General features: G+C 64.8%; 119 protein-coding genes and 1 tRNA gene (1 of these 120 running past the window's edge). 68 read left to right on the plus strand and 52 right to left on the minus strand.

Features of this window, described 5'->3' with window-relative positions; translation table 11 throughout:
* The 8 genes from holA to Q8R61_RS11990 form a co-directional block, all read left to right on the plus strand.
* Positions 1–715: the 3' portion of a DNA polymerase III subunit delta gene (gene holA, locus Q8R61_RS11955; protein ID WP_305537517.1), read on the plus strand. It extends 311 nt beyond the left edge of the window; only the last 715 of its 1,026 coding nucleotides appear in the window; the start codon falls outside the window, past its left edge; it ends in the stop codon at positions 713–715.
* Between the two features lie 2 nt (positions 716–717).
* Positions 718–1,995 (plus strand): glutamate-5-semialdehyde dehydrogenase, encoded by a 1,278-nt coding sequence (locus Q8R61_RS11960; RefSeq protein WP_305537519.1) that lies wholly within the window; start codon positions 718–720, stop codon positions 1,993–1,995.
* A gap of 112 nt (positions 1,996–2,107) precedes the next feature.
* Complete coding sequence (gene nadD / locus Q8R61_RS11965; RefSeq protein WP_305537521.1) at positions 2,108–2,719, plus strand: nicotinate-nucleotide adenylyltransferase; 612 nt, start codon at positions 2,108–2,110, stop codon at positions 2,717–2,719.
* 3 nt (positions 2,720–2,722) lie between these two features.
* On the plus strand, positions 2,723–3,082 hold the full coding sequence (gene rsfS, locus Q8R61_RS11970) for a ribosome silencing factor (RefSeq protein ID WP_305537523.1): 360 nt from the start codon (positions 2,723–2,725) through the stop codon (positions 3,080–3,082).
* Positions 3,083–3,090: 8 nt separating this feature from the next.
* On the plus strand, positions 3,091–3,561 hold the full coding sequence (gene rlmH, locus Q8R61_RS11975; protein WP_305537525.1) for a 23S rRNA (pseudouridine(1915)-N(3))-methyltransferase RlmH: 471 nt from the start codon (positions 3,091–3,093) through the stop codon (positions 3,559–3,561).
* Between the two features lie 15 nt (positions 3,562–3,576).
* A complete protein-coding gene (locus Q8R61_RS11980; RefSeq protein ID WP_305537527.1) occupies positions 3,577–4,188 on the plus strand; it encodes a nucleoside triphosphate pyrophosphatase in 612 nt (203 codons plus the stop codon).
* Between the two features lie 16 nt (positions 4,189–4,204).
* Positions 4,205–5,656 carry a ribonuclease G gene (gene rng, locus Q8R61_RS11985; protein ID WP_305537529.1) on the plus strand — a complete coding sequence of 484 codons (1,452 nt, stop codon included), beginning with the start codon at positions 4,205–4,207 and terminating at the stop codon, positions 5,654–5,656.
* On the plus strand, positions 5,653–6,282 hold the full coding sequence (locus tag Q8R61_RS11990; protein WP_305537531.1) for a DNA-3-methyladenine glycosylase: 630 nt from the start codon (positions 5,653–5,655) through the stop codon (positions 6,280–6,282). Before rng ends, Q8R61_RS11990 begins: the two co-directional genes overlap by 4 nt.
* Before the next feature lie 158 nt (positions 6,283–6,440).
* Here the strand turns inward: Q8R61_RS11990 and xth are convergent, their stop codons facing one another.
* The 4 genes from xth to Q8R61_RS12010 all read right to left on the minus strand — a co-directional run bounded on the left by xth (position 6,441) and on the right by Q8R61_RS12010 (position 12,552).
* The gene (xth, locus tag Q8R61_RS11995; RefSeq protein ID WP_305537533.1) at positions 6,441–7,208 is read right to left on the minus strand and encodes an exodeoxyribonuclease III; all 768 of its coding nucleotides are present in this window, start codon (positions 7,206–7,208) and stop codon (positions 6,441–6,443) included.
* Positions 7,209–7,367: 159 nt separating this feature from the next.
* On the minus strand, positions 7,368–9,671 hold the full coding sequence (locus tag Q8R61_RS12000) for a SulP family inorganic anion transporter (RefSeq protein ID WP_305537535.1): 2,304 nt from the start codon (positions 9,669–9,671) through the stop codon (positions 7,368–7,370).
* Between the two features lie 215 nt (positions 9,672–9,886).
* Complete coding sequence (locus Q8R61_RS12005) at positions 9,887–10,438, minus strand: glutaredoxin family protein (RefSeq protein ID WP_305537537.1); 552 nt, start codon at positions 10,436–10,438, stop codon at positions 9,887–9,889.
* A gap of 56 nt (positions 10,439–10,494) precedes the next feature.
* A complete protein-coding gene (locus tag Q8R61_RS12010; protein ID WP_305537539.1) occupies positions 10,495–12,552 on the minus strand; it encodes a M3 family metallopeptidase in 2,058 nt (685 codons plus the stop codon).
* 106 nt (positions 12,553–12,658) lie between these two features.
* Here Q8R61_RS12010 and Q8R61_RS12015 point away from each other — a divergent pair, with 106 nt between their 5' ends.
* The 7 genes from Q8R61_RS12015 to Q8R61_RS12045 are packed head-to-tail and all read left to right on the plus strand — an operon-like array spanning position 12,659 to position 20,421.
* Positions 12,659–13,195, plus strand: coding sequence for a gamma carbonic anhydrase family protein (locus tag Q8R61_RS12015; protein WP_305537541.1), 537 nt, complete (start codon positions 12,659–12,661; stop codon positions 13,193–13,195).
* Between the two features lie 21 nt (positions 13,196–13,216).
* The gene (locus Q8R61_RS12020; protein WP_305537543.1) at positions 13,217–13,711 is read left to right on the plus strand and encodes a peroxiredoxin; all 495 of its coding nucleotides are present in this window, start codon (positions 13,217–13,219) and stop codon (positions 13,709–13,711) included.
* Positions 13,708–13,959 carry a hypothetical protein gene (locus Q8R61_RS12025; RefSeq protein WP_305537545.1) on the plus strand — a complete coding sequence of 84 codons (252 nt, stop codon included), beginning with the start codon at positions 13,708–13,710 and terminating at the stop codon, positions 13,957–13,959. The genes Q8R61_RS12020 and Q8R61_RS12025 overlap by 4 nt, the downstream gene beginning before the upstream one ends.
* Positions 13,960–13,980: 21 nt before the next feature.
* Positions 13,981–15,645 carry an energy-dependent translational throttle protein EttA gene (ettA, locus tag Q8R61_RS12030; RefSeq protein WP_305537547.1) on the plus strand — a complete coding sequence of 555 codons (1,665 nt, stop codon included), beginning with the start codon at positions 13,981–13,983 and terminating at the stop codon, positions 15,643–15,645.
* 8 nt (positions 15,646–15,653) lie between these two features.
* Positions 15,654–17,018: a diguanylate cyclase domain-containing protein gene (locus Q8R61_RS12035; RefSeq protein WP_305537549.1), complete on the plus strand. Its 1,365-nt coding sequence runs from the start codon at positions 15,654–15,656 to the stop codon at positions 17,016–17,018.
* A 35-nt stretch (positions 17,019–17,053) separates the two neighbouring features.
* Positions 17,054–17,518, plus strand: a complete 465-nt coding sequence (locus Q8R61_RS12040) for a YhcH/YjgK/YiaL family protein (RefSeq protein WP_305537551.1) — start codon at positions 17,054–17,056, stop codon at positions 17,516–17,518.
* Positions 17,519–17,565: 47 nt separating this feature from the next.
* Positions 17,566–20,421, plus strand: a complete 2,856-nt coding sequence (locus Q8R61_RS12045; protein ID WP_305537553.1) for a bifunctional diguanylate cyclase/phosphodiesterase — start codon at positions 17,566–17,568, stop codon at positions 20,419–20,421.
* Between the two features lie 16 nt (positions 20,422–20,437).
* On the opposite strand, the gene Q8R61_RS12050 is transcribed toward Q8R61_RS12045, so the two are convergent.
* Both Q8R61_RS12050 and Q8R61_RS12055 read right to left on the minus strand, forming a co-directional pair.
* On the minus strand, positions 20,438–20,641 hold the full coding sequence (locus Q8R61_RS12050) for a SlyX family protein (protein ID WP_305537555.1): 204 nt from the start codon (positions 20,639–20,641) through the stop codon (positions 20,438–20,440).
* A complete protein-coding gene (locus Q8R61_RS12055; protein WP_305537557.1) occupies positions 20,638–21,171 on the minus strand; it encodes a TlpA disulfide reductase family protein in 534 nt (177 codons plus the stop codon). Before Q8R61_RS12055 ends, Q8R61_RS12050 begins: the two co-directional genes overlap by 4 nt.
* Here Q8R61_RS12055 and Q8R61_RS12060 point away from each other — a divergent pair.
* From Q8R61_RS12060 to Q8R61_RS12070, 3 genes are all read left to right on the plus strand, one after another.
* Positions 21,170–21,583 (plus strand): CopD family protein, encoded by a 414-nt coding sequence (locus Q8R61_RS12060; RefSeq protein WP_305537559.1) that lies wholly within the window; start codon positions 21,170–21,172, stop codon positions 21,581–21,583. The genes Q8R61_RS12055 and Q8R61_RS12060 overlap by 2 nt on opposite strands.
* Positions 21,584–21,726: 143 nt before the next feature.
* Complete coding sequence (locus tag Q8R61_RS12065; protein ID WP_305537561.1) at positions 21,727–22,974, plus strand: class I SAM-dependent RNA methyltransferase; 1,248 nt, start codon at positions 21,727–21,729, stop codon at positions 22,972–22,974.
* 57 nt (positions 22,975–23,031) lie between these two features.
* Positions 23,032–23,301 (plus strand): hypothetical protein, encoded by a 270-nt coding sequence (locus tag Q8R61_RS12070; protein WP_305537563.1) that lies wholly within the window; start codon positions 23,032–23,034, stop codon positions 23,299–23,301.
* Between the two features lie 76 nt (positions 23,302–23,377).
* On the opposite strand, the gene Q8R61_RS12075 is transcribed toward Q8R61_RS12070, so the two are convergent.
* Positions 23,378–24,505, minus strand: coding sequence for a PilT/PilU family type 4a pilus ATPase (locus Q8R61_RS12075; protein ID WP_305537565.1), 1,128 nt, complete (start codon positions 24,503–24,505; stop codon positions 23,378–23,380).
* Positions 24,506–24,531: 26 nt separating this feature from the next.
* Positions 24,532–25,575 (minus strand): type IV pilus twitching motility protein PilT, encoded by a 1,044-nt coding sequence (locus Q8R61_RS12080; protein WP_305537567.1) that lies wholly within the window; start codon positions 25,573–25,575, stop codon positions 24,532–24,534.
* A gap of 48 nt (positions 25,576–25,623) precedes the next feature.
* Between Q8R61_RS12080 and Q8R61_RS12085 the strand changes: the two genes are divergently transcribed.
* From Q8R61_RS12085 to Q8R61_RS12105, 5 genes are all read left to right on the plus strand, one after another.
* A complete protein-coding gene (locus Q8R61_RS12085) occupies positions 25,624–26,367 on the plus strand; it encodes a YggS family pyridoxal phosphate-dependent enzyme (RefSeq protein WP_305537569.1) in 744 nt (247 codons plus the stop codon).
* Complete coding sequence (gene proC / locus Q8R61_RS12090) at positions 26,360–27,175, plus strand: pyrroline-5-carboxylate reductase (protein ID WP_305537571.1); 816 nt, start codon at positions 26,360–26,362, stop codon at positions 27,173–27,175. Before Q8R61_RS12085 ends, proC begins: the two co-directional genes overlap by 8 nt.
* A gap of 237 nt (positions 27,176–27,412) precedes the next feature.
* A complete protein-coding gene (locus Q8R61_RS12095; RefSeq protein ID WP_305537573.1) occupies positions 27,413–27,988 on the plus strand; it encodes a YggT family protein in 576 nt (191 codons plus the stop codon).
* A 7-nt stretch (positions 27,989–27,995) separates the two neighbouring features.
* Positions 27,996–28,304: a DUF167 domain-containing protein gene (locus Q8R61_RS12100; protein WP_305537575.1), complete on the plus strand. Its 309-nt coding sequence runs from the start codon at positions 27,996–27,998 to the stop codon at positions 28,302–28,304.
* A complete protein-coding gene (locus Q8R61_RS12105) occupies positions 28,301–30,205 on the plus strand; it encodes a dynamin family protein (RefSeq protein ID WP_305537577.1) in 1,905 nt (634 codons plus the stop codon). Before Q8R61_RS12100 ends, Q8R61_RS12105 begins: the two co-directional genes overlap by 4 nt.
* Positions 30,206–30,215: 10 nt before the next feature.
* Here the strand turns inward: Q8R61_RS12105 and ptsP are convergent, their stop codons facing one another.
* Genes ptsP through gshA form a run of 6 tightly spaced genes read right to left on the minus strand, consistent with a single transcriptional unit; the run spans position 30,216 to position 35,896 of the window.
* Positions 30,216–31,943 (minus strand): phosphoenolpyruvate--protein phosphotransferase, encoded by a 1,728-nt coding sequence (ptsP, locus tag Q8R61_RS12110; protein ID WP_305537579.1) that lies wholly within the window; start codon positions 31,941–31,943, stop codon positions 30,216–30,218.
* The gene (locus tag Q8R61_RS12115; RefSeq protein WP_305537581.1) at positions 31,940–32,212 is read right to left on the minus strand and encodes an HPr family phosphocarrier protein; all 273 of its coding nucleotides are present in this window, start codon (positions 32,210–32,212) and stop codon (positions 31,940–31,942) included. The genes ptsP and Q8R61_RS12115 overlap by 4 nt, the downstream gene beginning before the upstream one ends.
* Positions 32,193–32,609 (minus strand): PTS sugar transporter subunit IIA, encoded by a 417-nt coding sequence (locus Q8R61_RS12120; protein ID WP_305537583.1) that lies wholly within the window; start codon positions 32,607–32,609, stop codon positions 32,193–32,195. The genes Q8R61_RS12115 and Q8R61_RS12120 overlap by 20 nt, the downstream gene beginning before the upstream one ends.
* A 29-nt stretch (positions 32,610–32,638) precedes the next feature.
* The gene (locus Q8R61_RS12125) at positions 32,639–33,637 is read right to left on the minus strand and encodes an FAD:protein FMN transferase (protein ID WP_305537585.1); all 999 of its coding nucleotides are present in this window, start codon (positions 33,635–33,637) and stop codon (positions 32,639–32,641) included.
* A 13-nt stretch (positions 33,638–33,650) separates the two neighbouring features.
* Entirely contained in the window at positions 33,651–34,604 is a 954-nt protein-coding gene (gshB, locus tag Q8R61_RS12130) for a glutathione synthase (protein ID WP_305537587.1), read from the minus strand.
* Positions 34,601–35,896 carry a glutamate--cysteine ligase gene (gshA, locus tag Q8R61_RS12135; RefSeq protein ID WP_305537589.1) on the minus strand — a complete coding sequence of 432 codons (1,296 nt, stop codon included), beginning with the start codon at positions 35,894–35,896 and terminating at the stop codon, positions 34,601–34,603. Before gshA ends, gshB begins: the two co-directional genes overlap by 4 nt.
* Before the next feature lie 44 nt (positions 35,897–35,940).
* Between gshA and Q8R61_RS12140 the strand changes: the two genes are divergently transcribed.
* Positions 35,941–36,405: a tRNA (cytidine(34)-2'-O)-methyltransferase gene (locus tag Q8R61_RS12140; RefSeq protein WP_305537591.1), complete on the plus strand. Its 465-nt coding sequence runs from the start codon at positions 35,941–35,943 to the stop codon at positions 36,403–36,405.
* The gene (locus Q8R61_RS12145; protein ID WP_305537593.1) at positions 36,406–36,888 is read left to right on the plus strand and encodes a hypothetical protein; all 483 of its coding nucleotides are present in this window, start codon (positions 36,406–36,408) and stop codon (positions 36,886–36,888) included.
* A gap of 111 nt (positions 36,889–36,999) precedes the next feature.
* Here the strand turns inward: Q8R61_RS12145 and Q8R61_RS12150 are convergent, their stop codons facing one another.
* From Q8R61_RS12150 to Q8R61_RS12195, 10 genes are all read right to left on the minus strand, one after another.
* The gene (locus Q8R61_RS12150; protein WP_305537743.1) at positions 37,000–37,986 is read right to left on the minus strand and encodes an NAD(P)H-dependent glycerol-3-phosphate dehydrogenase; all 987 of its coding nucleotides are present in this window, start codon (positions 37,984–37,986) and stop codon (positions 37,000–37,002) included.
* Positions 37,983–38,423 (minus strand): SH3 domain-containing protein, encoded by a 441-nt coding sequence (locus Q8R61_RS12155; protein WP_305537595.1) that lies wholly within the window; start codon positions 38,421–38,423, stop codon positions 37,983–37,985. The genes Q8R61_RS12150 and Q8R61_RS12155 overlap by 4 nt, the downstream gene beginning before the upstream one ends.
* The gene (secB, locus tag Q8R61_RS12160; RefSeq protein WP_305537597.1) at positions 38,420–38,875 is read right to left on the minus strand and encodes a protein-export chaperone SecB; all 456 of its coding nucleotides are present in this window, start codon (positions 38,873–38,875) and stop codon (positions 38,420–38,422) included. The genes Q8R61_RS12155 and secB overlap by 4 nt, the downstream gene beginning before the upstream one ends.
* Before the next feature lie 64 nt (positions 38,876–38,939).
* A complete protein-coding gene (gene trxC / locus Q8R61_RS12165; RefSeq protein WP_305537599.1) occupies positions 38,940–39,368 on the minus strand; it encodes a thioredoxin TrxC in 429 nt (142 codons plus the stop codon).
* A gap of 56 nt (positions 39,369–39,424) precedes the next feature.
* Positions 39,425–39,685: a glutaredoxin 3 gene (grxC, locus tag Q8R61_RS12170; RefSeq protein ID WP_305537601.1), complete on the minus strand. Its 261-nt coding sequence runs from the start codon at positions 39,683–39,685 to the stop codon at positions 39,425–39,427.
* Between the two features lie 10 nt (positions 39,686–39,695).
* Complete coding sequence (locus Q8R61_RS12175; RefSeq protein WP_305537603.1) at positions 39,696–40,112, minus strand: rhodanese-like domain-containing protein; 417 nt, start codon at positions 40,110–40,112, stop codon at positions 39,696–39,698.
* A 12-nt stretch (positions 40,113–40,124) separates the two neighbouring features.
* Positions 40,125–40,343 carry a DUF2892 domain-containing protein gene (locus Q8R61_RS12180; protein ID WP_305537605.1) on the minus strand — a complete coding sequence of 73 codons (219 nt, stop codon included), beginning with the start codon at positions 40,341–40,343 and terminating at the stop codon, positions 40,125–40,127.
* Positions 40,340–43,561: an efflux RND transporter permease subunit gene (locus Q8R61_RS12185; RefSeq protein ID WP_305537607.1), complete on the minus strand. Its 3,222-nt coding sequence runs from the start codon at positions 43,559–43,561 to the stop codon at positions 40,340–40,342. Before Q8R61_RS12185 ends, Q8R61_RS12180 begins: the two co-directional genes overlap by 4 nt.
* 12 nt (positions 43,562–43,573) lie before the next feature.
* Positions 43,574–44,614 carry an efflux RND transporter periplasmic adaptor subunit gene (locus Q8R61_RS12190; RefSeq protein ID WP_305537609.1) on the minus strand — a complete coding sequence of 347 codons (1,041 nt, stop codon included), beginning with the start codon at positions 44,612–44,614 and terminating at the stop codon, positions 43,574–43,576.
* Positions 44,615–44,818: 204 nt separating this feature from the next.
* Positions 44,819–45,148: a helix-turn-helix transcriptional regulator gene (locus tag Q8R61_RS12195; RefSeq protein WP_305537611.1), complete on the minus strand. Its 330-nt coding sequence runs from the start codon at positions 45,146–45,148 to the stop codon at positions 44,819–44,821.
* A 164-nt stretch (positions 45,149–45,312) separates the two neighbouring features.
* On the opposite strand from Q8R61_RS12195, the gene gpmI reads away from it, so the two are divergent.
* From gpmI to Q8R61_RS12220, 5 genes are all read left to right on the plus strand, one after another.
* The gene (gene gpmI / locus Q8R61_RS12200) at positions 45,313–46,854 is read left to right on the plus strand and encodes a 2,3-bisphosphoglycerate-independent phosphoglycerate mutase (protein WP_305537613.1); all 1,542 of its coding nucleotides are present in this window, start codon (positions 45,313–45,315) and stop codon (positions 46,852–46,854) included.
* Positions 46,855–46,883: 29 nt separating this feature from the next.
* Entirely contained in the window at positions 46,884–48,125 is a 1,242-nt protein-coding gene (locus Q8R61_RS12205) for a murein hydrolase activator EnvC (protein WP_305537615.1), read from the plus strand.
* Between the two features lies 1 nt (position 48,126).
* Entirely contained in the window at positions 48,127–49,527 is a 1,401-nt protein-coding gene (locus Q8R61_RS12210; protein ID WP_305537616.1) for a S41 family peptidase, read from the plus strand.
* Positions 49,528–49,595: 68 nt separating this feature from the next.
* Positions 49,596–49,991, plus strand: coding sequence for a hypothetical protein (locus Q8R61_RS12215; protein ID WP_305537617.1), 396 nt, complete (start codon positions 49,596–49,598; stop codon positions 49,989–49,991).
* A 13-nt stretch (positions 49,992–50,004) separates the two neighbouring features.
* A complete protein-coding gene (locus Q8R61_RS12220) occupies positions 50,005–50,763 on the plus strand; it encodes a molybdopterin-synthase adenylyltransferase MoeB (RefSeq protein WP_305537619.1) in 759 nt (252 codons plus the stop codon).
* Here the strand turns inward: Q8R61_RS12220 and slmA are convergent.
* From slmA to rpsU, 6 genes are all read right to left on the minus strand, one after another.
* Positions 50,760–51,344 (minus strand): nucleoid occlusion factor SlmA, encoded by a 585-nt coding sequence (slmA, locus tag Q8R61_RS12225; protein WP_305537623.1) that lies wholly within the window; start codon positions 51,342–51,344, stop codon positions 50,760–50,762. The genes Q8R61_RS12220 and slmA overlap by 4 nt on opposite strands.
* A gap of 47 nt (positions 51,345–51,391) precedes the next feature.
* Positions 51,392–51,468 (minus strand) — tRNA-Ile (locus Q8R61_RS12230).
* Positions 51,469–51,505: 37 nt separating this feature from the next.
* Positions 51,506–53,377, minus strand: a complete 1,872-nt coding sequence (gene rpoD, locus Q8R61_RS12235; protein ID WP_305537745.1) for an RNA polymerase sigma factor RpoD — start codon at positions 53,375–53,377, stop codon at positions 51,506–51,508.
* 165 nt (positions 53,378–53,542) lie between these two features.
* Positions 53,543–55,237, minus strand: coding sequence for a DNA primase (gene dnaG, locus Q8R61_RS12240; RefSeq protein WP_305537625.1), 1,695 nt, complete (start codon positions 55,235–55,237; stop codon positions 53,543–53,545).
* Between the two features lie 51 nt (positions 55,238–55,288).
* Positions 55,289–55,735 (minus strand): GatB/YqeY domain-containing protein, encoded by a 447-nt coding sequence (locus tag Q8R61_RS12245; protein WP_305537627.1) that lies wholly within the window; start codon positions 55,733–55,735, stop codon positions 55,289–55,291.
* A gap of 30 nt (positions 55,736–55,765) precedes the next feature.
* Entirely contained in the window at positions 55,766–55,978 is a 213-nt protein-coding gene (gene rpsU / locus Q8R61_RS12250) for a 30S ribosomal protein S21 (RefSeq protein WP_018078141.1), read from the minus strand.
* 174 nt (positions 55,979–56,152) lie between these two features.
* Between rpsU and Q8R61_RS12255 the strand changes: the two genes are divergently transcribed.
* The 16 genes from Q8R61_RS12255 (at position 56,153) to Q8R61_RS12330 (ending at position 70,028) form a co-directional block, all read left to right on the plus strand.
* Positions 56,153–56,770 carry a hypothetical protein gene (locus tag Q8R61_RS12255; RefSeq protein WP_305537634.1) on the plus strand — a complete coding sequence of 206 codons (618 nt, stop codon included), beginning with the start codon at positions 56,153–56,155 and terminating at the stop codon, positions 56,768–56,770.
* Positions 56,771–56,869: 99 nt separating this feature from the next.
* Positions 56,870–57,139, plus strand: coding sequence for a phosphopantetheine-binding protein (locus tag Q8R61_RS12260; RefSeq protein ID WP_305537636.1), 270 nt, complete (start codon positions 56,870–56,872; stop codon positions 57,137–57,139).
* A complete protein-coding gene (locus Q8R61_RS12265; protein WP_305537638.1) occupies positions 57,139–57,816 on the plus strand; it encodes a hypothetical protein in 678 nt (225 codons plus the stop codon). Before Q8R61_RS12260 ends, Q8R61_RS12265 begins: the two co-directional genes overlap by 1 nt.
* Positions 57,817–57,834: 18 nt before the next feature.
* Positions 57,835–59,196, plus strand: coding sequence for an AMP-binding protein (locus Q8R61_RS12270; protein ID WP_305537640.1), 1,362 nt, complete (start codon positions 57,835–57,837; stop codon positions 59,194–59,196).
* On the plus strand, positions 59,193–59,522 hold the full coding sequence (locus Q8R61_RS12275; RefSeq protein WP_305537642.1) for a hypothetical protein: 330 nt from the start codon (positions 59,193–59,195) through the stop codon (positions 59,520–59,522). The genes Q8R61_RS12270 and Q8R61_RS12275 overlap by 4 nt, the downstream gene beginning before the upstream one ends.
* Complete coding sequence (locus Q8R61_RS12280; RefSeq protein ID WP_305537644.1) at positions 59,519–60,457, plus strand: acyl-CoA synthetase; 939 nt, start codon at positions 59,519–59,521, stop codon at positions 60,455–60,457. Before Q8R61_RS12275 ends, Q8R61_RS12280 begins: the two co-directional genes overlap by 4 nt.
* A complete protein-coding gene (locus tag Q8R61_RS12285; RefSeq protein ID WP_305537646.1) occupies positions 60,454–61,047 on the plus strand; it encodes a LolA-related protein in 594 nt (197 codons plus the stop codon). The genes Q8R61_RS12280 and Q8R61_RS12285 overlap by 4 nt, the downstream gene beginning before the upstream one ends.
* Positions 61,044–63,386 (plus strand): MMPL family transporter, encoded by a 2,343-nt coding sequence (locus Q8R61_RS12290; RefSeq protein ID WP_305537648.1) that lies wholly within the window; start codon positions 61,044–61,046, stop codon positions 63,384–63,386. Before Q8R61_RS12285 ends, Q8R61_RS12290 begins: the two co-directional genes overlap by 4 nt.
* Positions 63,383–64,204, plus strand: a complete 822-nt coding sequence (locus tag Q8R61_RS12295; protein WP_371133619.1) for a polysaccharide deacetylase family protein — start codon at positions 63,383–63,385, stop codon at positions 64,202–64,204. Before Q8R61_RS12290 ends, Q8R61_RS12295 begins: the two co-directional genes overlap by 4 nt.
* Positions 64,201–64,920 (plus strand): bifunctional 2-polyprenyl-6-hydroxyphenol methylase/3-demethylubiquinol 3-O-methyltransferase UbiG, encoded by a 720-nt coding sequence (locus Q8R61_RS12300; RefSeq protein ID WP_305537650.1) that lies wholly within the window; start codon positions 64,201–64,203, stop codon positions 64,918–64,920. Before Q8R61_RS12295 ends, Q8R61_RS12300 begins: the two co-directional genes overlap by 4 nt.
* A 32-nt stretch (positions 64,921–64,952) precedes the next feature.
* Positions 64,953–66,149: a beta-ketoacyl-[acyl-carrier-protein] synthase family protein gene (locus Q8R61_RS12305; RefSeq protein WP_305537652.1), complete on the plus strand. Its 1,197-nt coding sequence runs from the start codon at positions 64,953–64,955 to the stop codon at positions 66,147–66,149.
* The gene (locus tag Q8R61_RS12310; RefSeq protein WP_305537654.1) at positions 66,146–66,955 is read left to right on the plus strand and encodes a beta-ketoacyl synthase chain length factor; all 810 of its coding nucleotides are present in this window, start codon (positions 66,146–66,148) and stop codon (positions 66,953–66,955) included. Before Q8R61_RS12305 ends, Q8R61_RS12310 begins: the two co-directional genes overlap by 4 nt.
* Complete coding sequence (locus Q8R61_RS12315) at positions 66,946–67,410, plus strand: 3-hydroxylacyl-ACP dehydratase (RefSeq protein ID WP_305537656.1); 465 nt, start codon at positions 66,946–66,948, stop codon at positions 67,408–67,410. The genes Q8R61_RS12310 and Q8R61_RS12315 overlap by 10 nt, the downstream gene beginning before the upstream one ends.
* The gene (gene fabG, locus Q8R61_RS12320) at positions 67,407–68,126 is read left to right on the plus strand and encodes a 3-oxoacyl-ACP reductase FabG (protein ID WP_305537658.1); all 720 of its coding nucleotides are present in this window, start codon (positions 67,407–67,409) and stop codon (positions 68,124–68,126) included. The genes Q8R61_RS12315 and fabG overlap by 4 nt, the downstream gene beginning before the upstream one ends.
* Positions 68,123–69,439: a cation:proton antiporter gene (locus Q8R61_RS12325; protein WP_305537660.1), complete on the plus strand. Its 1,317-nt coding sequence runs from the start codon at positions 68,123–68,125 to the stop codon at positions 69,437–69,439. Before fabG ends, Q8R61_RS12325 begins: the two co-directional genes overlap by 4 nt.
* Positions 69,440–69,533: 94 nt before the next feature.
* Entirely contained in the window at positions 69,534–70,028 is a 495-nt protein-coding gene (locus tag Q8R61_RS12330) for a hypothetical protein (protein ID WP_305537662.1), read from the plus strand.
* A 129-nt stretch (positions 70,029–70,157) separates the two neighbouring features.
* Here the strand turns inward: Q8R61_RS12330 and Q8R61_RS12335 are convergent, their stop codons facing one another.
* From Q8R61_RS12335 to Q8R61_RS12360, 6 genes are read right to left on the minus strand one after another with little or no spacing between them, the layout of a single operon-like run.
* Positions 70,158–70,769, minus strand: a complete 612-nt coding sequence (locus tag Q8R61_RS12335) for an acyloxyacyl hydrolase (protein WP_305537663.1) — start codon at positions 70,767–70,769, stop codon at positions 70,158–70,160.
* A 56-nt stretch (positions 70,770–70,825) separates the two neighbouring features.
* Positions 70,826–71,599 carry a class I SAM-dependent methyltransferase gene (locus Q8R61_RS12340; RefSeq protein ID WP_305537664.1) on the minus strand — a complete coding sequence of 258 codons (774 nt, stop codon included), beginning with the start codon at positions 71,597–71,599 and terminating at the stop codon, positions 70,826–70,828.
* Positions 71,596–72,381, minus strand: coding sequence for a glycosyltransferase family 2 protein (locus Q8R61_RS12345; RefSeq protein WP_305537665.1), 786 nt, complete (start codon positions 72,379–72,381; stop codon positions 71,596–71,598). Before Q8R61_RS12345 ends, Q8R61_RS12340 begins: the two co-directional genes overlap by 4 nt.
* Positions 72,371–73,207, minus strand: coding sequence for a 1-acyl-sn-glycerol-3-phosphate acyltransferase (locus Q8R61_RS12350; protein WP_305537666.1), 837 nt, complete (start codon positions 73,205–73,207; stop codon positions 72,371–72,373). The genes Q8R61_RS12345 and Q8R61_RS12350 overlap by 11 nt, the downstream gene beginning before the upstream one ends.
* 52 nt (positions 73,208–73,259) lie before the next feature.
* Complete coding sequence (locus Q8R61_RS12355) at positions 73,260–74,348, minus strand: Rid family hydrolase (RefSeq protein ID WP_305537749.1); 1,089 nt, start codon at positions 74,346–74,348, stop codon at positions 73,260–73,262.
* Complete coding sequence (locus Q8R61_RS12360; protein ID WP_305537667.1) at positions 74,345–75,688, minus strand: NAD(P)/FAD-dependent oxidoreductase; 1,344 nt, start codon at positions 75,686–75,688, stop codon at positions 74,345–74,347. Before Q8R61_RS12360 ends, Q8R61_RS12355 begins: the two co-directional genes overlap by 4 nt.
* A gap of 174 nt (positions 75,689–75,862) precedes the next feature.
* On the opposite strand from Q8R61_RS12360, the gene tsaD reads away from it, so the two are divergent.
* Positions 75,863–76,867, plus strand: a complete 1,005-nt coding sequence (gene tsaD / locus Q8R61_RS12365; RefSeq protein ID WP_305537751.1) for a tRNA (adenosine(37)-N6)-threonylcarbamoyltransferase complex transferase subunit TsaD — start codon at positions 75,863–75,865, stop codon at positions 76,865–76,867.
* A 6-nt stretch (positions 76,868–76,873) separates the two neighbouring features.
* Here tsaD and Q8R61_RS12370 read toward each other — a convergent pair whose 3' ends face one another.
* Complete coding sequence (locus tag Q8R61_RS12370; RefSeq protein WP_305537668.1) at positions 76,874–77,680, minus strand: hypothetical protein; 807 nt, start codon at positions 77,678–77,680, stop codon at positions 76,874–76,876.
* Between the two features lie 14 nt (positions 77,681–77,694).
* Entirely contained in the window at positions 77,695–78,297 is a 603-nt protein-coding gene (gene plsY / locus Q8R61_RS12375; RefSeq protein WP_305537669.1) for a glycerol-3-phosphate 1-O-acyltransferase PlsY, read from the minus strand.
* Between the two features lie 63 nt (positions 78,298–78,360).
* Here plsY and Q8R61_RS12380 point away from each other — a divergent pair, with 63 nt between their 5' ends.
* The 5 genes from Q8R61_RS12380 to Q8R61_RS12400 all read left to right on the plus strand — a co-directional run bounded on the left by Q8R61_RS12380 (position 78,361) and on the right by Q8R61_RS12400 (position 82,974).
* The gene (locus Q8R61_RS12380) at positions 78,361–78,723 is read left to right on the plus strand and encodes a dihydroneopterin aldolase (protein ID WP_305537670.1); all 363 of its coding nucleotides are present in this window, start codon (positions 78,361–78,363) and stop codon (positions 78,721–78,723) included.
* Positions 78,720–79,475, plus strand: coding sequence for a sulfite exporter TauE/SafE family protein (locus tag Q8R61_RS12385; protein WP_305537671.1), 756 nt, complete (start codon positions 78,720–78,722; stop codon positions 79,473–79,475). Before Q8R61_RS12380 ends, Q8R61_RS12385 begins: the two co-directional genes overlap by 4 nt.
* 7 nt (positions 79,476–79,482) lie before the next feature.
* Positions 79,483–80,439 carry a succinylglutamate desuccinylase/aspartoacylase family protein gene (locus Q8R61_RS12390; protein ID WP_305537672.1) on the plus strand — a complete coding sequence of 319 codons (957 nt, stop codon included), beginning with the start codon at positions 79,483–79,485 and terminating at the stop codon, positions 80,437–80,439.
* A gap of 91 nt (positions 80,440–80,530) precedes the next feature.
* Positions 80,531–81,964, plus strand: coding sequence for a glutamate--cysteine ligase (locus tag Q8R61_RS12395; RefSeq protein ID WP_305537674.1), 1,434 nt, complete (start codon positions 80,531–80,533; stop codon positions 81,962–81,964).
* Positions 81,964–82,974, plus strand: a complete 1,011-nt coding sequence (locus tag Q8R61_RS12400; RefSeq protein WP_305537676.1) for a M14 family metallopeptidase — start codon at positions 81,964–81,966, stop codon at positions 82,972–82,974. The genes Q8R61_RS12395 and Q8R61_RS12400 overlap by 1 nt, the downstream gene beginning before the upstream one ends.
* A 1-nt stretch (position 82,975) precedes the next feature.
* Here the strand turns inward: Q8R61_RS12400 and xerD are convergent, their stop codons facing one another.
* The 7 genes from xerD to ffh all read right to left on the minus strand — a co-directional run bounded on the left by xerD (position 82,976) and on the right by ffh (position 87,886).
* Entirely contained in the window at positions 82,976–83,875 is a 900-nt protein-coding gene (gene xerD / locus Q8R61_RS12405) for a site-specific tyrosine recombinase XerD (protein ID WP_305537678.1), read from the minus strand.
* Positions 83,859–84,404 carry a methylated-DNA--[protein]-cysteine S-methyltransferase gene (locus Q8R61_RS12410; protein WP_305537680.1) on the minus strand — a complete coding sequence of 182 codons (546 nt, stop codon included), beginning with the start codon at positions 84,402–84,404 and terminating at the stop codon, positions 83,859–83,861. Before Q8R61_RS12410 ends, xerD begins: the two co-directional genes overlap by 17 nt.
* Before the next feature lie 73 nt (positions 84,405–84,477).
* The gene (rplS, locus tag Q8R61_RS12415; protein WP_305537682.1) at positions 84,478–84,861 is read right to left on the minus strand and encodes a 50S ribosomal protein L19; all 384 of its coding nucleotides are present in this window, start codon (positions 84,859–84,861) and stop codon (positions 84,478–84,480) included.
* A 129-nt stretch (positions 84,862–84,990) separates the two neighbouring features.
* Positions 84,991–85,698 carry a tRNA (guanosine(37)-N1)-methyltransferase TrmD gene (gene trmD / locus Q8R61_RS12420; RefSeq protein ID WP_305537683.1) on the minus strand — a complete coding sequence of 236 codons (708 nt, stop codon included), beginning with the start codon at positions 85,696–85,698 and terminating at the stop codon, positions 84,991–84,993.
* Between the two features lie 10 nt (positions 85,699–85,708).
* Entirely contained in the window at positions 85,709–86,215 is a 507-nt protein-coding gene (rimM, locus tag Q8R61_RS12425) for a ribosome maturation factor RimM (RefSeq protein ID WP_371133620.1), read from the minus strand.
* The gene (rpsP, locus tag Q8R61_RS12430; RefSeq protein ID WP_305537685.1) at positions 86,212–86,469 is read right to left on the minus strand and encodes a 30S ribosomal protein S16; all 258 of its coding nucleotides are present in this window, start codon (positions 86,467–86,469) and stop codon (positions 86,212–86,214) included. Before rpsP ends, rimM begins: the two co-directional genes overlap by 4 nt.
* Before the next feature lie 73 nt (positions 86,470–86,542).
* Positions 86,543–87,886, minus strand: coding sequence for a signal recognition particle protein (ffh, locus tag Q8R61_RS12435; RefSeq protein WP_305537687.1), 1,344 nt, complete (start codon positions 87,884–87,886; stop codon positions 86,543–86,545).
* A gap of 100 nt (positions 87,887–87,986) precedes the next feature.
* Between ffh and Q8R61_RS12440 the strand changes: the two genes are divergently transcribed.
* From Q8R61_RS12440 to Q8R61_RS12475, 8 genes are all read left to right on the plus strand, one after another.
* Positions 87,987–88,742, plus strand: coding sequence for an inner membrane protein YpjD (locus Q8R61_RS12440; protein WP_305537689.1), 756 nt, complete (start codon positions 87,987–87,989; stop codon positions 88,740–88,742).
* A 48-nt stretch (positions 88,743–88,790) separates the two neighbouring features.
* Complete coding sequence (locus Q8R61_RS12445; protein WP_305537691.1) at positions 88,791–90,089, plus strand: HlyC/CorC family transporter; 1,299 nt, start codon at positions 88,791–88,793, stop codon at positions 90,087–90,089.
* Between the two features lie 96 nt (positions 90,090–90,185).
* Complete coding sequence (gene pilB / locus Q8R61_RS12450) at positions 90,186–91,901, plus strand: type IV-A pilus assembly ATPase PilB (RefSeq protein ID WP_305537693.1); 1,716 nt, start codon at positions 90,186–90,188, stop codon at positions 91,899–91,901.
* Positions 91,902–91,913: 12 nt separating this feature from the next.
* The gene (locus Q8R61_RS12455) at positions 91,914–93,134 is read left to right on the plus strand and encodes a type II secretion system F family protein (protein WP_305537695.1); all 1,221 of its coding nucleotides are present in this window, start codon (positions 91,914–91,916) and stop codon (positions 93,132–93,134) included.
* Positions 93,134–93,985 carry an A24 family peptidase gene (locus Q8R61_RS12460; RefSeq protein ID WP_305537697.1) on the plus strand — a complete coding sequence of 284 codons (852 nt, stop codon included), beginning with the start codon at positions 93,134–93,136 and terminating at the stop codon, positions 93,983–93,985. Before Q8R61_RS12455 ends, Q8R61_RS12460 begins: the two co-directional genes overlap by 1 nt.
* A complete protein-coding gene (gene coaE / locus Q8R61_RS12465; protein WP_305537699.1) occupies positions 93,985–94,593 on the plus strand; it encodes a dephospho-CoA kinase in 609 nt (202 codons plus the stop codon). Before Q8R61_RS12460 ends, coaE begins: the two co-directional genes overlap by 1 nt.
* Positions 94,594–94,645: 52 nt before the next feature.
* Complete coding sequence (gene zapD / locus Q8R61_RS12470) at positions 94,646–95,401, plus strand: cell division protein ZapD (protein ID WP_305537701.1); 756 nt, start codon at positions 94,646–94,648, stop codon at positions 95,399–95,401.
* Positions 95,398–95,595 carry a DNA gyrase inhibitor YacG gene (locus Q8R61_RS12475; protein WP_305537703.1) on the plus strand — a complete coding sequence of 66 codons (198 nt, stop codon included), beginning with the start codon at positions 95,398–95,400 and terminating at the stop codon, positions 95,593–95,595. The genes zapD and Q8R61_RS12475 overlap by 4 nt, the downstream gene beginning before the upstream one ends.
* Here Q8R61_RS12475 and rpiA read toward each other — a convergent pair whose 3' ends face one another.
* Entirely contained in the window at positions 95,596–96,252 is a 657-nt protein-coding gene (rpiA, locus tag Q8R61_RS12480) for a ribose-5-phosphate isomerase RpiA (RefSeq protein ID WP_305537705.1), read from the minus strand.
* An 80-nt stretch (positions 96,253–96,332) separates the two neighbouring features.
* Here rpiA and ilvA point away from each other — a divergent pair, with 80 nt between their 5' ends.
* Positions 96,333–97,850 carry a threonine ammonia-lyase, biosynthetic gene (gene ilvA / locus Q8R61_RS12485; protein WP_305537707.1) on the plus strand — a complete coding sequence of 506 codons (1,518 nt, stop codon included), beginning with the start codon at positions 96,333–96,335 and terminating at the stop codon, positions 97,848–97,850.
* 10 nt (positions 97,851–97,860) lie between these two features.
* On the opposite strand, the gene Q8R61_RS12490 is transcribed toward ilvA, so the two are convergent.
* Entirely contained in the window at positions 97,861–98,052 is a 192-nt protein-coding gene (locus Q8R61_RS12490; protein ID WP_305537709.1) for a DUF2892 domain-containing protein, read from the minus strand.
* Positions 98,053–98,170: 118 nt separating this feature from the next.
* Between Q8R61_RS12490 and Q8R61_RS12495 the strand changes: the two genes are divergently transcribed.
* The 4 genes from Q8R61_RS12495 to Q8R61_RS12510 all read left to right on the plus strand — a co-directional run bounded on the left by Q8R61_RS12495 (position 98,171) and on the right by Q8R61_RS12510 (position 103,335).
* On the plus strand, positions 98,171–100,138 hold the full coding sequence (locus tag Q8R61_RS12495; protein WP_305537711.1) for a lytic transglycosylase domain-containing protein: 1,968 nt from the start codon (positions 98,171–98,173) through the stop codon (positions 100,136–100,138).
* Positions 100,139–100,204: 66 nt separating this feature from the next.
* Complete coding sequence (locus tag Q8R61_RS12500) at positions 100,205–101,242, plus strand: complex I NDUFA9 subunit family protein (protein WP_305537713.1); 1,038 nt, start codon at positions 100,205–100,207, stop codon at positions 101,240–101,242.
* Positions 101,243–101,257: 15 nt separating this feature from the next.
* The gene (locus Q8R61_RS12505) at positions 101,258–102,478 is read left to right on the plus strand and encodes a multifunctional CCA addition/repair protein (protein ID WP_305537715.1); all 1,221 of its coding nucleotides are present in this window, start codon (positions 101,258–101,260) and stop codon (positions 102,476–102,478) included.
* Positions 102,479–102,588: 110 nt separating this feature from the next.
* A complete protein-coding gene (locus tag Q8R61_RS12510; RefSeq protein ID WP_305537717.1) occupies positions 102,589–103,335 on the plus strand; it encodes a ferredoxin--NADP reductase in 747 nt (248 codons plus the stop codon).
* A 60-nt stretch (positions 103,336–103,395) separates the two neighbouring features.
* On the opposite strand, the gene Q8R61_RS12515 is transcribed toward Q8R61_RS12510, so the two are convergent.
* The 3 genes from Q8R61_RS12515 to Q8R61_RS12525 are packed head-to-tail and all read right to left on the minus strand — an operon-like array spanning position 103,396 to position 104,716.
* Positions 103,396–103,770, minus strand: a complete 375-nt coding sequence (locus Q8R61_RS12515; RefSeq protein WP_305537719.1) for a hypothetical protein — start codon at positions 103,768–103,770, stop codon at positions 103,396–103,398.
* Positions 103,771–103,813: 43 nt separating this feature from the next.
* Entirely contained in the window at positions 103,814–104,392 is a 579-nt protein-coding gene (locus Q8R61_RS12520; RefSeq protein ID WP_305537721.1) for a glycine zipper 2TM domain-containing protein, read from the minus strand.
* Between the two features lie 33 nt (positions 104,393–104,425).
* Positions 104,426–104,716: a hypothetical protein gene (locus Q8R61_RS12525; protein ID WP_305537723.1), complete on the minus strand. Its 291-nt coding sequence runs from the start codon at positions 104,714–104,716 to the stop codon at positions 104,426–104,428.
* 153 nt (positions 104,717–104,869) lie between these two features.
* Between Q8R61_RS12525 and Q8R61_RS12530 the strand changes: the two genes are divergently transcribed.
* Both Q8R61_RS12530 and Q8R61_RS12535 read left to right on the plus strand, forming a co-directional pair.
* Complete coding sequence (locus tag Q8R61_RS12530) at positions 104,870–105,586, plus strand: response regulator (protein WP_305537725.1); 717 nt, start codon at positions 104,870–104,872, stop codon at positions 105,584–105,586.
* Positions 105,587–105,715: 129 nt separating this feature from the next.
* Positions 105,716–107,002 (plus strand): ATP-binding protein, encoded by a 1,287-nt coding sequence (locus Q8R61_RS12535; RefSeq protein WP_305537727.1) that lies wholly within the window; start codon positions 105,716–105,718, stop codon positions 107,000–107,002.
* A 56-nt stretch (positions 107,003–107,058) separates the two neighbouring features.
* Here the strand turns inward: Q8R61_RS12535 and Q8R61_RS12540 are convergent, their stop codons facing one another.
* Complete coding sequence (locus Q8R61_RS12540; RefSeq protein WP_305537729.1) at positions 107,059–107,193, minus strand: hypothetical protein; 135 nt, start codon at positions 107,191–107,193, stop codon at positions 107,059–107,061.
* 23 nt (positions 107,194–107,216) lie between these two features.
* Positions 107,217–107,369, minus strand: a complete 153-nt coding sequence (locus Q8R61_RS12545) for a hypothetical protein (RefSeq protein WP_305537731.1) — start codon at positions 107,367–107,369, stop codon at positions 107,217–107,219.
* 275 nt (positions 107,370–107,644) lie between these two features.
* Here Q8R61_RS12545 and Q8R61_RS12550 point away from each other — a divergent pair, with 275 nt between their 5' ends.
* The gene (locus Q8R61_RS12550) at positions 107,645–109,609 is read left to right on the plus strand and encodes an ABC-F family ATP-binding cassette domain-containing protein (protein WP_305537733.1); all 1,965 of its coding nucleotides are present in this window, start codon (positions 107,645–107,647) and stop codon (positions 109,607–109,609) included.
* Positions 109,610–110,396: the final 787 nt, after the last annotated feature.

The raw sequence follows: 110,396 nt of genomic DNA on the forward strand, positions 1-110,396 counted from the left end.
TGAGGACACGCTTACCCTGATCAGCCTGCCGGGGCTGGAATGGAAAACCCAGCAGAGCCGCTGGTTTGCCGCCCTGGCCAAAAGCGGCGTGGTGGTCGAGGCCAAGCCCATCGACCGCGCCGCGCTGCCCGGCTGGATCGAACGCCGGCTGGCCCGCCAGGGCTTGCGCGCCGACCGTGCTGCGCTGGAATTTCTGGCCGATCAGGTCGAGGGAAATTTATTGGCGGCGCAGCAGGAGATCGACAAGCTCGCGTTGCTGCTACCGCCGGGCACGGTCACGCTGGCCGACGTCGAGCATGCGGTGGTCGACGTCAGCCGGCTGGAGGCCGATGCCTTGCAGGACGCGCTGTATGCGGGCGATGGCGTGCGCTTTGCCCACATCGTGACCGACCTCCGGGACGCGGGCGAAGCGGTGCCGGCCATCCTGTGGCAGGTCAGTTCGGCGGTGGGGCTGCTGCTCAGGCTAAAATTGGCCGTGGCCCAGGGCGAGAGTCTGCCCGCGGCGATGCGGACGCTGTGGGGGCGCGACAAACAGCGCGCACTGCAGATCGAGCGGGCGCTGAAACGACTGCCGCTGGAAAAAATTGAATGTGCGCTGGCCGATCTGGCGCTGATCGACCGCCAGGCCAAGGGGCTGGAACGCATGGGCGACCCCTGGGATACGCTGCTGCGCATGGGCATGACACTGGCCCAGCCGGCGACCAACGGAAAATGATGATGGACGTGAAACAGTACATGCAGACGGTGGGCAAGCAGGCGCGCGAAGCCTCGCGCGCGATTGCGCGCGCCGACACCAACCAGAAGAACCTTGCACTCACGGCGATGGCGGCGGCGATCCGGCGCGACGCCGTCAAACTGCTCGAAGCGAATGCACGCGACATGGAACACGCGCGCGCCGCGGGCTACGACACCGCGCTGCTGGATCGTCTGCAATTGACCGACAAGACCGTCGCCGGCATGGCCGAAGGCCTCGAGCAGATCGCCGCGCTGCCGGACCCGGTCGGCGAGATCGACGGCCTCAAGTACCGCCCCTCCGGCATCCAGGTCGGCAAAATGCGGGTGCCGCTTGGCGTCATCGGCATCATCTACGAGGCGCGCCCCAACGTCACCGCGGACGCCGCCGGCCTGTGCCTGAAGTCCGGCAACGCGGCGATCCTGCGCGGTGGCTCCGAGGCGCTGCATTCGAACCAGGCGGTCGCCGCCTGCGTGCGTGAGGGGTTGGAAGCGGCTGGGCTGCCGCCGACGGTGGTGCAGGTGATTGAGACGACCGACCGCGCCGCGGTGGGTGAACTCATCACCATGAAGGACTATGTGGATGTGATCGTGCCACGCGGTGGCAAGGGCCTGATCGAACGCATCACCGGCGAGGCGCGGGTGCCGGTGATCAAGCACCTGCACGGCAACTGCCATGTCTATGTCGACGATCGAGCCGACCTCGCCAAGGCGCTGAAGATCGTCGAGAACGCCAAGACCCAGCGCTACGGCACCTGCAACACCACCGAGTCCTTACTGGTGGCGCGCGGCGTCGCGGCCGCCGCATTGCCGGATATTGGGAAAATGCTGGCCGGCAAGGGCGTCGAAATGCGTTGCTGCCCGGAGGCGCTGGCGATCCTACAGGGCGCCGGCGTCGCCGCCGACAAGCTGAAAGCCGCGGTGGAAGCTGACTGGACCGAGGAGTATCTCGGTCCGATCATCGCGGTCAAGGTGGTCGACGACCTCGACGCCGCGATGAACCACATCAATACTCACGGCTCGCAGCACACCGACGCCATCGTCACCGAGGACTATGGCCGGGCGCGCCGTTTCCTGCGCGAGGTCGATTCGGCCAGCGTCGTGGTCAATGCCTCAACCCGCTTCGCCGACGGCTTTGAATACGGCCTCGGTGCGGAGATCGGCATTTCCACCGACAAGATCCACGCACGCGGCCCGGTCGGCCTGGAAGGGCTGACCAGCCAGAAATGGGTGGTGCTGGGAGACGGCCACGTGCGCGGCTGAGATGTCGGCTTCGCCGAACGGTGAAGGGGGAAGTGAGAAGGGGGAAGGGGAAAACCTCGCAACGCCCCACCCTTCACCCTTTACCCTTCCCCCTTCACACGCCGTCGGTGTGATGGGCGGCACCTTCGATCCGATCCATTACGGTCATCTGCGCCTCGCCGAGGAGATGGCCGACGCGCTGGGCCTCGAGCGCGTCGTCTTCATCCCCGCCGGCCAGCCGCCGCACCGGGGGGCGCCGCGCACTGCGGCACTGCATCGACTGGAGATGGTGCGCCGGGCGCTTGCCGGCAACCCGCGTTTCGAGGCTGACGCGCGCGAGGTCGAACGTGTCGCACCGAGCTACACGGTCGATACGCTGACCGCGCTGCGCGCCGAACTGGGCGCCGAGCGGCCGCTGTGGCTGCTGCTGGGCGCCGACGCGTTTCTGGGCCTGACGACCTGGCACGAATGGCGGCGGCTGTTCGCGCTGGCGAACCTCGCGGTGGCGGCGCGGCCGGGCACATCGCTGCTGGATGCGGACGCGATGCCGACTATGCTGAGACAAGAGGTCGCGCAGCGGCAGCACACGGCCGGGGCAGCCGGCGGGGTGCGCGTCCGGCAAACGCCGCCGCTCGACATTTCCGCCACCGCCATCCGCGACACCCTGGCACGGCGGGGCAGCCCACGCTATCTGCTGCCCGACACCGTGCTCGACTATATTCACGAACACCAACTGTATACATAACCTATGAACATTGAAGCCAAAATCAAACTGATCGTCGACGCCCTCGAGGACGTCAAGGCGCAGGACATCACCGTGCTCGATACCGGCAAGCTCACTTCGCTGTTCGAGCGCATGGTGATCGCCAGCGGTTCGTCCAACCGCCAGACCCGTGCGCTCGCCGACAATGTGCGCGTCAAGATGAAGGCAGCGGACGCCTACGTCGGCAACACGGAAGGCGAAGACACCGGCGACTGGGTGCTGCTCGACCTGGGCGACGTGATCGTCCATGTGATGCTGCCCGCCGTGCGTTCGCACTACAACCTGGAAGAGCTGTGGGGCGCCGCCGAAGCGGCACGCGCCCGCCACGTGCAGGCCGATCATTAAGTCACGCTGTGAAACTGCACCTGATCGCTGTCGGCCACAAGATGCCCGGCTGGATCAATGCGGGCTACGACGACTATGCCCGGCGCATGCCGCCTGATCTGCCGCTCTCTCTGACCGAGATCAAGCCGGGCCACCGGGTGGCCGGAGAGGACGGCGCGCGGGCGCGGCAACTGGAAGCAGCGCGCATTCTGGCCGCGCTGCCTACCGGCAGCGTGCCGGTGGTGCTTGACGAGCGCGGTGTACAGGCGACCACGCGCGACCTGGCGTCGTGGCTGACCGGCTGGATGAATGAGGGCGTGTCGCCGGCGTTTGTGATCGGCGGGGCCGATGGCCTTGACGACAGTGTCAAGGCCCGGGCCGCGAAATTGCTGGGCTTGTCGAAGCTGACGCTGCCCCATGCGCTGGCCCGCGTGATGCTGGCTGAGCAGTTATACCGTGCCGCCTGTATCATCAAGGGACATCCCTACCATCGGGATTGAGGGGCATTCCAACACATGCTGGTCGACAAACGTATTTACCTGGCATCGCAATCGCCGCGGCGGCGTGAGTTGCTGAAGCAGATTGGCATCGCCTTCGACGTGCTGCCGCTGCGCGCCGTGGCCGGACGCCTGGACGTTGTCGAAGTGCCCCGTGACGGCGAAGCGGCGGCCGAATTTGCGCAGCGCATGGCGACCGAAAAGGCCGCCTGCGGCTGGCGTGCCGTGGACCTGCGCCACCTGCTGCGTTTTCCGGTGCTGGGTGCGGACACGGTGGTCGAACTCGACGGCGACATTCTCGGCAAGCCGCGCGACCGTCTGGATGCCGCCGCCATGCTGACGCGTCTGTCCGGACGCCAGCATCAGGTGCATACCGCCGTGGCGGTGCATCACGAAGACCGCATGGAATTACGCCTGTCGTCGAGCCAGGTGCGGTTTTCCGCGATCGACGCCGCCGCCATCGCGCGCTATCTCGAAACCGGCGAATACCTCGGCAAGGCAGGCGCCTATGGTATCCAGGGGCGCGCCGGCGCATTTATCGAGCATATCGAGGGCAGCTACAGCGGCATCATGGGATTGCCCTTATATGAAACGAGCACCCTGCTGAACCAGTTTGGTTTCGTGATTTGATCCCCGCCCTCCTGCCATGAGCGAAGAAATCCTCGTCAACGTCACCCCGCAGGAAACGCGCGTCGCCGTACTGCATCTGGGCGCGGTGCAGGAACTCCATATCGAGCGCGCGCAATGCCGTGGGCTGGTCAGCAACATCTACATGGGCCGTGTGGTGCGCGTGCTGCCGGGCATGCAGTCCGCCTTCATCGACGTTGGCCTGGAGCGCGCGGCCTTCCTGCACGTGGCCGATATCTGGCAAGCGCGACGCGGCAGCGAGGCCGAGCGCCCCATCGAGCAGATCCTGCACGAAGGCGAGAGTCTGATGGTGCAGGTGATCAAGGACCCGATCGGCACCAAGGGCGCGCGCCTGTCGACCCAGATCAGCTTTGCCGGACGCTATCTGGTCTACTTGCCGCAGGAATCGCACATCGGCATTTCGCAGAAAATCGAAGGCGAGGAAGAGCGCGAACAGCTGCGCCAGAAGCTGCACCGGCTGATGCCGGAAGACGCCACCGGCGGCTTCATCGTGCGCACCATGGCCGAGACCGCAGAAGACACCGAAATGCAGGCCGACATCGACTACCTGCGGCGGCTGTGGAGCAACATCCAGTCGCGCGGCAACTGCGTCGTGCCGTGCATCCTGTATCAGGACCTCGATCTCTCGCTGCGCGTGCTGCGTGATTTCGTCAACCGCGATACCGCCCGCATCCTGATCGATTCGCGCGAAACCTACCAGCGCATGGTCGAGTTTGCGCAGAACTACACCCATGCCGTGCACGACAAGCTGCAGCACTACAGCGCCGACCGGCCGCTGTTCGATCTCTACGCCGTCGAGGATGAAATCGCCAAGGCGCTGGGGCGGCGTGTCGATCTCAAGTCCGGCGGCTACGTCATCATCGACCAGACCGAGGCGCTGACCACGGTTGACGTAAACACCGGCGGCTTCGTCGGCGCGCGCAACTTCGACGACACCATCTTCAAGACCAATCTCGAGGCCGCGCAGTCCATCGCGCGCCAACTGCGCCTGCGCAATCTGGGTGGCATCATCATCATCGACTTCATCGACATGGACAACGCCGAGCATCAAGATGCGGTGCTGACCGAACTGAAGAAGACGCTGGCGCGCGATCCCACCCGCACCACGGTTTCCGGCTTCTCCGCACTGGGGCTGGTCGAGATGACACGCAAGCGGACACGGGAATCGCTCGCGCATGTGCTGTGCGAACCCTGCCCCACCTGCGCCGGCCGCGGCGAAATCAAGACCGCGCAGACCGTGTGCTACGACGTGCTGCGCGAAATCCTGCGCGAGGCGCGCCAGTTCGTCGCGCGCGAATACCGCATCGTTGCCGCGCAAAGCGTGATCGACCTGTTCCTCGACGAAGAGTCCGGTAGCCTCGCCCAGCTGATCGACTTCATCGGCAAACCGGTGTCGCTGCAGGTCGAGACGACCTATCCGCAGGAACAGTACGACATCATATTGCTGTGAAAACGCTGGCGGCACCCGCGTACTGGAAACCGGCCTGCACCGAGCTCGCTGCCGCGGACCCGGTGATGGCCGCGCTGATCGCGCGCTATCCCGATGCCATCCTCGCCAATCGCGGCGACCCGTTCCAGACACTGGCGCGCGCCATCGTCGGCCAGCAGATCTCGGTCAAGGCGGCCGACAGTGTGTGGGCGCGCTTTGCCGGCTATGCGCAGACCGTCAGTCCCGAACACATCGCCACGCTGGAGCTCGACGCGCTCGCCGCCTGCGGTCTGTCGCGCCGCAAGGCCGAATACCTGCGTGATCTGGCCGGCCATTTCGTCGATGGTCGCATCGAGCCAGCACGCTGGAAGAAAATGGAAGACGAAGCAGTCATCACCGAACTCGTCGACGTGCGCGGCATCGGCCGCTGGACCGCCGAGATGTTCCTGATATTCAGCCTGCGCCGCCCCGACGTCTGGCCGGTCGACGACATCGGCCTGCAAAAGGCCGTCGCGCTGCATTACCTTGAGGGGGAGCGCCCCACGCCCAAAACATTACGTGAGCACGGCGAACGTCACGCGCCCTGGCGCACGGTTGCCACCTGGTATCTGTGGCGCAGCCTGGATCCGGCGGTGGTGCAGTATTAGTGTCGCGAATCAGAAATATCGAAACATAAAACGGTGTCTTTTTCCGCATGGCGGCGTTGCTCGTCGTTGCCATAGAGCGAACTATGCCGCCTCCTCGCGCCTTGCCCTGCGAAAAAATCCATCCGTTTTATTTGCCCCGCTATTTCTGATTCGCGACACTAGGAGGCGACTTCGGCGATGACCGGCGCATGATCCGACGGTCGTTCCAGCTTGCGCATGTCGCGGTCGATCGTGGACGACGTGCAGGCGGCGGCGAGCGGCTCGGACAGCAGGATATGGTCGATCCTCAGGCCGTGGTTGCGGCGGAAGCCCATCATCCGGTAGTCCCACCAGCTGAAGGTTTTTTCCGGCTGCTCGAACAGCCGAAAGCTGTCTTTAAGGCCCAGCGCCACCAGACTCCGGAAGCGCTCGCGTTCCGGTTCGGACACCAGCACGCAGTCTTTCCACGCTTCGGGGTCGTGGACGTCGCGGTCTTCCGGCGCGATGTTGTAGTCGCCCAGCACGGCAAGCTTCGGATGACGTGCGAGCTCATCTTTCAGCCAGACGGTCAGCGCATCGAACCAGGCGAGCTTGTAGGGATACTTGTCGGAATCGAGGCTCTGGCCGTTGGGACAGTACACGCACACCAGCCGCACGCCGTCGACGGTGGCGGCAATGACGCGCTTCTGTTCGTCCTCCAGTCCCGGGATGCCGATCTGCACGTCGAGCGGCTCGGCACGGCTGACGATGGCGACGCCGTTATAGGTCTTCTGGCCGGAAAACGCGACGCGGTAACCGGCCGCGGCCAGCTCGGCAACCGGGAAATTGTCGTCGGTGAGTTTGGTTTCCTGCAGGCACACCGCGTCGGGCTGGCGGGTGGCGAGAAAGTCCAGCAACTGCGGCAGGCGGACCTTGAGGGAGTTGACGTTCCAGGCGGCGATTTTCATGCCCGCGAGTGTAGCGCATACGATTCCACATGGGCTTCAGCCCATAGTGGATCGGAGTCCTTTAGGGCATACGATTCCACACGCTCTTTAGCGCGTAGTGGGTCGGAGTCCTTTAGGGCATACGATTCGCTCGTGCTTCAGCACGTAGATCGGCGTCCTTCAGGGCTGCGGCGTGTGCTGCGGTTCGCCCGGCGTGCGCGCCAGCCAGGCCATGATCTTCTCCGCGTGGGCGAGCAGGTTTTCGGTGGCGTCTGGCGACTCCAGCCCACGTTCGGGACGGAACACGAGCAGCACGCCATCGCGCAGCTCAACGTAGGTGCCGGGGCAGGCCAGCATGTAGCGGACCAGGTCGGCGTTCAGGCAGGGCTGGACGCGCGCAACGCTTTCCCCGTAGACGCGATAGCGTTTTGCAAAATCGGCGTCGAGGCCAGCGATTTCAAGTTCGCGGTAATCCGCCACCAGGTAGCGCTCCAGATAGTCCCCCGGCGTGAGCGCGAGGTTGGGCAAAGCGGCGGTGGCTTCGTCGCACAGGCGCAGGATGGCGAGGGTGTGGCGGTGCTCGACGTAGTATTCGGGCGCGGCGGTATGGCTGTAGTCGAACAGCTTGACGTGATGATCGCCGTGGGTGCCCGTCATCACATTCCATTCCTGGCGGTTGGCGCCGCGCCTCAGATAGACGAAATCGTGCCGGTTGAGCACGGCGGCGACGGCCGGCGCGAACTTCAGGCCGAGGCGCTGCGCCAGTGCCACCATGTCTTGTTCGCGTGCGGTATGGATGGCCGGTTCGTGGACGAAGCGCTGGTCCTGCATGCGGGTGGCGAAGGGGTGGGGCGTGAAGGGATGGAAGCGTTCGAGGCCGTGGATTTCCAGCGGCCGGTCGCGGTGGACGTGTTCCTCCTGCAATTCGTGCAGGTATTCCAAAGTGGTGCGGTCGATGATATGGCTGGATTCATTGAGCGCGAGACTGACACCGGCCGTGTCGGGCACGCGCGCCAGCGCGCGGTCGAACGGCATCAGATTGAAGCCGGTGAGCGAGCCCAGCGAAAGCTGGGTCTGCGGCCGCCCGTTCGCGGTTTCTTCCTTCACGCGGATCACCGGGCTGCAGAACATGCTGCAGACGGCCGAACCGATGGCCGCGATGAACTGGCGGAAGGAAATGCGGCCCTCCAGCACCATGCGCAGCGATGGCGTGAGCAGGTAGGTGTTCATCAGCAGTTGCGCAGCCACGCCGATGAGAATGCCGGCCAGCAGGTCGGTCATCAGGATCGCCACGATGGTGACGATGAAGATCGCCAACTGGTCGAGACCGATGGCGGCAGTCTTGCTGAAGACCTTGATTTCACAGAGTCGCCAGCCGACGTAGACGATGACGGCGCCAATCGCCGCCAGCGGGATACGGCCGATGAGATCGACCGCGAAAAACAGGAACACGATCAGAAACACGGCGTTATAGAAGTTCGCCCACAGCGTGCGGCCGCCGGCGTCGATGTTGGCGCGGCTCTTCACGCCGCCGGGGATGATGGTGAGTCCGCCGGCGAGGCTGGAGAGCACGTTGGAAACGCCCATTGCACGCAGCGTCACGTTCGGACGCGACTTGCGTCGGTAGGGGTCGATCTTGTCGACTGCACTGATGGTGGCGAGCGACTCGATGCTGTCGATGAGGGTGAGCGTGATCACCATCAGTGCCACGCTGCCCCATAGCTCGGGCCGCGCCAGTACGGTGTCGAAGGCTGGCAGTGTGAAGCCACCTTCGAGGATGCTGTCGGGCATGCTGATCAGGTGCTGCGGCGCGAGGTTGAATACGTAGCCCAGCACCACGCCGATCGCGCACACCGACAGTGCAGGCGGCACGCGGCGCAGCCAGGCCAGGCGCGTGCGGTTGAGGAAGAACATCAGGAACAGGCACACGGCGCCGATGAGCAGAATCGAGGGCTCGATGCGCTGGAAACTCTCGGGCAGCTTGCCGATCGCGACCAGCATCGATTTCTCCGGCGCGGCGAGGTCGCCGACGAGCGCGGGGATCTGCTTGATGATGATCATCAGGCCAATCGCGGCGAGCATCGCCTCGACCACGGTCACCGGCAGGAACATCGCGACCAGTTTGCCGGCGCGTAACCAGGAAAGCAGGATCATCACCACACCGGTGAAGAAGATCGCGACCAGCATCAGTGGATAGCCGGCAGCGAGATCGCCGTTGCCGAGCAGCAGCATGCCGGCGAGAAGCGCCGGGGCGAGGCCGGCGGCGGGGCCGCTGATGGTGGCGTAGGCACCGCCAAGGAAAGGGAAGATCAGGCCCGCGATGATCGACGACACCAGCCCGGTGACCGGCGGCGCGCCCGACGCGACGGCAATGCCGAGCGACAGCGGCAAGGAGACCAGCGCCACCTGCAGGCCGGCGAACAGGTCGTAGCGCCAGTACTTCAGCCCGGCGAGGCCATTCTGTGGTTTATCTTCCGGCTTCACTCCAACTCCCCTTTTATATTCTTGGTTCGTCGGCGCCCTGGCAGATGTGGGCGCACGGGTTGGCGTGTGGCCCGGATGCGTAACCCTATGAATAAGATGGGTAATCCTGGGCACAAGTCCCGGGCAACATAAATGTCTTGGAAGATGGGGTCAAGACACGAAAGGCCTAGACCCCGGGTGCAGCGTGACGAGAACGCGTGACGTGCGGGCCGGGCTCAGGGAGCGGGCTGCGCGCCCGTGGGCGGCGCAGCGGGCGGCTGTGCCGCGGCGGGCGCTTGTGCTGCGGCCGGGCTGCCGGGCGGCCGCGACTTCGGATAGCCCGCCTTGTCGAGCATGGCTTGCCACTGACCGGTTTCGAACCCGTCGATCTTGTCGCTGCCAACCACCAGCACCGGCACCCGCAATTGACCGGTGAGTTTCTGCAGTTCGGCCTGGGCTTCGGGGCTGGCCTGCGGATCCTTACTGCTGAAGGGAATGCCGCGTTCGGTGAGCAGTTGCCGCGCCTGATCGCAGGGTGCGCCGCACGCGCTGGCGTACAGGGTGACCGGATTTTTCTCGCGCGCACTCTTGACCGTGTAGGACTCGCCGATTTCGATGAAGCTGCCCTTGAACGATTTCTGCTGGGAATTGCGAATGCTGGGCGGCGGCGGCTGGTCGCTGTAGACCGTCCGGCCCTGCGCATCTTTCCACTGGTACAACTGGGCGGCGGCCAGCGGCGCGCTTGCCAGCGCCATGCACACTGCTGCCAAGATGAATCCTGATTTCATGCCGTGCTCCCGAAAGACGTGATCCTGGCTATTAGCGGCCATAGTGGGCCTGGGCTTTAAGCCATGCCGTTATGCCGCAGCAGCGCGTCGAGGGTCGGCTCGCGGCCGCGGAAGGCCTTGAACGACTCAAGCGCCGGGCGGGCGCCGCCCTGGGCGAGGATCTCGCTCCAGAAGCGGTGGCCGACTTCCGGGTTGAGCACGCCGCCGTAGCCCTCGGCTTCGTCCTCGAACAGCGCGTAGGCGTCAGCCGACAGCACTTCCGCCCACTTGTAGCTGTAGTAGCCGGCCGCGTAGCCGCCGGCAAAGATGTGCGAGAAGTTGTTGGGGAAGCGGTTCCAGGCCGGCGGGATGATGAGCGCGACTTTCCTGCGGATGTCGTCGATCAGGTCCTGCGCGCTGCGGGGGCCGTTGGGGTCGAAGTCGTCGTGCAGGTGCATGTCGAAGCTGGCGAACTCGATCTGGCGCAGCGTCTGCAGGCCGGACTGGAAGTTCTTCGCCGCCAGCATCCTGTCGAACAGCGCGCGCGGCAGCGGCTCGCCGGTCTCCACGTGCGCGGTCATGTGCTTCAGCACGTCCCATTCCCAGCAGAAGTTTTCCATGAACTGCGAGGGCAATTCGACCGCGTCCCATTCGACGCCGTTGATGCCGGACACGCCCAGCTCCTCGATCTGTGTCAGCAGGTGGTGCAGGCCGTGGCCGGCCTCGTGGAACAGCGTGATGACCTCGTCGTGGGTGAACAGCGCAGGCTTGTCGCCGACCGGCCCGGAGAAGTTGCAGTTCAAATACGCGACCGGGGTCTGGATGCCGTCGTTCGTCTTGCGGCGGGTGATGACGTCATCCATCCAGGCGCCCCCGCGCTTGGATGGACGCGCGTACAAATCCAGATAGAACTGGCCGACGCGCTGGCCGGCGTGATCCGTCAGCGTGTAGAACTTGACGTCCGGATGCCACACCGGGGCCTGGTCCTCGCGCACGTGCAGGCCGTAAAGCGTCTCGACCAGCTTGAACAGGCCCGCCAGCACGCGTGGTTCGGGGAAATACTGCTTCACTTCCTGGTCGGAGAAGCTATAGCGGGCGACGCTCAATTTTTCCGACACGTAGCTCGTGTCCCAGGCCTGCACCTCGTCCATGCCCAGTTCATCACGGGCGAAGGCCTTGAGTTCGGCGTAGTCCTTTTCCGCGTAGGGGCGGGCGCGAGCGCCGAGCTCATCAAGAAACTTCAGCACTTCGGCCGGGGTATCGGCCATCTTGGCCGCCAGCGACACTTCGGCGTAGCTCTTGAACCCCAGCAGTTCGGCGGCTTCGCGACGCAGCTGGAGAATGCTGCCGATCAGCGGGGTGTTGTCGAACTCGGTCTTGCCGAATTCGGACGCACGGGTGACATAGGCGCGGTAGAGGATCTGTCTTAATTCACGGCTGTCGGCGTACTGCATCACCGGCAGATAGGACGGCATGTGCAGCGTGAACTTCCAGCCGGTGGTGCCGGCGGATTCTGCTGCGACACGCGCGGTCTCCAGCACGTCGTCGGGGATGCCGGCCAGTTCGTCCTTATCGTCGATGATGAGCGCATAGTCGTTGGTGGCGTCGAGCAGGTTCTCCTCGAACTTGGCCGACAGCTGTGCCAACTCCTCTTGCACCTGCATGAAGCGGGCCTTCTTGTCGGCCGGCAGTTCGGCGCCGCCCAAACGGAAGTCCCGCAGCTCGTTTTCCACAATCTTTTTGCGCGGGGCAGACAGCGCGGCGTAATCAGGGCGCGCTTTCAGCGCCTTGTACTTGGCGAACAGCGCCTCGTTCTGCCCCAGTTCGGCATAAAAGACGGTGATTTTCGGCAGGTTTTCGTTGTAGACCTCGCGTAGTTCGGGCGAATCCATTACCGAGTGCAGGTGCGACACCTGGCCCCAGGCGCGGCCCAGCTTCTCGTTGGCGTCCTCGAGCGGGGCGACGAAGGCGTCCCATTCGGCCGGGGTGTCGGCCGCTTCGGTGCGCGCCACGGCCGCGCGGGCATCGGCCAGCAGCTGGTCGATCGCGGGGGTGACATAGTCGGGCTTGAATTCGGCGAAGCGGGGCAGACCGGAAAAGTCGAGCAGCGGGTTGGTGACGATCGGGCTAGGCATGGCAGATCTTTCAAAAGAAGACGCAGAAACGGGGGGAGGAATGGCAGTCGCGCACAACGATTATAATTTGGGCCCGGCCCTGCTGTGTTTCAACCCCTCGACAACCATGGCTTTAGATTCCGTCACCCCGTACCGGGGGATCCATCCGCAATGCGGCGCCGGCGCCTGGGTGCATACGCGCGCGACGGTGATCGGCGAAGTCAGCCTCGGCGCCGACGCGTCGGTGTGGCCGGGCGCGGTGATCCGCGGCGACGTCAATTCGATCGTCGTCGGCTGCGCGACCAATATCCAGGACAACAGCGTGCTGCACGTGTCGCACAAGACGCCGGCCCATCCCAAGGGTGGGCCGCTGATCATCGGCGCGCGCGTCACCGTCGGCCACGCGGTGATCCTGCACGCGTGCACGATCGCGGACGAATGCCTGATCGGCATGGGCAGCATCATCCTCGATGGCGCGGTGGTGCAGCAACACGTGCTGCTCGGCGCTGGCTCGCTGGTGCCGGAAGGCAAAGTGCTCGAATCCGGCCACCTGTATCTGGGCCGCCCAGCCAAGCCGGTGCGCGCGCTGACCGCGGAGGAAATCGCCTACTTCGCCTATTCCGCCGAGCACTATGTGCAACTGGCCCGGTCATACGTGGCCTGACCACTTACCCTGATCCTGACCATGAAATTTGCCAAACCCCTGCTGATTGCCGTTGCCGCGCTCGCCATCGTCGGCGCCCTGGTCTACGCCCTGATGGACAAGCCTGGCGCGCCGGCGTCCACCTTCACCACCCTGGAAGGCCAGACGCTGAGCCTGGACGAACTGCGTGGCAAGGTCGTGCTGGTCAATTTCTGGGCCACTTCCTGCCCCGGCTGCGTCAAGAAAATGCCGGACATGGTCGAGGTCTATCGCGAATACAAGGACCGCGGCTTTGAAATCATCGCGGTGGCGATGAGCTACGATCCGCCCAATTATGTGCAAAGCTTTGTGCAGACGCGGCAGCTGCCGTTTCCGGTCGCGCTCGACGTCACCGGCGAGCACGCGCGCGCCTTCGGCGACGTGCAGCTGACGCCCACCACCTTCATCATCGGCAAGGACGGCCGCATCCTCGAACACAGGCTGGGCGATATCGATTTCGTCCGCCTGCGCGCGCTGCTCGACCGGGAGCTGGCATGAGGGCGCTGGTCCTGACTGCACTGGTGCTCGCGCTGGCGGGATGCAGCGCGGCGCTGCCGACGGCGAACCCGCCTGCCCGGGTCAAGCCCGCACCCCAACCGGGTGTCGATGTCCCGCCGCCGCCGCTGGACGAATCGGGCCGCGTCTGTACCGCGGATGTGCAGGCCTGCCCGGACGGCAGCTACGTCAGCCGCAACCCGGACAAGGGTTGCGCGTTCAATCCCTGCCCCGGCCCTGTGACCCCCTGATTTTCTGGACACCCCTTACCCATGGCGCAATACGTTTACTCCCTCAACCGCGTCGGCAAGATCGTGCCGCCCAAGCGGCAGATTCTGAAAGACATCTCGCTGTCGTTTTTCCCCGGCGCCAAGATCGGCCTGCTGGGTCTCAACGGGTCCGGCAAGTCGTCGCTGATCCGGATCATGGCGGGGGTGGACAAGGACATCGAAGGCGAAGCGATCCCGATGCCCGGCATCCGCATCGGCTACCTGCCGCAGGAGCCGCAGCTCGATCCCGCGCACACGGTGCGGCAGGCGGTGGAGGCGGGGCTGGGCGAGATTGTCTCGGCGAAAACGCGGCTGGACGAAATCTACGCCGCCTACGCCGAACCCGATGCCGACTTCGACAAACTGGCCGAGGAGCAGGCCAAGTGCGAGGCGATCCTCGCCACCGCGGGCGCCGACCTCGACACGCAGATGGAAATCGCCGCCGACGCGCTGCGGCTGCCGCCCTGGGACGCGCTCATCGGCACCCTGTCGGGCGGCGAAAAGCGCCGCGTCGCGCTGTGCCAGCTGTTGCTGTCCAGCCCCGACATGCTGCTCTTGGACGAGCCGACCAACCACCTCGACGCTGAATCGGTCGACTGGCTGGAGCAGTTTCTGGTCCGCTACCCCGGCACTGTGGTGGCGGTGACGCACGACCGCTACTTCCTCGACAACGCCGCCGAGTGGATCCTCGAACTCGACCGCGGCCACGGTATTCCGTGGAAAGGCAACTACACCAGTTGGCTCGAGCAGAAAGAAGCGCGGCTGGAGACCGAATCCAAGCAGGAACTCGGCCGCATCAAGACCATGAAGCAGGAACTCGAATGGGTGCGGCAGAACCCCAAGGCGCGCCAGGCCAAGTCGAAGGCGCGTCTGGCCCGTTTCGAGGAGCTGAATTCGGTCGAATACCAGAAGCGCAACGAGACGCAGGAAATCTTCATCCCGGTGGGTGAGCGCCTCGGCGACAAAGTGATCGACTTTCACAACGTGAGCAAATCCTTCGGCGACCGTTTGCTGATCGATAACCTGAGCTTTTCGGTGCCGCCCGGCGCGATCGTCGGCATCATCGGCCCCAACGGCGCCGGCAAGTCGACCTTCTTCAAGATGATCACCGGCCAGGAAAAACCGGACAGCGGCGAAGTCGAGATCGGACAGACGGTCAAGCTCGCCTACGTCGACCAGAGTCGCGACGCGCTCTCCGCCGACAAGACCGTGTTCGACGAAGTCGCCGAAGGCCGCGACATCCTCACCGTAGGGCGCTATGAAACGCCGTCGCGCGCCTACCTCGGCCGCTTCAACTTCAAGGGTGGCGATCAGCAGAAACGGGTCGGCAATCTTTCGGGCGGCGAGCGCGGGCGGCTGCATCTGGCAAAGACGCTGATCGCCGGTGGCAACGTGCTACTGCTCGACGAACCGTCGAACGACCTCGACGTCGAGACCCTGCGTGCGCTGGAAGACGCGCTGCTGGAATTCGCCGGCTGCGTGATGGTGATTTCGCACGATCGCTGGTTCCTCGACCGCATCGCGACCCACATTCTCGCCTTCGAGGGCGACTCGCAGGTGGTGTTCTTCCCTGGAAACTACCAGGAATACGAAGCCGACAAGAAGAAACGCCTAGGCGAGGAAGGCGCGAAGCCCCGGCGCATTCGCTACAAACCCATCACCCGCTGAACCCACGCGTGAAACCCCAACGTCCCCTGGCTATCCTGCGCGAGCTGCCACTGCTGGAGGGCGTGCTGGCGACGTGCCTGGTGTGGGGGCTGTTGTACAGCTTTGTCTGGCTGGAGCATGAACGGCGGCTGCAGGCCGAGCGCGCGGTGCTGCAGGCCGAGGCGGCCACGGTGCGGGCGCGGCTGGAATCGGAACTCAACGCTACCTTGTCCCTGAGCCTGGGTCTGTCGACCTTCGTGCTGGCCAAGCCCGATTTCTCGGAAGATGACCTGAAGCAGGTCGCGGCCTCGCTGATTCGCCTGCAGCCGGCCATTCGCAGCGTGGCACTGGCGCCCGGCAACGTGATCCGTCTGATCTATCCGCGCGAAGGCAACGAAAAGGCGCTGGGCCTGCGCTATCTGGATACCCCCGGCCAGCGCGATGCCGTGCTGCGCCTGATGCGCGAGCAGCGCCCGGTCACCGCGGGGCCGATCGAACTGGCGCAGGGCGGAGTTGGCATCATCAATCGCATCCCCATTCTGCTGACCCGGCCGGACGGTTCGCCGCAATACTGGGGGCTGGCCGCGGTGGCAATCGACCCGATGCCCATTTTCGAACGCGCCGGCATCGGGGAAGGCGCGGAAAACGGCGTGCGCTATGCGCTGCGCGGGCGCGACGGGCTGGGCGAGCAGGGGGCGGTCTTTCTCGGCGATGCGGCCTTGTTCCGCGACCCCGATGTATTGCGGATGGATGTGGTCATTCCGGGCGGGCGCTGGCAGCTGGCGGCCGTCACCGCGGCGCCGGTCGTGCGTCATGGCGTGTGGGTCCAGGCGCTGCTGGCGCTTCTGGCAGGGCTGGCGGGCGCGCTGGTGACCTATACGGTGTCGGTGCACCGGCGCATCCGCAGCATGGCCCTGCACGACAACCTGACCGGACTGGCCAACCGCTACCAGTTCACCCTGCGTGGACAGGATATGTTCGCGCTGGCCCGGCGGACCGGGTGTCATCTCACGCTGCTCAACATCGATATCGACAACTTCAAGTCGATCAATGACAACTACGGCCATGCCGCCGGTGACGCCGTGCTGGTCTATGTCGCCAACACGCTGCGCGCCTGCTGCCGCGAATCCGATCTGCTGGCGCGGGTGGGCGGCGACGAATTCGTGGTGCTGCTGCCGGATACGCCGGCCGGCCCGTCGCTCGAGGCACTGCTGCGCCGTCTGCGTGCCGCGATCGATGTCATCCTGCCCGGGTCCGACGACGCCATCCGGCTGAGCATCAGCATCGGCGTGGCAACATGCAGCAACAGCACGCCTTCGCTCGACACCCTGATGCAGAAGGCGGACGAAGCGATGTATCGCGCCAAGGAAGAGCGTTCCACCCAGCCCGGCTGAAGCCGGCCGTGTGATTTTTAGCCTGGATCCCGAACATGATTCTCGACACCCTGGCCCGAGCCGACCGCTATTCGAACCTGCATCCGCTGTTTGCGCGGGCCCTCGACTTTCTGCGCAGCACGGACCTGGATGCGCTGGCGCCCGGGCGGCATGCCATCGAGGGCGAGCAGCTGTTCGCCCTCGTCGAGGACTGTCCCGGCCGCACGCGGGCGGAGGCGCAGCTGGAATGTCATCGGCGCTATATTGATATCCAGCTGGTGCTCGCGGGCGTCGACGAAATGGGCTGGAAACCGCTGGCCGACTGCATGACGCCGGCGACGGACTACGATGCCGCACGCGACATCCGCTTTTTTGACGACGCGCCGGCAAGCTGGATCTCCACGCCGCCCGGATCATTCTGTCTGTTTTTCCCCGACGACGCGCACGCGCCACTGGTCAGCGCCGGCAGGATCCGCAAGGTGGTGCTGAAGATCGAACTCACTTCAGGCGTGCAAGAATAAGCCCGCATGGCCGTTTAATCGCTTAACCGTCCGTCCCGAAATCCGACATGCGATATGCGCTGCTGTTTCTACTGATCTGGTGTTGTGCCCCGGCGCAGGCAATCGTGCCGACGCCGGTGTTCGTCCTGCATGCCTACAGCCAGGAATATCCGTGGACCCGAGGCCAGCATGAGGGCTTCGTTGCGGCGCTGAATGCGGACACGGCGCGGGCGTACGACCTCAGTGTCGAGTATCTCGACACCAAGCGTGTCGGCTACAGTGCCGCCCACGCCGACCTGATCGGCGATCACCTGCGGCAGAAATATCGCGGCTACCGGCCCGCGGCGATCTATGTCACCGATGACAACAGCCTGTCTTTTGCGCGGTCCCATCTGTCGGCGGTGTTCCCCGGCGTGCCGGTGTTCTTTTCCGGGGTCAACAATATCGACGTACGCACGCAGATCGACCCGTCCCGCATCACCGGTGTGTTCGAGAAAAAGGAGATCATCCCCAACCTCGATCTGATGCGTCAGTTCGATCCCGACATCCGCGAGATTCTCATCGTCGGCGATGCGAGCGAAACCTTTCTCGCCATCGAAAGCGAGATCACGCAGGCCTTGCGACAGCATCCTGATATCCAGGCCACCTTCATTTCCGCGCGCCGCATCGACGATCTGATCGAACGCCTGCGTACGCGCAACGAGCGCTTCGTGTTTCTGACGACGCTGGGCACCATGGCCGATCGCGATGGCCGCACGCTCACGCTACCCGAGACGGTGAAAGCCATTGTGGGCAGCGGCCGCTTCGTCGTGTTCAGCATGGAGGACGCCTACCTCTATCCGGGTGTGCTCGGCGGCTACGTCACCAGCGGGCCGCGCCAGGGGCAGGCCGCCGCCGAGCTGCTGATCAGACATCTGGGAGGCATGCCGCTCAGCGCGCTGCCGCCGAACGAGAACAGCCCCAACGCGTACATCGTGGACGAAACGGAGCTGTTGCGCGCAGGACTCAGCCTGCCCGGCGACATTGCGCGGCAGGTGCGGCTCATCAACAGCCCGCCCTCGTTCTACGAAGCCAATCGCTCTACCATCATCGGCATGCTGTATGGCCTGGCAGGGCTGCTGTTCATCAGCCTGGCGCTGTCGCTACTGCTGTTCGCCAGAAAGAACCGGCAAATCGCGCGCGCCTCGCGCCAGGTGGGCGATATCAAGGACAGCCTCGACCGCGCGCAGCGCATTGCGCAGATGGGCAACTGGGACTGGCTGATCCAGGAGAAGCGACTGTTCTGGTCGGAGGGCATCTATAGCCTGTTCGGTGTCGATGCGACTGAATTCAAAGCCAGTTATCAGGCTTTCCTCGATCGTGTGCATCCGGACGATCGGGCGACCGTCGAGGCGGCCGTCAGCCGCGCGATGGAAACCGGGCAGTCGTATGCGATCGATCACCGCATCGTGCGTCCGGACGGTAGCGTTCGCGTCGTGCACGAAAGCGCGGAAGTACAGATGGAAGGGGACACCCCCGTCCGCATGATCGGCACCATTCAGGACGTCACCGCTTGGAAGCAGGCGGAGCAGGCATTGCGCGAGAAGGATGCGCACCTGGAGTACATCGCCTATCACGATGCCCTGACCGGCCTGCCGAACCGCGTCCTGCTGATGGACCGGCTGCGCCATGCCGCCTGCCGTGCCGATCGTGCCGGCACGCGCATGGCGGTGCTGTTCATCGACCTGGACCGCTTCAAGACGATCAACGACAGCCTCGGTCACGCCATCGGCGACGCCGTGCTGCAGGCGGTGGCCGGCCGCCTGAAGGCCCTGGTGCGCGACGAGGACACGCTGTCGCGCCTGGGTGGCGACGAGTTCGTGGTGCTGCTCGAAAGCGTGCAAGACAGCCAGGCGGCCGCGATGGTGGCGGAAAAGATCATCCAGACGCTGGAAAAAATGCTGCACATCGGCAACTATCCGCTGCACGTTTCCGCCAGCGTCGGCATCAGCGTCTATCCTGAGGACGGCCGCGACGCCGAAACGCTGCTGAAGCATGCCGATGCCGCCATGTACAAGTCGAAGGAAGGTGGCCGCAACACCTTTCATTTCTACGAGCAGGGCATCACCGAACGCGCGATGCGGCGCATCCAACTGGAAACGCGCTTGCGCAGCGCGTTCGAGCAGCGCGCGCTGACGCTGCACTACCAGCCGCTGGTGCGCCTGGACAGTCGGCGCATCTGCGGTGCCGAGGCCCTGCTACGCTGGATCGACCCGCAAGAAGGCGCGATCCCGCCCGACCATTTCATCCCGCTGGCCGAGGACACCGGCCTGATCGTTCCGCTGGGCGAATGGGTCATCCGCGAGGCCTGCCTCGCGCTGAAACGCTGGGAGCGCGAGGGGGTATCCCTTGAGGACTTTGCGCTGCATATCAACCTGTCCGGCAAGCAGCTGCTGCAGAAGGACCTGCCGCAACGGCTGGCGGCCCTGTTTGCCGAAATCGGCGTGGCGCCCGCGCACATCGTGCTGGAGCTGACCGAAAGCAGCATCATGGAGAGCGAAGCGATCGGCCTGGAAATCATGACGGCGCTGCGCCAGCTCGGCCTCAGCATTGCCATCGACGATTTCGGCACCGGCCATTCCTCGCTGAGCCGCCTCAAGCTGCTGCCGATCAGCGAGCTTAAGATCGACCGCAGCTTCATCCGCGACATCGCAGCCGACGCCGACGACGCCGCCATCGTCCAGGCGATCCTGTCGCTGTCGGCCAACCTGGGCCTGCAGGTGATCGCCGAAGGCGTCGAACACGCGGAGCAGGAGGCTTTCCTGACGCAGCATGGCTGCCTGCGGGCACAGGGCTATTACTACGCCAGGCCGATGCCCGAGCCCGAGCTGCTGGCACTGCTGGCCGGCGCGCAGCCTTTTCCCGCGGCGGTCAGTGCGGTCTAGCGGAGTCAGGCTGCATTCAGTAGTGCGGGGGAATGTCGTCGCGCGGGGTGCGTGCTTCATCCGGCGACGCGTCCTGGATCTGCTGGTGCAGCAGCCGCAGCTGCTGCTGCAATGAATCGATCTGCCCCTGCTGGCGGGCCACGGTCTGGCTGAGCGTGTCGAGCAGGTCTTCGGCGAAGGCGAGCTTGGTTTCGAGTTCGACGAGGCGGGATTCGGTCATGGCTGTCTGGCCTGGGGGAGCAGGGGGACGACGAGTTTTTCCAGCCGGGGATAATGCACCTGCCCGGCGATCTTGTGACGAATCTGTCCATCGGTATCGACGATGAACGAGGTCGGCACGCTGGCCACGTTGCCGAAGGCGGCGGCCACCGAGGCATTGGTCGGCGCGGCCATGAAGGTGTAGTCCTTGTCCTGCATCCAGTCGGCGATTTGCGCCGGCGTATCGTCGATGCTGATCGAAATGACCTCGAAACCGCGGTCGCGATGGTCTTTCCAGAAGCGGTCGATCACCGGCTTTTCCTTGCGGCAGTAGGGGCACCAGGTCGCCCAGAAGTTGACCAGCACGACCTTGCCCTTGAGCGTGTCGCTGGTCAGCGTCCGGCCGTCGGGCAGGGTCACGGCCCAAGGCAGGGCGGGCCGATCCTCCTCGCTGACCTCGGCCGGCGGGCGAAACCACAGATACGCGACCAAACCCAGTAAAATCAGGGTCAGCGGACTGGGCGTCCATTTCTTCAGGGTCTGTTTATCCATGCTGTGGCTCAAAGCGTTTCATATCGTGATGGTGGTCAGTTGGTTCGCCGGACTGTTCTATCTGCCGCGCCTGTTCGTCAACCTGGCGATGGAAAGCAACAATGCAGCGTACGACCGCCTGCTGCTGATGTCGCGCAAATTGTATCGGTTCGTCTCGCCGATCATGTGGCTGACGCTGATTACCGGCATCTGGCTGTGGCTGGCGTATTTTCCGCTCAGCATGAACTGGATGTGGGCCAAGCTGATTCTGGTCGCCGGACTGGTCGGCTATCACCATGTCTGCAAAAGCCTGCTGCGCCAGTTCGAAGCCAGACAGAACACCAAGTCGCATGTTTGGTTCCGCTGGTTCAATGAAATACCGGTGATTGTGCTGCTGGTCGTGGTATTGCTGGTGGTATTTAAGCCGTTTTAAGCCTGTCATTGCGAACGCAGTGAAGCAATCCAGTCAGACCATCGTCCAGTCGAGCGGCAAGCCGGATTGCGTCGTCGCCTCGTGCCTCGTAATGACAGCTTGAGTCTGTACGCTATTTTTCGATCTTCCCAGGAAAGCCCCGTTTGAAACCCCAGTCCCCCAATTCCCCGCCCCGTCGCAGCAAAACGTCGCATCCGGTCCGCCCTGAGCGCGAGGCGCTGCCGCCGGCCAGCCATTTCGCCACCTGCCCGCGCGGGCTGGAGGCACTGCTCGAAACCGAGCTTGCGACCGCTGGCGCGCAGGTGGTGCGCCAGGTGCCCGCCGGGGTGCTTTTCATGGCGGACGCCGCGGCCGAAATGCGCGTCAACCTCAACTCGCGAATTGCCACCCGCATCCTGCGCAAGGTCGGCTACACGCGTTACCGCAAGGAAGAGCACATCTACCGCGCTGCGCTCGACCTGCCGTGGCCGGAGTGGTTCGACGTGACGAAGACCATCGCGGTGAAAGTCGGCGCCCAGAATGCGCCGCTGAAAAGCCTCAACTTCATCACGCTGAAAATCAAGGACGCAATCTGCGACCGTTTCCGCGAGGAAACGCGCGAGCGGCCCAGTGTCGACACCGACGCGCCCGACGTGCCGGTCTACGCCTTTTTCACCCCGGATGCGGTGACCTTCTACCTCGACACTTCGGGTGAGCCGCTATTCAAGCGCGGCTTCAAGCGCGAAGCGAGCGCGGCATCGCTGAAGGAAAACCTCGCCGCCGGTCTCTTGATGCTGTCCGGCTGGGAGCCCGGCATGCCGCTGTTGGATCCGATGTGCGGCGCCGGCACGATTCTGCTTGAAGCGGCCGACATGGCCTTGAACCGGGCGCCGGGGCGGGGACGGCATTTCGCGTTCGAGCACTACCGCGATTTCGATGCGTCCTTGTGGAAGCGCATCAAGGCTGAGGCGCAGGCGCGGGAAAAGCCGCTCCCGGCCCAACTGCCGATTTTCGGTGCCGACCAGGACCGCTGGGTGCTCGACAAGGCGCGCAACAACCTCGACGCCGCCGGCTATGCAGACGCCATCGAGCTGAAAGTGTCCGATGTGCTCGATCTCAAGGCGCCGACGCCGGTCGGCGTGATCGTCACCAACCCGCCCTATGGCGAACGGCTGGGCGAGGCTGAGGACCTGGCCGCGTGGTATCCGCTCCTGGGCGACTGGCTGAAGAAGCATTTCGCTGGCTGGGAGGCGTGGATCATTTCCGGCGATCCGCTGTTGCCGAAGCTGCTCGGCCTCAAGGCCAGCCGGCGCATTCCACTGTTCAACGGCCCGATCGAAACCCGCTTCCTGCAGTACAAGCTGATCGCCGGATCGATGCGTGAGAAAAAACCCGCCGACCCGTCGATTTGAGCGGAACCCCGATCCGGCGCGTGCGTCTTTGATGAATCCTCCCTGACGGACCTCGCCATGATTACTGCATCAATCCGCTTGACCGGAACCCTCGACGATGGCGCCGAGGTCTACCGGAGTTATTACCTGGTGGCCGATTTTGCTGCGTCGGGCAGCGGCAAGGCCTCGATCATTCCGATGTCGCTCGGCGCGCCGATGCCGGACGAGGAGCATCTGATGGTGAAGCATGGCGGCGAGGAAGCCGCGCTGAAGGCTGCGGCCGAGGCGATCAAGGCTTTGCCGGGCAACCGCGGACTTGAAGTGAAGGCTGTGATCAATCCGGAATGAGGTCCGCAACCTGATTCGCCGATCCCAATAGAAAACAGGGTGCCTCGCACCCTGTTTTCTATTGGGATAAAGGCGCTCAGACGATGTCGAGGTGATCGAGCCCCGCCATCATGTCGCGCCCCTTGGATTCCTGGCCGTGCAGCTTGATCTTCAGGCGCAGGTCGTTGAGGCTGTCGGCATTGCGCAGCGCATCCTCGTAGGTGACGAGGCCGGCTTCGTAGAGGTCGAACAGCGCCTGGTCGAAGGTCTGCATGCCGAGTTCGCGCGACTTCGCCATCAGTTCCTTGATTTCGTGAACATGACCCTTGAAGATCAGGTCGGCGATCAGCGGCGAGTTGAGCAGGATTTCCACCGCGGCGACGCGGCCGGTGTTGCCCTTGCGCGGAAGCAGGCGCTGCGAAATGAAGGCCTTGAGGTTGAGCGACAGATCCATCAGCAACTGGTCGCGTTTTTCCTCGGGGAAGAAGTTGATGATGCGGTCGAGCGCCTGGTTGGCGCTGTTGGCGTGCAGCGTCGACAGACACAGGTGGCCGGTTTCGGCAAAGGCGATGGCGTATTCCATGGTGTCGCGGTCGCGGATCTCACCGATCAGGATGACGTCGGGCGCCTGCCGCAGGGTGTTCTTCAGCGCCGAGAACCAGTTGTCGGTGTCGATGCCGACCTCGCGCTGGGTGATGATGGATTTTTTGTGCTCATGCACGTATTCGATCGGGTCCTCGACCGTGATGATGTGGTCGCAGGCGTTTTCGTTGCGGAAGCCCACCATCGCCGCCAGTGAAGTCGATTTGCCGGTGCCGGTGCCGCCGACGAAGATCACCAGGCCACGCTTGATCATCGCGACATCGCGCAGGATCGGCGGCAGGTTCAGCTCTTCCATTTTGGGAATCTTGGTGACAATGGTCCGCATCACGATGCCAACGCGGCCCTGCTGCACGAAGACGTTGACGCGGAAACGGCCGATCTCGGGCGGACTGATCGCGAAGTTGGATTCGTTGCTCGCCTCGAAGTCCTTCCATTGCCGCTCGTTCATGATCGAACGCGCGAGTTCGCTGGTGTGCGCAGGCGTCAGGCTCTGATTCGACACCGGGGTGATCTTGCCGTCGACCTTGATCGCGGGCGGAAAACCGGCGGTGATAAAAAGGTCGGACGCGTTCTTCGCCAGCATCAGGCGCAGCAGGTCGTGAATGGTTTTTTCAGCGTTCATTGATCAATCCTTGGCTCTGGTTGAGCTCAGCCCATGAAGGCATCTTTGTTTTGCGCAGCGTTGCGCGCCGCGCCCGGTGCGATGATGTTGCGGCGGACCAGGTCCTGCAGGCACTGGTCGAGCGTCTGCATGCCGATGTTGCCGCCGGTCTGGATCGAGGAATACATCTGCGCCACCTTGTTTTCGCGAATCAGGTTGCGGATGGCGGGGGTGCCGATCATGATCTCGTGCGCCGCCACCCGGCCGGTTCCATCCTTGGTTTTCAGCAGCGTCTGCGAGATCACCGCGCGCAGCGATTCGGACAGCATCGAGCGCACCATCTCCTTTTCGGCAGCCGGGAACACGTCGACCACCCGGTCGATGGTCTTGGCGGCCGACGAGGTGTGCAGCGTGCCGAACACCAGGTGGCCGGTTTCAGCCGCGGTCAGCGCCAGGCGGATCGTTTCGAGGTCGCGCAATTCGCCGACCAGGATCACGTCCGGGTCTTCACGCAGCGCCGAGCGCAGCGCGTTGTTGAACGACAGCGTGTGCGGGCCGACTTCGCGCTGGTTGATCAGGCATTTCTTGCTCTGGTGGACGAATTCGATCGGGTCTTCCACCGTCAGGATGTGCGCATACTGGTTCTCGTTGACGTAGTCCATCATCGCCGCCAGCGTGGTCGACTTGCCCGAGCCGGTCGGGCCGGTCACCAGCACGATGCCGCGCGGCTGGTCGGAGATTTCCTTGAAGATCGGCGGGCAGTTGAGCTCTTCCAGCGTCAGCACCTTCGACGGAATCGTCCGGAACACCGCACCGGCACCGTATTGCTGGTTGAAGGCGTTGACCCGGAAGCGCGCCAGCGAGGGGATCTCGAACGAGAAGTCGATTTCCAGCGTTTCCTCGTACACCTTGCGCTGGCTGTCGTTCATGATGTCGTACACCATGCGGTGGACGTCCTTGTGGTCCATCGGGGGCAGGTTGATGCGGCGGATGTCGCCATTGACCCGGATCATCGGCGGCAGACTGGCGGACAGGTGCAGGTCGGATGCCTTGTTCTTGACGGAGAATGCGAGCAGTTCGGAAATGTCCACGCGTGCCTCGTTCAGTATTGGGTAGGGTTTTGTCAGATAATAAGCGATATGGATAACGGCCCCGATACACGCAAACTTGAGCCTGACCTGAGCGGTGCCGCCGGCACGCCGTGCGAGCGTTTGCAGGCGGTGCAGGCGCGAATTGCAGCGGCTGTGGCCGAAGCGGGCCGCGATGCCGCGACGCTTCGGCTGCTGGCCGTCAGCAAGACCTTCGATGCCGCGGCGGTGCGCGACCTTGCGGCCTGCGGCCAGCGCGCGTTCGGTGAAAACTACGTGCAGGAAGCGCTGGACAAACAGACCGCCCTGCAGGACCTGCCGCTTGAATGGCATTTCATCGGACCGATCCAGAGCAACAAGACGCGGGCGATCGCCGCGCATTTCAGCTGGGTGCACAGCGTTGACCGGCTGAAGATTGCCGAGCGGTTGTCGGCACAGCGCCCGCTCGGACTGCCGCCGCTGCAGGTCTGCATCGAAGTGAATGTCAGTGGCGAAGCCAGCAAGGGTGGTGTGCCGCCGGCCGAGCTGAGTGGTCTGGCCGAGGCCGTGTCGAAGCTGCCCGGTATGCAGTTGCGCGGCCTGATGGCGATTCCGGCGCCGACGCCGGATGCCGCAGCGCAGCGCGCCGCCTTCCGGCAGGTGCGTGGACAGTTTGATGCGCTACGCGCACGCGGCCACGCGCTCGACACCCTGTCGATGGGCATGTCGGGCGACCTGGAAGCAGCGATTCTGGAGGGCGCGACCATCGTTCGGGTCGGCACCGCCCTGTTTGGCGAAAGGAAAACCTATGCATAAAGTCAGTTTCATCGGTGGCGGCAACATGGCCGCCGCGATCATCGGCGGCCTGATCGCCAGCGGCACCCAGCCCGCCGACATCGAGGTAGTCGAAATCAATGCCGATGCGCGGGCGCAATTGTCCGCGCGCTTTGGCGTGGTGACCCATACCGATTTGTCGCAGGCGCGGCTGCATGGCCTGATCGTGTTGGCGGTCAAGCCGCAAACTCTGCCCGACGTGGCAGCTGCGCTGGCTTCAAGACTGGCTGGCCAGCTGGTGGTGTCGATCGCCGCCGGGGTCCGGGTGGCTGACCTCGCCCGCTGGCTGGGCGGGCACAACCGGATCGTGCGCGCGATGCCGAACACCCCGGCCTTGGTGCAGGCCGGGATTACCGGCTTGTTTGCGGCACCTGCCGTCGGCCAGGACGCGCGTTCGCAGGCCGAGGCGGTGATGCGTGCCGTCGGCGGCGTGGTATGGGTGGACGACGAGCCGCAGCTGGACCTTGTCACCGCAGTGTCGGGCAGCGGCCCGGCCTATGTGTTTTATTTCATCGAGTCGCTCGAAGCTGCCGGGGTGGCGCAGGGCTTGCCGTCTGAAACCGCGCGCCAGCTGGCGCTGCAGACTTTCTTCGGCGCAGCCAAGCTGGCCTTGGAATCGGGCGAGGAACCCGGTGTGCTGCGACAGCGCGTCACATCCCGGGGCGGCACCACCGAGCGCGGCATTGCCGTGCTGGAGGCGGCGGCGGTCAATCTGGCCATCAGTCAGGCGGTGGAGGCCGCCAGCCGCCGCAGCGCCGAACTGGGCGATGAACTCGGGAGACTCGCATGATCCTGGAAACCTCGGTTGACCACTCACCGAATGTAAGGAGTCCGGTATGAATGCTGGTTTATATGCCTCCGATTGCATATATCCTTTAACTGAAACCCGTTACGTGCCCGCTGGCACGCCCGTTCGAGCGCCTGGCTTTGTCGCTCCTCCTTGCAGGCCCCGGCCTGCTGCGTCGTCGCTTCGCGCCAGACACTCGCCCAGACGCACCATCGGACGCGTCCAACCGGGGTTCCCAGGATGATCGAAGCCGCGCTGAAATTCCTGATCCAGACGCTAGGCAACCTGTTCGTGATCGCCGTGCTGCTGCGTTTCATGATGCAACTGTTCCGGGTGCCGTTCCGCAATCCGTTCGCGCAGTTCATCGTCGCCCTCACCGATTTCGCGATCAAGCCGCTGCGCCGCGTGGTGCCGGGGCTGTTTGGCCTCGATCTGGCCTGCCTGCTGCTGGCATTCGTGGTCGAATTCGCGGTCGTAGTGGCCTCGTACTGGCTGGACGGCTTTCCGTTCGCACTGGCCGGCGGCCGCGTGTGGCCGGTGATGCTGGGGCTGGGGGCGGTGCGGCTGCTAAGCCTGACGGTGTACCTGATCATCGGCCTGACGCTGGTGCGCGCGGTGCTGTCCTGGGTCAATTCGAATAATCCGTTGATGCCGGTGGTGTACGAGTTGTCCGAACCCTTTCTGCGTCCGCTGCGGCGGGTTGTCCCGATGGTGGCGCAGATCGACCTGACGCCGCTGGTGCTGTTCATCCTGTGCCAGCTGGTGCTGATGGTGCCGATCCTGGCGCTGGAACGCGCCCTGCTGGGGGCTCTCTGAGCGGCTGGTGGTCAGCAGCCCTCCGGTCTGGGCGCGACGCGACGGCGCTGACTGGCTACTCGACCTGCACGTTCAGCCGGGGGCGAAATGCACCGCCGTGCTGGGCGAACACGGCGGGCGGCTGAAGCTAAAGATTGCCGCACCGGCAGTCGATAATAAAGCGAATGTGCATCTGCTGGGCTGGCTGGCCACGCAGCTGGGCGTGCCGAAAGCCTCGGTATGCCTGGTGCGGGGCGAGACTTCGCGGCAAAAAACCGTGGCGGTGCGGGGGGTCGAGATGCCCTGGCTTGAAATCGAGAACAGTAAAATAAAATGAGCATCCATCTGGAACAGGAAGTCGCCGATTTCAGCGAACGGCGTATGCGGCTGGCCGCCGCGATCGCCGACTATGCCGACTGGCTCGACCGCCGTCACGGCATCGACGCCGAACGCACCCTGCGGCTGACCGACACGGCGTCGAACCTGCGTCAGGACAAGCTGGTGGTGGCCTTCGTCGCCGAGTTCTCGCGCGGCAAGAGCGAGCTCATCAATGCGCTGTTTTTTGCCGATCATGGCCAGCGCCTGCTGCCTTCCGACGCCGGCCGAACCACGATGTGTCCGACCGAGCTGTTTTCAAACCCGGACGACGCGCCGAGCCTGAGCCTGCTGCCGATCGAAACGCGCCGCCGCGAGGATTCGCTGGCACGCTTGAAGCACATGCCGATCGAGTGGTGCCGGGTCGCGCTCGACCCCAGCGACCCGCGCCAGCTGCGCGACAGCCTGAAAAAACTCACCGAAACCCAGCTGATGCCGGCGGTGGACGCGATCGAGCTCGGCCTCTGGAATGGCGAGGATGAAAGCGAACGCCACCACCTGCGCGCCGACGGCACCGTGGAAGTGCCGGCCTGGCGCTACGCCATGATCAATTATCCCCACCCGCTGCTTCAGGCCGGGCTGACGATCCTGGACACGCCCGGACTCAACGCACTGGGCACCGAGCCGGAGTTGACGTTGTCGGTCATTCCCAATGCGCATGCGGTGATGTTTCTGCTGGCGACGGATACCGGCGTCACCCGTTCCGATCTCGAAATCTGGCAGAAACACGTGCATCGGCATGCCAACTACCATGTGGCGGTGCTGAACAAGATCGACATGCTGTGGGACGAGCTGAAAAGTGAAGCCGAAGTACAGGCCACTATCGAGCGTCAGGCCGAGGAGGCCGCGCGCGTGTTGAAGCTGCCGCGCAGTCGGGTGTTCACCGTGTCGGCGCAGAAGGCGCTGGCCGCCACCATCCGTGGCGACGCGGCTCTGCGCGTGCGCTCGGGCATCGAGTCGCTGGAATATCTGCTGGCGCATCAGGTGATCCCGGCGCGGCGCGACATGCTCTATCACGCGGTCAGCCACGATGTGATTGCGCAGCTGGATGAGAGTCGCATCGACCTGTCCGCGCAAATCAAGCGTCGCAGCGACGAACTGATTCAGCTCAACCAGCTGTCGGGCAAGAACCGCGAAATGATCGAGCAGTCACGCGCCGCCCTGCAAAAGGAAAAGGACAGCTACGACGCCACCGCCGACCAGTTCCGCACCACCCGCAGAATGATGCAGGCGCAGGGCCAGCATCTGCTGTCCAGCCTGTCGGAAGAGACACTGGGCGAAATCTGCAAGGCCGGTCGCGAAGCACTGGAAGGCAGCTGGACCACGCGCGGCCTGACCAGCGGCATCCGCCAGCTGAGCGAGCAGATGAGCGGGCGCATCCAGCAGGCGAGCCAGCTGGCGGACAACATGCTGGATGTGCTGGACCAAGCCTACACCCGCTTTCATCGTCAGCACCAGCTGCCGAAAATGCAGGTGCCTCGACTCGACCTGGGCGCCTACCGCAACCGGCTCAATGGGCTGATGCGCGAGACCGAAGCATTTTGCAAGGACCCTGCCAACCTGATGCTGGAAAAGCGTTTCATGATCCGGCGCTTTTATGCCGGCCTCGCCGAGGAGGCCCGCAAGGCCTTCAACCTGGCGCGTACCGAAGCCGAACGCTGGCTGCGCATCGCGCTGGATCCGATCATGACACGCATCCGCGAGCACAAGCAGTACCTCGACATGCGCCTCGCCAGCCTGCAGAAGATCCTGGAAAACATGGGCACGCTGCACACCCGCATGGCCCAGATCAAGCAGGAAATCGGCACGCTGCGTCGCGAGAAGACGGAACTCGAGCGCATCGCCGCGCAGCTGACCGCCTGATCCGGCGGGTTCAGCCGCCGTTCAGGCGGGCGAGCAGCGGCGCAGTCTTGTCGGGATCGGTGTTCCTCAGCAGCCGCTGCGCGGCCGGCGTCAGTTCTTCCAGATGCGATTTCAGCACCTGCTGCTTCACCTGCAGCAGGCTGGCCGGGTGCATCGAAAACGTCCGCAGTCCCAGGCCCAGCAGCAGTCGCGTCAGCAGCGGGTCGCCCGCCATCTCTCCGCACACCGACACCGGTTTGCCCGCCTTGGCGCCCGCGCGCAGCGTGTGCTGGACCAGACCGAGCACGGCCGGATGCAGGGGGTCATACAGATGGGCCACGCTGTCGTCGGCGCGGTCGATCGCCAGCGTGTACTGGATCAGGTCATTGGTGCCGATCGACAGGAAATCCAGCTGTTCGGCAAAGAACGCAGCCGACAGCGCGGCGGCCGGCACCTCGATCATGCCGCCGATGGGGATGCCTTCGTCGAACTTCAGGCCGTCCTTCCGCAGCGAGGCCTTGGCCTCGTCGATGCGCTGCAGCGTCTGCCGCAGTTCCAGGAAGCTCACCAGCATCGGGATCAGCATGCGTACCTGGCCGTGCGCCGACGCGCGCAGGATCGCGCGCAATTGGGTATGGAACAGGCCCGGCTCGGCCAGGCACAGGCGAATCGCGCGCAGGCCGAGCGCCGGATTGTCGGCGACGGTATGGCCCCAGGGCGCCTGCTTGTCGGCGCCGAGGTCGAGCGTGCGGATGGTGACCGGCTTGCCGTCCAGCGCCTCGGTCACCGCCCGGTAGGAGGCGTATTGCTCGTCCTCGTCTGGCAGGTCGCTGCGGTTGAGGAAGAGGAATTCGCTGCGGAACAGGCCGATGCCGTGCGCGCCCGAGGTTTTCACCGCGGCGATGTCGTCCAGCAGTTCGATGTTGGCCATCAGTTCGATCGGCACGCCGTCGAGTGTGGCCGACTTGCTGGTTTTCAACCGCTTCAGCTTGTCGGTGTCGATGCGCCACTGGTTCTGCCGCAGCCGGTATTCGGCCAGCACCGCTTCGTCCGGGTTGACGATCACCACGCCGTCGCGGCCGTCGACGATCAGCAGGTCGTGGTCGCGGATCAGGCCGCGCGCGTTGTGCAGCGCCATCACCGAGGGCATGCCCATGCTGCGCGCCAGAATCGCGGTGTGCGAGGTGGTGCCGCCGAGATCGGTGATGAAGGCGGCGAAATGCACGTTCTTGAAAATGACCATGTCGGCCGGCGATAACTCGTGCGCGACCAGGATGCGCTCGCTGTCGAAGTCGACGTCCAGCGGCAGGTGGCTGGGGTGGCCCATCAGCGCCTTCAGCACGCGCTGCACCACCTGCACCACGTCTTCCTGGCGGCTTCTGAGGTAGGCGTCGTCAATTTCGTCGAAGCGTGCCACCAGCGCTTCCATCTGCTGCGCCAGCGCCCATTCGGCGTTGCACTGGGTTTCGCGGATCAGGCGCTTGGGCTCCTCGGCAATCATCGAATCGCCGAGGAACATCAGGTGCATGTCGAGAAAGGCCGACAGTTCCGCCGGTGCGCCGGGCGGGATGTGGCTGCGCAGGATTTCGAGCTCGGCACGGGTGGCGAAGATGGCCTCATCGAAACGCGCCAGTTCATCCTTGATGTACTTGCGGTCGAGCATGTACTGCGGCACTTCCACGCGCGCATGGGACGTGAGGTGCGCATAGCCGATGGCAATGCCGCCGGAGACGCCGATGCCATGCAGCGAGAAGCTCATGCAAGCTCCTCGCCGAAGCCGCTGGCGATGAGGTCGGCCAGCGTATTGATCGCTTCCACCTCGTCTTCGCCTTCGGTTTCCAGCGTGATGGTGCTGCCCTTGGCGGCGGCCAGCATCATCACGCCCATGATGCTCTTGGCGTTGACGCGGCGGCCGTTGCGCGACATGAAGACCTGGCTCTTGAAGCTGGAGGCGATCTGGGTGAGGCGTGCCGACGGCCGCGCGTGCAGCCCCAGCTTGTTGACGACTTCAACGTCCCGTTGCTGCATGGCACATGGTCTCGGAAATATGATTGATGCTGTTGCGTCCGCCGTCGACGATGCGTTCGATCAGCTGCGGCAGCGCGAGCGTATCGCGGTAGTTCAGCGCCTTCAGCAGCATCGGCAGGTTGACGCCGGTGACGCCTTCGATGTGCGCGGGCTCGAGCAGACGGCACAGCGTGTTGCTGGGCGTGGCGCCATACATGTCGGTCAGCACCAGAATGCCGTCGCCCTGGTCGAGTTCGGCGAGCCGCGCCTGCAGCGCCTTCTGGCGTTCGTCGGGGTCGGCGTGGCCGATGAAGTCGATCGTGGCCAGGCCGAGCGGGGGCTGGCCCAGAACGTGGGTGGCGCACTCGACCAGACTGTCGCCGAGCGAACCGTGTGCGACGATGAGGATGCCAATCATTGCGTGGAGGTTGGGCCAAAAGTCCTATTCTAGCGAAGCCGGGCCTTCATCGTCGTGGAGATGTAGGTTTTGCCGGTGTGATCCACCGTGACATAGTCTGAAATACCCAGCCGCGCCGCATGGTCGGCCAGGCCTGCCGCCCCTTCGATGAACAGCGGCTTCGACAGCGCATCCGAACGTGTGCCGGCGTGCACGCCGCGCACCAGAACGGTTACCGATTGCATGCCGGTTGCCGGCATGCCGCTGCGCGGGTCGATCAGGTGGCAGTAGCGGCGGCCATCCGCTTCAAAAAATCGCTGGTAGTCGCCCGAGGTGCCGATCGCCTCGCCGTCCTGCAAATCCAGCGTGGCCAGCGTGCCCGGCTGGCGCGGGTGCTGGACCCCGACGCGCCACGGGCGTTCGCCGTGGCGGCCGAGCGCGATCACGTTGCCGCCGATGTTCACCAGGGCATTGCGGATGCCGTGCGCCTGCAGAATGGCCACGGCGTCGTCGAGTGCGCGGCCCTTGGCATAGCCGCCGAGGTCCAGCTGAACGGCCGGGTTTCGACTTGATACCGACTCGGCGTCAATGACGAGGTCGGCCATGCGCGGCTGTGCCGCCACCTGCGCCTGGATTGCGGCAGCCGCGGGCACCTGCGCCTGCGGCGTGTCGGCGTGGAAGCCCCACAGTGCGACCAGCCCGCCGATGGCCGGATTGAACAGCTCGCCGGATTGCGCGGCGAGTGCCTGCGCTTCCGTCAGCATGGCCGCGAGTTCGGGTTTCACCGTGGCGCGCTCGCCGCGCGCCAGCGCGGCGTTGAGCTCTGACAGCGCGCTAGGTTGCCAGGCATGCAGGCTGCGGTGGAGCGCGTCGAAGCGTGCCAGCACCGCGGCGGTCGCCTGCTGCGCCTGCGCTTCGGGCGCCCCGTACACACTGACCTCGACCAGCGTGCCGAAGACATAGGCCTGTTGCGTATACAGCGGCGGCGGACTGCAGGCGGCGAGCGCCCACACCAGCAGCAGCCACACCCCGTGCCGCGCAGGCCTCATGCGCGCTGCGGTGTCACGGACGCACCGCGCTGGAGTAATGGCGCTCGATCGCGGCAATGAATTGCGCGGCCACGTCGTGCCCCGCCTGCGCCATGATTTCCTGGAAGCCGGTGGGGCTGGTGACGTTGATTTCGGTGAGGCAGTTGCCGATCACGTCGAGGCCGGCGAGAAAGATGCCGTGGTCGCGTGCCCACGGCGCGACGGTGTCGGCGATGATGCGGTCGCGCGCCGACAGCGGCTGCACGCGCGCGGTGCCGCCGGCGGCGAGGTTGCCGCGCGTCTCGCCCGCTTGCGGGATACGGGCCAGCGCCCACGGCACCACATCGCCGTCGATCAGCAGGATGCGCTTGTCGCCGTCCCGGATCTCCGGCAAATAGCGCTGCGCCATGATGGCGCGGCCGCCCTGCCGGGTCAGCGTCTCCAGGATGGCGTTGCGGTTGGGGTCGGCAAGCGTCAGGCGAAAAATGCCGCTGCCGCCCATTTCGGTCAGCGGCTTGACGATGATGTCCTGCTGCTCGGCGAGAAAGGCGCCGATTGCCGTCGCGTCGGCGGACACTAGGGTGGGCGCGACGAACTGCGGAAAATTCAGAATCGCCAGCTTCTCGTTGAAATCGCGCAGGCTGGCCGGGCGATTCAGCACCTGCGCGCCGTTGCGTTCGGCCACGCTGAGCAGGTGGGTGGCGAGCAGGTAATCCGTGTCCACCGGCGGATCGGTGCGCATCACCACGGCGTTGAAATCCTTCAGCAGCAGGGTCTCGCTGTGGGCGACGCGATACCAGTCGTCGTCGCTGCGCACGTCGAGCGTGGCGCAGGCAGCACGCACGAAGCCGTCGCGGATGAACAGATGGCGCGCCTCGCAGGCAAACACGGCATGGCCATGCGCGGCGGCCGCGCGCATCATCGCCACCGAACTGTCCTTGTAGGCCTTGAGGCCGACCAGCGGATCGACGATGAACAGCAGCTTCATGCGGCGGCCACGTGCTCGGTCTCGTTGAGGGCTTCGTCGAGTTCGATGCTGGCCGCCAGCATCGCCAGCCGCGCGATCACGCCATAGGCGTAGAAACGGTTGGGGGCTGAGTCCGGATTGGCGCTGCGGTCGGGCGTCAGGCAGGTTTCGTCGAACGCCAGCGGCACGAAGTGCATGCCCGGGCTGTTGAGGTTTTCGTCCGAGCCGCGCCCGGTGTGCACGCGGTAGAAACCGCCGACGACGAAGTGGTCGAGCATGTAGACCACCGGCTCGGCGACCGCGCCGTTGATGCTCTCGAAGGTGTAGACGCCTTCCTGGATCAGGACCTCGCTCACCGCCATGCCTTCCTTGCCGACCGCCATCTTGTTGCGTTGCTTGCGGTTGAGCTCGCGCACGTCCTCGGGCGATTTCACCGTCATGATGCCCATGCCGTAGGTGCCGGCGTCGGCCTTGACGATGACGAAGGGCGGCTGGTCGATGCCGTATTCGGTGTATTTGACGCGGATCCTGTCCAGCATGTCGCCGACTTTTTCAGCCAGGCAGTCTTCGCCCTGGCGCACCTGGAAGTCGATCTTGCCGCAGTGGTTGAAGTAGGGATCGATCAGCCAGGGGTCGATGCCGATCAGCCGCGCGAATTCGACAGCGATATGCTGGTAGGCGGCAAAGTGGCGCGACTTGCGGCGCGTCGACCAGCCGGCGTGTAGCGGCGGCATGATGGTTTGCTCAATGTCTTTCAGAATCTCCGGCACCCCGGCCGACAGGTCGTTGTTGAGCAGCACCGCACAAGGGTCGAAGCCCTCCAGTCCGATGCGATCGCCGCGGCGCAGCAGCGGCTCCAGCGTGATCCGTCCGCCCCCCGGCAGTTCCAGCGTGGTCGGCTGGGTGACCTCGGGGATCAGCGTGCCAATGCGCACGATGAGGCCCGTCTGCCGCAGGATATGCGCCAGCACCGCCACGTTCTGCAGGTAGAACACGTTGCGCGTGTGGCTCTCCGGAATCAGCAACAAGCGTTGCGCATCGGGACAGATCTTTTCCACCGCGCCCATGGCCGCGTGAATCGACAGCGACATGAACGAGGGATTGAGATTGTTGAAACCGCCGGGAAACAGATTGGTATCCACCGGCGCCAGCTTGAAGCCGGCGTTGCGGATGTCGACCGAGGTGTAGAACGGCGCCGACTGGTCCTTCCATTGCTGGCGAAACCAGTGCTCGATGGTCGGCTGGGCGTCGAGCAGGCGTTTTTCGAGTTCCAGCAGCGGGCCGGTGAGTGCGGTAGTGAGGTAAGGGACCATAAAATAGGCGGCTCCAGGAATTTGCTCATTTTAGGCCAAGCCGGATGTTTGACATCGTTTTGTTCCAACCTGAAATCCCGCCCAATACCGGCAATCTGATCCGGCTGGCGGCCAACACCGGCTGCCGGCTGCATCTGGTCGCACCGCTGGGCTTCGATTTGTCCGACAAGCAGGTGGCGCGCGCCGGCCTCGACTACCACGACATGGCCTGCGTGACTGTGCACACTGACTGGGATGCGGTGCGCGCCGCGCTGCCCGGCCGGCGCTGGTTTGCGTTCACCACCAAGGGCAGCGCGCGTTATGCTGACAGTGCATTCCGCGCCGGCGACGTGCTGCTGTTCGGGCCCGAGTCGCGCGGCCTGCCGGCCGAGGTGCTGGCGCAGTTCGACGATGCGCACCGCCTGCGCTTGCCCATGCTGCCCGATTCGCGCAGCATGAACCTGTCCAACGCCGTCAGTGTGGTCGTGTTCGAAGCCTGGCGACAGAACGGTTTTTCGGGAGGGGTGTGAATGAGCGGACTCGAATGGCTGGAAGCGCTGAGTTATATCGTCACCATCATCGGCTTGCCGCTGGCCATCGGCGTCTATGTCTACGACCGCCGCCGCGAACAGCAGACCGACGAAGAGGAAATCTTCCTGCGGCTGTCGGACGAATACGCCGATTTCATGCGGCTGGTGATCGAGAATGCCGACCTGCATCTGTTGTCGCCGACCGCGAAGGGCGCGCTCAGCGAGGATCAGCAGGAACGCAAGCAGGCGCTGTTCGCCATCCTCGTCGCCCTGTTCGAGCGCGCCTACGTGCTGGTGTATGAGGACGACATGAGCCGGCAGCAGGCGCGCCTGTGGCTGTCGTGGGAGGACTACATGCACGAGTGGTGCGCGCGCGAGGATTTCCGCGCCGCGCTACCGCCGCTGCTGACCGGCGAAGACTCCGGATTCGTCGCCACTATCGAGCGCATTGCGGCGTCGGCCGCGCACCCGGAGGCGGTCTAGCTATTGAGTTGCTATAGGTTGCTGCCGGCACGCCGCCATTAAGCTGAAGGTTCGTCAGCCGAGCGCCTTTGCGCGCGCGGACTTCGCACCAGCAACTTGCTCGCCCGGGCGTCAGAACTCCGCCTTGATTTCCCGGTTCAGCAGCGTGTTTACGGCCTGCGCGGCGGGCAGCCCCTCGAACAGCATCTGGCAGACGGCGCGCGTGATGGGCATGTCGACGCCGCGCGCGTCGGCCAGCGCGGCCACTTCGCGCGCAGTGGTAACACCCTCGGCAACGTGGCCGAGCTCGGCCAGGATGGCATCGAGCGATTGGCCGCGCGCGAGGCGCAGGCCGACCTGGCGATTGCGCGAGAGGTCACCGGTGGTGGTGAGGATGAGGTCGCCGAGGCCGGACAGGCCCATGAAGGTTTCGACGCGACCGCCGAGCTGGACGCCGAGCCGGGTCATTTCGGCCAGCCCCCGGGTGATCAGCGCGGCGCGTGCATTATGGCCGAACTGCAGGCCGTCGCAGATGCCGGCGGCGATGGCCATGACGTTCTTCAGCGCGCCGCCGATTTCGACGCCGATGACGTCATCATGCGCGTACAGGCGCAGGCGATGGCCCGACAGCACCTCGGCCAGGTGCTGCGCCAGCGCGCTGTCGTGCGAGGCCAGCGTGAGCGCGGTGGGATAGCCCTGCGCGACTTCCTGCGCAAAGCTGGGGCCGGACAGCACGGCGGTTTGCGCATGGTCAGGCAGCAGCTCGGCGACCAGCTGGTGCGGCAGCTTGCGGCTGCCGGGCTCGAAGCCCTTGCAGACCCAGATGAGGGGCGGCAGCGCCGGCTGCCGGGCGAGCGCGGTCAGGGTGGCGCGCAGGCCGTGGCTGGGAACGGCGATGACGATGAGTTGGGCGGCATGGGCCACCGCGTCGAAATCGGGATTGAATTCGAGACTGTCGGGCAGCGGGCAGCCGGGCAGGTAGCGGGTATTGAGGCGATCGGCGCGCATGGCGTCGAGTTCCGCCGCATCGCGCCCCCACAGGGTGACGTCGTGGTGCGGTGCCCAACTGGCCGCCAGCGCGGTGCCCCAGGCGCCCGCGCCGAGCACCGCCAGTTTCATCGTCCCCATGCTTCGTGCGCCGGCAGCCAGCCGGTCTGGCCGTTCGCGTGTTTCACCGGCAGCCAGCCAAACGGATCGATCGCCCCGGTGACGTCGAGCAGCACCCCTTGCGCTGCGCGGAAGGCAATCTCGGCATCGGGCCGCGGCTGCTGGCGGACCAGGCCGACTTCGACCTTGACCATGACGCTGCGGGCGCCGCCGAGCGCGGCTTTCTCAACCCAGGCGAGGCGACCGCTGTGGTCGCGCACCTTGACCCAAGTGTCGGTGTCGACGATGACCTCGAGCGGCAGGCCGCTGCCGGCGATGGCCACCTTGCCGGCAGCGGTCGAGGGCGCGTCGTAGAGCAGGGCGGGGCGGCTGGTGCTGCGGTATTCCAGCGCGCTGGCCGGCGCGGACAGCGCCACCAGCAGGCCCGCCATGAACAGTGCGGATTTCAATGCGTTTGCGGCGCAGCCTGTTGCTGCTGGGCTTGCTGCTGCTGCAGGAACAGGGCCTCGAAGTTGACCGGATTCAGCAGCAGCGGCGGGAAGCCGGCGCGGATTATGACGTCGGACACACTCTCGCGCAGATAGGGGAAGACGATGTTGGGGCAGCCGATGCTGAGCACCATCGCCATCTGGTCCTGCGGCACGTTCTGAATGCGGAAGATCCCGGCCTGGGTGCACTCGACCAGGAACATGACCTTGTCGCCGATCTTGGAAGTGACGGTCACAGTGATGCTGGTGTGGTACAGGTCCTCGCCCAGCGCGCGGCTTTCGGTCGACATGTTGACGTCGATCTGCGGTGCTTCGCGTTCGAGATAGATGGCGGGGGCGTTGGGGACCTCGAGCGACAGATCCTTGACGAAAAGCTTTTCGATGTTGAATACGGGTTGTTGTGCGTCGGACATGGAGGACTCCCTGGACAAGAAAACCGGAGCCTGGGCTCCGGGAACGGGACTATTTTACACGCGCTTATTGAATGCCTTGTGACGCCAACCAGCGTTTCAGCGCGTGGGCTTCCATTGCGCCCGAGACGCGCGCCGTTTCCTGGCCGTTCCGGAACAGGATCAGGCTGGGAATCCCCTTGATGTGGTGGCGCATCGACACCTGCGGATGCGCCTCGGTGTCGACCTTGGCGAAGCGCACCCGCGTGTTCATCTCGGCCGCCACCTGCTGGAAGATCGGCGCCATCATCTTGCAGGGGCCGCACCAGCCGGCCCAGAAATCGACCAGCACCGGCAGGCCGGCCTTCGCGATGAAGCGGTCGAAGCTGTCGGCGCTGAGGTCGACCGGGGCACCGGGCAGCAGCGGCGAACCGCATTGGCCGCATTTGGGCGCGTCGGCCAGCCGTTCATCCGGCACGCGGTTGACGGCAAGGCAGTGGGGGCAGGCGAGTTCCATCGGAGGGTCCTTGAAGCGAAAGCGATCACTTCAAGATGGTGGCGGATGCCGGAAAATCAAGCGCTCGCCAACAGCGGCACCAGTTTGCCCGCCGCATCCAGCGCCGCGGTGTCGTCGAAGCCGCCGACATGGGTGTCGCCGATGAAGATCTGCGGCACGGTGCGACGGCCGCTGCGGGTGATCATTTCTTCCTGTCGGGCCGGATCGAGGTCGATGCGGATCTTTTCGATTTCGGTGACACCGCGGCTTTTGAGCAGGCGCTCGGCGGCCACGCAGTAGGGACACACGGCGGTGCAGTACATTACGACTTTGGCCATCAAGGGCTCCTTATTTCTTGCTGACGGGCAGGTTCGCGCGTTCCCACGCGATGATGCCGCCAGCCTGGTTGTAGACGGTTTCGAAGCCGGCTTTTTTCAGCATGCCGCAGGCGCGCGCCGAGCGCTGGCCGCTACGGCAGGTGACGAGCACGGGCTTGTTCTTGAACTTGTCGAGTTCGTTGAGGCGGCCGGCCAGTTGCCCCAGGGGAATGTGCTTCGCCTTGGGAATATGACCTTCCGCGTATTCCTTGTCCTCGCGCACATCGAGCACCAGCGCATCGTCATTGTAGAGCCGGGTGGCCTTCAGCGTGTCTGCCTGCTCGACGCCGGACAGGCGGGCGCCGACGAACGACCAGACCAGCATGGCGCCGGACACCACGGCGAGCGCCACCAGCATCCAGTTGTCCTGGAGAAATTGCATGTCCATGGCGGTCTCCGCTTAGAGGCCGCAGCCCTGTTTGACACCGGCCTTTTTCAGCATGATGTCCATCGGACAGAAGCGGGTGATGCCGGACTGGAACAGATTGAAGCCGACGAAGGCGGTGAACCACAGCCACGACAGCTGGGTCAGGTCGGCACTGCCCGAAAAGTGCGCCAGCGCGAGCGACAGCATGATGAAAAATCCGGCAATGATGCGGACCATGCGTTCAACGGTCATGATGAAACTCCTGGTGTTGATGAAGAATGTTTGCGGAAATTCGCGGCGTAATACAGCACCGGAATCACCACCAGCGTCAGCAGGGTGGAGACGAAGATGCCGAAAATCAAGGATACCGCGAGCCCGGAGAAAATCGGGTCGTCGAGGATGAAGAACGCACCCATCATGGCGGCGGCGCCGGTCAGCACGATCGGCTTGGCGCGGGTGGCGCCGGCCTGGATCACCGCTTCCTGGAAGTCCATGCCGGCGGCCGTCTGCTCGTTGATGAAGTCGACCAGCAGGATGGAGTTGCGCACGATGATGCCGGCCAGCGCGATCATGCCGATCATCGAGGTGGCGGTGAACTGCGCGCCGAGCAGGGCGTGGCCGGGCATCACGCCGATGATGGTGAGCGGGATCGGCGCCATGATGACGAGCGGCGTCAGATAGCTCTTGAACTGCGCCACCACCAGGATGTAGATCAGCATCAGGCCGAAGGCATAGGCCAGCCCCATGTCGCGGAAGGTTTCATAGGTCACCTGCCATTCGCCGTCCCACTTGATGCTGAATCCGGCGTAGGGATCGGCGGGCTGGCGGATGAAGGTTTCCCCCAGCGTGCCACCCTGTTCCAGCGGCATATCCTTGAGCTCGCCGCGCATGCCGAACAGGCCGTACAGCGGCGAATCCAGCGTGCCGCCGGTGTCGCCGACCACGAACACCACCGGCAGCAGGTTCTTGTGATAGATGGTCTTTTCGCGTTCGCTCGGCACTACTTCGACCAGTTCGGACAGCGGCACCAGCTTGCCATTGTTGCCGCGCACGGTGAGCTTCAGCAGTTCCTCGATCCGCGACTGGCGCTCCGGCGGTAGCGTGATGCGCACCGGGATTTCGTACTTGGCGCCGCTGCCGTGGATGGGGGTGACGTTTTCGCCGCCCAGCCCCATCTTCATCGCCGCGACGACGTCCTTCTGCGCCACGCCCGCCATCGCCGCCTTGTTCTGCAGCACGCGCAGCACGAAACGCTGGGCGTCGTCTTCCACCGTGTCGTCGATCGCCACGATGCCTTCGGTCTTTTCGAACACCGCGCGCACCTGCTTGGCGACCTGCATCTGCGCGTCATAGTCGGGGCCGTAGACTTCGGCGACGATCGGCGACATCACCGGCGGGCCGGGCGGCACTTCGACCACCTTGACGTCGGCGCCGTGTTTTTTCGCGATCGCCTCGACCGCGGGGCGGATCGCCTGCGCGATGTCGTGGCTCTTGCGGTCGCGTTCGTGCTTGTCGACCAGGTTCACCTGCAGGTCGCCGACTTCGGGGCCGGCGCGCAGGTAGTACTGCCGCACCAGGCCGTTGAAGTTGATTGGCGCTGCGGTGCCGGCATAGGCCTGGTAGTCGGTGACTTCCGGGACGGCAGCCACGGCAGCGCCCATTTCGCTCAATACCTGAGCAGTCTTTTCCAACGGCGTGCCGACCGGCAGGTCGACGATGATCTGGAATTCCGACTTGTTGTCGAACGGCAGCATTTTCAGGATGACCAGCTGCACCGCCGGCAACGCGACCGACAACAGGATGGCGAGCCCGATGCCGATCCAAAGCTTGCTGCGCGCGCTCTTGCCTTCGGCGCCGCGCAGGAAGGGCGTCAGCCGGGTGCGGAAGAAGGCGGTGAGTTTGTTGTCGCCGCCGGCGGCGTGGGCGTCGTGCGCAGTTTGCTTGATCAGCTTCAGCGCCAGCCAGGGCGTGATGATGAAGGCGATCGCCAGCGAGATCAGCATGCCGATCGAGGCATTGATCGGGATCGGGCTCATGTAAGGGCCCATCAGGCCGGTGACGAAGGCCATCGGCAACAGCGCCGCGATCACGGTGAAGGTGGCGAGGATGGTCGGGCCGCCCACTTCATCCACGGCGCGGGGAATGATGGCTTCGAGGCCGTCGTGGTCCAGTCCCATGCGGCGGTGGATGTTCTCCACCACCACGATGGCGTCGTCGACCAGGATGCCGATCGAGAAAATCAGCGCGAACAGTGAGACGCGGTTGAGCGTGAAACCCCACGCCCAGGAGGCGAATAGCGTGGCCGCCAGGGTCAACAGCACCGCCGCGCCGACGATCAGCGCCTCGCGTTTGCCGATAGCGAACAGCACCAGCAGTACCACCGAGATGGTGGCAAAGATCAGCTTCTGGATCAGCTTCTTCGCCTTGTCGTCGGCGGTGGCGCCGTAGTTGCGGGTGACGCTGACCTCGACTCCCTCGGGCAGCACGCTGTTCTGCAACGAGTTGACCCGCGCGATGACCTTTTCGGCGACGTCGACGGCGTTTTCCCCGGCTTTCTTGGAAATGGCCAGCGTCACCGCCGGATAGGTCTGCCCCTGGTCGGCCTGCTGCGGACCGCCGGCGGCGGGGCCGTGCCAGACGTAGCGCGCCGGCTGGTCGGGTCCGGCGACGACGCGGGCAATGTCGTTCATGTAGACCGGCCGGCCCTGCGCAACGCCGACCACCAGCTGTTTCACGTCGTCTGCACCGGTCAGAAAGGTGCCGGTCTGGACCAGAATTTCCTGGTTGCCGGACACCAGCGTGCCGGACGGCTGCGCCGCGTTCGACACCTGCAGCGCGTCGCGGATGTCCTGCGCCGAGACGTTGAAGGCCGCCATGCGGTCGGGGTCCATCAGCACCCGCACCGCGCGGCCGGGGCCACCGATGGTGGTGACTTCGCGGGTGCCGGCGATGCGCTTCAGCTCGATTTCCGCTGAATGCGCCACCTGCTCCAGTTCAAACGCGCCGCGGGTCTCGTCGCGCGTCCACAGCGTGACGGTGACGATCGGCACGTCGTCGATGCCGAGCGGCTTGATGATGGGCTCGCCGACGCCGAGCTCGGGCGACACCCAGTCGCGGTTGGCCTGGATGGTGTCGTACAGCCTCACCAGCGCCTGCGTGCGGTCCTGCCCCACCAGGTATTGCACGGTCAGCACCGCCATGCCGGGCCTGGAAACGGAATAGATGTGTTCGATGCCGGCGATCTGCGACAGCACCTGCTCGGCCGGTGTGGCGACCAGCGCTTCCACGTCCTTGGCCGACGCGCCCGGGAACGGGATGAACACGTTGGCCATGGTTACGTTGATCTGCGGCTCTTCCTCGCGCGGCGTGACCATGATGGCGAACAGGCCCATCAGCGCCGCGATCAGCGCGATCAGCGGGGTCAGCTGGGACGTGAGAAAGAAGCGGGCGGTGCGTCCGGAGAGTCCCATGCGCGTCTCCGTTTATTTGGCGGGCTGGTTGGCGGTGCTTTTGGCGTAAATCCCCGCCTTGACCGGATCGAGTGCGATGACCTCGCCCGGATTCAGCCCGGCCAGCACTTCCACCTGACCGCGCCCGTTCGGCGTGCCGAGGCGGATCTGACGCAGGCTGACCGTGTCTTTCCGGACCACGTAGACAGCGGTGATTTCGGAGCGGCGCACCACAGCGGTCGACGGGATCGTGAGCTTGCGCGCGCTGCCCACCGAGAAGTGCGCACGGGCGAACATGCCGGGGATCACGCCTTCCAGGTTGGTCGGCAGGTCGATCCGGACCTTGACTGTGTGGGTGGTGGCATCGGCCGACGGCAGCACGGTGACGCCGGCCGCGTTGATCCATTTGTTGAGCGAGGGGATTTCGACCGCAACGCGCGGCGCCGCCTTCACCTCCGCTAGCTTGTATTGGGGGATGTTGGCAATCACCCGCATGTCCTTGGGGTCGAAACCAGTCATCAGCGGGGTGCCGGGCGCGACCGTTTCACCGACTTCCACATGGCGGGCCGCGACCACGCCGGAATAGGGCGCGGTGATCACGGTGTAGCCGCTCATCGCTGACGTCTGGCCGGCGCCGGCGCGCGCCGCGCGTGCCGCCGCCTCGGCGGAACGGAACTCGGCGGTGGCGCGGTCAAGCGCGGCCTGGCTGATGAATTTCTGCTGGAACAGCTGCTGCTGACGTTCGTAGTTGGCGCGCGCGTTGGCCAGCGTGGCGTCGGCCTGCGCCACCTGCGCGCGGCTACCCGCCACCGCGGACGACAGCTCCTGCGCGGAAAGGCGGACGATGACCGTGCCGGCCTTGACGTAATCACCGGCGTCGAAATTCACCGCAGCCACGCGGCCCGATACCTGGGCGGCCAGCGTCGACTGCCGGACGGCCTCGACACTGGCTTCAGTCGAATAGCCGGTGTCGGTCATCTGGTATTTCACCGGCGCGACGGCAAACGGCAGCGCAGACCAGACGGGCGTGGCGACAAAAATGGCGCAGGCCAGCAGACGGGCGGGTTTCAGCACGGGTGCTCCTCCAGGTAAACGTCCATTAGCATATTCTAATTAACAATATTATTCAATGGCTTGGGCACGTGTCTCGGGGCATTTTTCGGCGTTGGGCCGAAGCGCAAGTATGCGCCACAACCGGTTCGCTTCCAATCCGGACCCGCCAAACATCAGGGCCCGGGCGCTTGCGCGGACCGGGCCCTGTTGGGATGGCGATGGCGTTTACTTGGAAAAGCCGCAGAACACGTCGCGCATCATGCCCAGCAACTTGAGCGTGCGCGTGTCGCCGACACGGTAATAGACCCGGTTGGCATCCTTGCGGGTGCGCAGTACGCCCTTGTCGCGCAGGATGGCGAGGTGTTGCGAAATATTGCTTTGCGAGGTCCCCACATGGTCGACGATGTCCTGCACGCTGATTTCCTTGTCGCCCAGCACACAGAGGATTTTCAGGCGTAGCGGATGTGACATGGCCTTCATCGCGCGCGATGCCTGCTCGATGTGCTCGTCCTTGTCCATCAGGTCCACTTCGTCCCATTCAACTGCCATATTCATTACCTCGATCCTGTCCATGTAGTACCCTGACGCTCGGGCATCCGGGGGTGGAATGCGGGTGCGACGCCTTTTTTATTCCCTGGTGCCGGCTGCATATAGATAAGCAATCAGGCATATATTAAAATAATCCCACAAAATCAAGTCAGCCAATATTATTTTTTTGAATGAAGACCACGCCGGTTCTCCTTATCATCCTCGACGGTTTTGGTTGCCGCGCTGAACGCGCCGACAACGCGATTGCGCAGGCCACCAAGCCCAACTGGGACCGGTTGTGGAAGCAGCACCCGCATACCCTGATCCACGCGTCTGAATCCGAGGTGGGGCTGCCCAAGGGGCAGATGGGCAACTCCGAGGTGGGGCATCTGAACATCGGTGCGGGCCGCGTGGTTTACCAGGAATTCACCCGCATCGACCGCGCGATCGAGTCCGGCTATTTCTATACCAACCCCGCGCTGCTCAATGCCGTGCATCTGGCGCGCGACAACGACAAGACCCTGCACGTGCTGGGCCTGCTGTCGGATGGCGGGGTGCACAGCCACGAATCGCATTTCCACGCGCTGCTCGACCTGGCCGTGCGCGAGGGCTTGCGCAAGGTGTGCCTGCATGTGTTTCTCGATGGCCGCGACACGCCGCCGAAGAGCGCCGAGCTCTATTTGCGGCGCCTGACCGACAAGATCGAGCAGGCCGGCGTCGGTCATATCGCTTCGATGATCGGTCGCTATTACGCGATGGACCGCGACCGCCGCTGGCAGCGGGTGAAATCTGCTTACGACCTGCTGACCCAGGGTCACGCCGACTTCATGGCGGAAAACCCGCAGGCCGGACTGGAAGCGGCCTATGCGCGCGGCGAGACCGACGAGTTCGTCAAGGCGACCGCCCTGCTGCCACCCGGCGGCAAGCCGGTGAAAATGGAAGATGGCGACTCGGTGATTTTCCTCAACTTCCGGTCGGACCGGGCACGCCAGCTGTCGCGTCCGTTCATCGAGCCCGATTTCAGCGAGTTCGAGCGCGAAGTCACGCCGCGACTGGCCACCTATTGCACGCTGACCGGCTACAGCGACGATTTCATCGTGTCGGTGGCGTTTCCGCCCGAGCGCATCAAGAACGGCATTGGCGAATACGTCGCCCAACTCGGCCTGCGTCAGTTGCGCATCGCCGAAACCGAGAAATACCCGCACGTCACCTTCTTCTTCAACGGTGGCGAGGAAGTGTCCTTCCCTGGCGAGGATCGCGTGCTGGTGCCTTCGCCCGACGTGGCGACCTACGACCTCAAGCCCGAAATGAGCGCCTTCGAGGTGACCGACAAGCTGGTTGCGGCGATAGCCAGCAAGCAGTACGACCTCATCGTCTGCAACTTCGCCAACCCGGACATGGTGGGGCATACCGGCGACCTGCAGGCCGCGATCAAGGCGATCGAAACCGTCGACACCTGCCTCGGCCGGGTGGTGGAAGCCCAACTGGCGCGCGGAGGCGAGCTGCTGGTGACCGCCGACCACGGCAACGCCGAGCTGATGCGTGACGTCGAAACCGGGCAGGCGCACACGGCGCACACGATGAACCTGGTGCCGCTGATTTATATAGGACGGGGTCGCGCCACGCTGGCGGAAACCGGCGCGCTGGAAGACATCAGCCCCACCCTGCTGAAGATGATGGGACTGCCGCAACCACCCGAGATGACCGGCGAAGCCCTCGTTCAATTCGAGTGAACCGGGGCCGCTGGGGTAAGCTCAACCGGGTGAACATCCGAACCTACCTCGTCCTCTTGGCGCTGGCCTGGCCCTTGTCTGCCGCTGCCAACCAGGCCGATCTCAAGAAATCCGAACTCGATGCGCTGAAGCGCCGGCTGCAGACCCTGCAGCAGGAGTTTCGCAGCACGCAGGCGCACCGCAAGGAAGCAGTCGACGAGCTGCGCGAGTCCGAACAGGCGATCAGTGCCGCGGTGAGCCAGTTGCGCCAGCTCGACACCGAGCGGCAGCGCACCCAGCACGATGTGCAGGCGCTGACGGAGCAGGCGGATGCCGTGGCGGCACGCATCCGCCAGCAGCAGAATCACCTCGCGCAGGCGCTCAAGGGTGCCCATCAGCGCGGCCAGGGCGGGGTGCTGAAACGCATCCTCGACGGCGCCGATCCCAACCAGACCGCGCGCGAGCTGCGCTACCTGGCCCATCTGTCGCGCGCGCAGCACGACATGATCGATGCGCTGCGTGCGGATCAGGCACAGCTGCTTGCGTTGCGGGAGGCGGCCGCGCAGAAGACCGACCAGTTGTCGCAATTGCAGGCCGCGCGCGAAGCCGAACAGAAACAGCTGCTGGCCGACAAGCGCGCGCGCGAGCAGGTCTTGCAGAAACTGTCGGTGCAAATCCAGCAGCAGCGTCGAGAGATCACCACTTTGCAGCGCGACGAGCGCAATCTGACCCAATTGGTGGAACGGCTGAATCGGCTGATGGCGCAGCAGGCTGCACGCGAAGCGGCAGCGCGTGCGCGCGCGGCCCAGCAGGCCAAACGCCAGGCCGGCCAGACCGGCCAGACGCGCAAACCGGTGGCAGTGAATACCGAAACGCCGGTGGCGTTTCGCAGCGGCCGGCCATTCTCGGGCCTGAAGGGTTCGCTGCGCCTGCCGGTCCCAGGGGAACTGATGAACCGCTTCGGTGCTCCGAGAGAAGGCGGCGGGGTGAATTGGAAAGGCCTGTTCATCCGTGCCGCCGAAGGAACCGTGGTGAAGGCGATCGCGGCCGGTCAGGTGGTGTTTTCCGAGTGGCTGCGCGGCTTCGGCAACCTGATTATCGTCGACCACGGAGAGGGCTACATGAGCCTGTACAGCAATAATGAAAGTCTGTATAAGCAGGTGGGCGACCGGGTGCAGCCCGGTGACGCCATCGCCACGGTCGGCAACAGTGGCGGCCAATCCGACACCGGTCTGTATTTTGAAATGCGGCATCAAAGCCGTCCTGTTAATCCCCTCCTGTGGGTGAAATGAGATGACACACAAGGCGAAATTTATCCTCGTCGGTCTGGCCGGTCTGATGGCCGGCGCGGCGCTGACGGTCAACCTGTCGGCCATTGCCAACAAGGACGCTGACACCGCGTTGCCGATCGAGGAACTGCGCGCCTTCACCGATGTGTTCGCCCGCATCAAGAGCGATTACGTCGAGCCGGTCGAGGACAAGAAGCTCATCACCGAGGCGATCAACGGCATGCTGACCGGGCTGGACCCGCACTCGGCCTATCTCGATGTCGAGAGTTTCAAGGATCTGCAGGTCGGCACGCAGGGCGAGTTCGGCGGCCTGGGCATCGAGGTCGGCATGGAAGACGGCTTCGTCAAGGTGGTTTCGCCGATCGAGGATACGCCGGCCTTCAAAGCCGGCGTCAAGCCCGGCGATCTGATCATCAAGCTGGACGACACGCCGGTGAAGGGCATGACGCTGAACGACGCGGTGAAGCGGATGCGCGGCAAGCCGGGCTCGCCGATCAAGCTCACGATTTCGCGCAAGGGCGTCGACAAGCCCATCGTGCTGACCCTGACGCGTGCCGTCATCAAGATTCGCAGCGTCAAGTCCGCGCTGCTCGACAATGGCTACGGCTATGTGCGCGTGACCCAGTTCCAGGAGCATACCGGCGACCTGCTGGCCCAGGCCCTGGACAAGCTGTACAAGGACAACAAGGCGCCGCTGAAAGGGCTGGTGCTGGATCTGCGCAACGATCCGGGCGGTCTGCTGAATGGCGCGGTGGCGGTGAGCGCAGCCTTCCTCAAGCCGGACAGCCTGGTGGTGTACACCGAAGGCCGCAGCGAAGACGCCAAGATGCGGCTGACGGCCAGTCGCGAGCATTACCTGCGCCCGATGCAGATGGACTATCTGAAGGGCCTGCCGCCCGGCGTGAAGGATGTGCCGATGGTGGTGCTGGTCAACAGCGGCTCGGCGTCGGCGTCCGAGATCGTGGCGGGCGCGCTGCAGGACCACAAGCGCGCCGTCGTGATGGGCACGCGCACGTTTGGCAAGGGCTCGGTGCAGACCATTCTGCCGCTTGGCAACGGCACCGCGATCAAGCTCACCACGGCGCGTTACTACACGCCGGGCGGACGCTCCATCCAGGCCAAGGGCATCGAGCCGGATATCCTGGTGGAAGACCCGAACATGCCTTCCGAGGAAGATGGGATCAACATTCGCGAGGCCGATCTCGACCGGCATCTGCTCAATTCCACCGAGGGTGACGCGCTTCCCGGCAAGTCCAACAACGTCATCAAGGCGCCTGCCGCCGAGCCGGGCCAGGAAAGGAAGCCGCTGACGCTGGAGCCGGGTGAAATCGTCTCGAAAAACGACTTCCAGGTGAACCAGGCGCTGAACCTGCTGAAGGGCCTGCAGATTCTGCAAAACCGCTGACGACGGCAGCGCGGTGCCCTGCCCGGCGCCGCGCTATACTGTGACCAACTCCGCCTGTCAGGTGTGTCATGCGTCCATGTGACCTCGAGAAAGACCGCGAAATCGTGTTCCACGCCCTGCCTGCGGGGCAGGCGGAACGCGCGCGGGTCCTGCTCGAAGGCCTCGATGGCCTGTCGGTGACGCTGAATCCGGACGGTCTTCGGCTGCAGGTGCGTTATCACCTCTGCGAATACACCCTGGAAAGTCTCGAAACCGCCCTGTCGAGCCAGGGATTCCATCTCGACAACAGCCTGGTCAGCAAGCTCAGGCGTGCGCTGGCGTATTTCTGCGAAAGCGTCCAGCGGCGCAATGTCGAGGCCAACGAGCCGGACATCAAATCCCAGCAGGCCTTCATGAAGGTCTATGAACGCCATCTGCACGGCGACCGCGACGACACCCCGGAAGAGTGGCGCAGCTACAAATAGCCTGCGTCCGATCATGGAACTGAACGACAACCAACTGCTGCGCTACAGCCGGCACATCCTGCTGCCCGAGATCGGCGTGGATGGGCAGACGCGCATCGCCGACGCGGCCGTGTTGGTTGTCGGCGCCGGCGGTCTGGGCTGCCCTGCCGCGCTCTATCTGGGTGCAGCCGGCGTCGGCCGCCTGTTGCTGGCCGATGGCGATACGGTTGACCTGACCAATCTGCAGCGCCAGATCGGACATGCCACTGCATCGATCGGCGCCAACAAGGCCGACTCCTTGGCGCGCAGCGTGCGCGCGGTCAATCCCGAAATCGACGTGCAGCCCCTGTGCGAGGCGCTGAGCGGAGACGCTTTGCGGAATGCGGTGGCGGCGGTCGATCTGGTGGTCGACGCCTCGGACAATTTCGTTACCCGGCACGCGGTCAATCGCGCCTGTGTGGCGCTGAAAAAACCCTTGGTGTCGGGCGCGGCGATCGGCTTTTCAGGGCAACTGGCGGTGTTCGCCGCGGGCAACGCCGCGAGCCCGTGCTATCACTGCCTGTTTCCCGACCAGACCGCCGAGCCCGAGGTGCGTTGCGCTGAGGCCGGCGTGATCGCGCCGCTGGTCGGCATCATCGGTGCGATGCAGGCGCTGGAAGCGCTGAAATATCTGACCGGCGCGGGCACCTCGTTGGTGGGCCGGCTGCTGTTATGGGATGGCCTGGGGGCCGAGGCCCGTGTGATGCGGGTCCCGCGCGACCCGGCTTGCCCGGTGTGTACAGCGCTGCCTTAGGCGGCGTGCACGTCGAGCAGACGCGCCAGCAGCAGGTCGATGTCGCCCCCTGGCGCGCGGGTGAAACCGCTCTTGGCGAACTGGTGCCAGCGCCCCACCACCACGCATTGCAGCAGATTGGCCAGCGGTCCGCTGAGCGCTGCCTGCTTGTCGTCGCCCAGACGCAGGCATTGCCGCAACTGTGCCTCGATGCGGTCGTGCAGCTGGTTGATGCGCTTTTGCAGGCGTTCGTTTTCGTGCACCAGCGCGTCGCCGATCAGCACCCGCGTCATACCCGGATTCTTAGCCGCAAAATTCAGCAGCATGGCGACAATCGCCTCGACCTGCGCCGAGGGCGAGGGCGTGTCGGCGGTGATGCGCGCGATCAGCCCGAACAGCGTCTGCTCGATGAACTCGATCAGTCCTTCATACATCTGCGCCTTGCTGGAAAAATGCCGATACAGTGCCGCTTCCGACACGCCGATGCGCGCGGCCAGCGCGGCCGTGGTGATTTTCTCGGCCTGGGGTTCCTGCAGCATTGCAGCAAGCGTCTGCAGGATCTGCAGGCGGCGCTCGCCCGGTTTTCTGGCTTCCCCTTCCATCAGTGCTCCCTCTTATGTTTTTATGGGTGATGATTATCGGCGATGTTTGGTGGGTCTGCACGGACTTGAACCGTGGACCAAGGGATTATGAGTCCCCTGCTCTAACCAGCTGAGCTACAGACCCGAAAACGAAACTGCCCCGCGCAAGCGGGGCAGGGCGCTTACAGTTCGCCGCTGCCGGTAAAGCTTTTCAGCTTTTCGGAACGGGTCGGGTGGCGCAGCTTGCGCAGGGCCTTGGCCTCGATCTGGCGAATCCGCTCGCGCGTCACGTCGAACTGCTTGCCGACTTCTTCCAGCGTGTGGTCAGTGTTCATTTCGATGCCGAAGCGCATCCGCAGCACCTTGGCCTCGCGCGAGGTCAGGCTGTCCAGCACTTCGCGGGTGGCGTCGCGCAGGTTGGCATAGATCGCGGAGTCGTCGGGCGACAGCGTGCTGGAATCCTCGATGAAATCGCCCAGATGCGAATCCTCGTCGTCGCCGATCGGCGTTTCCATCGAGATCGGCTCCTTGGCGATTTTCATGATCTTGCGGATCTTGTCTTCCGGCATTTCCATCTTTTCCGCCAGCGTGGCCGGATCGGGCTCGACGCCGGTCTCCTGCAGGATCTGGCGGCTGATGCGGTTCATCTTGTTGATGGTTTCGATCATGTGCACCGGGATGCGGATGGTGCGCGCCTGGTCGGCGATCGAACGCGTGATCGCCTGACGGATCCACCAGGTGGCATAGGTCGAGAACTTGTAGCCGCGGCGGTATTCGAATTTTTCCACTGCCTTCATCAGGCCGATGTTGCCTTCCTGGATCAGGTCGAGGAACTGCAGGCCGCGGTTGGTATATTTCTTGGCGATCGAGATCACCAGACGCAGGTTGGCCTCGATCATCTCGCGCTTGGCGCGGCGCGCCTTGGCTTCGCCGGTGGACATCTGTTTGTTTACGTCCTTCAGGTTCTTGATCGGCAGACCGACACGGTCCTGCATCGCGATCAGCGCCTCCTGGTGGGCCTTGACCTCGTACTGCACCTTGGCGAGCGTCGAGCAATAGGCTTTCTTGGCGGCGATTTCCTTGTCCAGCCAGGCCAGATTGGTTTCGTTGCCGGGGAAGGCCTTGATGAAATGCGCACGTGGCATGCCCGAGCGGGTGACGCAGAACTCCATGATCTTGCGCTCGTGCGAGCGCACTTCTTCTACCGCCGTGCGGATCTGGTCGCACAGACGGTCGACCTGGCGCACCGAAAAGCGGAAGGCCATCAGCAGCTCGGTGACTTCGGACTGTGCCTTCATGTGCTGGGGCGTGCCGAGACCGTACTTGGTGTGGGCGGTTTGCGCCTTTTTGTAGGCCTTGCGGATGTAATCGAACTGCGCCAGCGCCTCGGTCTTCAATTGTGCAAGATTGGCGGCGGCCACGGCAGCGGTGGCGTCTTCGTCGTCCTCGTCGTCCTCGGTGTCGTCGGCTTCGGCTTCGGTTTCCTCCTCGGCGGCCGCGGCTTCGGCTTCGACTTCGACAAAACCGTCGATCAGTTCGTCGATGCGCAACTCATCCTTTTCGACCTGCGCCGCCATGTCCAGAATCTGCTGGATGGTGAGCGGGCACGACGAGATCGCCTGCACCATGTGGCGCAGGCCTTCCTCGATGCGTTTGGCGATCTCGATTTCGCCCTCGCGGGTCAGCAGGTCGACCGAGCCCATTTCGCGCATGTACATGCGCACCGGGTCGGTGGTGCGGCCAAATTCGGAATCGACCGTGGTCAACGCCTGCTCGGCCTCGGCCACCACGTCCTCGTCGGCGACGGCGGGGGTGGCGTCCTGCATCAGCAGGGTTTCGGCATCCGGCGCCTCGTCGTAGACCTGGATACCCATGTCGTTGATCATGCTGATCACGCCTTCGATCTGGTCGGCGTCCAGCACTTCATCGGGCAGGTGGTCGTTGATTTCGGCGTAGGTCAGAAAGCCGCGTTCCTTGCCCAGGATGATCAGGTTCTTCAGCTGGGTGCGGCGCGCTTCGGCCTCGACCGGCGTGAGCTCTTTAAGCGGGAGCAGGGCTTCACTTTTTTTGGCGCCGCTCCCCGGTTTTCTTCCACGTACAGCCACAGGTTATTCTCCGCTCAGGTACTGCCCCGCATGAACCGCACGCGGCAGAAAAAATCGTTCAAAAACCGGCAATTATACCGTAAAGGCCGGCGTTGTCTCGACGTTTCTGGCAAGCTAGGACCGTGCCAGTTCGGTCAGTTCGCGCCGTTCGCTTTCGCTCAGACTGCCAAGGGGGCGGGTGGCCAGTTCCTGCCAGCGGCGACGCTGCCAGTCGTCACGCAGTTGCTTCACTGCGCCGTCGAATTCCGCATTCCAGTCCCAGCTGTCATCTTTGTCGAGCAAATCGACCATCAGTTCATCAACCAGCGGTTCCAGCGTGCTGCCGCGCGCCGCTTCCGCAATAGCGGGCAGACTGAGCTGCCCGACATCCTGCAACCAGGCCATCAGTTCACCCATGCGGCTGCTCAGCGGATCGTTGGCATCCAGCCAGCAGGTGTCGACTTCGCCGACGCGTTGCGGATTCATCAGCAGCGTGCGGGCCAGGCTGCGCACGCGCGAGGGTGCCGGGCGGCGCTGCGGTCGGGGCGGAGCCCGGCGGCTGGCGCCGGGCTTGACGCCCACCAGGCCGAGTTCATCGGCCTGCAGGTGGGCCAGATCAGCGACCTGGCGACGAATCAGGCTGGCCAGCAGCGGCGCGGCAATTTTATCCAGCAGCGGCTTGGCATCCTTGATCAGCGCGGCGCGGCCTTCCTGGCTGTCCAACTTGCGATCACGCGCCAGCTCGCGGATCAGAAACGCCGACAGCGGCACCGTGTCGCTGTCGAGCAGGTGCAGAAAAGCCGCCTGGCCGTGAGTACGGATATAGCTGTCGGGGTCCTCGCCCTCGGGCAGAAACAGGAAACTGACTTCCTTGCCGTCCTGCAGCGCTTCCAGCGAGTTCTCCAGCGCGCGCCAAGCGGCCTTGCGGCCCGCATTGTCGCCATCGAAAGCATAGACCAGACGGTCGGTATGTCGCAGCAGGGTGCGCACATGAATCGGCGTGGTGGCGGTCCCCAGCGCGGCGACGGCAAACTCCACCCCGTGCTGCGCCAGCGCGACCACGTCCATGTAGCCTTCGACCACGATGGCACGCCCGGCCGCCTTGATCGCAGCGCGCGCCTCGAACAGGCCGTACAACTCCGAACCTTTATGGAACAGCGGGGTTTCCGGTGAGTTGAGGTATTTCGGCTCGCCCTGGTCGAGTACGCGCCCGCCAAAGCCGACGATCTGTCCTTTGATATTGCGAATGGGGAACATGATGCGGTCGCGAAACCGGTCGTAGCGTCCGCGGTCGCCGTCGATGACAAGGCCCGACGCGGCCAGCGCGTCGGCCGTGTAGTCGGCAAAGACCTGCTTCAGCGGCGAACCGTCCGGCGCGTAGCCGATGCCGTAGCGCGCGGCGATGACGCCGGTCAGGCCGCGCTGTTTCAGATAATCGATCGCCTTGGGCGTCTGCTTCAGCTGTTTTTTGTAAAGCTGCGCGGCCTGCTCCAGCGCGTCCCACAGCGCGGGCGGCGGCCTGGGGCGATCGGGCTCGCCGGATTCGGGCACCGGCAGGCCAACATCCTGCGCCAGCGCGCCGACTGCGTCGGGAAAGCTCATGTGCTCGTATTCCATCAGGAAACCGAGCGCGGTGCCGTGCGCGCCGCAGCCGAAGCAGTGGTAGAACTGCTTGGTCGGGCTGACCGTGAAGGAGGGGGTTTTTTCGCTGTGGAAGGGACAGCAGGCCTGGTAGTTCTGGCCGGCTTTCTTCAGCGGCACGCGCCGGTCGATGACGTCGACGATGTCGACGCGGGCAAGCAGGGTGTCGATGAAGTCACGCGGAATCATGGTTGCAGCATGATAAACCCGGGCGTGCGCGGGCCGGGCAGTGGACTCGAATCAGCCGGCGAGACGGGCTTTGATCAGCGCGGAAACCTGCCCCATGTCGGCACGGCCGGCGAGGCGGGGTTTCAGCAGGCCCATCACCTTGCCCATGTCCTTCGCGCTGGCTGCGCCGGATTCGGCAATGGCCGCAACGACTGCAGCCTCGACCTCGGCGGCGGAGAGCTGTTCGGGCAGGTAGGCTTGCAGCACGACGAGTTCGGCCTGCTCCGCCGCCACCAGGTCGTCCCGGCCGGCAGCCTGGAACTGGCTGATCGAATCCTTGCGCTGCTTGATGAGTTTTTCGACGATGCTGCTGACGGCAGCGTCGTCCAGTTCGATCCGTTCGTCGACTTCGCGCTGCTTGATCGCGGCGAGCAGCAGACGAATCGTGCCGAGGCGCGCCGTGTCCTTGGCGCGCATGGCCGTCTTCATGTCGTCAGTGACGCGTGCCTTGAGCGACATGGGAAGGCGTGATTCTGCGTGGACGCAGAATCAATACATCTTGGGGGGGAGTTGCTGGCCGCGCAGGCGCTTGCTCTGGCGCTTGACCGCGGCGGCGAGTTTGCGCTTGCGCTCGGCGGTGGGCTTCTCGTAGAACTCGCGGGCGCGCAGTTCGGTGAGCAGACCGACTTTTTCGATGGAACGCTTGAAGCGGCGCAGGGCGACGTCGAACGGCTCGTTTTCTTTGACTTTAACGTGAGGCATATAGATGCAATGGGCTTCCGGCGAAGCTTCCTGTGAACTGGAAAAACGAGAATAATAGCAAGCCCCCGAAGTTTTTTCCAGTCCCATCCTGCGTCGGCGCTATTCCAGGTGGGCTGGCTGGCACTTTCAGAAGGGGCTTGAGCAGGTTCAAAGTAGGTCACAAGGGGGAGTTGGATGAAAAACATCAATAAATTCAATGCCGCGATCGCTGCGCTTACCGTGCTGCTGGGGATTTCCCAGGCCCAGGCTTTCGACTTTTTCGGATTGAACAAGACCAATGAGGCGCCATTGCTCGAGGGGTTTACGTGCTGCAACCTGCACTATGAGGGCGACTGGATCAGCGATTCCAATTTTGGCGCATTGCCCTTCATTCCCGCAGGCTCGCGGATCAAGCTGAAAGGCTATGGTCGCCATCGCCTGCATGTGGACATCGACGACAAGCCGATGCGCATCGGTCTGGATTACGGGCGCGCGCAGGAAACGCTGGAGCAGTTCGCCGAGAAACTGATCCTTGCCGAAGATCCCAAGGCGAAAATCGCCAAATACCCCGCTGAAGTGCGTGATGCCATCCGCTTCGGCCAGGTGGTGACCGGCATGACCCAGGAGCAGACGATTATTGCCGTGGGCTATCCCCAACGGGACGAGACGGTGTCGCTGGAGGCGTCGGTCTGGAACTACTGGGCTTCCAGCTTCGAGCCGTATCGCGTGATCTGGGGCAAGAACGGCCGCATCAAGGAAATCGCCACCGACTCGGCCACCCACGCCCGCATGGTGTACCGCAAGGCGGAATGAACCAGTCCGTGTTCGGGCTGGAAGCCGTGCATACCGAATATAATGGGCGTCCATCCTGCACCCGCGGGGTGGCCCAGCCATTTTTGTTGTGAAGTTGTCATGCTCGAAGCCAATCTGGAATTACAAAACGAAGTCGCCGGTCTCATCGTCTCGGCGCTCAATCTCGACATCGGTCCGGACGAGATCCGGGCTGACGCCCCTCTGTACGGCGAGGGGCTCGGCCTCGATTCCATCGACATCCTGGAGGTGGCCCTGGTGGTATCCAAGCATTACGGTTTCCAGTTGCGCGCCGACAATGCCGACAACGTCAGCATCTTCAGTTCCCTCTCCAGCCTGACGCGGCACATCGCGGCAAACAGGACAAAATAATGACCTCGACCCTGGTACGTGCGATCCGCTGGATTGCCATCGCCGCCGGGGCCATCGCTTATCCCGTGCTGGCCCATTACAGCACCGCCACCGCGGCGGCGATCACCATGCCGTCACTGGGCGTGGCGGTCGCACTGGCGCCTGCTTTGGCCATCCTGCTCTGGCTGACCTGGCGTTCGCCCATGCGACGGATCATGGTGCCGATGTGTGTGGGCGCAGGCCTGCTGCTGTGGGGCTTCTGGGGCGCACTGGAGCGCAATTTCAGCTGGGTCTATTTCCTTCAGCACGCCGGCACCTATGCCATGCTGGCCACCGTGTTCGGCGTCACCCTGGCAAACGGACGGCAAGCCTTGTGCACCCGTTTTGCCGAAGTGGTCCACGGCAGCCTTACGCCGGAGGAAGTCCGCTACTCGCGCCAGGTCACGCTGGCGTGGGCGCTGCTCCTGCTGTCGATCAGCCTGATTTCCAGCGCTTTATTCTTCCTGGCCAGTATCGAGACCTGGTCGGTTTTCGCCAACTTCCTGTCCTTCCCGCTGATCCTGCTGATGTTCATCGTCGAATATGCGGTGCGCCGGCGCAAGCTGCCGCACCAGAAGCAGCACAGCATCATGGACGGCGTGCGCGCCTACTGGAAAACACCGGCGGTGCGTCCGGGCGCCTCGTCCGACACCCGTTAGGCTGTCTGCGCTCCACTCATGTCGACCCTGCCGCTCATCGCCCATCGTGACCTCGATGCCGTCGTGGCCTGGCGCGGCGGCACGCCGGTCAGCGCGCGGCAGTTTCTGGGCGAGGTCGGGCAGGTCGCCAGCCAATTGCCGCCCGGGCGTCATGTGCTCAACGTGTGCGCCGACCGCTACCATTTCACCGTCGCCCTGGCGGCCTGTATCGTTACTGGCCGGGTCAGCCTGCTGCCCTCCACCCACACTCCGGAGATGGTCCGGCAGATGCAGGACATCGCGCCGGATGTGTTCTGCATCGTGGACAGGGATGAGGGCGGCGTTGATCTGCCCACTTTCCGTTATCCCGGGTCGATGCCGCTGCCCGCGGACAACCCGGCCATTCCCAAGATCGATTGCGCGCAGATTGTCGTCCAGGTCTTTACTTCCGGTTCCACCGGCGCGCCGCTGCCACATCTCAAGCGCTGGGGGAGCCTGGTGCGCAACGTGCAGGCCGAGGCGGAACGCCTGGGTATCGGTGCGGGTTATGCCATCCTCGGCACGGTTCCGCCACAGCATATGTACGGCCTGGAATCGACGGTCCTGATGCCGCTCCAAAGCGGTGCCGCGCTGCATGCCGGGCGTCCGTTCTACCCGGCGGACATCTGCGCGGCCCTGGCGGCCCTGCCGCGCCCGAGCGTGCTGGTCACCACCCCCTACCACCTGCGCGCCCTGCTCGCGGAGCAGGCCGCGCTGTCGGCGGTCGACCAGTTGCTTTCGGCCACCGCGCCGCTGTCGCCGGACCTGGCGCGTGAAGCCGAGTCCCGTTTCGGCGCGCCGCTCCACGAAATCTACGGCTGCACCGAGACCGGGCAGCTCGCCTCGCGTCGCACCACGGCTGGTGCTGAATGGCACACCCTGCCGGCGGTTCGCCTGCGCCGCGAAGGGCAGGTCCTCTGGGCCGAAGGTGGACACATCGACAGCCCGACCGTCCTCACTGATGTCATCGAATTGATCGGCGACGGCCCGGTGGCGACCACCTTCCTGCTGCATGGGCGGCATGCCGACCTGGTCAACATCGCCGGCAAGCGCACTTCGCTGGCCTATCTCAACCATCAATTGAACGCCATTCCCGGTGTGCAGGACGGCGTCTTCCTGCTGCCTCGCGAGGACGGTCCGGATCGCGTCGGCCGCCTCACCGCCCTGGTGGTCGCCCCCGGGCTGACCCCGGCCGCGCTGACCCAGGCGCTGCGCGAGCGCATCGACCCGGTCTTTCTGCCACGTCCCCTGCTGCTCGTCGAAGCCCTGCCGCGCAACGCCACCGGCAAGCTTCCCGGCCAGATCACCGAGGATTTGCTGGCGAGCTTGCAGGCCCAGGCTGCAAGCGGGGTGACGGCATGAGTGAACACGTCCTGCCCTTGGCCGTCGCTGCCGATCATCCCGCCTATGCCGGCCATTTTCCCGACCAGCCGATCCTGCCCGGGGTCGTGCTGCTGGATGAAACCCTGCATGCGCTGGCGGTGCAGCTGGATAGGGCGGACGCGGTCTGGCAACTGAAGTCGGTGAAGTTCCATAGTCCGGTTCAGCCGGGCGAGGTTCTGGGTCTGCAATACACCGAATCGCCGGCCGGCGGTTTCCGCTTTGAACTCCGCTGTGGAGATAGCCCTGGTGCCGAGCGCGTTGTGGCCAGCGGCAGCGTGGTTTTTTCTCAAGCGGTTGCGGCATGAACACGCCGGACCTATCGCGTCCGACCGCGCCGCACGCGGAATGGGCAGTCCGGCCGGAACGCAGCAACCAGGCCATGCTGCGCCTGATGACCTGGATCTCCCTGCGTCTGGGGCGCGCCCCCGCCCGGGTCGTGCTGGCCGGCATCAGTTTCTACTTCCTGCTTTTTGCCCCTGCCGCCAAGGCGGCTTCGCGTGCCTACCTGCGCCGGGCGCTGGAGCGGGAACCGAGCTTTGCCGACCTGTACCGGCACTTTCACAGTTTCGCTTCCACCATCCATGACCGGGTGTTCATGCTCAATGCGCGCTTCGACCTGTTCGAGGTGGAGGTGCACGGCGAGGACGTCATCCAGGACGTGCTGGCGGCCGGGCGTGGCGCCATCCTGATGGGCGCGCACATGGGCAGCTTCGAGGCGGTGCGCGCCATCGGCCGCCAGCAGCCCGGCCTCCGGGTGGCGATGGTCATGTACGAGGAAAACGCCCGCAAGCTCAATGCCGCGCTCGCCGCCATCAATCCGGCGGCGGTGCAGGACATCATCCCGCTGGGGCAACTCGACTCGATGCTGCGGGTGCAGGCCTGCCTGGACGAGGGCATGGTGCTCGGCGTGCTGGGCGACCGCACGCTCGGCAGCGATCCGACGCTGCGCGTCCCTTTCCTTGGTGTGGACGCCGAGTTTCCGCTCGGCCCCATGCGCCTGGCGGCGATGCTGAAGCGCCCCGTGCTGTTCATGAGCGGGCTCTACCTCGGCGGCAATCGCTACGCCATCCATTTCGAGCGCCTGGCCGATTTCAGCGCGGTGGAGCGTCCGGGGCGGAATGTCGCCATCGAGGCCGCAGTGCGGGCCTACGCCGTCAGCCTGGCGCGCCATTGCCGCGCCGCGCCCTACAACTGGTTCAACTTCTTCGACTTCTGGCGCGCCAAGGGCGAGCGCCCATGAGCCGCTGCGCGCGACGCCGTTCCCGATGGGCCTGGCTGGCGGGGCTGGTGCTGCTTTGCAGCCACGCTTCGCAGGCCGCGCCGTTCTCCATCGGCCAGCTCATGGACAGCCTGGCGCAGCATCCGCAAGGCGCGGCGACGTTCACCGAGACCAAATACCTGGCCATCCTCGACCAGCCGGTCGAGTCTTCCGGCGAACTGCTGTTCATCGCGCCGTCGCGCCTGGAAAAGCGCACGCTGAAGCCGAGACGCGAGTCCATGGTGCTCGACGGCGACACCCTCACGCTGGAACGCGGCCGCCGCAAGCACGTGCTGCAGCTCAAGGACTATCCGGAAGTGGCCGGCATGATCGAGAGCATCCGCGCCACCCTGGCCGGTGACCGCCAGGCGCTGGAGCGGGTCTACCGCCTGGCGCTTGAAGGCAGCCAGGCCAGCTGGACCCTGGCGCTGACCCCGCTCGACCCCAAGGTAGGCGCCGTCATCGAGCGCATCCGGATGGAGGGGATCCGGGATGCGGTGCACAGGGTCGAGATCCTGCAGGCCGACGGCGACCGTTCGCTGATGCGCATCCAGAAAGTCGAGGCGCCATGACCCGGCGGGGCCGCATCGCCGTTGCCGTGTGGCTGGCCTTGGTTGCCGTCTGTATCGTGCTGGTCGGCCGCGCCAGTTTTACCGCCGACCTTTCCGCCTTCCTGCCGCGCGCCCCCACTGCGGAACAGCAGTTGCTGGTCGATCAGCTCAAATCCGGTATCGGCTCGCGCCTGATCCTGATCGGCATCGAAGGTGGCAGCGCCGCCCAGCGCGCCCAGGCCTCGCAGGCTCTGGCCGCGCGGCTGCGCACCGATCCGCAGTTTCTGCACACCGCCAACGGCGAAACCATCGGGCTGGACCACGACCGCCAGCTGCTGTTCGATAACCGCTACCTGCTGAGCCCGGCGGTCAGCCCCGAGCGCTTCAGCGTCGAAGGGCTGGAACTCGCGGTGGCCGATAGCATCGACCTGCTGGCCACCTCGACCGGCCTACTCGAAAAAGCCCTGCTGCCGCACGACCCGACCGGCGAATTCATGCAGATCCTCGATGCCATCGGCGGGGCAAGCCAGCCGAATGTAATCGACGGGGTGTGGGCCTCGCGCGATGGGGCGCGCGCCCTGCTGCTGGCGCGCACCCGCGCCGAGGGGTCCGACACCGACGGCCAGGAGCGCGCAGTGGAGGCCATTCGCGCGGCGTTTCAGGCCAGTGCGCCGGCCGGCCTGCAGCTTGTCCTCACCGGCCCCGGCCCCTTCTCGGTCGAAGCGCGCGCCACCATCAAGAGTGAAGTCGCCATGCTGTCCGGACTCGGCACGCTGATCATCATCAGCTTGCTGCTGGCGGTCTATCGTTCGCCGACCGCCCTGCTGCTCGGCCTGCTGCCGGTGCTCACCGGCGCACTGGCCGGGGCGGCCGCCGTGAGTCTGGGCTTCGGCACGATCCACGGCGCCACCCTGGGCTTCGGCATCGCCCTGATGGGGGAGGCGGTGGATTACGCCATCTATCTCCTGATGCAGTCCGAGCGCGCGAGCGCGGCCAGCGGGCAGGCCCCGTCCAATTGGGTGGGGACCTTCTGGCCGACCATTCGCCTCGGCGTGCTCACGTCGGTATTCGGCTTCGCCTCGCTGCTGTTTTCGGGCTTCCCCGGGCTCGCCCAACTTGGTCTGTTTGCTATCGCCGGTCTCGCCACCGCCGCCATCGTCACTCGCTTCGTGCTGCCGCATCTGCTGCCGTCGACCTTGCGCATCCGCGACGTCTCGGCCTTCGGCACGCGCCTGCAGGGCGGGCTGCCCGCTCTGAGCCGACTGCGCTGGCCGCTGATCGGCCTATTCCTGGCGGCGATCGTGGTGCTGGCCACGCAGCGCGAGGGCATGTGGAACGAAGAGCTGGCAGCGCTGAGCCCGGTGCCGGCCGCCGATCAGGCCGTCGACATGGCGATGCGCGCCGATCTCGGCGCGCCTGACGTGGGCTACATGGTGGTGGTGTCCGCCGCCGGGGCGCAGGCGGCGCTGGCCGCCAGCGAGCAGGTTGGCCAGCAGTTGCAGGGTCTGGTCGAGGCCGGCGTCATCCAGGGCTTCGAAAGTCCCGCCACCTACCTGCCCAGCATCACCACGCAGCAGCAGCGGCTGGCCAGCCTGCCCGAAGCAGTCGAACTGCGCCGGCGTTTCCAGGCGGCCCTGGCCGAGTTGCCGGTGCGGGCCGAGCGCTTCGAACCTTTTCTTGCCGACGTGGCGGCCGCGCGCCAGCGCGCACCGCTGACCCGCGCCGACATCGAGGGCAGCACGCTGGCGCAGGGCGTGGATGCCCTGCTGACCGAGACAAACGGGCACTGGACCGCGCTGCTGCCGCTGCGCGCGCTGCCCGATGCCGACCAGCGTATCGATGCGGACACGGTACGTGCCGCACTCGCCGCGACGGGACTTGTCGGCGTGTATTTCATCGACATCAAGCGTGAATCGGATCGTCTCTACGCCGACTATCTGCAGGAGGCCCTGCTGCTGTCGCTGGCGGGTCTGGTCGCCATCGTCGGCCTGCTGCTCTTCGCCACCCGTTCGCCGGCCCGCGTCCTGCGCATCAGCCTGCCGCTGGTCATGGCCGTGGCGGTGGTCGTTGCCGGGCTGGTCCTGGCCGGCCAGCCGCTGATCATCCTGCACCTGGTGGGCATGCTGCTGATCGTGGCGGTCGGCTCCAACTACGCCCTGTTCTTCGACCGCGCCGCCGCCGAGGGCCACATCGCGCCGCGCACCCTGGCATCGATGCTGCTGGCGGTCACCACCACCGTCGCCGGTTTCGGCCTGCTCGGCCTGTCCAGCGTGCCGGTGCTCAACGCCATCGGCATGACCGTTGGCCCCGGCGCCCTCCTTGCGCTGCTGTTTTCCGCCATCCTGGCGCGCCGTCCATGACACCGATGCCCCGCCGCTGGCGCCCGACACCGCTGCTCTGGCTGACGTTCGCGCTGCACCTCGGCGTGCTGGGGCTGCTGCTTTGGCACCCCGCGCAGTGGCTTGCATGGCTGGGCATTCTGGTTGCCAATCACCTGCTGCTCACCGCCGTCGGCCTGTGGCCGCGCAGCCGGGCCCTCGGCCCCAACTGGCTGCGGCTGCCCGAGGCCGCGACCGGGGCGGGCCAGATCGCGATCACCATCGACGACGGCCCTGATCCCACAGTGACGCCGCAGGTGCTCGACCTGCTCGACCGCTACCAGGCGCGCGCGAGCTTCTTCTGCATCGGCACGCAGGCCGAACGTTATCCCGAGCTGTGCCGCGAGATCGTCCGCCGCGGGCACGCCGTGGAAAACCACAGCCAGCACCACTATCACCACTTTTCCCTCTTCGGCCCCGGCCGCATGGCACGGGAAATCGACGCCGGGCAAGACACCCTGAACCGCATCAGCGGCCAGCCGCCGCTGTTCTTCCGTCCCACTGCCGGGCTGCGCAATCCCTTTCTCGACCATGTGCTGGCGCGCCGCGGCCTCACGCTGGCGAGTTGGACCCGGCGCGGCTTCGACACCCGCTGCGGCGATGCCGACAAGGTGGCCCGGCGCCTCGTCCGACAGTTCACGGCTGGCGACATCCTGCTGCTGCACGATGGCCACGCCGCGCGCACCGCCGACGGCACGCCGGTCATCCTGGCAGTGCTGCCGCAGGTGCTTGACGCTGCACAGGCGCAAGGTCTGCACAGCGTCACGCTCCGTTCCACGCTTTCCTCCCCTGCCTCATGAACCTCAGTCCGTCCACGCTTCGCCAGCGCCTCGTCGACCTTGCCAGCGCGCGCTACCGCGCCGCGGGGCGTTTCGCCTACCACTTCGCCCGCGGCAAACTCGGCGGCGACCCGATGTTTCTGAGCCTGCTCGAACGTGGCCTAATACCCGACCAGGCGCGCATCCTCGATCTGGGTTGCGGCCAAGGCCTGCTCGCGGCCTGGTTGCTGGCCGCCCGTCAAAGCTACGAGGCCGGGGAGTGGCTAACCGGCTGGCCAGCCCCCGGACAGCCGACGGACATCCGCGGCGTCGATTTGCTGGCGAGCGACATCCAGCGTGCGCAGAGCGCCCTCGGTGCGCCGGCCCGCTTTGAGCAGGGCGACATGCGCCAGGTGGACTTCGGCCAGGCTGACGTCGTGGTGATCATGGATGTGCTGCACTACGTCGACCTCCCGGCGCAGGACGACGTGTTACGCCGGGTGCGCGCCGCCTTGCCGGCCAACGGGCTGTTCATCACCCGGGTCGGCGATGCCGGCGCCGGCATCGCCTTCAAGCTCAGCAACTGGGTTGATCGCACCGTCGCCTTCTTCCGCGGCAACGGTCTGCCGCCCACCCATGGTCGTCCGCTGAGTGAATGGAAGCGGGTGCTGGAGTCACTCGGCTTCCGCGTCGAGACCGCCGGCATGAACGGCGGCCTGCCGTTCGCCAATGTCATGCTGATTGCCCGGCTGGGCTAAAATCCGCCGGCGAATTCCTCCACATTAAAACAGTGACGCCGCTCCAGCTCTCCCATTTCACCACTGCAAGCTGCCTGGGCCACGGCCTGGCGGCGACGCTGGCCGCCTTGCGCGCGCAGCAGAGTGGGCTCACGCCCTGCGCATTCGAGACGGTGACGGACCTGCACACCTATATCGGCGAGGTGGCCGGCCTCGACCCAACGGCTTTGCCGGTGCGCCTCGCCGACTACGAATGTCGCAACAACCGTCTCGCCTGGCTGGGACTGCAGCAGGACGGCTTCAGCGATGCCGTCGGCGCCGCCGTCGCCCGCTACGGCCGGCGGCGGGTGGGTGTGCTGCTCGGCACCAGCACTTCCGGCATCCTGGAGACTGAACAGGCGTTTCGCCATCGTGATCCGGCAAGCGGCGCCCTGCCGGACGACTTCCACTATCGCACCACCCACAACACCTATTCGGTAGCCGACTTCGTGCGCACCGCCTTCAAGCTGGAAGGGCCGGCCGTGGTGGTCTCCACCGCCTGCTCGTCGAGCGCCAAGGTGTTTGCCTCGGCGGCGCGGATGATCGCTGCCGGCGTGATCGACGCCGCCATCGTCGGCGGCGTCGACTCGCTGTGCCTCACCACGCTGTACGGCTTCAATTCGCTGGAACTGCTTTCGCCCGGGCCCTGCCGCCCCTACGACGTGGACCGCAACGGCCTCTCCATCGGCGAGGCGGCCGCCTTCATTTTGCTGGAGCGTCCGGCCGACAGCCTCGACGCCGATGCCGTGCTGCTCTTGGGCGCGGGCGAATCGAGCGATGCCCACCACATGTCGTCGCCGCATCCGGAAGGTCTGGGCGCGCGCATGGCGATGGCCGCCGCGCTGAAGGCGGCGGGCCTGCAACCGGCCGACATCGACTACATCAACCTGCACGGCACCGCGACACCAAGCAACGACGCGGCCGAGGGCAGGGCGGTTGCGGCGGTGTTCGGCAACACCGTGCCCTGCAGTTCCACCAAGGGCGCGACCGGCCACACCCTTGGCGCGGCCGGCGGCGTGGAAGCGGTCATCAGCGCGCTGGCGCTGCAGCACGGCTTTTTGCCGGGCGGGGTCAACACCCGTTGCGTCGACCCGGACATTCCCGTCCAGTACCTGACCGCGAACCGGGAAGCCGCGCCGCGCCGGGTGCTCAGCAACTCCTTCGGTTTCGGCGGCACCAATTGCAGCCTGATCCTGGGGCGCGCAGCATGAGCCAGGACGTGAAGCTCGCCGCCTATCTCGACGGCATCGGCCTGGTCGGCCCGGGGCTCGACAACTGGCTCGCAGCGCGGCCGATTCTGGCGGGCGCCGTCCCCTATGAATCGCGTCCCCTCGCCGTGGCCGCGCCGCAGTCGCTGCCGCCGGCCGAGCGCCGCCGCACCGGCGTCGCGATCAAGGTCGCGCTGGCGGTGGGACAGGAGGCCTGCGCCAACGGGCAACTCGATGCCCGCCAACTGGCCGCGGTGTTTTCCTCCTCCGGCGCCGACAACGACAACTGCGACGCGATCTGCAAGGTGCTGGCTTCCGACGATCGGAGTATCTCGCCGACCCGATTTCACAACTCGGTGCACAACGCCCCGGCCGGCTACTGGGGCATCGCCTCCGGCGCCATGACCCCGGCCACGGTGCTGTGCGCCCATGACGGCAGCTTCGGCGCAGGACTCCTGGAGGCCATGACCCAGGTCGCGATAGACCGCTGCGGCACGCTGCTGATCGCCTACGACATGCCCTATCCCGAGCCGCTGCACGCCAAGCGCCCGCTCCCCGCCGCTTTCGGCATCGCGCTGGCGCTGATGCCTGAACGCAGCGCGCACTCGCTGGCGCGGATCGAACTCAGCCTCGTCGACGCCGAATCCGCTGCGCTGGCCGAGCCCGAGCTCGAAGCGCTGCGCCGCGCCATTCCCGCCGCGCGCGGCTTGCCGCTGCTGCAGGCCATTGCATGCGGGGCGGGCGGCCGGGTCGTGCTGGACTATCTGGCGCCGCTCAGTCTGGCGGTGGAGATCGAGCTATGCCGCTAGACCGTGCCTGGCTGCTGGCCCACCTGCCGCACCAGGGCAGCATGTGCCTGCTCGATGCCGTCACCGACTGGGATGGCCAGCGCATCCGCTGCATTGCGACGAGCCACCGCGACGCCGCCAACCCGCTGCGCGCGCATGGCCGACTGGGCGCGGCCTGCGGCATCGAGTACGCCGCGCAGGCGATGGCCGCCCACGGCGCGTTGCTGGCGGCGACCGACGACGCGCCGCGCGCCGGCTATCTGGCCAGCCTGCGCGGGGTCGAACTGCATGCCCTGCGGCTGGACGATATCGCTGCCGACCTTGAGATCGAGGCGGAACGCCTGTCCGGCGATGACAACACCATTCTTTACGGCTTTCGCGTCAGCGCTACCGGCCGCGAATTGCTCAGTGGCCGCGCCATCGTGATACTGGATGCGGCGGCGCGGGATGCCGGCCATTCAGGAGACCCAACATGAAACGTGCGCTGGTTACCGGCGGCAGCGGCGGCATCGGCTCGGCGATTTGCCGCCGCCTCGCCGCGGACGGCTGTTACGTCTACATTCACGCCAACCGCAATCTGACGAAAGCGCAGGCGCTGGCCGATGAAATCAAAACGGGCGGCGGCCAGGCCGAAGCCATCGCCTTCGACGTCACCGACGCCGCGGCCAGTCGCGCGGTACTGGAGGCGCTGGTCGCCGACACCCCGATCCAGGTGCTGGTGAACAACGCCGGCATCCACAACGACGCCGTCTTCCCCGGCATGAGCGCGGCGCAGTGGCACGGCGTGCTGGAGGTCTCGCTTTCCGGCTTCTTCAACGTCACCCAGCCGCTGACGATGCCGATGCTGCGCAGCCGCTGGGGACGCATCATCAACATCACCTCCATCGCCGGGATCACCGGCAACCGCGGCCAGGTCAACTACGCTGCCGCCAAGGGCGCCTTGCACGCCGCGACCAAGTCGCTGTCGCTGGAACTCGCCAGCCGCGGCGTAACGGTCAATGCCGTGGCGACGGGCATCATCCAAACCGAAATGATCGTAGGCGTATTCGAGGCCAAGGCCATCGAAAGTTTGGTGCCGATGAAGCGCGCCGGGCGGGCGGACGAAGTGGCGAACCTGGTGAGTTTTCTCGCCTCCGAGCAGGCGAGCTACATCAGCGGCCAGATCATCTCGGTCAACGGCGGAATGATTTGAGCACAGTCGCCCACGCGCTTGCGGTCCACCAGACCGAAGCCCTGCTGTTTTTTACCCTGCTGCAACTGACGCTGATCGTGCTCGCTGCCCGTCTTGGCGGCGAACTGGCGCAGCGCGTTGGCCAGTCGCCCGCGGTCGGCGAGATCATCGTTGGCATCCTGTTGGGCCCATCGCTGTTCGGCCTGCTCGCGCCCGGGGCGTTCGAATACGTGTTTCATTCGACGCCGGCGGCGCCGATGCAGATGCTGTCGCAGATCGGACTTATCCTGCTGATGTTCCAGATCGGTCTCGAGTTTGATTTTTCCCACCTGACCGAGCGTCACCACCGCCGCGCCGTCACCGCGATCGCCAGCGCCAGCCTGGCCGTACCGTTCGCGCTCGGCTTCGGTTTCGGCTGGCTCAGCGCGCCGCTGTTGTCGCCCGGCGTGGACCGTCTCGCCTCGGCGCTGTTCATTGCCACCGCCTTCTCCATCACCGCCTTGCCCATCCTCGGCCGCATCATGATGGAGTTCAAGATCACCCGCCTGCCGATCGGCGTCATCGCCATCAGTGCCGCCGCCATTAACGACGTCATCGGCTGGCTGCTGCTCGCACTGATCACCGCGCTCACGCTGGCCCAGTTCAGCGCCGCCGCCTTCGCGTTCAAGGTGGCGCTGGTCGGCGTGTTTTTCCTCGCCTGGTGGTTCGTCGTGCGGCCACTGATGAAGCGCGTGATCCGGGCCAGCCAGGCCAAGCCCGTGCCGGTGGGCGAGAAGGCCGGACGCGGCAAGCTCACCCACAATCTGCTCGGCATCCTGCTCGCCGCCATCTTCGTCTCGGCGATGACCACCTACCAGCTTGGCATTTTCGCCATCTTCGGCGGTTTCATGATGGGGGTGATCCTGCACGACGAGCACGAACTGATCGAGGCGTGGAAGGAGCGCATCGGCCACTTCGTGATGGTGTTCTTCCTGCCCATCTTCTTCACCTACACGGGCTTGCGCACCCACGTCGGCAGCCTCGATTCGGTTCAGGCATGGGGCTGGTGCGGGCTGCTGATTGCGCTGGCTACTTTGGGGAAATTCGGCGCCAGCTACCTCGCCGCGCGCTGGGCCGGCATGTCGCACCACGAGGGCAAGGTGATCGGCATCATGATGAACACCCGCGCGCTGATGGAGCTCATCGTTATCAACGTCGGCTACGACCTCGGGGTGATCTCGCAGCAGGTGTTCACCATGCTGGTGCTGATGGCGATTTTCAGTACGGTGATCACGACGCCGGGATTGCGGCGGTGGCTGCCGAAGATCGGGGTGGCGGTCGCGGGGCGGCACTGAACCGACACGAGCCCCTTATAATTGACCTGCTTTACTCATTCCAATAACGACCAAGGGAGACAAAATGAAGTCATCTTCACGAACAACAGCCCGGATGGCCATCCTGATCGCGGCCTTGCTGGCCACGGGTTGCAGCACCATGCCGGGTAACAGCGCGGAGTCAGCGACCGATACCAAAACCGCAGCCAAGACCGCCGCGCCCGTCAGCAAAGTCGGACCGGGCATGAATGAACGCGGCGAGGTCGTAGACGCGAAGCTGGTCGAAGCAGGATACGGACAGACCGTCAAAGGGCTCAATGACTATGAGGGCGAGATCACCGGCAAGCCCGCACCCCGCAGCAAGTTCACCAAGCTCAAAATCGGCATGAGCCTCAAACAGGTTCTCGACCTGGCAGGCCAGCCCACGGATCAGGGAGCGCACATCACCGGCAAGGCATTCATCCCGTTCTATTTCGGTTCTGACCGCTATCGCTACGAGACGGTCTACAAGGGTTCGGGGCGGCTGATTTTTGCCGGCGCGGCGGGCTTTGATTCCAACGCCCATCTCATCTGGATCATCCACAGCGCCAACGAGGGGGGCTATCGCTGATTCCTATGCGGCGGCTTCACCCGAACTGAAGCCAGCTTGCCTAGGCCTTTTCATCGCAGCCTAGGCAAGTCCGCTTTCAGCGCATTTTGCGCAGGACGGACAAGTCGGGCAGCGCTACCCGCTCGATGCTCAATCGAACTGCCAGACCATTCCCAGGTTGAGACCCAGAACGTCAATACCCGGGTTGGGATCGGTCATGCCCAGGTTGGAGTGGTGCGTGAAATAACCCGCCGCCGTGAAGGCCTGTTTCTTGTCGAACTGATACCGCAGCCCAAGCTGGGAAAACCAGTTGAACGTGAAGTCCTGTCCCTGCCCGCCGGGAATGTTTTTAGCGTTGGTCAGGCCGGCGCCGCCGCCGATTTCAAAGAACAGCGCGGACTTTTGATTGGCTGACCACAACTCGAAGGTCGGCGCGCCGGCCAGGGCGAAATAATAATCCTCGGCACCTTTCAGATACGTCTCGTAAATGATCGCGATCCGGTTGCGCACGGTGAGGCGCGAACCGCTTTCCCCCTTCCACAGATCGAACATCGCCGGCGAACGCCAGGCCACTTGCAAGGGGGCGATGACGTAGTCGAGTGGGGAGTTGTTGCGGACCTTTTCCAGATAACCTGCCTCGATCGCGAGTTCCCAACGGTCGGCCGGATGACTCTGGGCATGGGCCGGATTGGACAACAGCGCGAGCAGGGATAAGACCGTGCAGGGCAGGGCAGAGCGGAAGGGAGGGAAGAGGGGGCTCATGAAGTGTGCTCGGGTTGTCCGGGGTTCAAATTATTGCACCAAGCCGGCCGTGTCATTCAGACCGGCTTGACCGCCTGGTACTCGGCCAGGATCGACAGTGCCCGGGTTTCGATATGCCGGTGCACGCCAGTAAAGCCGGCTTGCTGCAGCGTGTCGATCACGCCGCTCGGCGGCACGCAGGCTTCGATCGTGTCCCAGTAGTAGCGCCACAGCTTGGCCGACTCGGCACTGCTGCCGATGAGGCGGGCCAGCACCGGCACCACGCCGCGCATATAGCCCTTGAGCAGGGCCTGGCTCCAGGCACGTTCCGGTTTGGTGATCTCGAGCAGGCACAGGCGGCCGCCGGGCTTGAGGACGCGATGGAATTCGCTGAAGGCGGCCGACAGGTCGCCGATATGACGCAGTGCATAGCCCATGCTGAGGAAATCAAAGCTGGCATCGGGGAAGGGAATGGCTTCTGCCCGCCCCTCGACGAGTTGGACCCCCGGCAGGTCTGCGCAGGCCATCATGCCGGCACTGGGATCGACACCAATCACCAGGGCGGGGTCGCCCACAAGCTTCACCGCTTCGCGCGCCACCAGGCCGGTGCCGACGCCGATGTCGACGACGCGCATACCCGGTTTTAATCCCGCGCGTTGCAGCGCCTGGTTGCGATACCAGGGGCCGCTGCCCAGGGCGAGCAGGCGGTCGATGCGGTCGTAGTCGGAGGCGGTGCTGTCGAACAGCTTGCCGACATAGCCGCGCCGCTCCTGTTCACTGGCGTAGTAGCTGGTGAGGGGCGGGTGCGGGGCGTGCACCGCTGGCACGGACGCGTCGGGGGGATTTTTCATGGGGTGTTTGACCGGAGAATGTTCAGGCGCCGCAGTAGCAGGAGGGGCAAGCGCAGCAGGAAACCCAGCATCAGACGCAGGTGCATCCAGCTGAGCAGGGTGTTGTCGCGCAGGTAGTTGAAGTGGGACACGCCCCCTTCGTCGGCGCGCAGGTACTTCACCGGCGCGGGCAGGTTGATCGGGCGCACGCCGCGCCAGCACAGGCGCACCACGGCCTCGGGGTCGAAGTCGAAGCGGCGCATCCAGCGCTGGCCGCGCATGACCTGGCGAAGCGGATCGATAGGGTACACGCGAAAGCCGTAGAGCGAATCGCCGATCCCCATCCACAGGGTTTCCAGGTTGGCCCAGCCGTTCGAGATCTTGCGCCCCTGCACCCGCAGCGCGGGCGCGTCGGCGTCGAACACCGGCTTGCCGAGAATCATTGCCCCGGGTGCCTGTTGCGAGGCGGCCATGAAGGCCGGGATGAGGTTGGCCGGGTGCTGGCCGTCGGAGTCCATCGTCAGCGCATGGGTGAAACCCTGCTGCGCGGCCAGTTCCAGGCCGTGCAGCACGGCGGCGCCCTTGCCGCCGTTTGCGGGCAGCAGCAGCACCTGAAGGTGCGGGTCGTTCGCCGCCATGTCCTTGAGGCCTGCGGCCGTGCCATCAGTGCTGCCGTCCACCACCACCCACACCGGCGCCCACTGGCCGCGGGCGGCGCGCACCGTTTCGTAGACCCGGGGCCCGGGGTTGTAGCTGGGGATCAGCACCAGGTGGCTGGCGGAAACCTTCGTGTCAGGCGACATCAGAGCCGGACCGCATGGGATTCGGCGCCTGCGGGGCGTCGGGCGGCAGGAAATGCGGTGCATCGCGCAGTTCCTCGATGAAGTAACGCTCGAGGTCCTCGGTAAAGGTTCCGGCTTTTTCCGGCGGCGCGAAGCGGCGGCCGAGGCGGACGCGATAGGTGATCGGCATCGGCGGGCGGCGGAACAGTGGCCAGCCCTTGCCGAGGTAGCCCGAGTCGGTCTCGATGAACACGGTCTGGATCGGCACGCGGGCGCGGCTGGCGATCAGCGCGGTGGTGCCCTTGCAGACGTTGACCGGCCAGCGGGTAGTGCGGGTGCCTTCGGGGAAGATCAACAACTGGCTGCCCCTTTTCAGCTCGGCCACGGCTTGCTTGATCATGCTTAGCTGCGCGTCGTTGCGGATGTAGCCGGCCAGGCGAGCGCCGGCGCCGAGAAAGGCGTTGTCGACGATGTCGACCTTCATGATGCAGGCCATGTTGGGCAGCCGCGAGATGACCATCAGGGCATCGAGCAGACAGGGGTGGTTGGGGGCGACGATCATCGGGCCTTCATCGTGCAGGGCATCGAGCGCGCTGAGATCGAAGCGGCAGGCCCCGATCAGGGACAGCGCGCCGAGATAGAGTCGAAAACCGAGGGTGTTGGCCCAGCGTCCGAGCGGGACGCCCCAACGCTTCGGCAGGATGTGGTAAAGCGGCACGGCGAGCAGCGTCCAGGTCAGCGATATTGCGCCGAGCAGACCGAGGCCGAACCACAGCGCCACATATTCATAGAGACGATGCAGCCAGCGCCGGGGCAGGCTGGGCGTCGATAGCAGGGTTGTGTTCACCCGACCACCTCGACGTGGGCGGACGATACACGGTGGATTCCGGCGAGTCTGATCAGGCGGAGGTGGAAAGGCATGGGCTGCTTCCGTTTGAACTGTCCGCCTGACAGGGGCTGATGGCATGTCCGCCCGAAGCCTCGATTTCGACCAGCAGGTCGGCGCGGCATACATCCGCCTGCAGGAAGAAAGCCAGCATCGACGCGCCGATGAACTGCGCCATTTCGCGCCGCACCGTGGCCATGTCTTCCGGATGACGGACATACACCTTGTAGGCCAGCGCATCGAGGCGGAAGCCGGCGCCCGGTGCCTGGCGGTTGGCCTCGGCGACGATGGCCGCGATGTTGTGCAGGCATTCCCGCGTCTGTGCCGCCACATCTCCGTGGTGCAGGGTCTGGTGGCCGACGATACTGGCGGTTCCGGAGATGAACAGCATGTCGCGTCCACCCAGCTTGACCCGGCTCGCGCGCGCGAAGGTCGGGCTGCGTGGACCGTACTGACTGGGGTAATGGTAGGCGCTGAGCTGGCGCGGATTCTCGACGCCGATCACGTCCGCCCGCGTCGCCAGGAAGGCAATGTGGAGCCCGCCGCCGGCCGTGCCCAGGGCGCAGGCGGCGGGCACCTTGCCGACGACCGAGCGGCCGTGGCCGAGGAAGGCATCCTGGCGGCCGATGTTGAACTGTCGATAGCGCTCCATGGCGTGGCTTTCCCGGTTGATTGCCGGGAAGTAGTTCCAGAAGCGCAGGACGGCGTGAAAGTCGTGCGCGTCAAGGAGCTCGAAAATGGCCTGGTAGGCAGTTTCCGTCACGGACTGCAGGGGCGTCCGCACATCCTGTAACGCTGCCACGGTGCTTTCGTCGAGGCTCAGGCATCCGAACAGCAGCGTGGCGCCCTGGCGATAGCGGATGGGACCCTGCTGGCCGGATACCAGCGGTTCCGGGCTGTGCCAGACCTCGCACAGCGCGGCTTCACCGGGTGGCCGCGGCATGTCCACGGACAGGAAGGGCAGGTCCGTCGTGTCGGGCAGGTAGGCCGGATGGGAAAAGCAGGCGCCCCCCAGCATGCTGCGCCGTGCGTCGCCGTCGAGTTGCGAAAGTCGAGCCGCGGGCAGGATGTCCAGCCGCAGCAAGGATTCCATCGTCGTCATCGGCACGCGACCTCGTCCGGGTCTTCGAGGTAGCGGATATCCAGCTTGCGCCGCTTCCATGCCAGGATCGTGCGCTTCAGGTTGGCGAGCGAAGTCAGGTAGTAGATTGTCTTGAACATCCACAGCGAACGCCAGATCGGCGTCTTGCCGAAGATGTCGCCGGCCAATACCGACAGCAAGGCCTCCTTGACCCGGAACACATTGCGCGGCGACATGAAGAGGTCGCGCATGGTGGGGTTGGTGACGCGGTAGATGAACCAGGAAAATTCCCTGGGGCCGTGTTTCATCATCTGGTCGAAGCGCTTGAGCGCCACTGCCGCCCGGCCCGGCTGACGCAGGCAGACGTCCACCGCATCGGCGCCGGCGAAGGCGCTGTTCATTGCAAGCATGACGCCGGACGAGAAGACCGGGTCGATGAAGGCGTAGGCGTCGCCCAGCAGCAGATAGTTGGCCCCGTGGCTGCGGTCGCAGCTATAGGAGAAATTGCCGGTGGCCTCCACTTCGGAGACCAGTTCGGCGTTTTCCAGCCGCGCCGCCAGGGCGGGGCACTGGGCGATGAGGTCGAGAAAAAATTCCTGCACCGGTTTCTTGCGTGTCTTCAGGAAACGGGGCCAGGTCACCGCGCCGACGCTGGTGGTGCCGTCGGCGAGCGGAATGAACCAGAACCAGCCCTGCTCGAACCAGAAGATGCTGATGTGGCCTTCCATTTTGCCAGGGTGTCGCTGGGCGCCCTTGAAATGGCCATAGAGCGCGGCGCTGTTGTGTTTGGGATTGCGTTGCTTGGCCTGGAAACGGTTGCCGAGGAAGGTGTCGCGGCCGGAGGCGTCGACAAGAAAACGGCATCGCCAGGTCTCGCTGCGGCCGTCGTCGTGGTGCGCCCGGACCAGGGCGCCGCCGTCGTCCGGCAGAAATTCCACCTCGCGCACGCGGCAGCCTTCGATGACGTCGGCGCCCTTGCGCGTGGCATTGCGGATCAGGATCTCGTCGAATTCGGAGCGGCGCACCTGATAGGCGCAAGGCATGGACTTGTCCCAGGCATCGGCGAATTCGAAATTCTGCCGGTGCTCGTGCCAGGGCGAGACGAATTCCGCCCCCCATTTCTGCATACCGATGGCCTCCACCTCGGCGCGCACGCCCAGCTTGTCGAACAGCGGCAGGTTGGCCGGCAGCAGGGATTCGCCGATGTGGAAGCGCGGGTGACGTGCCTTTTCCAGCAGGGTGACCTGATGCCCTTTTTCCGCCAGCAGGGCGGCGGCGGTCGAGCCGGCCGGGCCGCCGCCGATCACCAGCACGTCGCAGCGGTGTTCGGCAGGGCGGGACGGCGTGGAGACGTGCGACATGAGACTTTCCTTGGATGAGGGCATCACTGCGAAAGACGCTGTCCGCAAGAAGTGAAACCTGAGGCAATTTTACCCAAACAATCCCTATCGCTGGTGTCCTGGTTCCGGGAGGCCTGATTCGAGTGATGGCTTCCCGCGCTATCATGCGCAGGTTCTGGTTTGAGTTTTCCCTCTATGCTGGTGCTTGGCGTCGAATCCTCCTGCGATGAAACCGGTGTCGCGCTGTATGACAGCGCGCACGGCCTGTTGGCGCACGCCCTGTATTCGCAGATCGCGATGCACGCCGACTACGGCGGCGTGGTGCCCGAGCTCGCATCGCGCGACCATATCCGGCGGGTGCTGCCGTTGACCCGGCAGGTGCTGGCCGAGAGTGGCCGCACCCTCGCCGATCTCGGCGGCGTCGCGTACACGCAGGGCCCGGGGCTGGCCGGCGCCCTGCTGGTGGGGGCGGGGATGGCGCGCGCGCTGGCGTATGCGCTGGGGATCCCGGCGGTCGGCGTACACCATCTGGAAGGCCATTTGCTGTCGCCGCTGATTTCCGACACGCCGCCGGAATTTCCGTTCGTCGCGCTGCTGGTGTCGGGGGGGCACACCCAATTGATGCTGGTGTCGGGTGTCGGACGCTACACGCTGTTGGGCGAAACGCTCGACGACGCCGCCGGCGAGGCGTTCGACAAGACGGCCCAGCTGCTGGGGCTGGGCTATCCGGGTGGGCCGGCGCTGTCGAAGCTGGCGGCGACGGGCGACGCTGACCGCTTCAAGCTGCCGCGGCCGATGTTGAATTCCGGCGATTTCGATTTCAGCTTTTCCGGACTGAAGACGGCAGTGCTGACGCTGGTGAGGAAGCAGGGGCTGGCGCAGGCGGCGGACATCGCGGCCGCTTTCCAGGCCGCCGCGGTGGAGGTGCTGGTGAGCAAGAGCCTGGCGGCCTGCCAACACAGCGGTGCGACGCGGCTGGTGGTCGCCGGCGGCGTGGGCGCCAACGCGCAGTTGCGCGAGCGGCTCACGCGCGAAGCCGCCGCGCGCGGCATCGAGGTGTTCTACCCGCGGCTGGAATTCTGTACTGACAACGGCGCGATGATCGCCTACGCCGGCGCGCAGCGGCTGGCGCACGCAAACCGGGACCTGACGTTTGCGGTCAAGCCGCGCTGGGAACTGGCGACGCTCGACGCGGTGTAGCCGCGTCTAGTTTCTCCGCTCGAAGAAGGGGAAGGCCTCGCGCAGGCCCTGCAACCAGGCCTCGCTGCCGGTGAGGCGGGCGATCTGGTCGGGAAACAGCAGGAAGCCCACCAGCACCGCCATCAGGCACACCAGGATTACCGTGCCGAAAATGCTTTCCGGTCGTAGCGCGCCCCAGTAGCGACTGACCAGGAACAGCGTGTCCTTCCTGTGTTCCGACATCGACACCCAGCGACGCACCAGCCTGACCGCGAGGTAGGCCGCATAGCCGCCCATCAGCGAGGCGAACACGATGCGGAAAATGGCGAACACGTCGAGTCCGCCGCCGAGGTACTGGTGGTACAGCCAGGACACGAAGCCCAGCGACAGCGAAGCCAGGATCGCAATGGCGACGTTGATGAACAGGCGCCGCCGTTCGCGCGCCAGATCGCGCTGCCGTTCGATGAAGAAGCTGTCGATCTCGTGTTTGAAGTACTCGACCTTTTCCTGCACCAGCGATGAAATTTCCGCTTTGGCGTGGACGATGCGCGCGTCCATCACGGTGCTGAGTCTTTCCCCCGCGTAATCGACCATTTCGCGCACATCGTCCTTGGTGAACTGGCGCTGCGCGTGCAGCTCGTCGGAAATCTTGTCGAGTTTGCTGTCGATTTCCTGGCTGGCCTTCCAAATGACGTCCTTCAGCTCGGTGCCGGCCTGCGACACGCCGACTTTCACCACATCGGCCAGACGTTCTCCGGCGTGATCGATCGCCTCGCGCGAGACTTCGGCGAGGCTGTCCTTGGCGTTGCTGATGGTTTTGTCGAACAGGGCCATGTCAGGTCAATGGGTCAGGAGCGTGCGCCGATGCGGCCTTCTTCGCCGTTGACCAGCTTGATCAGGTTGTTCTTGTGACGATAGACCAGCAGCAGCGCAATCACCAGTACCGTGATGGCCGTGTTGCCCCAGCCCATCAGCAGCGCGGCATAGACCGGAGCGAGCACGGCGGTGGTCAGCGCGGCCAGCGAGGAAATGCGGAATACCCCGGCCATGAACAGCCAGGTGGCCATGCAGGCCAGGCCGAGCCAGGGATTGAGACCGACCAGAACGCCGAATGCGGTGGCCACGCCTTTGCCACCCTGGAAGCGGAAAAACACCGGAAACAGGTGGCCGATGAACACCGCCAGCGCGCACAGCAGCACGATGTCGTCGTCGAGGCCGAACTGCGGCGCCAGCATGCGCGCCAGCACCACCGCCACCCAGCCCTTCAGCGCGTCGCCCAGCAGCGTCAGCACGGCGGCCAGCTTGTGCCCGCTGCGCAGCACATTGGTGGCGCCGGGATTGCCCGAGCCGAAGCTGCGCGGGTCGGGCAGCCGCATGGCGCGGCTGACGATCACCGCAAACGACAGGGAGCCCAGCAGATAGGCAACGGCAATAAACAACAGCGTGGTCATAAGTCAGTAAAATGGCAGGTTTTGGATGAGTCCGTGGCGGACGTTCCGCGGACAATCAAGGCAATGGACATTCTATTTTTGCGGGACTTTCGTCTCGAACTGATTATCGGCATATACGAGTGGGAACGCAAAGTACCACAGCCGGTGCGGCTCGACCTCGAAATCGGCCTGCCTGACAGCAAGGCCGGGGGCACCGACGATGTGGCCGACACCATCGACTACGGCGCGGTGGCGATGCGGGTGAAGGATTACCTGCACAACGCGCCGCAGCCGATCACGCTGGTCGAATCGGTGGCCGAGCACGTGGCTGCCATCGTGCGCGACGAATTCGGCGCGCCGTGGGTGAAGGTGTCGGTGACCAAGTTTGCCATCGTGCCGGGCATCAAGGAGCTCGGCATCACCATCGAGCGCGGCACGCGTTTGTGAGTCTGGAGCAGCTGGCCGCCAGCAGCATTGCCGGCGCTGCCGTCATCCTGTTGGCGGCGTATGTCATCCGTGGCATCACCGGCTTTGGCTCGGGGCTGATTGCAGTGCCGCTGCTGGCCTTGTTTCTGCCGCTGAAATTCGTGGTGCCGCTGGTGCTGCTGCTGGATTTCACCGCGTCGATCGTGATCGGCGGCCTCAATTTCAAGCGCGTGAAATGGGACGAGGTCGGGATCCTGATTCCGTTTGGCATCGTCGGCGTGGTGCTGGGCACCAGTCTGCTGCTCAAGCTGCCGCCCGAGCCCATGCTGCTGACGCTGGCCGGCTTCGTCTTTCTGTTCGCGCTTCGCAGCATCTTCAACATTCACGGCGACAAGCCGATTTCGCGTGGCTGGGCGGTGCCGGCCTCGCTGGTCGGCGGCACCGTGGGCGGGCTGTTCGGTACCGGCGGGCCGCCGTATGTGATTTACTTGAGCCATCGCATCCGCGACAAGGGCGAATTGCGTGCGACGTTTTCGGCGACGTTCTTTATCGAAGGGATCACGCGCATCGCGAGCTTTCTGGTGGCCGGCCTGCTGCTGACCGGCCCGGTTTGGATCGCTTACTTTGCCGCGCTACCGTTGGTGCTGGGCGCGCTCTACCTGGGCGGGCGCGTGCATGTCGGCCTGACGCAGCAGCAGATGACGCGGCTGGTCGGCGTACTGTTGCTGGTGTCGGGTATATCGTTGCTGTTCAAGGCCATGAGCTATGAGTGAATGATCCATGAGTGAAGCGGATTCGCTGCATTTTCAATCGGTGTCGTTCACCGGCCTGGCGCCGGGCGCGCGTCTGATCGTGCTCGGCGCGGTGCATGGCAACGAAACCTGCGGTACCCGGGCGATCCGCCGCGTGATCGGCGAGATCGAGTCCGGCCAGCTGCGTATCGCCGCGGGCCACGTCACCTTCATTCCGGTCACCAATCCTTTGGCCTACGCGCGTCACCAGCGCATGGGCGACCGCAACCTCAACCGCAATCTGGTGCCGACCGACACCCCGGCCGAGTTCGAGGACCGCATCGCCAATTGGCTGTGCCCCTTGCTGGCGCAGCACGATGCACTGCTCGACCTGCACTCCTTTCATACCGCAGGCGATCCCTTTGTCATGCTGGGGCCGGAGAACAACCGCGGCACGCTGGAGCCGTTTGCACGCGCCGCCGAGGAAACCGCGCTGGCGCTCGTGCTCGGTGTGCATCGCTTCGTCGACGGCTGGCTCGACACCTATGCGGCCGGCGTGGCGCGCCGCCTCGCCGCGGGTGCGTCGTCGCGCGAGGCCGACGTGCATTACGGCGTGGGCACCACCGAATACATGCGCGCGCACGGCGGCATCGCGCTGACGCTGGAATGCGGCCAGCATGACGACCCGGCTGCACCCGAGGTGGCGTATCGCGCGATTCACCATGCTCTGGCGCATTTGCACCTGAGCGCCGAAGCCGCGCCGGCGCCGGTCGACCACACCGAGGCACTGCGCCTGTATCAGGTCGTCGACCGCGCTCACGCAGACGATGCCTTTGCGCGGCCGTGGTCCAGCTTCGATCCGGTGCGGGCAGGCGAAGTGATCGGCACGCGCCACGACGGCACGCCGGTACAGGCGGACCGCGATGGCCACATCGTGTTTCCCAATCCCAACGCGCTGCCGGGGCAGGAATGGTTTTACCTTGCCCGCCGCAGCACGCGGGTGTGAGGGCGGACGCGCTCGCGGCCAGATGAAGCAACCGTCAGACGGGATGTTCAAAGCCGATTCATTGTCAGTGGAGTGAAATCCGAACGCGCGCATGGGACAGGAAATCAACCGCACCCGCTTCTCCGAAGCCGACATCGACCAGTTTGCCGCCCGGCTGACGGAGGAAACGGCCGCGCTGCGGTCCTTTGCCCGAACCGGCGGCTTCACCGATACGCGCTATGTCGCCGGGTTCGAACTCGAAGCCTGGCTGCTCGACCACGCCGGCCGGCCCAGCTCGGTCAACGAGGCCTACCTGCGGGCGTTGAACGATCCCATGGTGGTGCCCGAGCTGTCGCGCTTCAACGTCGAACTGAATGCGCCGCCGCTGGATATGGGCGCGGGCGTGCTGGCCGCGATGGAGGAATCCCTGCTGCGTACCTGGGACAACTGCCAGCAGGTCGCGCACGGCATGGATACGGTGCTGGCGATGATCGGCATTCTGCCGACCATCCGCGACGAGGACCTGTGCCTCGCCAACATGTCGGCGATGAACCGTTTCGATGTGCTGAACGCGCAGGTGCTGCAGCAGCGCGACGGCGCCCCGATCCGCATCGACATCGAAGGCGCGGATCAACTCCATCTGAGCCGGCCCGACGTCATGCTGGAAGCGGCCACCACGTCGTTCCAGCTGCATCTGCAGGTGCCGTTCGAGCGCGCGGGCCGCTACTACAACGCCGCGCTGATCAGTTGCGCGCCGCTGCTGGCGGCAGCGGTCAATTCACCGCTGCTGTTCGGCCAGCGCCTTTGGCAGGAAACGCGCGTGCCGCTGTTCGAGCAGTCGGTGGAACTGGGCGGCTACAATGGCCTGGCCGAACCGACCGTGCGGCGCGTGACCTTCGGGCGCGACTATGTGGCGCACAGCCCGCTCGAACTGTTCGAGGAAAACCTCGAGCATTACCCGGTGCTGTTGCCGATGCCGCAGACCGAATCGCCGGCGCGCTTCCCGCATCTGCGCCTGCATAACGGTGCGATCTGGCGCTGGGTGCGTCCGCTGATCGGCTTCGACGCCGCCGGACAGGCCCATATCCGGCTGGAACAGCGGGTGCTGCCGAGCGGCCCCACGGTACTCGACATGGTGGCCAATGCGGCGCTGTATTTCGGCCTGGTGCACGCGCTGGCGCGGCAGCCGCAGGCCGCCGAATCCGAGCTGTCGTTTGCCGATGCGCGCGCCAACTTTTATGCGGCGGCCCGCCATGGGCTGCAGGCCGAGATGATCGGGCTGGATGGCCGGCGTACCCCCGTGCGTGGCTGGCTGCTCGAGACTGGACTGCCGCTGGCGCGCCGGGGGCTGGGCGATTTCGGCCTGCCGGAGGCCGAGATCGAGCATTATCTGGGCGTCGTCGAAGCGCGCGTGCGCAGTGGCCAGACCGGGTCGACCTGGCAGCTGCAACGGTTGGCGCAAGTGGGAGGCAAGCTGCACCGCATGATGGACGATTACCTCGACAATCAGCGCTCCGGCGCGCCGGTGCACCAGTGGAACCTGTAATGCTGACGCACTATGACGCCGTGCCTCCCGGCCTGCTGGAGTTGCCAGCATCGAGACTGGGCGAGGTGTTGCCGGGGCCGGCGCTGATCCACCTGCCCGGCCGGCGTAGCCCGCCGCTGTTCGTGTCGGTGCTGTTGCACGGCAACGAGGACACCGGCTGGCTGGCAGCGCAGTCGGTGCTGCAGAAATTTGCCGGGGCCGAGCTGCCGCGCGCGCTGTCGCTCTACATCGGCAATGTCGCCGCGGCCCGCTCGGGCGTGCGCCGGCTCGACGGCCAGCCCGACTACAACCGGGTGTGGCCCGGTAGCGAGGAGACGGATTCGCCCGAAGCAGCGATGATGCGGCAGGTGGTCGACGCGATGCGCACGCGCGGCGTGTTCGCCAGCCTCGACATTCACAACAACACCGGGCTGAATCCGCATTACGCCTGCGTCAACCGGCTGGAGCCGCATTTCCTGCATCTCGCCACGCTGTTTTCGCGCATCGTCGTCTACTTCATCCGGCCGCTCGGCGTGCAGTCGGGCGCGTTTGCCGAGTTGTGCCCGTCGGTCACGCTGGAATGTGGCAAGCCCGGCACCCCGGGCAGCGTCGAACATGCCGCCGCCTTCATGGAAGCCTGCCTGCACCTGTCCGAGTTTCCGGTCCACCCGGTGGCGCCGCACGACATCGATCTGTTTCACACCGTGGCCACGGTCAAGCTGCCGGACACGGTCAGCTTCGGCTTCGACGTGCCCGATGCCGACATCGACTTTGCGCCCGCGCTGGACCATTTCAATTTTCGCGAACTGACGCACCGCGATGTCTGGGGCCGGATCCGGCAGGGCAGCGCCGCCCGGCTGCAGGCGCTGAATGAACGCGGCGAGGACATCGGCGACCGCCTGTTCGAATACCGCGGGGGCGGGATCACCCTCGCGAAATCGCTGATGCCGGCCATGCTGACGCGCGACGAACGGGTGATCCGCCAGGACTGCCTGTGCTACCTGATGGAACGGATTGGGATGCCGGCCTGACTCAGCCCCGCGGGTGATGCTGCGCGTGCAGCTGCTTCATCCGCTCGCGCGCCACGTGGGTGTAGATCTGGGTGGTGGAAATGTCGCTGTGGCCGAGCAGCATCTGCACCACGCGCAGGTCGGCGCCATGGTTGAGCAGATGGGTGGCAAAGGCGTGGCGCAGCGTGTGCGGCGACAGCGGGCGGGTGATGCCGGCAGCCTGCGCGCGGCGCCTGATCAGGTACCAGAAGCCCTGCCGCGTCATGCCGCCGCCGCGCGCGGTTACGAACACCGCATCCGACAGGTTCTTTTCCATCAGCAGCGGGCGGGCGTTAGCCAGATAGCGCTTGACCCACTGCACCGCTTCCTCGCCCAGCGGCACCAGCCGGTCCTTGTTGCCCTTGCCGGTCACCCGCAGCACGCCGTCGTTGAGATTCACCGCGGTCAGCTTCAACCCCACCAGTTCGGACACCCGCAAACCGGTGGCGTACAGCATTTCCAGCATCGCGCGGTCACGCAGGCCCAGCGGGGTGTTGACGTCTGCGCTGTCGAGCAGGCGCTCGACGTCGGCCTCGGTCAGCGTCTTCGGCAGAGCGCGCGGCAGCTTGGGGCTGTCCAGATTCAGCGTGGGATCGGTGGCGATCAGGTTTTCGCGCAGCAGATAGCGGTAAAAGCGCTTCAGCGCCGACGTGTAGCGCGCCGCGCTGCGCGGCTGCGTGTGCTGGCTGAAGCGCCACGCGAGGTAGGCCTCGATGTCACCCGCCACGGTGGCGTCAAGGCCGTGCTGGCGTTCCTGTTCCAGCCAGGCGCCAAAGGTCGTCAGGTCGCGCCGGTACGCCGCCAGCGTCAGGTCCGCCAGCCCGTCTTCCAGCCACAGGTGGTCGCAGAACCGGTCAATCAGCGCGTTAATCGGTTTGGGCATGACGTTTGCTGCCTCTCCCGCTTGCGGGAGAGGGTTGGGGTGAGGGGGCGGGCGGCAAGCATGAGGCCGCCCCTTCATGCGCCAGCAGCCAGGTTTTCACGTCCAGCGGCGCGCCGCTGGAGGCATGCATGAACCCCCCCAGGCTGCTTGCACCCACCACCCGATGGCAGGGAATCAGGACCGGCAGGGGATTTGCGCCGCACGCCTGGCCTACCGCGCGCGCCGCGGTGCCGAGCTGTTTTGCCAGCGCGCCATAGGTGGTCGGCCGTCCGGCCGGAATTGCCATCAGTGCGCGCCACACCCGCAGCTGGAACGGTGTGCCCTGGGGCACAAAAAGCAGGTCGAAGGGGTGGGCGGGGTTGTGCCAATAGGCCTCGAGTTCGCGCGCCAGCTGGCGTGCCCGCCCATCCGGTCGGTGCGATACCGGGGTGTCGGCAGGCAGGAAGTCCAGCCGGGTCAGCGCGTCGCCGGTGAAGATCGCGCCGAGGCGGCAGGGCGGGGCGTCCAGGATGGCATCGTAGGTCGTCATGACGGCATTTTAGCGCCCGCCAGAAACAAAAACGCCCGCATGAAGCGGGCGTTTTTGCGGGCAGGAAGACTGCTTATTCGGCAGCCGCTGCCTTGGCCTTGCGGGCCGGCAGTTTTTCCTTGATGCGTGCAGACTTGCCGGAGCGCTCGCGCAGGTAGTACAGCTTGGCGCGGCGGACGTCGCCGCGTCGCTTGACTTCGACGCTGGCGACCAGCGGCGAGTAGGTCTGGAAGGTACGCTCGACGCCTTCGCCGGCCGAGATCTTGCGCACGGTGAAAGCGGAGTTGAGGCCGCGGTTGCGCTTGGCGATGACGACGCCTTCGTAGGCCTGCAGACGCTCGCGGTTGCCTTCCTTCACTTTCACCTGGACGACGATGGTGTCGCCGGGGGCGAAGTCGGGGAGGGTTTTGCCCAGGCGGGCGATTTCTTCCTGTTCGAGTTGCTCGATGATGTTCATGATGTTTCCTTGCTTCTGGCGGGAGAGGTATACCCAAAAGGGTGGACGTCACGCCGTTTCATATTGGCCCCGGGGTTGGTTTGAACCCCAGCGCCGCTCAATTCCAACTTGCCTGACAAGGCAAGCCGGTCAATCCTTTTGTTGCCGCGCCTGATCCAGCAGGTCGGGCCGCAGTGCGGCAGTCAGCCGCACACTTTCTTCGTGCCGCCATTTGGCAATCGCCGCATGGTTGCCGCCTTTCAACACCTCCGGCACCGCCATGCCCTGCCAGACTTCGGGCCGGGTGTAGTGCGGGCAGTCGAGCAGCCCGTGGCTGAACGAGTCCTGCACCGCCGATTCGGCGTCGTTCAGCGCCCCCGGAAGCTGCCGGATGAGCGCATCCATCAGCGCCAGCGCCGGCAGTTCACCGCCCGACAGCACGAAGTCGCCGAGCGAGATTTCCTCGTCGACGCGGCGTTGCAACAGCCGCTCGTCGATCCCTTCGTAGCGTCCACACAGCAGCACTAGCGCGGACATTTGCTTCAGTTCCATCACCCGCTGCTGCGTCAGCGGGCGGCCGCGGGGGGAAAAATGCACCACCCAGGGCGTCAGGTTTTCGCTTGCCAGATCCTGCTGCACCGCGTTCAGCGCGCGATCCAGCGGCTCGGCCAGCATCAACATGCCGGGACCGCCGCCGTAGGGCCGGTCGTCCACCGTGCGATGCGGATCGTCGGTGAAATCGCGCGGATTCCACGACTTGAACCGGTACAGTCCGCGATCCAGCGCCCGCCGGCTGATGCCGTAATCCAGTACGGCATCGAACATCTCGGGGAACAGCGTGATCGCATCGAACCGCACACGCCCTCCCTTAAAAATCTTCGCCCCAGTCCACCTCGATCGTTCCACCTGCCAGATCCACCTGGCCGACGAAGGGCGCGATGAACGGAATCAGGTGCTCGCGCGCGCCTTTGACCACCAGCAAGTCGTTCGTGCCGCTTTCCATCAGGCTGTCGACCGTGCCCAGCTCGACCCCTTCGCGGTTGACGACCCTGAGGCCGATCAGGTCCGACCAGTAGTACTCGTTGTCCTGCGGCGGCGGCAAGGCGCTTTTCGCCACCGAAACTTCCTGTCCGCGCAACGCATAGGCCGCGTCGCGGTCGTCGATGCCGGCCAGTTTGGCGACCAGGGCCTTGCTGTGCTCCTGAGCGTCTTCGACGCTGTAGTGCGTGTGCTGCTCGCCCCGTCCAACGCGCCAGGATTCGAAATCCAGCAGCGTGCCCGGGTCTTCGCTGAAAGGCTGGACCTTGACCCAGCCCTTGATGCCGAACGGGGCGGCGATGCGCCCCATCACCACCCAGTCGTCAGACTGACTCACACAGCAGCGGCAGCGGGCGGGTTCTTCTTGACCAGGCGGGCGACGGTGTCGGACAGCTGCGCGCCGTTGCTCACCCAGTAGCCGATGCGCTCCTGATCCAGGCGCAGGGCTTCGGAACCTTCGGATGCCACCGGATTGTAGAAACCGACGCGCTCGATGAAGCGGCCATCACGGCGGCAGCGCGAATCGGCCACCACCACGTTGTAGAAGGGGCGGTTTTTGGCGCCGCCGCGCGAAAGACGAATAACGACCATGATTTAACCCACCGGGTAAACGGAGAAAACCGGGAATTATACCCATAATTGCCCCGTTTGCCAGCGGTTCGGGTCAGCGCATCCCCGGCAGCATGCCTTTCATGCCGCGCATCATCTTGGACAGGCCGCCCTTGCCCATCATTTTCATCATCTTCTGCGCCTGCTCGAACTGCTTCAGGAGCTTGTTGATTTCCTGCACCTGCACCCCGGCGCCGGCGGCGATGCGGCGCTTGCGGCTGGCCTTGATGATCTCGGGCTTGCGGCGCTCCAGCGGGGTCATGCTGTTGATGATGCCTTCCAGCCGGTTGACCGCCTTGTCGTCGGCACCCGCCGGCATGGCCATCTGGCCGGCGCCGGGGAGCTTGTCCATCAGCGCCGAGAGGCCGCCCATTTTCTTCATCTGCTGGATTTGCGCCTTGAAGTCCTCGAGGTCGAAGTCCTTGCCTTTCTTGACCTTGTCGGCCAGTTTCTTGGCTTCGGCCAGGTCGACCGAACCCTGCGCCTGCTCGATCAGCGAGAGCACGTCGCCCATGCCGAGGATGCGCTGCGCCATGCGTTCGGGATGGAAGGCCTCCAGCCCGGTGGGTTTTTCGCCGACACCGATGAACTTGAGCGGCTTGCCGGTGATGTGGCGCACCGACAGCGCCGCACCGCCGCGGGCATCGCCGTCAAGCTTGGTCAGCACGATGCCGGTGAGCGGCAGCGCCTCGTTGAAGGCGCGGGCCACGTTGATCGCGTCCTGGCCCTGCATGGCGTCGACCACGAACAGCGTTTCGATGGGCTGGACCGCGGCGTGCAGCGCCTTGATCTCGTTCATCATCGCCTCGTCAATCGCCAGGCGGCCCGCGGTGTCGACGATCAGCACGTCGTAGAACTGCTTGCGCGCATGGTCCTGCGCGGCCCGTGCGATGTTCAGCGGATCGCGCTCGTCGCCCGCCTCGAAAAAGCTGACGTCGAGCTGGGTGGCGAGTTGCCGCAACTGGTCGATGGCGGCGGGCCGGTAGCCGTCGGCCGACGCGAGCCGGACTTTTTTCTTGCGGTTTTTCAGCAACAGCGCGAGCTTGCCGCTGGTGGTGGTCTTGCCCGAGCCCTGCAGGCCGGCCATCAGGATCGTCGCGGGCGGGGTGGCGGCGAGATTGAGGTCGGCGTTTTCGCCGCCCATCAGGCGGGTGAGTTCTTCGTGGACGATGCCGATCAGCGCCTGGCCCGGCGACAGACTGGTGAGCACTTCCTGACCCAGCGCACGCGCTTTGACGGCTTCGATGAAGTCCTTGACCACCGGTAGCGCGACGTCGGCTTCGAGCAGCGCCAGACGCACCTGGCGCAGCGTGTCCTGCACGTTGGCTTCGGTGATGCGCGCCTGGCCGCGCAAGTTTTTGACGACGCCGGCGAGGCGTCCGCTGAGATTATCTAACATGGCTTCCTTGTTGCCGCTGGGGACGGCATGGATAATGAGGCTCGCTGAATTCTGATTTGCATTTTAACGAATGTCTCCGCTATTGCTGGTTACTTTGTGTGTGAGCGCGCTCTATGGGTGGGTGGCCTGGCGCCTGCAGCGCATGCCGACGGCCGTGTCGGTGCGTGTCCTGCTGCCTGTGGCGCTGCTGGCGCACGGGGTGCTGATCTATCAGTCGGTGCTAGGGCAGGGGGATATCCGGCTGGGTTTCGGCAGTTCGCTGTCGACGATCCTGTGGCTGACCGCGCTGACCTACTGGCTGTCTAGCCACGGTGCGCCGCTGGCGCGCCTGCAGTCCTGGGTCAGCGGGCTGGCGGCGGTGTCGGTGCTGACCATGGCGCTTTTCACCGAGACCCACGCGATTCCCAATTCACAAGTCCTGGCCTTGCGCACGCACCTGGTGGTGTCGTTTCTCGCCTACGGCCTGCTGGCGGTGGCAGCACTGCACGCGGTGATGATGACGCTGCTGGAGCGGCAACTGCACCGCGGCGGCCAACTGGGCGGCGGCGCGCCGCCGTTGCTGACGCTGGAGGCCATGTTGTTCAGGACCATTGGCGTCGGCTTTGCGCTGCTGACGCTGGCGGTGTTCAGCGGGGTGTTTTTCTCCGATGTCGTGTTCGGCACGCCGCTGCAGTTCACCCACAAGGTCGTGCTGGCCATCCTGTCCTGGCTGGTGTTCGGCGGCCTGCTGGTGGGGCGGCACTTTCGCGGCTGGCGCGGACGCACCGCGCTGGTCTGGACGATTACCGGTTTTACCTTGCTGCTGCTGGCCTATCTGGGCACCCAGTTCGTGCTCGAAGTGCTGCTGGGACGCTGACGTGTCCGCCTGCCGACTCGATTGAGTCGCCCCTTTCAGGAATAGCCCTTGGAAAACCTGTCTATCAATACCCTATTCGGCCTGCTCGCGGGCCTGCTGTTTCTGTCGGCCTGCTTTTCGGCGTCCGAAACCGCCATGATGGCGATCAACCGCTACCGGCTGCGCCATGCTGCGGAAACGGGCCATCGCGGCGCGATGCTGACGCAGTCGCTGCTGAACCGGACCGACAAGCTGCTGGGCGTGATTTTGCTCGGCAACAACCTGGTCAACATCGCGGCGGCGACGCTGGCGACGATCATTTCGATCCGCCTGTTCGGCGATTCCGATCTCGCACTGTCGCTGGCGACCCTGCTACTGACCTTTCTGATTCTGGTGTTCAGCGAGGTCACGCCCAAGGTGCTCGGGGCATCCTATCCCGAGCGCATCGCCTACCCGGCGGCGTATGTGCTGACGCCGATGCTCAAACTGGCGTATCCGGTGATCTGGTTCGTCAATCTGTTCGTTCAGGGCATCCTGCGATTATTGCGGATCAAGCCACCTGAGCCTGGGCATGGCAGTCGTCTGGGGCTGGAGGAGTTGCGCACCATCGTGCTGGAATCGTCCGGCGTGTTTCCCCGCGAACATCACCGGATTCTAGTGAAGTTGCTGGAACTTGAAGACATCAGCGTTGACGACGTGATGACGCCGCGCAGCCAGATCGAGGCGATCGATATCGAGGACGACCCCGAGCGGCTGCGCCAGCAGATTTCGACCAGTCACCACACCCGGCTGGTGGTGCAGCAGGGCTCGGTAGACACTCTGCTCGGCGTGTTGCATGTGCGCCGCGTGCTGCATGCATTGACGGGCGAGGAGCTCGACCCCGACACGCTGAAGGAAAACCTGGAAACACCCTATTTCGTCCCGGCGGGCACGCCGCTGTTCACCCAGTTGCGCAATTTCCAGAGCAGCCGGCGGCGGCTGGCGCTGGTGGTCGACGAGTACGGCGAGCTGCAGGGCCTGGTGACGCTCGAAGACCTGCTGGAAGAAATGGTTGGCGAATTCACCACCCAGGCACCGTCCGACACCGGCTATCTACGGCGCGATGAGGACGGTAGCTGGCTGGCCGAGGGCAGCGTGCTGCTGCGCCACCTGAACCGCAAGCTGGGCCTGTCGCTGCCACTGGACGGACCGAAGACGCTGAACGGCCTGCTGCTGGAGCAGTTCGAAGACATTCCCGAGGCCGGCGTGAGCCTCAAACTGGGCGATGTGCCGGTGGAAATCGTGCAGACGCAGGACCGCGCAGTCCGGATGGCGCGCATCTATCTGCCGGCAGAGCAGGCGGCGGCACCTGAAAACGCCTCAATTTAGTCGAAATATCGCCGTTAAGGCCTGTGATTCCCCTACGCCGGTTGCAGCCGGCGATGTGTAAACCCTCATCCAAGTGGAGTTGCCTGGACCGAATTTATGGCTGCTGTGACACATAACACGACGTTAACCGGACTGGCGCGTGCCATGGTCAACCATGGCTGGCTGTCCGAAGCGGATGCCGAAGGCGTGGGGCAGCGCGCGGCCCAGTCGGGCGAGTCGTTCGTGACGGAACTGGTCAAGGGCAAACGCTTCAAGGCCGACCAGGTTGCGGAATTCGCAGCCACCTCGTTCGGGTTCCCCTATCTGGACCTGGGGGCCATGGACGCAGAAAGCCTGCCGCAGGGCGTGCTCGACCCGAAGCTGGTGCAAAAGCGCCGCGTGATCGCCTTGTATCAGCGCGGCAACAAGCTCTACGTGGCGACGTCCGACCCCACCCATCTGCAGGCACTGGACGAAGTGAAGTTCCAGACCGGCCAGGCGGTGGAACCGATCGTGGTGGAAGACGACAAGCTCGGCAAGCTGATCCAGAAAGTCGGCGAGGCAGACGACAACACGATGGCGGTGTTGAATGCCGAAGACCTCAATCTGGATTTTGCCGACGAGGAAAGTGCCGCCGCGCAGCAGGATACCGGCGGCATCGAAATCGACGATGCGCCGGTGGTGCGCTACCTGCAGAAGATTATGCTGGACGCCATCAACCAGGGCGCCTCCGACATCCATTTCGAACCTTACGAGAAGTACTACCGCATACGCTATCGGCGTGATGGCGTGCTGTCCGAAGTGGCGCAGCCGCCGATGGCGATCAAGGACAAGGTCGCGTCGCGCATCAAGGTGCTGTCGCGGCTGGACATTTCGGAGAAGCGCGTGCCGCAGGACGGCCGCATGAAAATGGTGCTGTCGAAGAACCGCGCCATCGATTTCCGGGTCAGCACCCTGCCCACCCTGTATGGCGAAAAGATCGTCATGCGTATTCTCGATCCCACCAGCGCGCAGCTGGGGATCGAAGCGCTGGGCTACGAGCCGTGGCAGAAGGAACTGCTGCTGAACGCGGTGCACCGGCCCTACGGCATGGTGCTGGTGACCGGCCCGACCGGTTCCGGCAAGACGGTGTCGCTCTACACCTGCCTGAACATCCTCAACAAGCCCGACGTCAATATCTCGACCGCGGAAGACCCGGCGGAAATCCAGCTGCCCGGCGTCAACCAGGTCAACGTCAACGACAAGGCGGGCCTCACTTTTTCGGCCGCGCTGAAATCCTTCCTGCGGCAGGACCCGGACGTCATCATGGTCGGCGAAATCCGCGATCTGGAAACCGCCGACATCGCGATCAAGGCCGCGCAGACCGGCCATATGGTGATGTCCACGCTGCATACCAACGATGCGCCCGGCACGCTGACGCGCTTGCTCAACATGGGGGTGGCGCCGTTCAACGTCGCCTCGTCGGTGATCCTGATTACCGCCCAGCGTCTGGCACGGCGTCTGTGTTCGTGCAAACAGCCGACCGATCTTCCGCAAGAGGCGCTGCTGGCAGCGGGTTTTAGCGAAGACCAGCTGGACGGCAGCTGGAAACCCTACAAGCCGGTGGGCTGCGATATCTGCGGCGGCACCGGCTACAAGGGGCGGGTGGGCATCTATCAGGTGATGCCGATTACCGACGCCATGACCCGCATTATCCTCAAGGGGGGCAACGAATCCGATATCGCCGATCAGGCGCGGCGTGAGGGTGTGCGCGATCTGCGTCAGGCGGGTTTGTTGAAAGTGAAAGCTGGCATGACCTCGCTGGAAGAGGTCGAGGCCGTGACCAACATATAAAGGATTTTCCTTATGGCAACAGCGGCAAGGGCAGTCAAGGACGCCACCTTCCAGTGGGAAGGCATGGACAAGCGCGGCAAGAAGGTCAAGGGCCAGATGCAGGCCGGCGGCGAAGCGGTGGTCAACTCCCTGCTGCGCAAGCAGGGCATTACCGTCACCAAGGTCAAGAAGCAGAGCGCGCTGTTCAGTAGCGGCAAGAAAATCACCGACAAGGATGTCACCCTGTTCACCCGGCAACTGGCGACCATGATGAAAGCCGGCGTGCCCTTGCTGCAATCGTTCGAAATCGTCGCGCGCGGGCATTCCAATCCCTCAATGCAGCGCTTATTGCTGGAAATCAAGTCGGACATCGAAAAAGGCAGCAGCCTCACCCAGTCCTTCGGGCGCCATCCGCTGTATTTCGACGCATTGTTCTGCAACCTGGTGGGGGCGGGCGAGGCCGCCGGTATTCTGGAAGGCGTGCTCGATCGCCTGGCGGTATACAAGGAAAAAATCCTCGCCATCAAGAGCAAGATCAAGGCAGCGCTGTTCTATCCGATCTCCATCATCGTGGTGGCGTTTGTGATCACCGCGATCATCATGATTTTCGTGATTCCGGCATTCAAGGATCTGTTCAGCAGCTTCGGCGCCGACCTGCCGGGGCCGACCCTGGTGGTGATGGCGATTTCGGATTTCTTCGTCCAATGGTGGTGGGCGATCTTCGGTGTGATCGGCGGCGGCATTTATGCACTGCTGCAGGCCTGGAAGCGCTCACGCAAGGTACAGATGTTCATGGATCGCGTCATGCTCAAGTTGCCGATTTTTGGCGCGGTGATCGAAAAAGCCACCATCGCGCGCTGGACTCGCACCCTGGCCACGATGTTCGCCGCCGGCGTGCCGCTGGTCGAGGCACTTGACTCGGTGGGCGGCGCCTCGGGCAATCAGGTGTTCGTCGAGGCCACGCATAAAATCCGCAACGAGGTGTCGACCGGCACCGCGCTGACGGTGGCGATGCAGAATTCCGGGCGTTTCCCCAATATGGTGCTGCAGATGGCGGCCATCGGCGAGGAGTCCGGCTCGCTCGACTCCATGCTGGGCAAAGTCGCCGACTTCTACGAGGCCGAAGTGGATGACGCGGTGGCAGCGCTGTCCAGCCTGATGGAGCCGCTTATCATGGTGGTGCTGGGCACGCTGATCGGCGGCATGGTCATCGCGATGTACCTGCCGATCTTTAAGATGGGTTCGGTCGTCTGATGGAACTGCTGCAAGCCGAACCAGCCCTCTTCACCGGGCTGGTTTTTTTATTCGGGCTGCTGATCGGCAGTTTCTTGAATGTCGTCATTCATCGCTTGCCTAGGATGATGGAAGCAGACTGGCATGCGCAGTGCGCCGATCTGCGCGGCGAGACGATGTCGGATGCCCCGCGCTACAACCTGTGGGTGCCGCGCTCGGCCTGCACCCAATGCGGTCATCAGATTACCGCGCTGGAAAACATCCCGATTTTGTCCTGGCTGTGGCTGCGCGGACGCTGCTCGACCTGCGGCACGTCGATCAGCGCGCGCTACCCGTTGGTGGAACTACTCACAGCGCTGCTGTCCGCAGCGGTGGCGTGGAAATGGGGTCTGAGCGTGCAGACACTTGGCGCGCTACTGCTGGTGTGGACGCTGATCGCGTTGGCCTTCATCGATCTCGACACCACGCTGCTGCCCGACAGTCTCACGCTGCCGCTGCTGTGGCTGGGCCTGCTGTTCAACCTGAATGGCCATTTCGCCAGCCTGCCCGATGCGGTCATCGGTGCCATCGCCGGCTATGGCGTGTTGTGGTCGGTGTACTGGGTGTTCAAGCTGGTGACCGGCAAGGACGGCATGGGCTTTGGCGACTTCAAGCTGCTGGCGGCCATCGGAGCCTGGCTCGGCTGGCAGATGTTGCCCGTCACCCTGCTGCTGTCGTCGGTGGTCGGCGCGACGATCGGTATCGCGATGATCGTGCTGGTCAAACATGACCGGCGCGTGCCGATTCCATTCGGCCCCTACCTGGCGGGCGGCGGGCTGGTGGCGCTGTTCTTCGGCGCCGACCTGACGCAGGCCTATCTCGGTCAGTTCTGATGTTTACGGTCGGCCTCACCGGCGGCATCGGCTCGGGCAAGTCCACCGTGGCTGACCTATTTGCCGAGCAGGGCGTGCCGGTGATCGATACCGACGTCATTGCACGCGAACTCACCGCACCGGACAGCGAAGTGCTGATCACCATACAAGACGCATTTGGCGATGCGGTCATGCGCGAGGATGGCAGCCTGGATCGTGCCCAGCTGCGCCGTCGCGTGTTTGCCGATCCCGCGGCGCGGCATATGCTCGAGGCCATCCTGCATCCGCGCATCCGGCAGGCGGTGGTGCAGGCGCTGGCCGGACTGCATGCGCCTTATGCGCTCATCGTGATTCCCCTGCTGGTCGAAACAGGCGCCTATGCGGAGATCCTCCACCGCGTGCTGGTGGTCGATTGTTCCGAGGACATGCAGATCACGCGGGTTATGGCGCGTAACGACCTCAGCCGTGCGGAGGTGAAGGACATCCTGGCAGCGCAGGCGGGACGCGCCGTGCGGCTGGCGGCGGCCGACGACGTGATCGAGAATACCGGCCCCCCCGAGGGATTGCGCGACCGCGTGCATGCGCTCCACACGCAGTACATGATGCAGGCCGCCGCCGCTTCGCCTTGATTTTCCGCGCGGATCAGCGACAATCCTCCAATTGAAGCCAACGCGTTGCGGCGTGATCCACTACGAATATCCCCTCAGCGAACGCATCCGCACTCTGTTGCGGCTGGAAGACATGTTCGATCGATTCGACGCCTATGCCGCATCGACCGATCATCACGCGCATCACGCGGCCCTGCTGACCCTGTTCGAAATCGCGGAAGTGGCGGCGCGCGCCGACCTCAAATCCGACCTGCTGCAGGAACTTGACCGACAAAAATCGGTGCTGGCCGCGCTGCGCGGCAATCCGCATGTGCAGGGCGACACGCTGGAACAGGTGCTGGCGGCGATCGAATCGGCGCATCACGGTATGTATCAGTTGCCGGGAAAAGTTGGCCAGCATCTGCGCGACGATGACTGGCTGATGACCGTCAAGCAGCGCTCGGCCATCCCGGGCGGCATGTGCGAGTTCGATCTGCCGTCCTATCATTACTGGCGCCATCAGCCAGCCGACGTTCGGGGGCACCAGCTGCAGCGCTGGCTGGCGCCATTCTCCTCGATCCGCTCCGCGGTCGGCATCGTGCTCGGCCTGCTGCGCGACAGCGGCCATCCTGAATCGCAGCATGCCAAGAATGGCAGCTATCAGCGCATGCTGGAGTCGCGCAATCCGCAGCTGATTCGGGTCAGCCTGGCCGACGAACTGCCGTGCGTGCCGGAAATTTCCGGCAACAAATACATGCTTAACATCCGCTTCGTGCATGCCGGATCGGGCGCAGCGCGTACCTGCACCGCCGAGCCGCTGGATTTCGACCTGACGTTCTGCACGCTGTGAAACCGGCTGCCGCACCGCCGCTCGTCAACTGCCCGGTCTGCAATACCGCGGTGCCCTGGACGACGGAAAACCGCTGGCGGCCGTTTTGCAGCGAGCGCTGCAAGCTGATCGACCTTGGCCAATGGGCCACCGAAAAATACCGGGTGCCGGCCGAGGAGCAGGAACCCGAAGAAGAGTCCCCGCCGAAGCAATAATTACTTCGTGTACGTCTTGACGCCGGCTGCGGTCCCCAGCAGCAGGACATCTGCGCCGCGCCGCGCGAACAGGCCGTTTGTCACCACGCCGACGATATGATTGATTGCGGTTTCGAGCGACACCGGATCAACGATGGACAGGCCGTGCACGTCGAGGATGAGGTTGCCGTTGTCGGTGGTGAAACCCTCTCTCAGGCGCGGCTGCCCGCCCAGTTTCACCAGTTCGCGAGCGACGTACGAGCGCGCCATCGGAATGACTTCGACCGGCAGCGGAAACGCGCCCAGCACGCCGACCCGCTTGCTTTCGTCAGCGATGCAGATGAACTGCTTGCTGCAGGCCGCGACGATTTTCTCGCGGGTCAACGCGCCGCCGCCGCCTTTAACCATGGCGAAGTGCTCGGTGATTTCGTCGGCGCCGTCGACATAGATTTCCAGTTCGCCCACGCTGTTCAGATCCAGCACCTGGATGCCGTGGCTTTTCAGGCGGGCTGCGGTCGCTTCCGAGCTGGCCACCGCACCGTCGATGCGGCCCTTGACCTCGGCCAGCGCGTCGATGAAATAATTCGCGGTCGAGCCGGTGCCGACCCCGATAATGCCGCCGCGGGCATACTCCACCGCGGCACGTGCCACGGCTTGCTTCATTTCGTCTTGAGTCATGATGTTTTCGTCGATTTGGATTCAGCCGGCTAAGATAGCGGCATCGCCCCTTTTTATCAAACCTCGCCCTTGCCGCCGCCATGAGCCAACCAGACGATTACCTCGAACGCATCCTGACTTCGCGCGTCTACGACGTGGCGGTGGAGTCGCCGCTCGACGTGGCCCACAACCTGTCGCGACGCCTCAACAACCGGATTCTGCTGAAGCGCGAAGACCTGCAGCCGGTGTTTTCCTTCAAGTGCCGCGGCGCCTACAACAAGATGGCGAAGTTGACGACGGCCCAGCTGGCGCGCGGCGTGGTGGCGGCCTCAGCAGGCAACCACGCCCAGGGCGTGGCACTGGCGGCGCAAAAGCTCGGCGTGACGGCGATCATCGTGATGCCGGCGACCACGCCGAAAATCAAGGTCGACGCGGTGGCCGCGCGCGGCGCCCAGGTGATCCTGCATGGCGACAATTACGACGAGGCCTGCGCCCACGCGACCACGCTGGCCAAGGAGGCGAAGGCGACCTTCGTCCACCCCTACGACGACCCCGATGTCATCGCCGGCCAGGGCACGGTGGCGATGGAGCTGTTGCGCCAGCACCCCGGCCCGATCCACTCGGTCTACATCCCGGTCGGCGGCGGCGGCCTGATCGCCGGCATGGCGGCCTACATCAAGCGGCTGCGGCCGGACATCAAGATCGTCGGCGTCGAGCCCGAGGATGCCGATGCGATGGCGCGCTCGCTGTGCAAGGGCGAGCGCATCACCTTGCCGCGCGTCGGCATCTTCGCCGACGGCGTGGCGGTGAAGAGGGTTGGCAAGGAAACCTTCCGGCTGGCGCAGCTGTATGTCGACGAAATCATCCGCGTCAACAACGATGCCATCTGCGCGGCGATCAAGGATGTGTTCGAGGACACCCGCTCGATCCTGGAGCCGGCCGGTGCGCTGTCGATCGCCGGCATGAAGGCCGCCATCGCCGGCGACAAGCTCAAGGGCAAGACGCTGGTGGCGGTGGCCTCGGGCGCCAACATGAATTTCGATCGTTTGCGCCACATCGCCGAGCGCGCCGAACTGGGCGAAAAGCGGGAAGCGGTGCTGGCGGTGACCATTCCCGAAACGCCGGGCAGCTTCAAGACCTTTTGCAGCCTCTTGGGTGCGCGCAACATCACCGAATTCAACTACCGCTACTCGGATCCCAAGATTGCACGCGTGTTCGTCGGGCTGTCGGTGCCGGGCGCGGGAGAGGGCGCGCGCGTGGTCGAGCTGCTGCAGCGCCACGGCCTCGAAGCCCTTGATCTCACCGACAACGAAATGGCCAAACTGCACATCCGCCACCTGGTCGGTGGGCGCGCGCCTGACGCGGTCAACGAAGTGCTGTACCGCTTCGAATTCCCCGAGCGCCCCGGCGCGCTGATGCAGTTTCTGGAAAGCATGAGCCGTGGCTGGAACATCAGTCTGTTCCACTACCGTAACCACGGCGCGGACTACGGCCGCATTCTGGTCGGCATCCAGGTGCCGGAAAAGGAAAAGCCCAGCTTCCAGAAGTTTCTGGACGGGCTGGGCTACCGGTACTGGGACGAGACCCGCAATCCGGCCTACACGCTGTTCCTGGCCTGATTGGGGCGGACTATTTTTTCATGCCGCAGGTGTTGACGCCGAGCAGGCTGTAGGCCGGGCACACCTGCAGCAAGCCGGTGGCCAGCGGCAGCACGCCGATCCACGCCCACAGCGGGCCATCGAAGAATGCGGCCCAGGCAAGCAGGGCCAGGCCTGCAACGATGCGGATTATGCGGTCGATCGTGCCGATGTTGGCGGTCATGGTGGACTCCGGGTCAATTGAACAGAATCTCACTATAGCGCGCCGCGGAACGCGGGACATGACGCCAGCGTGGTTTTGTCCGGGGCGCGACCGCCGGTGCGCATGTTAACCTCGCACCATGTTCCGAATCGTCCTGTTTTTTCTGTTGGGTGGGGTGTTTGCTCCTGTCGTGTGGGCGGCGCCGGGCGATGATGCCGTGATGGCAGCGCAGCAGGCGTTTGCCGCACGCAAGCTCGCCAATCTGGAGCAGGCGGCGCGCCGCGTGCCGGCCGATCATGTGCTGGCGCCCTATGTCGAGTACTGGCGCCTGATGCTGAGCAGCCGTAGCGACGACGCGCGCATTGCCGATTTCCTGGCGCGCTATCCGGGCAGCCGCATGGCCGACGCATTGCGTGCCGACTGGCTCAAATCGCTGGGTGCGCGCGCGGCCTGGCCGCAGTATCTGCCCGAATATGCCCGTCTCGCCAAGCCTGATGCCGCACACCAGTGCTATGCCTATCGCGCCGACCTTGCGCAGGGCAACCGCAGTTCGCTGCGAGATGCCGTCGCATTGTGGTTTACCGGGCGCGACATGCCGTCGGCCTGCACGCCGCTTTTCGAGCAGCTGATGGCAGAAGGACTGATTGCCGAGGCCGATGTCTGGCGCCGGCTGCGGCTGGCGCTGGAGGCGGGCAATCCCAACGTCGCGCGGGTCATTGCCAATGCGCTGCCCGCTGCCGAGCGGCCGGCCGCTGCACTGTTCGACCAGGCCCCTCGCGACCCGGCGGCGCTGCTGCGCGGAAACCGCCTGGATCCGGCCCGGCGCGGCGATCGCGAAATCGCGATCTATGCGCTCGACCAGCTGGCCAGGCGCAGTTCTGCGGAGGCCGGTCAGGCGCTGCGTGCGCGTGCCGCGCAGTTCAACGCGGAGGAGCTGGGCACGGCGCGGGTGCGTCTCGCCACCTGGGCAGCGCGCCGGCACGAGCCTGCCGCGCTGGCCGAATTCGGCCAGGCGGGACCGGCCACGATCAGCGATTTCCAGCGTGAGTGGTGGGCGCGCGCCGCATTGCGCGCCGGCGACTGGTTGGCCGTGCAGCGCGCAATCGACGGCATGAGCGAGGCCGGCCGCGAGCAGCCCACCTGGCGCTACTGGCGCGGCCGCGCGCTGCTGGCCGGTGGCCAGCGCGTCGCCGCGAATGCGCTGTTCGTGGCCTTGTCGCGCGAACATACCTATTACGGCCAGCTGGCGCAGGAAGAGCTGGGTGCGGTGATGCAGGCACCCGTCCTCAACATCAAGATGGGCGGCGACGACATTGCCGAGATTGCGCGCCATCCCGGCATCGTGCGCGCGCAGGCGCTGTATCAGCTCGGCTTGCGCCAGGACGCGAACCTGGAATGGAACTGGGCGATTCGCACCTTCTCCGACCCGCAGTTGCTGGCGGCGGCCGAACTGGCGCGGCGCATGGAGTGGTATGACCGCGCCATCAACACCGCCGAGCGCACCCGCGAACTGCACGATTTCGATTTGCGTTTCCTCGCGCCTTATCGTGAACTGGCGCAACGCGCCGCCCGCGAGAACGGTCTCGACGAAGCCTGGATCTTCGGCCTGATACGGCAGGAAAGCCGTTTCATCAACGTTGCCCGCTCCCACGTCGGCGCCGCCGGCCTGATGCAGATCATGCCGGCCACCGCGCGCTGGATCGCGCAGCGGCTCGGCATCCAGCGCTTCAATCCGAACGAGATGCAGGATCCGGCCAGGAACATCCAGTTCGGCGCGTATTACCTGAAGCATGTGCAGACCACGCTGGACGGCTCGCCGGTGCTGGCCACCGCCGCCTACAACGCCGGCCCGGGCCGCGCGCAGCGCTGGCGCGATACCCGGCCGATGGAGGCTGCGGTCTACATCGAATCGATCCCGTTCTCCGAAACGCGCGACTACGTCAAAAAAGTAATGAGCAACGCCATGTATTACGCGGTGCGTTTTGGCCAGCCTTCGGTGCTGCTCAAAGACCGGCTGGGCACGGTCCCGCCGCGCCGGACTGCGGCGGCCGCGGACACGGAGGCAGACGTCACCCAGCTTGCCGAATCGGCCGAAGAATCGCCCTGAGCGCAAATTTCGGGCGCATCCGGGATAAAATCAGCAACGCCTTATATTCTGTAACGAATCTCGACCATGAAGATTGAACGCATCTGCATCCTCGGCGGGTCCGGCTTTGTCGGCACCCAGCTTGTCAGCCAGCTTGCCGCACGCGGCCTCAGGGTGCGCGTACTGTCGCGCCGCCGTGAAATGGCCAGGGAGCTGATCCTGCTGCCCACAGTTGAAGTGGTCGAAGCCGATGTCCATGACCAGCAGGAGCTCATTCGCCAGTTCCGCGGCATGGATGCTGTCATCAACCTGGTAGGTATCCTGCACGAACGCACCATTGGGCGCGTCGATCTGCCGAGCGCGCGGCGCGGCGATTTCCAGAACACCCATATCGAACTGACGCGCAAGGTCATCCACGCGATGGGCGAGGCCGGCGTGGACCGGCTGCTGCAGATGAGCGCGCTCGGCGCAGACCCCAATGCGCGCTCGGCCTACCAGCGTTCGAAGGGCATCGGCGAGGCGCTGGTGCACGAGGCGGGACGCCACCACATCGAACACGAGAACTGGTACCTCAATGGCCCCAAATTCATTCACGGCTACGGCCTTAACGTCACCGTGTTCCGGCCGTCGGTCATCTTCGGCCGAGGCGATTCCTTCCTGTCGATGTTCGCCTCGCTGCTGAAGGTCTTCCCGATCCTGCCGCTGGCCAGCGCAGGTGCGCGTTTTGCGCCGGTGCATGTCGAGGACGTTGCGCGCGCTTTTGCCGACAGCCTCGACACCCCGGCCACCTACGGCCAGAGCTACGATTTATGTGGTCCCCAGGCGTATACCCTGCAGGAGCTGGTGCACTACGTCGGCGACGTCACGGGCAAACGCCGCAGCATCGTGCCGCTGGGCAAGTGGATGTCGTATTTCCAGGCCTGGGCGATGGAGTTCAAGCCCGGCAGCAAGCTGATGACGCGCGACAATTACTACGCCATGGCGACCGATAATGTCTGCGCCGGCGGCTGGCCGACGGTGTTCGATTTCCAGCCGGCCACGCTCGAGGCCGTCGCCCCCGAATACCTGCGCGCCGACACCCCGCGGGCGCGGTACGAGGGCTATCGCGAGAGCGCCCGCCGTTAAGCTTGCCACGCCGCCATGAAAACCTACATCGTGGGCGGCGCAGTACGTGACCGCTTGCTGGGCCTGCCGGTGGCCGACCGCGATTACGTCGTCGTCGGCGCCACCGCCGACGAGATGGTGGCGCAGGGCTACCAGCCGGTCGGCAAGGATTTCCCCGTTTTCCTTCACCCGCAAACCCACGCGGAATACGCGCTCGCGCGCACCGAGCGCAAGTCCGGTCACGGCTACAAGGGCTTCACCGTCTACGCGACGCCGGACGTCACGCTGGAAGAGGATTTGCAGCGACGCGACCTCACCATCAACGCCATTGCCGAGGACGAGGCCGGCGCGCTGATCGACCCCTATGGCGGCCAGCGCGACCTGGCGGCGCGGTGCTTTCGCCATGTCAGCGACGCCTTTGCCGAAGACCCAGTACGCATCTTGCGGATCGCGCGCTTTGCCGCTCGTTTCACCGATTTTTCCGTGGCGCCGGAAACCAACGCGCTGATGCGGAAGATGGTCGACAACGGCGAAGTCGACGCGCTGGTGCCCGAGCGCGTGTGGCAGGAAGTCGCGCGCGGCCTGATGGAAGCACAGCCTTCGCGCATGTTCCATGCGCTGCGCGACTGCGGCGCGCTGGCGCGGCTGTTTCCCGAGATCGACCGCCTGTTTGGCGTGCCGCAGCCGCCCGCGCACCATCCCGAAGTCGATACCGGCGTGCATGTCATGCTGGTCGTGGACTGGGCGGCACAACAGAATTTCAGCTTGCCGGTGCGCTTCGCTGCCCTGACGCACGACCTCGGAAAAGGCGTCACGCCGCCTGAACAGTGGCCGCGGCACATTGGCCACGAAGCCCGCAGCGTCGAACTGGTGCGTGCGCTGAGCGATCGCATCCGCGCGCCAGCCGACTGCCGCGACCTTGCCGTCGCGGTGGCGCGTGAGCATGGCAACGTTCACCGCGCGCTGGAACTGCGGCCCGCTACGCTCGTCGAACTGCTGGAGCGCGTCGATGCCTTTCGTCGCCCGGATCGGTTCGAGGAATTTTTGCAGGCGTGCGAATGCGATTTCCGCGGCCGCCCCGGGTACGAAGCCCGGCCTTTTCCGCCGCCTGGCTACCTGCGGCAGGCGCTCGATGCGGCGCAGGCCATCGATGCGGCCGAGGTGGTGCGCACGGCCGATCCTGCACGGATCCGGGACGCGATCTTTCAGGCGCGGACGGAATCGGTTGCGGCGTGGCGCACGCGTCTAAGCGTTTGATCGTCGCGCGCCAGGGCTGACACCGCACCCGGGCCGCCTTCTATACTGGGCTCATGGCGGAGGCGGATTGCCCGCGCTTGCGTTGCAACACGTGTTCAATGGAGTGAACCATGCCTTACAGTGAACAAACCGTGCAGTCAGTCCGGCCGTGGTCGGACAAGACCTTCAGCTTTACGCTCAGCCGTCCGCAGGATTTTTCGTTCGAGAACGGCGAGTTCGTCACCATCGGCCTGAAGCGCGAGGGCAAGCTGCTGGCGCGCGCGTATTCCATTGTTTCAACCGCCGATCGCGATCACCTCGAATTCCTCAGCATCCATGTGCCGGAGGGACCGCTGACCAGCGAGCTGGCCCGGATCCGCCCCGGCGACAGCGTGTGGGTCAACAGCAAAACGACCGGTACGCTCACGCTCAACCATGTGCTGCCGGGCCGTGTCGTATATATGTTGTCGACCGGAACCGGCCTGGCGCCGTTCATCAGCCTGATCCGCGATCCCGCCCTCTATGCGCGTTTTGAGCAGGTAGTGCTGGTGCACTCGGTGCGCACGGTGGCCGAGCTGGCCTACCGTGACGAGATCGAGGCATTCGATCAGCCGCAGCTGCATTATGTACCCACGGTGACGCGCGAGGCCTTTCCCACGCCCGAACGCGGGGCCGACCTGTTTCGCTCCGGCGCCCTGTCGCAGCGCCTTGGGCTGCCGTCACCGGACCCGGAACTGGACCGGGTGATGATTTGCGGCAATCCGGCGATGACGCGTGAATTGACGCACCACCTCAAGGACGTCGGCTGGAGCCTGACGAACCACCGTGGCCTCGGTAACTTCACCACCGAAGTCGCCTTTGTCATGAACCACGAATAAACCGGCCCCCACCACTCGTGTCGCGAATCAATGGGGCCCAGGTGATCCTGGGCCCGTTTTTCAATGGCGGCGGTGGTCGCGCCGGTCATCGCGATGACCACGCCGGTCATCACGCCGGTCATCACGCCAGTGCTTGCGATGCTTGTCCCAGCCCCCGCGATTGTCGTAGTGGTGGTAGACGTGCTGCACCCGGTGATGCTGGGGCGGCAGCACAATGACATGGCTGGGGCGATAGGGTGTATGTGTCCAGTAATGGGAACCGCCGCTTTCATACAGCACGCGGAATCCATCGTGATGGCGGGTGCCGAACGAAATGGTGAACTGGGGTTCGACCGTCACGACGCGGCCATAGCCGCGGTCATAGCCGCGGTCATAGGCAAGGGCGCTCCCGGAAGCGGTTAGCAGGGTGGTTGCAATCAGCAGTGTACGTAACATGGTGTGTCTCCTTTAGGTTGCAGATGGCGTGCGCTCGGATGCCTCAGCGCTTCCAGTTGTTGTGGCCGCTATTCCAGCGCGGGCCGCGCGGATCCTCCGCCACGGTGAAGCTCACATTCAGGGTCAGCCACGGGCCCGGGTCATACGGCAGGTAGGTGGTGTACTCGCGATCCTGGAAGCGGTAGCGCACGTCGTAGCCGCTCACCACCTGGCGGAAATTGTCGTGGGTACGACACCGCTCTACCTGCTGCGGCTGCGATTCGTAGCGGCTGTTGCCATTGTTCCAGCGGTTGCCCACCACGGCGCCAGTGGCGGCACCGACGGCGGCTGCAGCCACGCGGCCGTCGCCCTTGCCGACGGTGGAACCGAGCAGGCCCCCGGCGATGGCACCGATTATCGTGCCGCCCGTGTTGCCGCCGCTGCGGGTGTCCCGGGTTTCATACCCAACCGTTTCAACCCAGCATTCGCGGCGCGGGTCGTTGATCGTTTCGTATACCGGGGTGCTTGCCAGCACCTTGGCGCGAGCGGTGAAACCGTCGCCCTGTCCGGGAGCGGCGTATGCAGCCCCGCTCGCGCCCAGCAGGGCGGCGATCAGGGTGGTGTTTAGCGTGCGTGATTTCATGTTGCGCTCCTTGCTGCTTCAGGTGAATCCGGTTCAGCGACGACCGCGCTGGCGGTCCTCATCCTCATGTCGTTGCTGCTGGCGACGTTCGTAGCCGTAGCCGTAGCCCCTTGATTCTTCGCGCCCGGCGTCGCGACGGCTGTCGCGGCGATCGTCCTGGCGCGTCTCGCGGCGGTCCTGGCGGCGCGCGTCATCCCGCTCGCCGCGATCGCGCTGGGCCACGATGAAGGCGCTTTCCATGAAGTCGGGCGCGGCGTGAACCGGCGCAGTCAGCGCCAGTCCCAGTGCAGCCAGTCCGAACAGTCCAAGTTGTCGTGCATTCATCGTCGTCTCCATTTCCGTGGTCGCCTTGTCTTGCTTCCACGCTTCGCAGTCTGGTTGAGGAAAGTAAGCGCACTGTTTCACGCAAGGGTGATTTTGTAACAGTGTGTAACGGGAGGGGGCAAGCGGCCATCCAGCCGCTGCTATAGTTGCCGCATGGAAAAAGACACCATCTACGTCACTGACGACGATCCCGGCATCCGCGAGCTGGTCGCCGAATACCTGGCCAGCCAGGGCTATGCGGTCGAGACGGCGGAAGACGCAATCGCGCTCGACCGCCTGCTGGCCAACCGGTTGCCCGATCTGCTGGTGCTCGACTGGATGATGCCGGGCGAGGACGGCCTGTCGGTGGCGCGGCGCCTGCGCGGGCAGCCGGGATTTCCGCCCATCATCATGCTGTCGGCCAAGGGCGAGGATATCGATCGCATCATCGGCCTCGAAGTCGGGGCCGACGATTACCTGCCCAAGCCGTTCAACCCGCGCGAGCTGCTGGCGCGCATCCGCGCGGTGATGCGCCGCAACGGCGCGCCCGCCGCGCCGGCAGCAGGCGATGCGGCGCGGGCGGTGCGTTTCGGCCCGTTCAGCGTCAACCTGGACGCCCGCACGCTGACCCGCGACGGCGCCGAAATCCCGCTCACCAGCGGCGAATACGAACTGCTGGAGATCTTTGTCACCCACGCCAACCGCGCGCTGTCGCGCGACTGGCTGATGGACCAGCTGCGCGGCTTCGAGCGCGACCCGTTCGACCGCAGCATCGACGTGCGGGTGAACCGCCTGCGCAAAAAAATCGAGGACGACCCGGCCAATCCCGCCTACATCCGCACCCAGCGCGGCCAGGGTTATCTGTTTGTGCCGCAGGGCAAGGGATCATGATTCAGGGGGTAGGATTCAGGAATTCGGATCTAGGGGATGAGCGGCCGGAGGTCGCGAAATTAAATGAGCCCCTAGCCCCTAGCCCCTAGCCCCTAGCCCCTAGCCCCTAGCCCCTAGCCCCTAGCCCCCATGCCCCGTTCCCTCTTCGCCCGCACCGCGCTCACGCTGGCGCTGGCCTTCATCGTGTTCCAGGCGGCGGCGTTCTGGGTGGTGTATCGCACCCTGATCGTGCCGGTGGCGGAGCGCTCGGCCGACGACCTGGCCGGCCTGATCGTGCTGTCGGCGCAAACTTGGGTGGAACTGCCGCCGGAGACGCGCGCGGCATTTGAGCAGGAACTGGCGCGCCGTCATGGCCTGCGCCTGACGACCGTCAATGTCGGGGCGACGGCGGATGCCCCGCAGTTTGCTTTCCGCACCCAGATCGAAGCGGCGCTCAGCCGCCGTGTGGGCGAGTCGGTCGTGCTGCGCGGCGTGCCGGACAAGGCCGCGGCCTGGCTGGACATTCCAGTGGGCGGGCACGATCTGCGGGTCGGTTTCTTTCCGGGCCGCTACGCGGTCAAGCCGCCGCTGGCCGCCATTGCGGTGATCGCGGTGGGCACTTTTCTCAGCCTGCTGACCGCGCTGTTTCTGGTGCGCCGCCTGACCGTGCCGCTGGCGCGCGCGGCCCGGGCGGCCCGCCAGGTGGGCGCGGGCGAACTGCCCGAACCCCTGCCGGAAACTGGGCCGGCTGAGCTGGCCGAACTGGCGCGCCGCTTCAACACCATGGCCACCGAGGTCCGCAACCTGCTCGACAACCGCACCACGCTGTTGGCCGGCATTTCGCACGACCTGCGTACGCCGATGACGCGCCTGCAACTGAATCTGGAAATGCTGCGCGACGAACCCAATCCGGCACGCATCGACCGCTCGCTGGGCGACCTGGCTGAGATGAACACGCTGATTTCAGGCTATCTGGAACTGGCACGCACCACCCGGGCCGCGCCGGCCTCGCGTTTCGACCTGGCCACCTTGCTGGATGAAGTCGCTGCCGATGCCGGCCTCGCGTGGTCGGGCGCGGCGCCGTGCGAGGTCGAGGCCAGCCGGCTGGCGGTGCGGCAAATCGTGTCCAACCTGATCGAGAATGCGCAGCGTTACGGCGGCGAGGGCCCGGTCGAACTGGCCCTGGAATGTGCCGACAACCTGGCGCGGGTGAGTGTGCGCGACACCGGCTCGGGCATCCCGGAGGACCAATTGGAAAAAGTGTTCAGGCCGTTTTACCGGCTGGAAGCGTCGCGCTCTCAGGCCACGGGCGGGACCGGACTGGGGCTGGCGATCGTGCGTCAGCTGGCGGAAACGTATGGCTGGAAGGTCAGGCTTGCAAACCGCCCGACAGGCGGGATCGAGGCGGTGCTGGAGATTCGGCGTGGGGTGCCCTGATCGGGCGGGTGGGGATCGACGCGGTGCGCGAGGCAGCCGCGTGGGAGACGGTCAACTCACGCGCAGTGCGTGGTAGTCAGGCGGCGCATCACCCGGAATTCGATGAACAGCAGCGTCAGGCTGAACATCGACATGCGGCCGGTGCTCCCGCTAAAGAAGCCCAGCAGCGAACGCGACAGACTCAAGCTCACGCTGGTTCCTTTACCGATTTGCATCAGACAGCCGGCTGGCGGGCGAACAGGGAGAACTGCACGAACAGCAGCGACAGGCTGGTGAGGCTCATGCGCTCGGTTTCGCCGTGAAACCAGGCAAAGGGCGAGGTGCTGAGTTCGAGAACCAGTTGGTTTTGGCCGAGTTGCAGTTTCATGATGTTCTCCTTGGTGGGGGTGCTTGCCTGACTACTTGCAACGCCTGTGCCACCCAGTGCATCTACGGCGCATGAAAAAAATTCAATAAAAAACAATGTGTTGTTGTGGCAGGGTGGAATACCCCGGCAGGGGAGAGGGCGCGAATTGACGGAAACCCGTCAAACCGTGTCGAAGCGGCAAACATCCGGCGCTCAAACAAGCGCGAAAAAGGCAACAGGGTAGAATCCGGCTTTACGATTTGGCCGGCGCCTGTCCTGCGCGCCGCATCTTCTGCATGATCATCCTCAAGAATCTCAGCCTTCGGCGCAGCGCCAAGGTTCTGCTCGACAACGCTTCAGTCTCGATCAACCCCGGCGAAAAGGTCGGTCTGGTCGGCCGCAACGGCGCCGGCAAGTCCAGCCTGTTCGCGCTCATCAACGGCACCTTGCACGAAGACAAGGGCGATTTTTCCATGCCGTCGCAGTGGCGCATGGCGCAGGTGGCGCAGGACATGCCGGAAACCAGCGAATCCGCGACCGACTTCGTCATCGCGGGCGATACCACCTTGGCCGAAGCGCAGCGGGAAGTGACTGCTGCCGAGGACAGCGACGACGGCGAGCGCATGGCCCATGCCTACATGGCGCTACACGACGCCGGCGCCCACGATGCGCAGTCGCGCGCGCAGGCGCTGATCCTCGGTCTCGGTTTCCAGGTGCGCGAGCTGAACCAGCCGGTCAACAGCTTTTCCGGCGGCTGGCGCATGCGGCTCCAATTGGCACGCGCGCTGATGTGCCCATCCGACCTGCTGCTGCTCGACGAACCGACCAACCACCTCGACCTCGACGCACTGGTGTGGCTGGAAGCCTGGCTGAAGAAATACCCCGGCACCATGCTGGTGATCAGCCACGACCGCGAATTTCTCGACGCGGTGACCAGCGTCACCATTCATATCGAAAACGGCCAGCTCACCCGCTACGGCGGCAACTACAGCACCTTCGAGGACATGCGCGCCGAGCAGATGGCGCTGCAGCAGGCGGCGTTTGCCAAGCAGCAGGACAAGATCGCCCACCTGCAGGAATTCATCAACCGCTTCAAGGCCAAGGCCAGCAAGGCCAAGCAGGCGCAAAGCCGGGTCAAGGCGCTCGACCGCATGGAGCGCCTTGCGCCGATGCTGGCGAGCGCGGATTTCACCTTCGAATTCAAGGAGCCACTCAACCTGCCCAACCCGATGCTGACCATCGACGACGCCAGCTTCGGCTACCCGCCGCCGGCGGATGCGCCGGCGGGCACGCCGCCGACCGTGATCGTGCAGCACGTCAGCAAGTCGGTCTTCGCCGGGCAGCGCATCGGCATCCTCGGCGCCAACGGCCAGGGCAAATCGACGCTGGTGAAAACCGTGGCGCGCGAACTGGCGGTGGTCGAAGGCGCCGTCACCGAAGGCAAGGGCCTCAACATCGGCTACTACGCGCAGCAGGAACTCGACGTGCTGCGCCCGCTGGATACCCCGCTAGAGCACATGATCCGGCTTGCCCGCGACACGATTGCGAACGGCGGCGCCGGCCAGTTCAGCAGCCGTGAACAGGACCTGCGTAACTTCCTCGGCACCTTCAACTTCAGCGGCGACATGGTCAAGCAGGCCGTTGGCACCATGAGCGGCGGTGAAAAGGCACGGCTGGTGCTGTGCATGATCGTGTGGCAGCGGCCGAATCTCTTGCTGCTGGACGAACCGACCAACCACCTTGATCTTGCTACGCGCGAAGCGCTGGCGATGGCGCTCAATGAGTTCGAGGGCACCCTGATGCTGGTCAGCCACGACCGCGCCCTGCTGCGCTCCGTGTGCGACGAGTTCTGGCTGGTCACGCGCGGTGGCGTGGAACCGTTCGACGGCGACCTGGATGATTACCAGCGCTACTTGCTGGAGGAGGGCAAGCGCGTGCGCGAGAGCCTCAAGGAAGCCGGTAAGGTGGCTAACGCGCCGGTGGTCCAGGCGGAATCTGCGCCGGTGGCGGCGAACAAGCCGGTGTCCTCGAGCAAGATCAAATCGCTGAAACAAAAATTGGAAAAGCTCGATAAAAGCATGGCTGCGCTACAGGCGGAAAAGGCGGCGTTCGAAGCACGTTTGGGTGGAACGCTTTCCGTTGAGGAGATTACCGAAACTGGCAAGCAGCTTCAGCACGTCATTGACGAATTAGCGATTGAAGAGGGGGAGTGGTTGGAGTTGTCGGGGGAGATTGAGGCGCTGGAAGCGGCGAGCGCTTAGAAGACGCTGCACTCTCCATACGCTGTCATTGCGAGCAACGCGAAGCAATCCAATCTGCGAGTTGGCGCGAAGCACCTTGGATGGTTGAGCCTTCGAATAACAACGGGCCGTTGGCCGGGGGTTGCCCGGCGGCAAGTCACTTTCTTTTGTCTCGCCAAAAGAAAGTAACCCAAGAAAAGGCGACCCCGCTCATCCCCGAAACCCCGGAAATCAAACCTGCCGGACGGGCGGCAAAGAACTCGCCCCGCTTTATATGTATTTCGAAGGTGAGCGGGGCTCAGCACCTTTGCCGCTGATCCGCCCGGCAGGCTCAATTTCCGGCGGGACTGAGAGGGGCTGAAAGTCAAAACCAGTTTGACGAGGAGCAGTCGTTACGAACCAGATCGGCAGCTTCGCAGTGCGGATCCCCTTTGGCGTCCTCACTTAAGTACACAAACCGCCCCGTCATCACCGGCCTGGTTTTGACGTTCTTCCCCTTACAGACCCGCCGAAGATCAAGTGTGGCGGGTGGATCAGCGGCAAAGGTGTTTGAGCCCCGCTCACAAAATTAATTAACATTACAAAAGCGGGGCGAGTTCTTTGCCGCCCCCCCGACGCGCTTGATCTTCGGGAATTCGGGTATGTCGGGGTCGCCTTTTCTTTGGTCACTTTCTTTTGGCGAGACAAAAGAAAGTGACTAGCTGCCGGGCTACCCCCGGCCAACGGTCAATCGCCCATTACCAGAGCTGCTACCGTCGACAACGAAACCCTTCTCAACCACGCTAAAATGCGCCTTTCCCGAAAAGCC

The sequence above is a fragment of the Thiobacillus sp. genome, from assembly GCF_030696885.1.
In the GTDB taxonomy this organism is placed as follows: Bacteria; Pseudomonadota; Gammaproteobacteria; order Burkholderiales; family Thiobacillaceae; genus Thiobacillus.

Excerpts from the sequence above, each read along its gene's own strand:
- Q8R61_RS12510 (WP_305537717.1), top strand. The coding sequence starts at position 102,589 with ATGCCTTACAGTGAACAAACCGTGCAGTCAGTCCGGCCGTGGTCGGAC.
- trxC (WP_305537599.1), bottom strand. The coding sequence starts at position 39,368 with ATGGAACTCGCCTGCCCCCACTGCCTTGCCGTCAACCGCGTGCCGGAT.
- Q8R61_RS12145 (WP_305537593.1), top strand. The coding sequence starts at position 36,406 with ATGAGCGGACTCGAATGGCTGGAAGCGCTGAGTTATATCGTCACCATC.
- Q8R61_RS12185 (WP_305537607.1), bottom strand. The coding sequence starts at position 43,561 with ATGGGACTCTCCGGACGCACCGCCCGCTTCTTTCTCACGTCCCAGCTG.
- plsY (WP_305537669.1), bottom strand. The coding sequence starts at position 78,297 with ATGACCACGCTGTTGTTTATTGCCGTTGCCTATCTGCTGGGCTCCCTG.
- rpsU (WP_018078141.1), bottom strand. The coding sequence starts at position 55,978 with ATGCCTCACGTTAAAGTCAAAGAAAACGAGCCGTTCGACGTCGCCCTG.
- Q8R61_RS12370 (WP_305537668.1), bottom strand. The coding sequence starts at position 77,680 with ATGGCCCTGTTCGACAAAACCATCAGCAACGCCAAGGACAGCCTCGCC.
- Q8R61_RS12010 (WP_305537539.1), bottom strand. The coding sequence starts at position 12,552 with ATGCCTAGCCCGATCGTCACCAACCCGCTGCTCGACTTTTCCGGTCTG.
- gpmI (WP_305537613.1), top strand. The coding sequence starts at position 45,313 with ATGAAGACCACGCCGGTTCTCCTTATCATCCTCGACGGTTTTGGTTGC.
- Q8R61_RS12530 (WP_305537725.1), top strand. The coding sequence starts at position 104,870 with ATGGAAAAAGACACCATCTACGTCACTGACGACGATCCCGGCATCCGC.
- ilvA (WP_305537707.1), top strand. The coding sequence starts at position 96,333 with ATGAGCCAACCAGACGATTACCTCGAACGCATCCTGACTTCGCGCGTC.
- Q8R61_RS11960 (WP_305537519.1), top strand. The coding sequence starts at position 718 with ATGGACGTGAAACAGTACATGCAGACGGTGGGCAAGCAGGCGCGCGAA.
- Q8R61_RS12060 (WP_305537559.1), top strand. The coding sequence starts at position 21,170 with ATGCTGTGGCTCAAAGCGTTTCATATCGTGATGGTGGTCAGTTGGTTC.
- Q8R61_RS12215 (WP_305537617.1), top strand. The coding sequence starts at position 49,596 with ATGCGTCCATGTGACCTCGAGAAAGACCGCGAAATCGTGTTCCACGCC.
- Q8R61_RS12055 (WP_305537557.1), bottom strand. The coding sequence starts at position 21,171 with ATGGATAAACAGACCCTGAAGAAATGGACGCCCAGTCCGCTGACCCTG.
- Q8R61_RS12310 (WP_305537654.1), top strand. The coding sequence starts at position 66,146 with ATGAGCCAGGACGTGAAGCTCGCCGCCTATCTCGACGGCATCGGCCTG.
- Q8R61_RS12150 (WP_305537743.1), bottom strand. The coding sequence starts at position 37,986 with ATGAAACTGGCGGTGCTCGGCGCGGGCGCCTGGGGCACCGCGCTGGCG.
- xth (WP_305537533.1), bottom strand. The coding sequence starts at position 7,208 with ATGAAAATCGCCGCCTGGAACGTCAACTCCCTCAAGGTCCGCCTGCCG.
- slmA (WP_305537623.1), bottom strand. The coding sequence starts at position 51,344 with ATGGAAGGGGAAGCCAGAAAACCGGGCGAGCGCCGCCTGCAGATCCTG.
- rplS (WP_305537682.1), bottom strand. The coding sequence starts at position 84,861 with ATGAACATCATCGAGCAACTCGAACAGGAAGAAATCGCCCGCCTGGGC.
- Q8R61_RS12045 (WP_305537553.1), top strand. The coding sequence starts at position 17,566 with ATGCGATATGCGCTGCTGTTTCTACTGATCTGGTGTTGTGCCCCGGCG.
- Q8R61_RS12340 (WP_305537664.1), bottom strand. The coding sequence starts at position 71,599 with ATGAAAAATCCCCCCGACGCGTCCGTGCCAGCGGTGCACGCCCCGCAC.
- pilB (WP_305537693.1), top strand. The coding sequence starts at position 90,186 with ATGGCTGCTGTGACACATAACACGACGTTAACCGGACTGGCGCGTGCC.
- Q8R61_RS12520 (WP_305537721.1), bottom strand. The coding sequence starts at position 104,392 with ATGAAATCACGCACGCTAAACACCACCCTGATCGCCGCCCTGCTGGGC.
- Q8R61_RS12295 (WP_371133619.1), top strand. The coding sequence starts at position 63,383 with ATGACACCGATGCCCCGCCGCTGGCGCCCGACACCGCTGCTCTGGCTG.
- Q8R61_RS12050 (WP_305537555.1), bottom strand. The coding sequence starts at position 20,641 with ATGACCGAATCCCGCCTCGTCGAACTCGAAACCAAGCTCGCCTTCGCC.
- Q8R61_RS12265 (WP_305537638.1), top strand. The coding sequence starts at position 57,139 with ATGACCTCGACCCTGGTACGTGCGATCCGCTGGATTGCCATCGCCGCC.
- rng (WP_305537529.1), top strand. The coding sequence starts at position 4,205 with ATGAGCGAAGAAATCCTCGTCAACGTCACCCCGCAGGAAACGCGCGTC.
- Q8R61_RS12020 (WP_305537543.1), top strand. The coding sequence starts at position 13,217 with ATGAAATTTGCCAAACCCCTGCTGATTGCCGTTGCCGCGCTCGCCATC.
- nadD (WP_305537521.1), top strand. The coding sequence starts at position 2,108 with ATGGGCGGCACCTTCGATCCGATCCATTACGGTCATCTGCGCCTCGCC.
- ffh (WP_305537687.1), bottom strand. The coding sequence starts at position 87,886 with ATGTTAGATAATCTCAGCGGACGCCTCGCCGGCGTCGTCAAAAACTTG.
- rsfS (WP_305537523.1), top strand. The coding sequence starts at position 2,723 with ATGAACATTGAAGCCAAAATCAAACTGATCGTCGACGCCCTCGAGGAC.
- gshB (WP_305537587.1), bottom strand. The coding sequence starts at position 34,604 with ATGAAGCTGCTGTTCATCGTCGATCCGCTGGTCGGCCTCAAGGCCTAC.
- Q8R61_RS12460 (WP_305537697.1), top strand. The coding sequence starts at position 93,134 with ATGGAACTGCTGCAAGCCGAACCAGCCCTCTTCACCGGGCTGGTTTTT.
- Q8R61_RS12410 (WP_305537680.1), bottom strand. The coding sequence starts at position 84,404 with ATGACGACCTACGATGCCATCCTGGACGCCCCGCCCTGCCGCCTCGGC.
- coaE (WP_305537699.1), top strand. The coding sequence starts at position 93,985 with ATGTTTACGGTCGGCCTCACCGGCGGCATCGGCTCGGGCAAGTCCACC.
- Q8R61_RS12275 (WP_305537642.1), top strand. The coding sequence starts at position 59,193 with ATGAGTGAACACGTCCTGCCCTTGGCCGTCGCTGCCGATCATCCCGCC.
- Q8R61_RS12095 (WP_305537573.1), top strand. The coding sequence starts at position 27,413 with ATGATCGAAGCCGCGCTGAAATTCCTGATCCAGACGCTAGGCAACCTG.
- Q8R61_RS12105 (WP_305537577.1), top strand. The coding sequence starts at position 28,301 with ATGAGCATCCATCTGGAACAGGAAGTCGCCGATTTCAGCGAACGGCGT.
- Q8R61_RS12535 (WP_305537727.1), top strand. The coding sequence starts at position 105,716 with ATGCCCCGTTCCCTCTTCGCCCGCACCGCGCTCACGCTGGCGCTGGCC.
- rpsP (WP_305537685.1), bottom strand. The coding sequence starts at position 86,469 with ATGGTCGTTATTCGTCTTTCGCGCGGCGGCGCCAAAAACCGCCCCTTC.
- Q8R61_RS12175 (WP_305537603.1), bottom strand. The coding sequence starts at position 40,112 with ATGGACATGCAATTTCTCCAGGACAACTGGATGCTGGTGGCGCTCGCC.
- dnaG (WP_305537625.1), bottom strand. The coding sequence starts at position 55,237 with ATGATTCCGCGTGACTTCATCGACACCCTGCTTGCCCGCGTCGACATC.
- ettA (WP_305537547.1), top strand. The coding sequence starts at position 13,981 with ATGGCGCAATACGTTTACTCCCTCAACCGCGTCGGCAAGATCGTGCCG.
- Q8R61_RS12195 (WP_305537611.1), bottom strand. The coding sequence starts at position 45,148 with ATGAATATGGCAGTTGAATGGGACGAAGTGGACCTGATGGACAAGGAC.
- Q8R61_RS11980 (WP_305537527.1), top strand. The coding sequence starts at position 3,577 with ATGCTGGTCGACAAACGTATTTACCTGGCATCGCAATCGCCGCGGCGG.
- Q8R61_RS12075 (WP_305537565.1), bottom strand. The coding sequence starts at position 24,505 with ATGAACGCTGAAAAAACCATTCACGACCTGCTGCGCCTGATGCTGGCG.
- Q8R61_RS12255 (WP_305537634.1), top strand. The coding sequence starts at position 56,153 with ATGAAAAACATCAATAAATTCAATGCCGCGATCGCTGCGCTTACCGTG.
- Q8R61_RS12495 (WP_305537711.1), top strand. The coding sequence starts at position 98,171 with ATGTTCCGAATCGTCCTGTTTTTTCTGTTGGGTGGGGTGTTTGCTCCT.
- Q8R61_RS12125 (WP_305537585.1), bottom strand. The coding sequence starts at position 33,637 with ATGAGGCCTGCGCGGCACGGGGTGTGGCTGCTGCTGGTGTGGGCGCTC.
- Q8R61_RS12490 (WP_305537709.1), bottom strand. The coding sequence starts at position 98,052 with ATGACCGCCAACATCGGCACGATCGACCGCATAATCCGCATCGTTGCA.
- fabG (WP_305537658.1), top strand. The coding sequence starts at position 67,407 with ATGAAACGTGCGCTGGTTACCGGCGGCAGCGGCGGCATCGGCTCGGCG.
- Q8R61_RS12525 (WP_305537723.1), bottom strand. The coding sequence starts at position 104,716 with ATGAATGCACGACAACTTGGACTGTTCGGACTGGCTGCACTGGGACTG.
- Q8R61_RS12025 (WP_305537545.1), top strand. The coding sequence starts at position 13,708 with ATGAGGGCGCTGGTCCTGACTGCACTGGTGCTCGCGCTGGCGGGATGC.
- Q8R61_RS12550 (WP_305537733.1), top strand. The coding sequence starts at position 107,645 with ATGATCATCCTCAAGAATCTCAGCCTTCGGCGCAGCGCCAAGGTTCTG.
- Q8R61_RS12355 (WP_305537749.1), bottom strand. The coding sequence starts at position 74,348 with ATGACGACGATGGAATCCTTGCTGCGGCTGGACATCCTGCCCGCGGCT.
- Q8R61_RS12290 (WP_305537648.1), top strand. The coding sequence starts at position 61,044 with ATGACCCGGCGGGGCCGCATCGCCGTTGCCGTGTGGCTGGCCTTGGTT.
- Q8R61_RS12330 (WP_305537662.1), top strand. The coding sequence starts at position 69,534 with ATGGCCATCCTGATCGCGGCCTTGCTGGCCACGGGTTGCAGCACCATG.
- Q8R61_RS12245 (WP_305537627.1), bottom strand. The coding sequence starts at position 55,735 with ATGTCGCTCAAGGCACGCGTCACTGACGACATGAAGACGGCCATGCGC.
- ptsP (WP_305537579.1), bottom strand. The coding sequence starts at position 31,943 with ATGAGCTTCTCGCTGCATGGCATCGGCGTCTCCGGCGGCATTGCCATC.
- Q8R61_RS12285 (WP_305537646.1), top strand. The coding sequence starts at position 60,454 with ATGAGCCGCTGCGCGCGACGCCGTTCCCGATGGGCCTGGCTGGCGGGG.
- Q8R61_RS12140 (WP_305537591.1), top strand. The coding sequence starts at position 35,941 with ATGTTTGACATCGTTTTGTTCCAACCTGAAATCCCGCCCAATACCGGC.
- secB (WP_305537597.1), bottom strand. The coding sequence starts at position 38,875 with ATGTCCGACGCACAACAACCCGTATTCAACATCGAAAAGCTTTTCGTC.
- Q8R61_RS12455 (WP_305537695.1), top strand. The coding sequence starts at position 91,914 with ATGGCAACAGCGGCAAGGGCAGTCAAGGACGCCACCTTCCAGTGGGAA.
- Q8R61_RS12500 (WP_305537713.1), top strand. The coding sequence starts at position 100,205 with ATGAAGATTGAACGCATCTGCATCCTCGGCGGGTCCGGCTTTGTCGGC.
- Q8R61_RS12085 (WP_305537569.1), top strand. The coding sequence starts at position 25,624 with ATGGATAACGGCCCCGATACACGCAAACTTGAGCCTGACCTGAGCGGT.
- proC (WP_305537571.1), top strand. The coding sequence starts at position 26,360 with ATGCATAAAGTCAGTTTCATCGGTGGCGGCAACATGGCCGCCGCGATC.
- Q8R61_RS12120 (WP_305537583.1), bottom strand. The coding sequence starts at position 32,609 with ATGATTGGCATCCTCATCGTCGCACACGGTTCGCTCGGCGACAGTCTG.
- Q8R61_RS12545 (WP_305537731.1), bottom strand. The coding sequence starts at position 107,369 with ATGAAACTGCAACTCGGCCAAAACCAACTGGTTCTCGAACTCAGCACC.
- Q8R61_RS12395 (WP_305537674.1), top strand. The coding sequence starts at position 80,531 with ATGGGACAGGAAATCAACCGCACCCGCTTCTCCGAAGCCGACATCGAC.
- Q8R61_RS12345 (WP_305537665.1), bottom strand. The coding sequence starts at position 72,381 with ATGTCGCCTGACACGAAGGTTTCCGCCAGCCACCTGGTGCTGATCCCC.
- Q8R61_RS12400 (WP_305537676.1), top strand. The coding sequence starts at position 81,964 with ATGCTGACGCACTATGACGCCGTGCCTCCCGGCCTGCTGGAGTTGCCA.
- Q8R61_RS12115 (WP_305537581.1), bottom strand. The coding sequence starts at position 32,212 with ATGCAGCAACGGGACGTTGAAGTCGTCAACAAGCTGGGGCTGCACGCG.
- Q8R61_RS12270 (WP_305537640.1), top strand. The coding sequence starts at position 57,835 with ATGTCGACCCTGCCGCTCATCGCCCATCGTGACCTCGATGCCGTCGTG.
- Q8R61_RS12005 (WP_305537537.1), bottom strand. The coding sequence starts at position 10,438 with ATGAAATCAGGATTCATCTTGGCAGCAGTGTGCATGGCGCTGGCAAGC.
- Q8R61_RS12335 (WP_305537663.1), bottom strand. The coding sequence starts at position 70,769 with ATGAGCCCCCTCTTCCCTCCCTTCCGCTCTGCCCTGCCCTGCACGGTC.
- xerD (WP_305537678.1), bottom strand. The coding sequence starts at position 83,875 with ATGCCCAAACCGATTAACGCGCTGATTGACCGGTTCTGCGACCACCTG.
- Q8R61_RS12515 (WP_305537719.1), bottom strand. The coding sequence starts at position 103,770 with ATGTTACGTACACTGCTGATTGCAACCACCCTGCTAACCGCTTCCGGG.
- Q8R61_RS12180 (WP_305537605.1), bottom strand. The coding sequence starts at position 40,343 with ATGACCGTTGAACGCATGGTCCGCATCATTGCCGGATTTTTCATCATG.
- tsaD (WP_305537751.1), top strand. The coding sequence starts at position 75,863 with ATGCTGGTGCTTGGCGTCGAATCCTCCTGCGATGAAACCGGTGTCGCG.
- gshA (WP_305537589.1), bottom strand. The coding sequence starts at position 35,896 with ATGGTCCCTTACCTCACTACCGCACTCACCGGCCCGCTGCTGGAACTC.
- Q8R61_RS12040 (WP_305537551.1), top strand. The coding sequence starts at position 17,054 with ATGATTCTCGACACCCTGGCCCGAGCCGACCGCTATTCGAACCTGCAT.
- Q8R61_RS12360 (WP_305537667.1), bottom strand. The coding sequence starts at position 75,688 with ATGTCGCACGTCTCCACGCCGTCCCGCCCTGCCGAACACCGCTGCGAC.
- Q8R61_RS12390 (WP_305537672.1), top strand. The coding sequence starts at position 79,483 with ATGAGTGAAGCGGATTCGCTGCATTTTCAATCGGTGTCGTTCACCGGC.
- Q8R61_RS12505 (WP_305537715.1), top strand. The coding sequence starts at position 101,258 with ATGAAAACCTACATCGTGGGCGGCGCAGTACGTGACCGCTTGCTGGGC.
- Q8R61_RS12260 (WP_305537636.1), top strand. The coding sequence starts at position 56,870 with ATGCTCGAAGCCAATCTGGAATTACAAAACGAAGTCGCCGGTCTCATC.
- Q8R61_RS12280 (WP_305537644.1), top strand. The coding sequence starts at position 59,519 with ATGAACACGCCGGACCTATCGCGTCCGACCGCGCCGCACGCGGAATGG.
- grxC (WP_305537601.1), bottom strand. The coding sequence starts at position 39,685 with ATGGCCAAAGTCGTAATGTACTGCACCGCCGTGTGTCCCTACTGCGTG.
- rpiA (WP_305537705.1), bottom strand. The coding sequence starts at position 96,252 with ATGACTCAAGACGAAATGAAGCAAGCCGTGGCACGTGCCGCGGTGGAG.
- Q8R61_RS12300 (WP_305537650.1), top strand. The coding sequence starts at position 64,201 with ATGAACCTCAGTCCGTCCACGCTTCGCCAGCGCCTCGTCGACCTTGCC.
- Q8R61_RS12220 (WP_305537619.1), top strand. The coding sequence starts at position 50,005 with ATGGAACTGAACGACAACCAACTGCTGCGCTACAGCCGGCACATCCTG.
- Q8R61_RS12380 (WP_305537670.1), top strand. The coding sequence starts at position 78,361 with ATGGACATTCTATTTTTGCGGGACTTTCGTCTCGAACTGATTATCGGC.
- Q8R61_RS12070 (WP_305537563.1), top strand. The coding sequence starts at position 23,032 with ATGATTACTGCATCAATCCGCTTGACCGGAACCCTCGACGATGGCGCC.
- Q8R61_RS12315 (WP_305537656.1), top strand. The coding sequence starts at position 66,946 with ATGCCGCTAGACCGTGCCTGGCTGCTGGCCCACCTGCCGCACCAGGGC.
- Q8R61_RS12015 (WP_305537541.1), top strand. The coding sequence starts at position 12,659 with ATGGCTTTAGATTCCGTCACCCCGTACCGGGGGATCCATCCGCAATGC.
- Q8R61_RS12210 (WP_305537616.1), top strand. The coding sequence starts at position 48,127 with ATGACACACAAGGCGAAATTTATCCTCGTCGGTCTGGCCGGTCTGATG.